This window comes from Microcoleus sp. B4-D4 (assembly GCF_036705185.1).
Lineage (GTDB): Bacteria > Cyanobacteriota > Cyanobacteriia > Cyanobacteriales > Microcoleaceae > Microcoleus.
The window spans coordinates 1-89411 of the sequence record NZ_JAUBTX010000027.1; the positions used below are offsets into that span (position 1 = coordinate 1).

Genomic DNA, 89411 nt, shown 5'->3' on the forward strand with positions numbered 1-89411 from the left:
AATGGTTATTAAATGGGATCGAAAAATCAAAAATAAAGGCAATGCTATTTTATCCGGTTTAGCTGCGTAGCAGCTTAGCAGATTTCTCCGTCTACATTCTGCTTTTTCAAATATTCAACCCACTCATCTTCTAAAATCTGCTTCACATCGCATTCATCCACCTCGGCAATTCCAGCAATCATCTCGCAGGGAATCGGCGTGACAATCTCTAGTAAAATATACAAGACAATCTCCATCAATTGCCCTGGCTTAGCTTCCATCCCCATCCGTACCCAATGGTTTTGATAATATTCTTGCAGCCCATCGGGCAATTGCTTTAAACTCAAGTCGTAATCCCCATTAGCAATTGCCGGCAAAACATAGCGCAAATACATAAAATTATTTTCACTTTTGTTTGCCACTTGCTCTACAAAATTTGTATCAGAAATGCTGCGGGTTTGAATCCAGTTTCTCAGTTCATCTTTATACTCAGAATCGGTATTAATCACATACCGAATATACTCTTTGATATCATCCTGATTGAAATCAACATACTCGCTGTCTCTTAAATCTAACTCTTTTACCGGAACTCCCGGGGATACGGACAGCCGCTTTTGACCGAGGTTATGGGGTCGCCTCGTCAGCAGGAAATATACGTTATTTGGCAGAGTTGTCGGTAAATGTAAAAGATTTTCTCCCGCTTCTTGTTCGACTTCATCTAGTGCATCAACTGCAATTACCAAACGTTCGGTATCAGTGAGTTTTGCCGCCACCTTGGATAGTAAAGTTGGTAAATCGGCGTCTTCTGAATTTGGCAATTGATAGCGGTCAATTAATTGCCGGCGAATGCTCTTCAAAAACAATTCTGGTCTGTTGCGGCGTTCGACTAGAATATTGAAATAGCAGGGAGATTTATGTTCCGAGACGTATTTGGCAACGATCGAGCTTTTGCCCATTCCTGCATCCCCGACGATCGTAAAATAACCGTGAGGATTGTCGGTGATAAATTGCTGAAAAGTCTCAAAAACAAATTGGCGGCCGCAAAACCTGCGAATTTTTTCTTCTATTAACGATCTAAATTCTTCAGGGTAGGGGGCAACTACTGGTTGTGATGGTTGAGAATACTTCTGTATTAATCTAGTCCGCAGAATCCTCAACTTACCTGCACCTGCGTGGTGATCGAGTTCAGGAAAACTGGCTGAAAACCTACTGTAAATCTCTCCCATTCGCTGTTTTACAGTAGCTTCTGCTATGCTTAATTCTAGTGAAAGCTGTGTCTGATTTTGGGGTTCTCTTTCAGGAGAGATGAGTGCTGCTAATAATGTTTCGGTTTGTTCCATCGATAATCCATGTGTCCCAGATTCGCCTCTAAGGAATTTTTGCCAATCCATCTAGGTTAACCCCTTATTCAACTTTATTACAACTTACGCATCATGCACTTAAATCATCCTGAGCCTTGCCAAGGATCTCTGAGACGGCTGGGATGCTTCGCAGTCCTGAGCCTTGTGAAGGATAAGGACTCTGCATGAATGTAGTTTAATTATACCTTGAGTATACTTTGATTATACCGACCTCTAATAGACCTAAGTTTATACCTCTGGTCAACTTCACTCAATTAAATTGATGCCATGATTTTATCAAGACACAAAAACAAGTTTTGATAAACAAGAGAGGTCAGTCAAATGAATTTTAACTTATTCGGCAACTCGCACTCTGACATCGATGAAATTCCATCAAGTGGAATAGGTATAAAACTTATGGGCAAAATTGCCGATGAGCTAAGTTATACCCGCACCTCTAACGGGCGAAACTGTTTGTTAATTATCAAATATTTTCAGCCAGTACCACCCCAACCTAGCACTCAAGCTCGTTATTTTAAGCGGGCGATCGATGTTTTGAACAGCTTTAACTGGCTTCAAGAGCAACTAACTCCTCAGTCCGCTCGAAGTTCTTCTAATCAACCACTCCAAAAAATAAGCCTGCAACTAAAGTCGGATATCAAGGGTGTAACTCAAGTTTTATGGTGGATTGAGCAGTTAGAGAATCTACAAACAATTCCCGAAGCAGTGTTGCAGCAGTGCAAACTTGCAGCGATTGAAGGGTTTACCAATGCTGTTCGCCACGCACACAAAACTCTACCCTCAGAAACTCCGATCGAACTCGCGATCGCAGTTTTTGCCGATCGCCTAGAAATCAAAATTTGGGATTGGGGACAGTTGTTTGACCTGAAAGCGAAGTTAAAAGAAGAATTGCCCGAAAAAAATCTGTTTAGCTGGAACGAGCTGGGCTTTACGTTTTACTAAATTTCATTAACAAAAGAAAGAGATATTTTTGTTATGGTTGTTGATACTACCCCCAAAATTCTGGTTGTGGATGATGACCCAGCCATCCGCAATCTAGTTCATCGCTTTTTAAATCAGAAATATCACGTAAATTCGGCAGCAGATGGCGATAGTGCTTTAGAATTGTTTGAGGAATTCAAACCAGTGCTAGTAGTTCTTGATTGGAATTTGCCAGATACTACAGGCTATCACCTCTGCCAGGAAATGCAGCGCCGTACTAATGTTTTTGTGGTAATGCTAAGCAGCCGCACCGATGAAGCCGATCGACTGAAAGTCCTGTCCGCCGGTGCTGATGACTATATCTGCAAACCATTTGGTCTGGCGGAGTTAGCAATTCGTATCGAAGTTGTGTTGAGACGCATGAGGCTTGTCACTCCATCACGTATCGTATTCGATCAATTCGCGATCGATTCAGAGCGCCGGGAAGCAACACTCAACGATCGCACGATTAAGTTAACAACCTTGGAATTTAATATTTTGTATTTTTTGGCAAGTCATTCCGGTCAATCTTGGAGTCGCCAACAGTTAATCCAAAAAATCTGGGGGTGGAACTGCAACGACACAGAAGAAGGCAAACTTGTTAGCGTACATATCGCTCAGATTCGCAAGAAAATGATTCAAGTTGATGCTACTGGATCGCAGTTTATTAAAACTATTCGGGGTTACGGTTACAGGTTTGAGCCGCCCCAGCACACGGCAATAAAAATTTGCTAAGGAGGACACAGTAATGCCGTTCCCCTACCCCAAAATGATCGTAGCTTGCGGGGCGGAACGCCATCGCACTCCACGATCAATTCAACCATCCTCCGATTAATTGTAGGGACACGGCAATGCCGTTTCCCTACCGAAGATATCCTAGTTTTTAGCCGCCCCAAACCTTCTTCAAAACCTCTTGAGGAGAGATGTCTGCCATTTTACCAGTAGGAGATTTAATGCCCAAAAATCGATCGCTCTTGGGCAGCAATTTCGCCGGTTCAGTCGGGCCGAACAAAGCTATTGTATAAGTTTGAACCGCCACAGCTAAGTGCATCGGCGCACTGTCAGTACATATCATCAAATTAGCAGCAGCAATTGTCGCCGCCAACTTGCCGACATCATCCGGCGAGATAACTTTTACATTCGGACATGACTCGACTAACTTTGCCACGAAATCCGCATCTTCGGGGCCTTTCACAACAACAACTGGCAAATTCGGCTGCCGCTGCTGACAATCTTCAATTATTTGCTTCCATTTGTCTGTAGGGTAAATTTTGTCAATACCTTTAGACACAGCTAATTGACTGGAACCGCCGTGAATTAGAATGTAGCCGCTTTCTTTTACGCCCAACCGCTGCTGTTCGGCTTCCGCCCACTGAATGTCCTGTTTTGGTACATTAATTGCGATCGCCGGACAAGGATTTGTAATGTTAAATCCTTGCAGCAAATCATGGTACATTGAAGCGGCGTACTGTTCAGTTTTCAGCGGTACGGCAGCCGTGAGAAATCGAGCGCCATTGGTTCCCGAATAGCCAACTCTCTGCGGAATGCCCGTCAGCCACAGCAGCAGCCCTACAGTCCACCGCTGGCCTAGGGAAATAACTGCTTCGTATTCGCGATCGCGAATTACGCCCAGTAAATTGCCCCAATCTGCCATAGCGTTGCGGTCTTTGAAATTGTACGTCAAGACTTCTTTGACCGACTTGCAGACTCGGTAAGCACTTTTTGCCCTCGGTTCGACAATGACATCAATTTGCGCGTCGGGATAAGACTGCTTGAGGTCATCAAGAGTGGGGAAAAATAAAATTTGGTCGCCAATCCCGCCAGGGACAAGTGCTAGTATTCGCATCATAAACGATCGGGCTATTATTGATCGAGGTAGCTCTCAGAGATCGGCTCTCAACTATCAGCTTATAGTATTTCTAGACCTTAAAAGCTACTGGCTGACAGCTAAACAACTGACTCAAAAGTACAGGACGCTCTTATTATATATATCTAGTTGGGTTAAAAACGGTTAGTAAATGCACTTATTAATTCCTGCAGCGGGTTCGGGGCGACGGATGGGGAGTCAGCGGAACAAACTGCTGCTGACTTTGCTCTCTAAACCATTGCTGAGTTGGACTTTGGCTGCTGCTGAAGCTTCGCAGCACATTAGCTGGATTGGCATTATGGGCCAGCCAGACGATTTTCCTGATTTTAAGGCAATTCTGAGCGATTTATCTTTGGTTAAGCCCGTGGAACTGATTCAAGGAGGCGCCACCAGGCAAGAGTCAGTTTACAACGGTTTGCAGGCTTTGCCCCCCAATGCCGATCGAGTGTTGATTCACGACGGCGCTAGGTGTTTGGCAACTCCTGAATTGTTCGATCGCTCGGCAGAGGCTCTGTTGGGCTGTCCGGGCTTGATTGTCGCCGTCCCGGTCAAGGATACCATTAAGGTGGTGGACGAGTCTAGGATTGTGCGAGACACGCCGGACAGAAGCAATTTGTGGGCGGCCCAGACTCCCCAAGGATTTGAAGTGAAATTATTAAAGCAGTGTCACGAACAAGGGCGACAAAAGGGTTGGGAAGTTACAGACGATGCGGCTTTGTTTGAAAAATGCGGTTTGGCCGTGCGAATTGTTGAGGGAGAAGAGACAAATTTGAAGGTGACAACGCCCGTTGATTTGAGCGTAGCAGAATTCATTTTGCGCCAAAGATTCGGATAAATTATCTTCAACAAACTTCCGGTACGGGTTTACTCAAAAAAGGAGCGGTTAAAACTGCCGCTTCTTCTTTCATAAACCTGTTTTTTAGCTTTTTTATTCACCCAAAAACGGATACCGTGCCACCCACTACCGTCGTAGAAAGAGCGAAATTTTAGACAAGAGTTGCAATTCCGGTGATTCACCCAGCAGCAAGTAAATCTCAAATCGAAACATGGAAAATCTCAAATTGAGTGAGGTTTTTTTAGGAGGAATAGTTAGGGAATTTTTTGCTAGTTATTTTTGATGAGGCGAAGGAGTTTCTTATTTTTTGAGATCATCTTTAGTTTGGCAAAAAGCATTGTTTTACGATAGTGCTGTCCCCGAAGACTTAGCCGTACAACACTCGATGAGGAGAGAACACTATAGCGGTTATCAAAAAAGTGAGGATAGCCCGATGCCCGATGCCCGATGCCCGATGCCCTCATCTTTCTGAAAAAGGCTATATATAAATGCAAAACACAGATGATCCTCATTTGTTCAATCAGATTTGTACGGCTTTTTTTATCTCTTAAATGCTTGACATGATACTTATTTTAGGAGGGTTAAATCAGCCCTGCCTAATTTAGCGGTTTGACACTCCCCAGCCTAAAGGCGTGGGGATTCTTAATTCATCGACTAACCTTTAAGCGCTATGTCCTTTCGGCAATTCTTAAACTTTTCAACCGTACAAAAGTACCAATTGACGAGCCTAACTCACAGCAACCCCAGAGGGTCTATCTCCAAAAGCGTACTAGGATATTAACCTAGAGTTCGGGTATGCCCTACCCTACTTAACAAATGAACTACATTATTTATTTTCTGGTAAAGAGAATGTGTTAATTCTCTAGCTATTTTAAGAGTTTTCGCTGCTCTGTGTCCAACAATTTGTGCCTGAAAGTGTGTCTTAACTGTTTCACGATGGCAAAGGAGTTTAACCTTGACTATTCTATTATACTACAAATACAAGCAAGTTTTGGATTTTTAGAAATAGATTTAAGAAATTAAAGCCGTCCTAAAAGAACGGGGTTTTAAACCCAATCTCCCGATAAAAATAAAATCAGGATCGGAGCGAACAGCTTCGCGACGCCAAGCCAAGGTTTTTTTGCGCCCAGTAACCAAACTCTAGACTGTTTTTAGATGAGTTTGCTTGTATGGCGGTAGCAACTAAGCGACACTGTAGGTAGCAAGTCAGTCCCTGTAAGGCCTGAAGGCATCTAAAAACGGTGTTTTGCTAGACTGTTCCTAGAGAGTGCCTGCTAAATGGCTGAAAGTATTGATAGTCCGTTAGGTTTTCGATGAGTTTTTAAATGTTAAGTTTTTTGTAAAGGAGATATCAACTCTGAGCGATCCAGCACTTTCGGGCAACTTAGGTGTTTCACCTACAGCTTTGCTTCCTCAACTGTCGATCGGTATTTTTGTCCGCTCACAGGAACTCGCAGGCTCGGCGATCGAGCTTTTGAGGGGCGATCGCTACGCTTTAACCCACATCAAGTCGGCGGTGGAGTTTTTGGGATTCCTGAAGCACAGTTATCACCTCGATTGTTTGGTTGTTGAGGTAGATGGAGATCGGCGCGAACTCCTCAGCAAGCTGCAAGAACGATCGCTCTTATTGCCTGCTGTGATTTTTTCGCCCCAGCCGGGGGAGGATGAAATACCCGAAGCACCACTTTCAGATAGTTTTGAGACGCAGCCCAGTAACGCCGACAAGAGTCAAGAACAAAGTTGTACTTTTTTTTATCACCCTGCGGAGGTGCAACTGCCGATCGCCCGATCGAGCGAAATAACTGCAGCTATCGATCGGGCGATCGGGCAATTTCTCAAACTTTCAACTTTAGTTCCTCTCAACGATCGATCGGCAAAAGTCGATCCGACAACCCTATTGACTGCTCAAAGTTTGCTAAGCCGGCAGCAGCGGCGACTTGCGGAAAAATTACGGGAGCGATTAGGATACTTAGGTGTGTATTATAAAAGAAATTCCCAGATTTTTTTGCGAAATCTGTCTGAGTCAGACAAGCAAAAGTTCTTGGAGCAACTCAAGTCAAGTTATCGCGACATCGTTTTGCATTATTTTTCTGAAGATACTGCAGTCAACAATCAAATAGATGAATTTGTCAATTTGGCTTTTTTTGCAGACGTTCCCGTGACTCAACTTGTAGAAATTCATATGGAGTTGATGGAGGAGTTTGCTAAACAGCTAAAATTAGAAGGGCGCAGCGAGGAAATATTGCTCGATTACCGCTTGACTCTGATTGACGCGATCGCTCATCTGTGCGAAATGTACAGGCGATCGATTCCCAAAGAGACATCTCAACCTAGAGAGTAGAAGGAAGAAAGCAGAAGCTAAAATTTACCAAAACAGAAAGGAGAAGACGTTCGATCGGGCGATCGAAAAGCAGCAATTATTATAAAATAACAAAGAACAGCAGACTTAACACAAATAACCACTACAACTAACATCTGACAACTCATACTCAACATCTATAAAAGTTCATGAGTCCTCTCAAAAAAACCTACGTTCTCAAGCTCTATGTTGCTGGAAATACTCCCAACTCAGTGCGAGCTTTGAAAACCCTAAAGGACATCCTAGAACAAGAATTTCAAGGAGTATACGCCCTGAAAGTCATAGACGTTCTCAAAAATCCTCAACTCGCAGAAGAGGACAAAATTTTGGCAACCCCGACTCTGGCGAAAATCCTGCCGCCCCCGGTGCGAAAAATTATTGGCGATTTGTCCGATCGCGAGAAAGTTCTGATAGGATTAGATTTGCTCTATGAAGAACTCCGCGAAGAAGACCTGAATTCATAAGATTATCAGGTGACAGTCATTAGTCAGCAGTCATTAGTTATTAGTTATGGGAGCATCTCATTTTTGTAAAAAACATTTTTTTGTTATAGGGCTGTCCCCGCACGCTTGGTCAGATAAGCCCGTGCGAGCGCGGACAGCATTATAAAAGTTAATGATTCACAACTAAATAATCCTGAGAATTGACAAAAATCGATATGAATGAAATTATTCAAACGGTGCAACCAGAAAAAATTGTAACGGCAGGAGTTCAAAAGATTCGCACGATGATTGAAGGTTTTGACGACATCAGTCACGGCGGAATGCCAGTCGGCAGAACCACCCTAGTCAGCGGCACATCAGGAACGGGAAAAACTTTATTCGCCGTACAATTTATCTATAACGGAATCACGCATTTTGACGAACCGGGAGTCCTCGTAACTTTTGAAGAATCACCGACCGATATTATTAAAAATGCGTGCAGTTTCGGTTGGGATCTGGCCAAATTAATCGATGAAGGCAAGCTATTTATTTTGGACGCTTCCCCCGATCCAGAAGGTCAGGATATCGTGGGAAATTTTGATTTATCAGCCTTAATCGAACGGATTCAATACGCCATTCGCAAGTACAAAGCCAAGCGCGTTTCTATAGATTCAGTGACAGCAGTATTTCAGCAGTACGACGCTGCATCGGTAGTGCGCCGAGAAATTTTTCGCTTAGTTGCGCGCCTCAAACAAGTAGGTGCAACTACAGTTATGACTACCGAAAGGCTGGAAGAATACGGCCCAGTGGCGCGGTTTGGAGTGGAAGAATTTGTATCGGATAATGTAGTAATTGTTCGCAACGTTTTAGAAGGAGAACGCCGCCGCCGCACAATGGAAATTTTGAAGTTGCGCGGTACAACTCACATGAAAGGCGAATATCCTTTTACTATGACTAATGACGGCATTAATATTTTCCCGCTAGGAGCGATGCGATTAACTCAAAAGTCTTCTAACGTGCGGGTTTCTTCCGGCGATAAAACTCTCGACGAGATGTGCGGGGGCGGTTTCTTTAAAGACTCGATTATTTTAGCTACGGGTGCAACGGGAACCGGCAAAACCTTGTTGGTAAGCAAATTCTTGCAAAATGCTTGCATGAACGGCAATCGGGCGCTGCTTTTTGCCTATGAAGAATCGCGGGCTCAGTTGTTCCGCAATGCTTATTCTTGGGGCATTGATTTTGAAGAAATGGAACAGAAAGGACTGCTAAAACTGCTGTGTACTTACCCGGAATCTGCGGGTTTGGAAGACCACTTGCAGACGATTAAATCAGAAATTGCGGAATTCAAACCTTCTCGAATTGCTATTGACTCGCTGTCGGCCTTAGCTAGGGGTGTCAGCAATAATGCTTTTAGGCAATTTGTAATCGGAGTAACTGGTTTTGCGAAGCAGGAAGAAATCACTGGCTTTTTTACAAATACCAGCGATCAGTTTATGGGTTCTCATTCGATTACTGACTCCCATATTTCTACCATTACTGACACGATTATCATGCTGCAGTATGTAGAAATTCGCGGGGAAATGTCGCGGGCAATTAATGTGTTTAAGATGCGCGGTTCGTGGCACGACAAAGGGATTCGGGAATATACGATTACTGAACGGGGGCCGCAAATTAAAGATTCGTTCCGTGGCTACGAACGGGTCATCAGCGGTTCTCCGACTCGGATTGCGATTAATGAGAAGAGTGAGTTATCGCGGATTATTCAGGGGGTACAGGGCCCAGATGATGACGATATTTAATAGCAAACAGTCGGTTTTAGGGTGCTCTTAGCAAACACTATTATAGCTGTTGTTGAGAAACTCATACCCTGTACGATCGATTGAAAATGACAAGATTGGTTCGTAGTGCGGACTTTAGTCCGTTCTTGGGTTGCGGAGTCCAGGATGCACGCGCGATCCATTTTTGTTAGTCTAATTGATCGGACATCACATTAGAGGTAGCCAAGCAAGTCATATCAATTCCGGTTGCAATCATACATGATGTTAACGGTTAACTGTTAACGGTTAACTGTCAACAGTGAATTTACTATTCCGATGAAGAGAGGATTTGATATCAGAACCGTATTGCTAGACATTCCCCAAACCGCCGATGATACTCACCTCAACCCCCTAATTCTTCGTAATTGGGGAAATAAAAAACCTCAAACCGTTGATTTATCGTGGGTTTGAGGTTTTTAAGTGTAGTAAGCGGGCAGCGGGAATCGAACCCGCATAGTTAGCTTGGAAGGCAACCAGATAATAAGCTGTATCACTATACAGGTCAAGGGTTCCAGCTTTAACCAAAAATCGAGCCAAGTATTTTGTATCCAATTTGTATCCAAAATTCGCTATCATATCGTCATCGTAATTGGTACATAGGATGACGAATCCCCCTAGCAGGGCAAAAAAAGGGTCAGTGGTTGTTCAAACTTTTCAAGGTAGGCTGCGATTGCAGTTACCTAGGCAACTGTACGATGGCAGTCGCAAATATATGTCCCTAAACTTAGCGGACACCGCCGAAAACTGGAAACTGGCAGAGGCTAAAGCACAGTTGATTGAATCTGATATCAAGTTTGAGCGGTTTGACCCCACGCTCAAAAAGTACAAGTCACAAACTCACTTGACCGTTGTTGAGACAATCAAGCCTAAGCCAGAACTGACACTGACTCAGTTGTTTGAGAGATATTTGGAGTTCAAGAAGCCCACACTCAAGACAACAACGTTCAATTATATGGTGACGGGCATTCAGAGTTATGTTGACCGTTGCCCTTGCCAGCCTCTGTCGGAGGACTGTGCTTTGCAGGTACGCGCGTGGCTGCTAGAAGATACAACCAACAGCATGACAAAACGGGTTTTAACGCATCTCAATGCAGCGGTTAAGTGGGGGATTAAGTTCAAGATTGTGAGGGGCTTAACTGCTTCCCCGTTTGAGGGGATGTCGGCAGAGTTGCCTAAGCACAAATGGGAAAGTGACCCAGAGCCTAATGCTTTTACAGCTCAAGAGAAAGAGCTGGTGTTGGAGGCTTTTAAGAATCACAGAGGGACTTGGAACGGGAGAGGGGAAACCGGGCAAAAGCTTTGTTTTTACTACCCTATGGTGCAATTCTGGCTGCTGACTGGATGCCGTCCGTCCGAGGCTGTGGGGTTGAGGTGGTGTGACGTTGCTCCTGACTTTTCTCACATTGTGTTTAACGGTAGCGTACAACACCCAAGCGGTAAGGAGACAAGGGTTGACGGCAGTAAAAACAACAAGCGGCGTAAATTCCCTTGCAATCAAGAACTGATTCAGTTGTTGAAAAGTATTAAGCCACTAAACCTGACTGACAAGGATAGATTGGTTTTTCCGTCACCGATTAAGGGCGGGGCGATTAATTACAACAATTTCACTAAGCAGGTATGGCATAAGCTGGTTGACCCGATTACCCAAAGCAGTCGGCAAAGTCAACAGGATTGCAAGACAACTACGCCTTATTCTTGTCGGGATACTTTTATCAGCGAACAGGTTGGTAAAGGCGTACCGAGTGCGGTTGTGGCTAAGTGGTGCGACACGTCGGAGAAAGTGATTAATTCTGTGTATTTAGACGGCAAGATTTTAGAGCATTTACGCCCGCTTTGATGCTGTTAATATGTTGATTCTATGGGCAACTTTTGCGAGACAAAACTTTACAGTCGCACCTGTTGACAAGGGATTGTAAGTCTGCAATCGTGAGTAACTAAGGAAGATTGTTGCGCGGTTGCGCGGTGCTAGTAACACCGAACAAACCACGACTTCCCCAAACCGTTCTATTCCAACGTTTGGAACTAAATTATTATGTCACATTCAACTGATTTCCCTAATGGGCGATCGCAATTTTTAACGCAGCCTGCCAGTCTCCCTAGCCCTGATTTTGTCATTGGTGACAAGGTAAGCGACCACTGGATCGACGAGTTCGAGAAAGAATGTATTGAGTTTGGTGAAGTAGTCGGAGTCTGCTGGCATCCCCGCAAGCAAGTTTGGGCTTATCTTGTCGATTGGACAAGCGGACAGGGCCCAGATTTTTGTTATCCCTGTTTTGACGGGCATCTCGTTATCGGTGGTAACTTGAGACTTGACTCGACCGCACCAACCGCACCAACCGCACCAAACACCGCACCAACCGCACCAAACACCGCACCAACCGCACCAAACACCGCACCATTAGTGCACCAGCCTTTCGGCGTTTCGCACCAACCGCACCACCCTGTTTTAGAGGTTTGAAAAAAGCAGGCCAGGAGCGCGTCGTCGCGTGCTTTTCCCTTTAAACCCGACGAGCAAGTTTCATTTCGTTTCTGGTTCGTGTTGAAACAGGAAAACTCACTCGTGACTCCAGAGGTAAAATAACCACATGGATACAATAACGTTTGCAAAAAGAGTCATGTCATTACTGTGCCGTCCTCAACCGAGCGACACGGTGATTTCATTCTTGCGACGTTATAGAAGGATGACATCCCCCGCTCAGTGGCAGCATTGGCAACAGATCTTTTGCGTTGTGAGAGCACAAATACGTGCGTTGCTAAAAACACCGCTCTACGCGACATCTTTGTCGTGCCTGGTATCAGGTCTTTCACTCGTTCATGTTTTTGTCTACGCCGACGCTGGAGAGCTTGCCCTACCCGTCAAAAAGGAACTCCCGAAAACAAAGATTACTCGCGGCCCGCCTAAGCGGTTTATCCCCATACCAGATATCGAAATAGGTGGCTGTGCCCGCAACGACAGCTTAATCGCACCCGCAATCTAACGCGCGGGGCGGTTCCTCCTATGCTCTAAATTTTCCAAAAAACTAAGTAAACACCAAAAAACCGCTGCTCTTCTATTGGAACCAGGATTGCAACGGCTTTTTGGAATCATTCCCGGCTAGAGGTCGGGCAATAATCATGTCTGCACTCAATGATAGCAGCAATTTTTCCTCATTCCTAGTACCAGCTCCTGTCAACCCAAAACACCTCGCCGAGTGGGTTGAAGGTTCAGCCGTATCAGAAGCGATCGCCCGTCTCAATATCGAATCGCTAACCGCCGAAGAACTCAACGAGCGCGTTCGCCCCAAAGAAGCGATTAAAACTGCGGGATGGTGGTGTCGAGGCGTTCAGTGGCGAAACGGTCAACGCGCTGGGAACTTATTCGGTCAAGCGAAACCAGACAGACCGCACCAACCAAAAGATTCTAAGCCGCGCAAATATCTCACTGCCAGCGGGGCAGAGCCTGATGCAATTTTCCTAGCGATGCCTGATAGAGACTATTGGGCAAAGGTTCACGCTGACACATCCATTCCCCGCCACTGGACAGAGGGAGTTAAAAAAGCCGGGGCTGGGTTGAGTATTGAACTCGCAACCATTGCACTTACGGGTGTTTGGAATTGGGGCAAGGACGGAGAGCTGGCTTACTTAGTGAAGGATTGGGCGCAACCCGGAACCGTTCACTACATAGACTTTGACTCTGACTACGCGGGCAACAAATCTTGCCGTGCAGCCATTCTGAAGTTCGCTTACTTGCTGGCAGAGCACGGCTGTGAGGTACGTATCACGGTTTGGGATACCGAGTTTAAGGGGATGGATGATTTCATCAAAGCTAACGGTGCTGACGCTTTCAAGGAAGCCGTGGCGGACGCGCCAACCTTGGTCAAATGGGAAAAACAGCTCAAAAAAAGCGATCGCAAAAATGACGCTTCTAACCCTAATATTTCTTTAACTCCTCACCCGCGCACACATGGGAATGTAGTATCTTTGTCATCTTCTAGTAGTGGAAGTGACTACATCCCAGACACAGCACCTGTCGGAGAGCAAAACTTTGTACTGAAAGCTGAGGAATCTCTTTATTCGGAAGGCCATTGGGTATCTATCGCGGGACTACTTTATCGATTCACTGGCACTCATTACGAATTGCGCTTAGAGGTGGTAGAGAAGCGACGTATTCGAGACTATCTGAGTAATTACGTTGAGATGGTTCGATCAGTCCCTCGCAAGAAATATGCAAATTCTGCAAGCATTAACCAGGTTTATGACTGGGTAATTGCAGGGTTTGCGGTAGATCCAAACACTATTAATCCTGACGGGTTGAATACCCTTAATGGGGTAATTAAAGTCAATCCTGACGGCTCTTACAAGGTAGAGCCACATGATCCAAAAAACATCTATACCTATGTCGGGTGTAAGTATGACCCCACTATTGACCCGGCAGATTGCGATCGCCTTTTAGAATGTTTGGAGCTATCCCAGCGAGAAATTTTCCTGCGGACGGCTGCTGCTGCACTCAACCTAAAACTGGTGCGATCAAAGTTGACGGGGCGGGGTGTAAAAGGCTTGCTCTGCCACGGTGAAGGCTCCAATGGTAAGGACACTTTACGCGCCGTGCTCGCTGCCGTTTATGGGAATGGAATGACTGGAAAGTCTTTGTCTGACTTCAGAGCCTATGATACTGGCCGCAAGTTTAATCTGTCCGGCCTGCTAGGGGGTGTCTGTAACTGGGCTTCAGAGAACACTGCAAAAGTAGACCTAGATAATATTCAGAGTCTCAAGCAGTTCATTACTGGCGACCCAATCGACATTGAGCCCAAAGGTAAGGACAGTCACGAATACAAGCCGATTGCTACTTTCTTTGCTAATTGCAATAAGTTGCCATCCATCACCGGAGGAACCGAGGCGATCGATGGCCGTTACGGAATTCTGAATTTTGAAAAGACTTACGCCAAAAATGCGATCGCTTCTGAGGGGCAATTAGAAGCTGACCCGCGGTTTAAGGATGACGAAAAGTTCATTTTGGAACAGATTGCACCCGCTATGCTCAACAAGATGTTGGAGCGGTGGCCGCTGCTACTTTCCGAGGGTATCGACTACAAAGCAACCAAGGAAGCGATGCAGAAGGCTCAGGAGGAAAGCCGCCACCTCTGGCAGTTTGTCCGTGACGCTGGCATTGAGGTACAATCTGGCGGCCGCATCTACATTAAGGATTTGTGGGAGCGACTGCAAGAGTGGTACGTAGAAACCGGGACACTAGAAATTGAATCGGGCAATGGCGATCGCAAAGATAAGCTGATTTGGCATGACCTACCCAACAAATACGACACACCTGTAAAAGCCACAAATCAAGTGTTTGCAAGGTTTTCAGAGATTTTTCCCAAAATCCAAAAAGTACGGCATACGGAGGGTGGCAGCCTTGATCCACTTAAAGGGCAATTCTATTTGTCTGGAATTGTGCAAACTTTTGCTTCACTTGCTTCACTCTCCCACAGTGACGGGGATACAGCTTCACTCGCTGCTTCACTCGCTAAATCAAGTGAAGCAGCGAGTGAAGCTACAACCATTACTAGCAAAGGAAGTGAAGCAAGTGAAGCAGTTTTCCCAACTATTTTAGACTTTTGCAATTCTTTCTCTAAACTCTCTGTTTCCGACAAGCAAAAACTGGTAGAACTACTCACCGGCACTCCCTGCTCTGACCCGCTAAAAGCATTCAGAGTTGGAGATAAAGTGGCTGGTAACAATCCAGAGGATATGAGCTACAACTGGCACGGCCGCATCGTTGAAATCCACACGAGCATCAGTTGCAAGGTTGACTGGCAAGAGCGAGAAGGTATGAAAGGCGGACGGATAATCTCAATGCTGTTCTGCAACCTACGGAAAATTTAACCGCTGACTGACAATTGACGGCTAAACCCATCCCCCCTTAACTGGGGGATTTTTGTGTATACAAACTTTGTAGACAAAATGTTGACAGTGTAGACAGTCGCCTGTTATTGTAGACAAATACTGTATACAGGTGTCTACAATGAGTCAAAGTCAAGTCGTATCGTTTAGAGCTTCCGGTCACTTCCTAAACTGGATAGAGGCTCAGAGGTTAGACGGTGAGTCGGTTAATCAAGCTGCACAACGCATTCTCAAGGAAGTGTCAGGCACGTCCACAGCGGTGTCTACACCGTCTACAGCAAGCAACGATTATGTGTCTACACCGTCTACAGATTTGTCTACACGAAACAATGATAGCGTCGTGTCTACAAATACTGTAGACATTGTAGACAAGGCTGTAAGTTCAAAACTTGACCCGGTAATCGAGCGGATGGCCGCCATTGAGGAACGGCTGGGAAAATTGAGAGCCTGAGTGATGGCAACGATGAATCACTCAGGCTTGAATTAAAAGCGGCCAACAAGCAACTTACAGAATGGGACGCAGAACTGAATCAGTTACACGAGCGCAACGGCGATTTGGTTTTGAAGGTGCAGATGTTGGAGCAAGAACTTAAGGAAGCGCAGCGCGATCGGGAAACTAATTTAGCTCCGACCGTCGCGGAGTTGCCAGAGCCGGCAGAGTTGCTTAACCAGTTGAAAGGGCGGCGTAAAAAGTCGAGGGCTGACTTGGCAGATATGGAGGCGGTGTTGGATCTACTGGGGGACAGGGACTGAGTACAGGTCTAAATTGGATACAAAATCATATCCAATTTGTATCCAATTTAGTGTCAATAGGGTGATAGGTGGCTAATTTGTATCCAATTTCTAGTTACCTCAACGCCCTAATGCCTGGTAATTTAGGCAATAAAAAGCCTCAAACCGTTGATTTATCGTTGATTTGAGGCTCATATATTCGTAAGCGGGCAGCGGGAATCGAACCCGCATAGTTAGCTTGGAAGGCAACCAGATAATAAGCTGTATCACTATACAGGTCAAGGGTTCCAGCTTTAACCAAAAATCGAGCCAAGTATTTTGTATCCAATTTGTATCCAAAATTCGCTATCATATCGTCATCGTAATTGGTACATAGGATGACGAATCCCCCTAGCAGGGCAAAAAAAGGGTCAGTGGTTGTTCAAACTTTTCAAGGTAGGCTGCGATTGCAGTTACCTAGGCAACTGTACGATGGCAGTCGCAAATATATGTCCCTAAACTTAGCGGACACCGCCGAAAACTGGAAACTGGCAGAGGCTAAAGCACAGTTGATTGAATCTGATATCAAGTTTGAGCGGTTTGACCCCACGCTCAAAAAGTACAAGTCACAAACTCACTTGACCGTTGTTGAGACAATCAAGCCTAAGCCAGAACTGACACTGACTCAGTTGTTTGAGAGATATTTGGAGTTCAAGAAGCCCACACTCAAGACAACAACGTTCAATTATATGGTGACGGGCATTCAGAGTTATGTTGACCGTTGCCCTTGCCAGCCTCTGTCGGAGGACTGTGCTTTGCAGGTACGCGCGTGGCTGCTAGAAGATACAACCAACAGCATGACAAAACGGGTTTTAACGCATCTCAATGCAGCGGTTAAGTGGGGGATTAAGTTCAAGATTGTGAGGGGCTTAACTGCTTCCCCGTTTGAGGGGATGTCGGCAGAGTTGCCTAAGCACAAATGGGAAAGTGACCCAGAGCCTAATGCTTTTACAGCTCAAGAGAAAGAGCTGGTGTTGGAGGCTTTTAAGAATCACAGAGGGACTTGGAACGGGAGAGGGGAAACCGGGCAAAAGCTTTGTTTTTACTACCCTATGGTGCAATTCTGGCTGCTGACTGGATGCCGTCCGTCCGAGGCTGTGGGGTTGAGGTGGTGTGACGTTGCTCCTGACTTTTCTCACATTGTGTTTAACGGTAGCGTACAACACCCAAGCGGTAAGGAGACAAGGGTTGACGGCAGTAAAAACAACAAGCGGCGTAAATTCCCTTGCAATCAAGAACTGATTCAGTTGTTGAAAAGTATTAAGCCACTAAACCTGACTGACAAGGATAGATTGGTTTTTCCGTCACCGATTAAGGGCGGGGCGATTAATTACAACAATTTCACTAAGCAGGTATGGCATAAGCTGGTTGACCCGATTACCCAAAGCAGTCGGCAAAGTCAACAGGATTGCAAGACAACTACGCCTTATTCTTGTCGGGATACTTTTATCAGCGAACAGGTTGGTAAAGGCGTACCGAGTGCGGTTGTGGCTAAGTGGTGCGACACGTCGGAGAAAGTGATTAATTCTGTGTATTTAGACGGCAAGATTTTAGAGCATTTACGCCCGCTTTGATGCTGTTAATATGTTGATTCTATGGGCAACTTTTGCGAGACAAAACTTTACAGTCGCACCTGTTGACAAGGGATTGTAAGTCTGCAATCGTGAGTAACTAAGGAAGATTGTTGCGCGGTTGCGCGGTGCTAGTAACACCGAACAAACCACGACTTCCCCAAACCGTTCTATTCCAACGTTTGGAACTAAATTATTATGTCACATTCAACTGATTTCCCTAATGGGCGATCGCAATTTTTAACGCAGCCTGCCAGTCTCCCTAGCCCTGATTTTGTCATTGGTGACAAGGTAAGCGACCACTGGATCGACGAGTTCGAGAAAGAATGTATTGAGTTTGGTGAAGTAGTCGGAGTCTGCTGGCATCCCCGCAAGCAAGTTTGGGCTTATCTTGTCGATTGGACAAGCGGACAGGGCCCAGATTTTTGTTATCCCTGTTTTGACGGGCATCTCGTTATCGGTGGTAACTTGAGACTTGACTCGACCGCACCAACCGCACCAACCGCACCAAACACCGCACCAACCGCACCAAACACCGCACCAACCGCACCAAACACCGCACCATTAGTGCACCAGCCTTTCGGCGTTTCGCACCAACCGCACCACCCTGTTTTAGAGGTTTGAAAAAAGCAGGCCAGGAGCGCGTCGTCGCGTGCTTTTCCCTTTAAACCCGACGAGCAAGTTTCATTTCGTTTCTGGTTCGTGTTGAAACAGGAAAACTCACTCGTGACTCCAGAGGTAAAATAACCACATGGATACAATAACGTTTGCAAAAAGAGTCATGTCATTACTGTGCCGTCCTCAACCGAGCGACACGGTGATTTCATTCTTGCGACGTTATAGAAGGATGACATCCCCCGCTCAGTGGCAGCATTGGCAACAGATCTTTTGCGTTGTGAGAGCACAAATACGTGCGTTGCTAAAAACACCGCTCTACGCGACATCTTTGTCGTGCCTGGTATCAGGTCTTTCACTCGTTCATGTTTTTGTCTACGCCGACGCTGGAGAGCTTGCCCTACCCGTCAAAAAGGAACTCCCGAAAACAAAGATTACTCGCGGCCCGCCTAAGCGGTTTATCCCCATACCAGATATCGAAATAGGTGGCTGTGCCCGCAACGACAGCTTAATCGCACCCGCAATCTAACGCGCGGGGCGGTTCCTCCTATGCTCTAAATTTTCCAAAAAACTAAGTAAACACCAAAAAACCGCTGCTCTTCTATTGGAACCAGGATTGCAACGGCTTTTTGGAATCATTCCCGGCTAGAGGTCGGGCAATAATCATGTCTGCACTCAATGATAGCAGCAATTTTTCCTCATTCCTAGTACCAGCTCCTGTCAACCCAAAACACCTCGCCGAGTGGGTTGAAGGTTCAGCCGTATCAGAAGCGATCGCCCGTCTCAATATCGAATCGCTAACCGCCGAAGAACTCAACGAGCGCGTTCGCCCCAAAGAAGCGATTAAAACTGCGGGATGGTGGTGTCGAGGCGTTCAGTGGCGAAACGGTCAACGCGCTGGGAACTTATTCGGTCAAGCGAAACCAGACAGACCGCACCAACCAAAAGATTCTAAGCCGCGCAAATATCTCACTGCCAGCGGGGCAGAGCCTGATGCAATTTTCCTAGCGATGCCTGATAGAGACTATTGGGCAAAGGTTCACGCTGACACATCCATTCCCCGCCACTGGACAGAGGGAGTTAAAAAAGCCGGGGCTGGGTTGAGTATTGAACTCGCAACCATTGCACTTACGGGTGTTTGGAATTGGGGCAAGGACGGAGAGCTGGCTTACTTAGTGAAGGATTGGGCGCAACCCGGAACCGTTCACTACATAGACTTTGACTCTGACTACGCGGGCAACAAATCTTGCCGTGCAGCCATTCTGAAGTTCGCTTACTTGCTGGCAGAGCACGGCTGTGAGGTACGTATCACGGTTTGGGATACCGAGTTTAAGGGGATGGATGATTTCATCAAAGCTAACGGTGCTGACGCTTTCAAGGAAGCCGTGGCGGACGCGCCAACCTTGGTCAAATGGGAAAAACAGCTCAAAAAAAGCGATCGCAAAAATGACGCTTCTAACCCTAATATTTCTTTAACTCCTCACCCGCGCACACATGGGAATGTAGTATCTTTGTCATCTTCTAGTAGTGGAAGTGACTACATCCCAGACACAGCACCTGTCGGAGAGCAAAACTTTGTACTGAAAGCTGAGGAATCTCTTTATTCGGAAGGCCATTGGGTATCTATCGCGGGACTACTTTATCGATTCACTGGCACTCATTACGAATTGCGCTTAGAGGTGGTAGAGAAGCGACGTATTCGAGACTATCTGAGTAATTACGTTGAGATGGTTCGATCAGTCCCTCGCAAGAAATATGCAAATTCTGCAAGCATTAACCAGGTTTATGACTGGGTAATTGCAGGGTTTGCGGTAGATCCAAACACTATTAATCCTGACGGGTTGAATACCCTTAATGGGGTAATTAAAGTCAATCCTGACGGCTCTTACAAGGTAGAGCCACATGATCCAAAAAACATCTATACCTATGTCGGGTGTAAGTATGACCCCACTATTGACCCGGCAGATTGCGATCGCCTTTTAGAATGTTTGGAGCTATCCCAGCGAGAAATTTTCCTGCGGACGGCTGCTGCTGCACTCAACCTAAAACTGGTGCGATCAAAGTTGACGGGGCGGGGTGTAAAAGGCTTGCTCTGCCACGGTGAAGGCTCCAATGGTAAGGACACTTTACGCGCCGTGCTCGCTGCCGTTTATGGGAATGGAATGACTGGAAAGTCTTTGTCTGACTTCAGAGCCTATGATACTGGCCGCAAGTTTAATCTGTCCGGCCTGCTAGGGGGTGTCTGTAACTGGGCTTCAGAGAACACTGCAAAAGTAGACCTAGATAATATTCAGAGTCTCAAGCAGTTCATTACTGGCGACCCAATCGACATTGAGCCCAAAGGTAAGGACAGTCACGAATACAAGCCGATTGCTACTTTCTTTGCTAATTGCAATAAGTTGCCATCCATCACCGGAGGAACCGAGGCGATCGATGGCCGTTACGGAATTCTGAATTTTGAAAAGACTTACGCCAAAAATGCGATCGCTTCTGAGGGGCAATTAGAAGCTGACCCGCGGTTTAAGGATGACGAAAAGTTCATTTTGGAACAGATTGCACCCGCTATGCTCAACAAGATGTTGGAGCGGTGGCCGCTGCTACTTTCCGAGGGTATCGACTACAAAGCAACCAAGGAAGCGATGCAGAAGGCTCAGGAGGAAAGCCGCCACCTCTGGCAGTTTGTCCGTGACGCTGGCATTGAGGTACAATCTGGCGGCCGCATCTACATTAAGGATTTGTGGGAGCGACTGCAAGAGTGGTACGTAGAAACCGGGACACTAGAAATTGAATCGGGCAATGGCGATCGCAAAGATAAGCTGATTTGGCATGACCTACCCAACAAATACGACACACCTGTAAAAGCCACAAATCAAGTGTTTGCAAGGTTTTCAGAGATTTTTCCCAAAATCCAAAAAGTACGGCATACGGAGGGTGGCAGCCTTGATCCACTTAAAGGGCAATTCTATTTGTCTGGAATTGTGCAAACTTTTGCTTCACTTGCTTCACTCTCCCACAGTGACGGGGATACAGCTTCACTCGCTGCTTCACTCGCTAAATCAAGTGAAGCAGCGAGTGAAGCTACAACCATTACTAGCAAAGGAAGTGAAGCAAGTGAAGCAGTTTTCCCAACTATTTTAGACTTTTGCAATTCTTTCTCTAAACTCTCTGTTTCCGACAAGCAAAAACTGGTAGAACTACTCACCGGCACTCCCTGCTCTGACCCGCTAAAAGCATTCAGAGTTGGAGATAAAGTGGCTGGTAACAATCCAGAGGATATGAGCTACAACTGGCACGGCCGCATCGTTGAAATCCACACGAGCATCAGTTGCAAGGTTGACTGGCAAGAGCGAGAAGGTATGAAAGGCGGACGGATAATCTCAATGCTGTTCTGCAACCTACGGAAAATTTAACCGCTGACTGACAATTGACGGCTAAACCCATCCCCCCTTAACTGGGGGATTTTTGTGTATACAAACTTTGTAGACAAAATGTTGACAGTGTAGACAGTCGCCTGTTATTGTAGACAAATACTGTATACAGGTGTCTACAATGAGTCAAAGTCAAGTCGTATCGTTTAGAGCTTCCGGTCACTTCCTAAACTGGATAGAGGCTCAGAGGTTAGACGGTGAGTCGGTTAATCAAGCTGCACAACGCATTCTCAAGGAAGTGTCAGGCACGTCCACAGCGGTGTCTACACCGTCTACAGCAAGCAACGATTATGTGTCTACACCGTCTACAGATTTGTCTACACGAAACAATGATAGCGTCGTGTCTACAAATACTGTAGACATTGTAGACAAGGCTGTAAGTTCAAAACTTGACCCGGTAATCGAGCGGATGGCCGCCATTGAGGAACGGCTGGGAAAATTGAGAGCCTGAGTGATGGCAACGATGAATCACTCAGGCTTGAATTAAAAGCGGCCAACAAGCAACTTACAGAATGGGACGCAGAACTGAATCAGTTACACGAGCGCAACGGCGATTTGGTTTTGAAGGTGCAGATGTTGGAGCAAGAACTTAAGGAAGCGCAGCGCGATCGGGAAACTAATTTAGCTCCGACCGTCGCGGAGTTGCCAGAGCCGGCAGAGTTGCTTAACCAGTTGAAAGGGCGGCGTAAAAAGTCGAGGGCTGACTTGGCAGATATGGAGGCGGTGTTGGATCTACTGGGGGACAGGGACTGAGTACAGGTCTAAATTGGATACAAAATCATATCCAATTTGTATCCAATTTAGTGTCAATAGGGTGATAGGTGGCTAATTTGTATCCAATTTCTAGTTACCTCAACGCCCTAATGCCTGGTAATTTAGGCAATAAAAAGCCTCAAACCGTTGATTTATCGTTGATTTGAGGCTCATATATTCGTAAGCGGGCAGCGGGAATCGAACCCGCATAGTTAGCTTGGAAGGCTAAAGTTTTACCACTAAACTATGCCCGCACACAGAATCCAAATATAACACAAGCTTCTAAAAATTGCAATAGGCCTGTGCAAAATTTTTTAAGTTGTCCCTCCCAAGGGCTAAATCGGGACTTGGAGCCCGATCGCCCAATCAGCTAAAAATCTCCATTTCCAAGGCTACCAAAGGCTTTACGGGTGGAAATAATCGTAGACTTGCTGCGCCAGACGCGGGCCAATCCCAGAAACTTCTGCCAACTGTTCGGGAGTCGCTAAACGCAGATAGTCGATCGACCGAAAATGCGCTAACAACAGTTTTTGTCGGTGGTGTCCCAATCCGGGAATTTCATCAAGGCGCGATCGCTTCATTCTCTGGCTTCTTTGATCCCGGTGAAAACTCACAGCAAATCTGTGCGCCTCATCCCGCACCCGCCGCAATAATTGTACCCCTGGCTGCTCAGAATTAGTTGGCAGCGGCAAAGATTCCCCCGGCAAAAATATCTCCTCTCGCTGCTTAGCCAAACTAACAACCCGCAACTCATCTAGCAAATTCATCTCCCGCAAAACAGCCACAACTGCTGACAGTTGACCTTTGCCACCATCTATCATAATCAAATCCGGTTTGTCAGAAATAGTATGAGAAACCGAAGATAAACTACTGACTTCTTGCCGCAATCCTAAATTACTCAATTCATTTTCATTACTTTGATCCGTTAAATCCCGTACATTGTTCGTTGCCGAACTTTCTTTTTCCTTATTCTTGCGGAATCTCCTGCCGATAACTTCTGCTAAACTCGCAAAATCGTCAGAATGACCCGATTTAATTTCAGGATTCTTAATTTTGTAATGGCGGTAGTGTTGATTGGCCGGCAAACCATCAATAAATACGACGCGGGAAGCTACCGCATCCGAACCTTGGATGTGAGAAATATCGTAACCTTCTATGCGGTGCGGCAGTTCGGGCAAATCGAGCAGTTCTGCTAAATCTTCCATTGCTTGAGAATTGCGATCGCCCAATCTTTGCATTCTTGCCAATTCATACTCAGCATTGCGTTCCACCATCTCAATCAACTCCGCCTTAGTTTGGCGTTGCGGAGTCAAAATTGTCACTTTTCGTCCTTTACGATTAGTCAACCAATCTGCTAATATTTCCGCTTCTGGCAATTCGTACTGCACTGAAATTTCGCTGGGAATTTCTACGGATTCGACATTTTGATAATGTTCCTCCAACACCCGCTGCAAAATTGCCCCGGCATCTACCCCCCCTTCCCCACCTTGCCAAGGGGGAGAGGAAAGAGAAAGTTGAGATAACTCTTGCCCCCCTTTTTCTAGGGATTGAGATAACTCTTGCCCCCCCTTTGCAAGGGGGAGTTGGGCGGGTATTTCTGCAATAAATCCCAGTCTTCCGACTAATTGACCTGCACGAATCTGGAATAATTGAACGCAAGCGTGCTGAGTGCCGGCTGCAAGGGCGATCGCATCTCTAGAAACCGTATCATCCGGTAAAGACACTTTTTGACCAGCACTCAAAGACTGCAAACCCTTAATTTGATCTCGAATTCGCGCCGCAGTTTCAAAGTTTAAATCTTCCGCTGCTTGTTCCATTTGCGGTTCCAGAATATCCAGCAATTCCTGAGTCCTTCCCTGAAAAATCATCGCTACCTTTTGGATGATTTTGCGGTATTCTTCCGGCGAAGTTAGCCCTTGACAAACGCCGACGCAGCGGCCGATGTCGTAGTTCAAACAGGGACGGTCTTTAAACAGCGGCTGAGGGCGCTGTCGCAGGGGGAAAATCCGCTTGATTAAATGCAGCGTACTCCGTAGCGCACCTGTATCGACGTAGGGGCCGTAGTAGCGGTCTTTTGCACTGCTGGCGCGACGTTTGCGGGTGATGAAAATGCGCGGGTATTCTTCCGACCAAGTTATGCACAAATAAGGATATTTTTTATCATCCTTGAGGAGGACATTAAAGTAAGGTTGGTGCTGTTTTACAAGGTTTGCTTCTAATGCTAAAGCTTCCGCTTCTGTGTCGGTGGCGATGAATTCGATTTCCCGCACTTGCTGCACCATCAGTGCGATGCGGGCACTGAGGTTTTGGCTTTCGCGGAAGTAGGAACGGACGCGATTTCGCAGTTTTTTTGATTTACCAATGTAAAGGATGCGATCGCCCTCGTCTCGCATTAAGTATACACCAGGAACTGCCGGAATTTCTTTGAGGCGATTTTCCAAGCGTTCTGCATCTTTAATTAGCGGCAGTGTTTTGGTGGACGGCATATAAATTTGATATTTTCTGACTTATATCTACTATTGTAACGCTGTTATTCAAGTCAAGGGAATTAATCACAAGTCAAAACCGCAGATTTATTATCATCTACCTTATCCAACGGATATTTATCCTTAATAAATTCTTGCAGCAAATCAAAAAAAGTATCAAAAGCCTGACTTTCATCTGTTGAATAAAACAGAATAACTTTAGCCCAAGAAGCGGACGTGTTAACAGCAAATCTCTTTTGCAGCCAAGGCTGAAATTTTGCAAATTCTTCCTCTTGTTCTGTGAACGGGGTTTCGAGCAAATCGCGGGCGTGTTGATAGCCGCACAAGAACATAAATAAGTTGCTGATAGAAGGGGAACCGATGTACATTCCCGGTTTTTTTTGAATGCGATCGAGTAATTCGTAAAGTTTAGTCATTATTTATTCCTCCTTTATGTAAATTGATACAATTAAAAGCTTTCAATTTCTTCGAGAATAAACTGACCGCTCGGACAGTCAAAGTCTTCGATCCATTCTTCTCTAGTCAGTCCGGTTGTTGACAAATTATCAAACACTCGGTTGCGAACCTCAATACCGTAGTGTGTGCCATTCTGAGTAATCGGTGTTCTGCCTTCTTCCCACCGTTGACTAACTATAAAATATCCTCGTCCTACTAACTTTAGTTGAAGATGAGTTCCGTTAATACCGTTTGCTTTTAACCAATTTTTAATAGCTTCAGCACATTCAGCGCACTGCAATAGCTTAAAATTCCTGACAAGCGAGGCTATCTGTTTATAAATTTCTTCGTCAGAAAATTGTGGATTGCTTGGCATTAAATCATATCTCTACTTTACAATATCTGAGATAAAAATTTGCGCGTGCGTTCTTCTTTCGGCTGCTGAAAAAACTCTTCCGGCCCGGCTTCTTCCACTAAAACGCCGCCGTCCATCAATACAATGCGATCGGCTACTTCGCGCGCAAATCCGACTTCGTGAGTTACTACTACCATTGTAATTCCAGTTTCAGCCAAATTTCGCATCACATCTAAAACTTCTCGCACCATTTCTGGATCTAATGCTGATGTTGGTTCGTCAAAAAGCATAATTTTAGGCTGCATTGCTAAAGAACGTGCAATTGCTACCCGTTGCTGCTGTCCGCCAGATAGCTGTCCGGGATATTTTTGTGCTTGTTCCAAAATTCCCACTCTTTCTAACAGTTGCATTGCTGCTTCTTCGGCTTTTTTCTTGGGCCAGCGGCGCACCCATACGGGCGCTAGCATGACGTTTTGCAAGACTGATAGGTGGGGAAACAGGTTGAATTGTTGAAATACCATTCCTACTTCCCGGCGAATTGTCTCGATGTTCCGCAAGTCGTGGGAAAGTTCGATTCCGTCGATCGTTATTTTACCTTGCTGATATGCTTCTAAGGCGTTGAAAGTACGAATAAATGTGGATTTTCCCGAACCGGACGGGCCCATTATGACGACGACTTCGCCTCGGTTTACGTTCATGCTAACGCCTCGCAGTACGTGAAATTTTCCGTACCATTTGTGGACGTTTTCTGCTACGATTACTGTTTCGGGACTTGTGGATTGAGTTTCCATGATTTTTTTATTTGTTAACCGCTGATGAACGCAGATGAACGCTGATAGAGATTTGTGTTTAAAAATTGTCTAATGACTAATGACTAGCCTTCGGCTTCGCGAGCGGCTAAAATGACTGATGACTAGCCTTCGGCTTCGCGAGGGGCTAAAATGACGTTGGACTAATGACTAATGACTTTTTTCGAGACTGCGTTCTAGTTTGCGGCTAGCTAATGACATTGAATAGCAAAATACCCAATAAATTAGGCCGACGAAAATGTAAACTTCGGCGTACCTACCGATGTATGATGGATTTGCTAAAATTGCGCGGGATATTCCGATTAATTCTAACATTCCAAATAGCGCAAGTAGGGATGTATCCATGAATAATCCGATGAATTGACCGCCGATCGCCGGAATGACAGTTCGCAACGCTTGGGGTAGTACAATGAGAATTGTCAGTAGTGGTGTGTTTAGCCCGATCGCCCTTGCCGCTTCTATTTGTCCCCTGGGTACGGCTTGCAAGCCCCCGCGCACGTTTTCTGCCAAGTATGCCGCACTGAATAATGTTAATCCGGCGATCGCCCTTACGACTCTATCTAATTTGGGATATTCCGGCGGCAAAAATAATTGCAGCATCACTTGACCTAAAAACAAAATGCCAATTAATGGCAAACCGCGAACGATTTCAATATATAATGTTGAAAGCAGTTTGACGACTGGCAAAGAACTTTGTCTCCCCAGGGCTAGCAATACTCCCAAGGGAAAGGAAAGCACAATGCTGATTATTGCTAAAAACAGCGTCAACACTAAACCGCCCCAATCATTTGTCGAGACTTCTCTCAAACCTAACCCGCCTTTAATTAGCCACAAAATCAGCGGGAAGGATAAAGCCCAAATTCCTGGCATCCAACCCATGATTTTAGGGTTGATTTGTCTGGCGGTGACGTAGCCTGCAGTGGCTGCGATAATAATTCCTAAGAGATAGAAGCTAGAGGTTTGGTCGATCGGCGAAATTAGCGCACCGACAACCGCAGCAGCGAGTAAAATCAATGTAGGCGCATTCCAAAGTCGTTCTTCCCGCTGAATATTTCCCCAAGTCAAGCCTCCCAACAAAGCAATTATTCCCGCCACTATCCACAGCCGCCAGTAGGAATCGCTGGGAAATCTGCCCGCAAAAAATAGCGGTAAGTTGGCTTCTAATACCCGCCACTGAGCTTTTGTTGTAGCCCAAACGATAATTCCTTTGATAGTTTGGAAACCGACAATCAGACAAACTACTGTAAAAATGCAGTTGTACCAGGTACTAAATAGGTTTTTGCGCGCCCAATTCCAAGGTGTGGGCGATTCGGTGGGGGGAGGCGGTAGTACGGGGGTTTTTTCCATAATTCTTTAGTGGTTAGTCGTTAATTTCTAATTGCACTTATATCTAGCCTTTCTCAGTAACATTAGGTGCTAGGAGTGGGCATTGGGCGGAGCGAAGCGGAGGGATTGGGCCCAGCGAAGCGGAGGGATTGGGCGGAGCGAAGCGGAGGGATTGGGCAAACCTCATTTTATTGAGAACCGCTATACTAAAATTTCTAAAATTTTGACGGCTTTCTAGTTCCTGTTCGTTCGCAAACAAATTAGCAGTTTCAGAATAACTTAATTGAAATGTTTTTAAGACGCTGCTTAAACTGAAGTCACTTTAAGCCATTTGATTTGCCTTATTGTAAGCAAAATTAAGTTTTTATCTTTCCTTGAGTTGTACGGTTTGATTGTACCAATTCATGAATAGAGAAACTATTAAACTAATTGTTAGGTATGTTACCATGATAATTAGCATTGCTTCGATCGCCCGACCGGTCTGATTCAACGTCGGAGAGCCCACCACAAAGTAAACGTCGGGATAAGCAACCGCAACTGCTAAACTTGAATTCTTAGCTAAATTCAAATACTGACTGGTTAAAGGCGGCACTATCACCCGCAAGGCTTGTGGCAAAATTACCATCCGCATCGCGGTTCCCGATTTTAGTCCCAAAGATTTTGCCGCTTCCCACTGGCCTCGGGATACTGACTGAATTCCGGCGCGGACAATTTCTGCAATGTAACTCCCAGTATACAAGCTGAGTCCTGTTACTAAGGCTGCAAATTCTGGAGTTATTTTTAATCCTCCTTGGAGTTGCAATGCTGGTGTCAGGCGGGGAAAATCTAGGCGCAAAGGCAGATTTTTGGTGATAATTAAAGCTACGATCGCACTTAGCCCGATCGCACCTGCCGCCCAAAATAACTGTCTTCCCGGCTTCGCTGTTTCCAGCATCACCCGCCCCCGCCACATCCACAGCCCCGCCGCAGCCAAAACTCCAACAGTTAACAAAATCAACCAAATCTCAAAACCGGGCAAAGGTGCAGGCAAAGGTACAGCAATACCGCGATTGGTCAAGTAAATCGGCCCTTTCATCTGCGGGTTATCTTCCAGTTTTGGCAGGGAAATGAACACTGCGAAATACCAGAAAAATAATTGCAGTAATAACGGCGTGTTTCGCAGAATTTCTACGTACAAAGCAGCCAAATTCCGCAGCAACCAGTTGTCGGAAAGGCGCGCAATTCCTACCGTCACACCCGCAATTGTTGTGAAAACAATCCCCAGGCCCATTACCCGCAACGAGTTGATTAAACCGACAAAATAAGCTTGTCTGTAGGTGTTTTCGGGACTGTAGGGAATTACGCTTTCGCCGATATCGAAGGATGCTTGGGAATTGAGAAAGTCAAATCCAAATTCAATCCCTAGTTGCGCGTAATTGGCGCTGAGATTGTCCCAAAAAATGGCGATGACAGTTATTACTAAAATTAGGGCGATCGCCTGTCCGGCTATTTTCCACAAGCGATCGTCTCGCAGCAGTGTTGATAACTCTTGAAATTTGGATGATTTCTTGGATTGGCCCGGTTGAGGTTCTGTATTCATAATTTTTTAATGTAGAGCGAACTAGACTTGAATTGCATAAATCTTTGATTGATAGATCTACCGCAGGTGCAAAGCAGATGCAACCGACGATAAACGCAGATAATTTCAAGTCTTGAGAGCCAATGAATGACAGAGGTCTACTATACAGAGAATTACGCACCAATAGCCCAGAAACCGGGTTTTTCAAGCGGTAAAGAGCAAGCGTCAAATATTTGCGTAAAAAACCCGGTTTCTGGGACGAAGCGCGTTTAAGTCCTGATGAAATTAACGGAAGGGTGGCGAGTAAAGCAAACCGCCATCTTTCCAGAGTCTGTTTTGACCTCGGTCTAACTTAAGTGTACTTTTCGGGCCGAGGTTGCGATCGTATATTTCCCCGTAATTCCCCACTTTTTTAACAACGCGGAGAGCGAAATCGTCCGAGAGTCCGAAACCTTTACCTAAGTCTCCTTCTTTTCCTAGCAAACGTTTGACGTTCGGATCTGTAGTGCTTGCTGCAATTTTATCTACATTTTCTGAATTAATTCCCAAATCTTCAGCTTCAATCGCCGCAAAAATAATCCATCTCACCGCATCCGCCCATTTCGCATCGCCGCTTTTTACCGCTGGGGCTAAGGGTTCTTTTGACATCACTACCGGCAAAATCACATTGTTCTCGGAATTCGGTAGAGTTGTGCGCTTAGAAAGAAGTTGCGATCGATCGGAAGTAACACCTTGACAGCGACCTTCTTGATAGGTAGCAAAGGTAGCATTCACATCTTCAAACACGACAGGAGTGTATTTGACTCCTAATTTTCGCATTTGGTCGGACAAATTTTGTTCGTTGCTCGTACCTGTCTGCACGCAGATAGATTTGCCGGCAAAATCTTTTAAACTTTTGATGCCGCTGTCTTTTTTGACCATGATGCTTTGAGAGTCATAAAAGACAATTGGCGCAAATTCCAGTCCCGTAGTGCTGTCGCGACTGGCCGTAAAGGTGGTATTTCGGCTGAGAAGGTCGATTTCTCCAGATTGCAAAACTGTAAATCTATCTTTGGCGTTGAGCTTTCGGTATTCGACTTTTTCGGGATCGTCAAATATTGCCGCCGCCACCGCCCTGCATACATCTACATCGAGTCCCGAATATTTACCTTTTTCGTCTACAAAGCTAAAACCCGGTAGTTCGCCGCTGACGCCACAAATGAGTTTGCCGCGGCTGACAATAGTATCTATCCGGCTGGAACCTTGTTGCGATTTGCCTTCACCAGAATTTGTCGCTGTATTTTGTCCGGTTTGTGCCGATCGATCCCGACAAGATGCTAGCGGTGCGACTAATAACACGCTTGCTAGCAACAGAAATCCCCATTTACGCATAGATTTTAGTAGAACGCTTTCCTGACGATCCTACCTTGTCGCTGTCGATAACTTTGCCGATCGCCCATTTACAACATCGGGCTGCTTCAAATTAGCTGTTGTGAACCGCGACAACTCCACGCAAACCAGCCGATCTTTTTGAGCCGGCTGCGGGCGATCGCCCTTCTCTACAATATTTATCCAATTTTGATTTAATCGGCTCAGAACTGATCGGGGGCCAAACGCTCCTCAGCTAAATCGCGAATTAGCGACAGCCGAGACTCGATGTACTCGTTCAACACATCTGTTTCATTGCCATTGAGCGCAGAATTTGCCTTTAACTGCTTCAGCAGCCACTGTACCAGGGTGTCATCGTCTAAATTGACTAACAGAGTGGCTTGGGTGGTCTCAATTAACGACCAGAGTTGACGTAACATGATTGGAGTCATAAAACCTCCTCAAGCGTAAATACGCAGTTAATGGGTTGGGCGGACGAAAATCCGATCTTAGTCTTTCAAGCCGATATACGAAAAGTATCTTTTGAGCGATCGGCTTAATGATTATTTTATATTTCACCACAATAACTCAATTTAGTAGTGTCAAAAGCTACAACACACAAGATGTTATAAGAGTTCCTAATCTCGTCACATAGAAATAAATATCTTGATAAAAAGTTAAAAATCTTTACAGGCTACCCATCGCAGGGACTAATAGGAGATGTTCGCGATCGGGCCACTTCTGCATAAAATCAATCAAGTCCTAGGTTGCGTCGCCTAGCGAAAATCCCTAAACATATCCATAATCTCATAGATCCGCACCTTGCCAACTATCGCCCGTGCAAAAAACCCAACACTTCTTTTGTAGCCAAACTATCATGATTTTTTAGGCCTGGGCACTCCTACAAATACTGTAGAACCTATTACTGACCAGCCGTCCACTTTTCAACCCTCGCCAGAATTATTTCTAATTCAGCGATGATTTTCGTTGCACCCTCCAAATCATTAGATTCGGCCAGATTTTGAAGCTCAGCAGCCAAATCCGGCATTCGCCGCACCGCCGCCGTAGCGCTGACACCTTTAATTTGATGCGCGTGGCGGGCCAGCGCCTGCACATCTCCCGAAGAAATCGCCCCCTTAGCTGCTTTTAAATAACTGTCAGTATCCACCACAAAAGTTTGCAAAATTTCCAGCTCAAAATCTAAATCAGCGCCAGCAATTTCGTGCAAACGCGCCATATCCACTACAGATTCTAGATCCGCTGCAGAGTTTTCGAGTTCCTCGCCCTGAAACTTGGGACTTTCAATTTTTAACTTTACCGACCAATTTTCGAGTACAGATTTTAACTTTTCGATCGAAATAGGTTTGCTAATATAATCGTCCATCCCCGCCGCCAGACACTTTTCCCGATCGCCCTTCAAAGCATTCGCCGTCATCGCAATCACCACCGTATGAAGCTCCAACTCCCCCAAACCAGCAGCGCCTGTCGCTTCCAGACGGCGCAATTCCCGCGTCGCTTCGTAACCGTCCAAAACCGGCATCTGACAGTCCATCAACACAATGTCATACTTTTTGAGAGTCAGCATCGATAGCGCCTCAGCACCGTTATTCGCCACATCCGCAGCGCATCCCAAAAGTTTGAGTTGATTCAAGCCAACTTTTTGATTGATCGGAGTATCTTCAACTAACAAAATCTTCAAGCTGGCTAACTCCCGATTGTCAACAACTGAGGGTTGATTATTGGTGGGATTTGCCAGCGACAGATCGATTTCAACACTAGGGGCGATCGCATTCACCAAACAATCAAACAGCCGATGAGCTTTCACAGGTTTAGTTAAATAGCCGCTAAAACCGATATCTACCAAACGTTTCGCCTCCGATATCTGAGTAATAGAAGTCAACACCACCCAATGCGTTTGCTGCATAGCCTGCTCAGCAATCATCAAACGTTCCAGACTTCCCGCCACCATTTCCGGTAACTGAATATCAACCAAAACAATAGCGTAAGGAGAATTAATGCTGACAGCTTTGTACAGAGAGGCGATCGCCATCCAACCGTTCTCAACCTCGTCAACTTCCATTCCCCACAAAACAGCCATTTTCAGCAGCACTTTTCGCAATGTCGGCTTATCGCTAGCAACTAACATTTTTCGTCCCGCCAACACCGTTTGCAAATTCACGTCGCACGCTGTCCTCGCAGTCAAATTTTCCTTAACAGCCGGCACAGTAAACCAAAAAGTTGAGCCTTGACCAAGCGTGCTTTCCACGCCTATTTGACCCCCTAGCAACTCCACCAACTGCTTAGAAATAGCCAGACCCAAACCTGTGCCGCCGTATTTTCTTGTCATAGAAGCATCAACTTGGGTAAAAGATTGAAACAGCTTTTTTTGGTCTTCTTTCGTAATTCCAATTCCTGTATCGGTGACTTTAAACAGCAGCAACAGCGAGCGATTGCTTCCGAGTTTTAACGGCTGCATATTCTCTAAATTTTTACGAACGGCACTGTCTGCCACCAACCCCGGAGGCCTGCCAGTAGAAACTTCAATTACTACTTCTCCTACTTCGGTAAACTTAATCGCATTGTTGATTAAGTTAGTGAGAATTTGCCGCAACCTCGCTGCATCGCCTCTAATTTGCAGCGGCACGTCGCTGTCAATCAGCGCCACCAATTCTATACCTTTTTCTTGTGCGGGAGTTGCCAACAAATCCAGCACTTCATCCAAACAGATACTGAGATCAAATTCGATAGTTTCCAAGCGCATTTCTCCGGCTTCCAGTTTGGAGAGATCGAGAATATCATTAATGATTGATAGCAAATTTTGGCTGCTGAGTTTCAGCGTCTGTACAAAGTCTAGCTGTTCGGGAGTGAGATTTGTTTTCAGCAGCAAATCAGTCATTCCCATCACTCCATTCATCGGAGTGCGGATTTCGTGACTCATATTTGCTAAAAATAGCGACTTCATTCTAGAGGCTTCTAGGGCTGCTTCTCGGGCCTGCTGGGCTTGTTCAAACAGAGTAGATTGCTGAATGGCGATCGCCAACTGCACGCTCAACCTTCCCAGCAAATCCACCTCAGAATCAGTCCAAGCGCGCGGGCCACCGCACTGGTGAGCAACCAGCAATCCCCACAATCGATTTTGACTCGCTTCCAAACTCCCCATCGGCGACCCTATTCTGGGAGTTTCCGGCGGATATTCTGTTGCCAACTCCTGACTTTCATCGCCGATAAAAATTGGTACAACTAAATTAGCCTTTACCTGCCAACTAACCAGAAAATCTCGGTGGATGTCGCTCAAACTGGCGGTATAAATATCTGCCCTTGCTTGAATTTTTCCGGCGCGGTATAGCGATAGATAACTTTCGCCAAAAGATATTTCTGGAACTTTTATGCCCAGCAACGGCATCCAATCATCCCCTACAGATTCCACAACAACACTCGCTGTTTCCTCGGAATCAAAACGATAAATTACCGCGCGATCTGTTCCCAGCAATTGCCGCACCTCTTGTACAGCAGTGCTCAGAGTTTGAGTGAGATTGAGAGACTGCCGGACTCGCTGGGCGATCGCCGAAACTAGCCGTTCTTGTTCTGCTTGTTCCCGCAGCATTCTCTCAGCTTGCTTGCGTTCAGTCACATCGCGAATTACCGCAGCAAAGCACAATGGTTCGCTTCTTTGAGGATGCTTTACCAGAAAAGCATTTATCACCACATCTATGCGTTTTTGGCTGTGGAAGTTCTGCATTTGACCTTCACCTTGCCACTGACCGTCACTGAGCATTTTGGGCAAAATTTCTTGAGTAAATTCTTGTTTAAAAGTGTGACCTATATAATCCCAGATCTCCGTATAAAGCATTTCCGAAAGCGGATCTACACCAACCATTTTGCGTCCGGCTTCGTTGACAAATAGTGTGTGGCCTTCGAGAGTAGCCATACCGATAAAATCGCTGCTATTTTCAATCAACGACACAAATTTTTGCCGTTCTTCTTCTTCTTTTTTGCGTTCGGTAATGTCGCGCTTGACGCAGACGTGACAAATTATATCGGCGCTGTTGTTCATCACAGAGTATGCCGCTACGTCGATCGCCAGCGTGCGACCTTTTTTAGTAGAATTAGTAATTTCGCCCCGAAAAGTTCCTGTTTTCGCTAAATTTTTGGTAATTGCCGAAAAGCGCTCCTCCGCCACCAGCGGTGGCGCTTCTGCTTCTAATTCTGCGTCTGTGTATTCTAGCAGCGATTGGTGAGCGCGATTTTGTTCCAGAAAAAACCCATCAGCATCGATAATTACGATCGCATCGTTGGAGTTTAAAAATATTTCTCGATAAAGTTTAAGTTTGTCCTCAGCTCGCTTGCGTTCGGTGATATCTCTTTTGACGCTGACGTAACAAACCACATCCCCAGCATCATTGAGAACCGCAAAAGCCGAAAGTTCCGCCTCAAAGATTCCGGCTTGTAAAGCCTTAACACAGGTTATTTCGCCTCGATAACTCCCTGTTTCGGCTAAGCTTTGCAGCAGCGACGCAAAAGCCGGTTCTCCCATGTGAATCGCAGGGGTTTTTCCCCACAATTTCGATGAACTGTAACCCAGCAAAGCTGTGTGAGCTTGATTTGTTTCTAAATAATAGCCTTGGGGGTCTAAAATGGCGATCGCATCGTTAGACTTTAAAAATATTTCTTGATAAAGTTGCAGTTTTAATTCCGCTTGTTTGCGATCGCTAATATCCGTGAACAAGCCGTAGTAAACTATCTCCCCCGATTCTTGCATTTCCGGTTGAGAAGCTCCTTGCATCCATTTCAGTTTTCCCGACGGAGTAACAATTCTGCCTTCCCACCGCCAAGGCTGCAAACTTTCAGCAGAAATCTGCACCGAGTTGACAAAATCATCTCGATCTTCGGGATGAATCATGTCAACAATTACATTAAAATCTTGCTGAGCCACCTCTGGTTCTATTTCATACAATTCTCGACAGCCCGCGCTCACAAACGAGAAGGTCATCGAACCGTCTGGCTGCAAGTCAACTTGATATACCGTACCAGGTACGCTAGCAGTAATTTTTTGCAGTTTGGCTTGGCTTTGATTTCTGGCTTCCTCTGCGGCAGAGTGTTCTAAAATTTCCCGATAAATACCCAAAACCCCAAATATATTGCCCTCCGCATCCCGCAGCGGCAGTTTTTGGGCGTCAAAAAAGTGTTGTCTGTCGCCTCCAAAGACGATCGCCTGGTAGGGATTGCGAACCATCTCCCCGGCGAGTACAGCTCGATCTTCCTCGCGAATGCCCCTAACAAAGCCTTGGCGATCGCCAAATACGGCTGCTGCTGAAAATCCTAATTCAATGTCATCTTTTCCGAGAATTTCTTCAACATTTTTTCCTAAATATTGCGCCAAAATTTGATTAACAAAAATGTATTTAAAATTTCGATCTTTTGCAAAAACTATGTCCGGCGCACAGTCCGCCAAAGCCCGCAATACGAATTCTTTAGTTTCCTCACCGACGGCAAAATTATCTCGATCTTTTTCCTTGACATTCGGCTTTTTAGCTGCTAAATTAATCAAAGATGTTGCACAAATTTGAGCGACAGTTTGGAGCAAACAAAGGTGTTCAATATTAAAAGCAGTTGCCTGCTCTGCACCGATAAAAAATACTCCCAACAATTCTTGACTTTCATCTTCGTTAGCTGGTGCCATCAAGACAGACTTAAACTGACCGATTGGTGGCAAAGCGATGTTGTACGCCCAGTCCCGATTTCCAGCGAGCCATTCAACGCGGGCTGCTTGCAATCGTGCTTTAATTTTGGCTTTGGTGCGAGCAGTTAAAGGGTTTGACAGTGGTTGGAGGTATAGTCGATCGTCCGGTAGCGTCAAAAGTTCGTTAGCGTTAGCGAAGCGATCCGAAGGAAAGCCCGCCCCTACGGTGGCTGGGCCCTCGAAGAGGATAGTCTCCGCAGGAATCAGACGCCCGATATGTTCGATACACGCAGACCAAATTTCCTCAGCAACCGTGGCAAGTTGTACTTTCACGGTAAGTTCGTTGAGAACTTGCAGTTCAAAAGTACGCTGGCGGACTTGTGCTTTGAGGCTGGCGGCTAGGATTTGCATAGTGCTCACCACACAGGTTTCCTTATATTATAATTATTGATTTTCAAACTTTTTTAAACAATAATTTTAAAATATATCCGGCGAAAAGACAACTTTTTTAGATTTAAATTACCTTCATTCGTCACAAAATAAAAGCGCGATCGGGAGCGAAGCAGCAGTGCAAGACACCTGCTTCGCTCCCGCTGCAAAGTTGAAAAGTGAAATTATCCCATCAAAATCACGTTATCAATAACGTGGATGACACCATTTTCAGCTTCGATATCTGCCGCGACAACAGTAGCGTTTTTCACTTCAAAACCGTCAGAACAATCAATTTTAATTGGCGAACCTTCTAAAGAAGTAACAAAACCGAGTTTTGCCAAATCAGCCTTCATAAACTTGCCGGAGACGACGTGAAACATCAAAATTCTGCTCAATTGGGGGACATTCTGCACTAGCGTAGTGATAGTTCCCGGTGGCAATTTCGCAAAAGCATCGTCAGTGGGTGCAAAGACCGTGAAAGGCCCCGGACTTTTGAGTGCATCTACTAAATTAGCTACTTGCACCGCTGTTACCAGGGTTTGGAATGAACCCGCACCTACGGCAATATCCACAATATCAGGCATTTTGTTCTACCTCGTTTGGCAAAAAAGTTCTATTAAGTATCGTAAACTGATGCGGGCAAGAATACCTACTGTCTTTACTAAAAAATTGGTAATTCGTTGAGGTGCTGGGATTTATCTCCTCTCTTATTTTGCGGACACAAGTCCGAACGATCGAACCTCACAATGGTTATTTTATAGGCATCATATTATTAACTAATATGTAACTTAGTCGCGAGGCAATTTAAGATCCCTACAAGATTGCTGGCGGTTATGACACCAAAAGCTTTGTTTCTAAATCTGTTATTTCTAAATTTAAATTCTCTCCTTTATGAAGATTGAAGCTGCCATACAGAATAGAAATCTCAAAAATATCCGTATGAATTAAAGCTGCTTGACGGTGTTCGTCTTCACCCAAATGAATGCCAATTAAATCAGCTTCAGGTTCTTGTACATCTTCAGGATGAAACACTTCCCAACTGACATCTCGGCAGTCATGAAATACTATGGTATAAGGCAAGCGATCACCTGTAGGATCGTAAATACATTGAAATAAAATTTCATTTCCCCACAAAGAGACATTGACATTGGTTACGAGGGATGTCAGTCCACCTAAATTAAGTAAGTTGTAGTCATCCGGCATACTAATTCCTCACTTTTTCTCCAGTATTGTGTGTACCCAGAATTGGGTTGCCAAATTCATCGCGTGTTTTGATCGAACTGCCGTCTTTATCAAGACGCAAACCTTTGTTTATTCTTCTGCCATCTGAACCGTATCTAGGAGCGGGGATGCGTATAACTTCACCATCAATACGAATATGGACTCGCGAACGATCGGCAAATTCGTATTCAAGATAACCACCTTTAGTAGGTCGGATTTCTGCACCCAGTCCGCGCAAAAAGTCATCGACTTCTTGGCGAGTCATTCCGGTTAAGTCTCCAAATTCCGATGCAGTTCCATGTCCTCCAACTCCCTGACTCGGCACGCCAGTCTCCCCACCAACCATTGCTGATTTGAGTTTAACACGGTTGGAAGAAGGAAGTTCGGCAACGAGCAATGTACGTAACGGATGTAACTGATGTAAGTCCGTCGGAAGATGGAAGAAGGAAGTTCGGCAACGAGCAATGTACGGGATGTAACGGATGTAAGTCCGTCCGAAGAAGGAAGAAGGAAGAAGGAAGAAGGAAGAAGGAAGAAGAAGGAAGAAGGAAGAAGGAAGAAGGAAGAATTATTCCTTAAACTCGCAATTTTCAATTTTCAATTTTCAATTACCAATTACCCAAAGAATAGGGGTACGCACTGCGCCCCCTATTAATAAACTAACTAAAGTGGTAAAGAATTATTGATTAGCCGAGTTGAACTTTAACCACGCGGTTCTTTTCTGCTTCCGCCTTTGGTAAAGTCAAGTTCAAAATCCCATTTTTGTACTCAGCTTGTACGCTGTCATTTTGAACTCGTGCGGGTAGGGGAATCACCCGGCGGAAGGAACCGTAGCGAAACTCTGAACGGGTTATGCCTTTATCTTCGCTCTTGATTTCCGATCGCCTTTCGCCACTAATAGCCACCGCTTCTGCGGTTACTTGTACGTCCAAATCCTGAGCTTCCATTCCTGGGATTTCTAACTTAAGGTGGATGGCTTCGGGAGTGTCATTGAGTTCGGCGGGGGGGACAAAAGCTAGGCCGTTAGATGGGCGATCGGTCGCTGGTGTCAAGCTATCAAACAACCGATTCATTTCTCGCTGCAAGGAGTCCATTTCTCGCAAAGGTTCCCAACGAATAAGTGCCATAATTGATACCTCGAATCTCTTACGTTGTTAGAGGTTGAGAAACACTTGACTCAACCTGTATTTAATATATTCCTGCTTCCGCAACAGCGATATTCGGTTTTCCGCAAAAAGGGCGATCGCATTTCCGAACATTGGCGATCGTACTGCTAAATCATTACAGGCGCAGGTATCCGAGGGAGCCACAGCTAAATAATGTTAAATTTGAGATTGCTCTGCTTTTTCTCAAGTCGGTCAATCCCACCGCGAATGCTGATAAGAAGCGTAGGTATCAAACAAAGCACCAACCAAACCAAAAGCTAGACCGATCGCCAAAACACCCTGGAGAGGAGAGCCGCTGCCGAAAGTAGCTAAGAACTGTAAAATCATGTTTTCTCCAGAACGACCGAGCCCTTGGAAGCCAGGGACGAGGCTAATCAGCGCACAGCCAGTCAATCCCGCGCCGATCGACAATAAGGGAGCGACAAAGCTCAACAGGCCCGTCAGCAGTAAAGAGCGAAGAAAATTAGGAAATATGCTCATAAGAGTCAGTAAATTCAGCTAAACTGCCGAAAGGTGCAAGTAAACAAAACTTGTCTTTTTCTACGATAGGCAGCGATCGCCCTCCGCAGCCAATTCTGTCAAAAATCTTAAATCTTAGAGAAGAAACTTGTTTAAGATTTGTAGATAGATTTCATTTTTGGCAGTTGTTCTACAGTCAAAATCCCTTGAGCACAACTACACAGTCGAGCCTCAGTTTGTGGAGTAAGCGGTTGTTCGCAGCAATTTTATTGGGCGGCCAAGTCATGCTGCACCTGCTGACGCGCAAAATTAACCGCCGCAACACCCTCGACCAAATGGCAGCAGTTGGCCCGGAATCGCTGTTGATTGCTTTGCTGACTGCTGGTTTTGTCGGCATGGTATTTACTATTCAGGTAGCGAGGGAGTTTATTAACCTCGGTGCCGGCAATGTCGTCGGTGGCGTTTTGGCTTTGTCTTTGACTCGCGAACTCGGCCCCGTTTTAACGGCGGTAATCGTGACGGGACGAGTAGGTTCGGCTTTTGCGGCGGAAATCGGCACAATGCAAGTCACAGAGCAGATAGATGCCCTGCTGATGCTCAAAACAGACCCGATCGACTACTTAGTAATTCCCCGCGTCATTGCTTGCTGCTTAATGCTGCCAATTCTGACAATATTGTCCCTAGTCACCGGCATCATCGGCGGGCTGCTGATTGCAACGACAATGTACGGCATCTCTCAAACAGTGTTTTTAGAATCTGTCCGCCATTTCCTGAGTCTGTGGGATATTTGCAGCGCAGCAATTAAGGCTTTTGTGTTCGGTGCTTTGATTGCTGTAATCGGTACTAGCTGGGGTTTGACCACCACCGGCGGCGCAAAAGGTGTGGGCCAATCGACTACTACAGCGGTGGTGACGGCTTTGCTGGCGATTTTTGTGGTTAACTTTTTGATGACTTGGATCATGTTTCAGGGGACGGGCTCTAGCGTACTCAAAGGCTTGTAAGCTAGGAAACAGATAAAATATGAATAATTGGCAACATTCGTTTATGTACCTTTGATTTAAACCTGTGAATACAACCGCCTCTGCGACCGCGCCCACAAATACGATCGAGCTCGCCCCGAGTTTTGCGATTCCCCTAGTGCTGGTACTGGCCGCCGTACCGCTGCTGTTCGTGCAGAAGTGGGCGAGTTTGCCGCTTTCGCTGTTCGGCTTGTTTCTGATGTACCAAGCCGCCACCATCCGGCTGCAATTCACCGCAACGGATTTGGACATTTATCGATCGCAAAACTTAATCCGCCGCTTTCCTTACCGAGAATGGCAAAATTGGCGGATATTTTGGCCCGCGCTGCCGATTTTGTTCTATTTCAAAGAAATTAACAGCATTCACTTTCTGCCGGTTCTGTTCGATCGTAAAATGCTACAGACCTGCTTAGAACAGCGCTGTCCCCGTCAAGACTAAAAAAGTTGTTAATTTAAAATATTTAGCTTTTCCGTGCCCTCGGCCGAACAAAATTTCCCATGAATTCAGACGAATCTCCAACCCAAAAACCTCAAGAAACAGCCGCCGCTGACGGCGAACTAAACTTATCTGTGCATGAGACGGAGTACCAACTTCCATCTCAGATACCGTCCAAGCCGATCGCTCTTAACAAACCTGCCGCCCAATTCCCGCCAGAAACAGACCCCTGGGCCGAGGAAGAGGCCGAAATCGCCGATGAAGCGGACGCAGCAAGCGCGATCGACCAAATTCAGCCAGAAACAGACGATCGCTCTTTTGAAAGCGCGTTAGCGAAGCCCTCGAAGAGGATCGGTCGAATCGAGCCAGAAACAGACTCCCAGCCAACAGCAACCGCCGCAACGGTGACAGAAATTTCAGAAAATGTTACCGAAAATGTGGCAGATCGAGTTCAAAAATTGCTCCAGCAAGAACAAAATTTGACAGAAAAAATTGCGGCGCTGGAAGCCGACAAAGCCCAAGCATTAGAAGCGTTGAGCGAGGCTCAATCATCGATGGGGCGTTTGGTACAAGACGGCTTGATTCAATTAGACAAGCGCAAACAAACCCTACAAATCGAAATAGAAAAACTCGAACGCCGGCGCGATCGAATTCAAAAGGAAATGCGGACAACTTTTGCAGGCGTTTCCCAAGACTTAGCAATCCGAGTCCAGGGTTTCAAAGACTATCTAGTCGGAAGTTTGCAGGATTTGGCCGCCACTGCGGAACTCTTAGATTTGACACCGCCAATCCAAGAAACGCCCAAGCAAATGTATGCGGACGAATCGGAATCCTCAGCACCAGTAAATCTGAGATTTGCCGAACCAGGATTTCAAGAACAAACCAAACAAATTCGCCGCATCCTCGACCAATATCGCACCCTCCCGGACTACTACGGCCCAGCTTGGCAACTCCGCCGCACCTTTGAACCCATCCACGCGGAACGAGTCTCTAACTGGTTTTTCACCCAAGGAGGAAGGGGCGCTTTGCGAACTATGGGTTCGCGCTTGCAAAATATCTTGATTACTTCGGCGATTGTTTCTGTCCTCAGAAGCGTCTACGGCGCACGGGTGCGGACTTTGGTGCTCGCCAACAGTCCCGAACGTTTGGGAGAGTGGCGCAGGGGTTTGCAGGACTGTTTGGGGATTACTCGCAGCGATTTTGGCCCGGAACGCGGCATTATTATGTTTGAGTCTCCCGAGGCTTTGGCTCAAAAAGCCGATCGACTGGTGAAAGATGGCAATTTGCCGCTAATTGCGATCGATGAAACTGAGGATTTAATTAGTTTGTCAATGCTGCAATTTCCGCTGTGGCTGGCCTTTGCTCCAGATCCGCAAAGTTTGATGGTTCCTAAAGATTTTTGAATGGGTAATTAGTAATTAGAAACGGGTAATGGTAATCGGTAATTGCTGATTGGACAAGCAAAAAACACACCATACCCGGCAGGGGCGGGTTGAGTTCAGAATCTATGAAACAAGCAACTCGATGAGGCAAAATCCGCCCTCTCTTTATGAAGGTAAAAAAACACATTTGCTATGGCAAATTGTAAAAATACACGAAGATTAAATTAAAACATGACTAGCTGGATAGTTTTAAATGGCGCACTTTTAATAGCAGCTTATCTGCTGGGTTCAATTCCGACTGGGTACACCCTGGGTAAATGGATGCTGGGAATTGATATTCGAGAGGTGGGTTCTGGTTCGACTGGCGCGACTAATGTACTGAGGACTTTGGGGAAGGGGCCGGGGTTGGCGGTGTTGCTGGTTGATGTGTTGAAGGGCGTAAGTGCGATCGTCCTAACCCGCTACATTTACTCTCTAGATTTTACCAGTCAGCTAGCGATCGGCGCAGGTTTAGAAAATACTGCCACTGTCATCCCTTGGATGGCAACTTTAACAGGCTTGTTTGCTGTTTTGGGCCACAGCAAGTCTATCTGGCTGGGGTTTACCGGCGGTAAATCTGTGGCTACGAGTTTGGGAGTTTTGCTGGGTTTGTATTGGCCAGTTGGTTTGGGAACTTTAGGGATTTTTGGAATTGTTTTTGCAGTGTCCCGAATTGTTTCTTTAAGCTCGATTATCGGAGCAATTAGCGTTGCTGGATTGATGTTTGCTTTACATCAGCCGCTGGCTTATGTATTGTTTGCAATTGCGGGCGGTGTGTTTGTGATTGTGCGGCACCGCAGCAATATTCAGCGCTTGTTGAACGGTACTGAACCGAGGATTGGAGAGAAATTGGAAACAGCAGCTAGCGATCGATAATCATATCATGTCCGGTTGATGACCATAACAAAAACCCTTCGTTCTTAGTGCGGACTTTACTGATTGCGGTCAATCGAACGGACATGATGTAATACTAATTCCGGTTGCACGGTCAGGTGATTGTTGACTGTTGACTGTTGACTGTTGACTGTTGACTGTTAACGGGCGGGTCGAAAAAACTGAATGGTTGAGTGTGAACTGTTGACTCGATTTTATAATTCCAATGCTACCGGATTTGATGTATAGCGGTTCTCACAAAAATGAGGTATGCCCTATGCCCTATGCCCTATGCCCTATCCCGGATAGTACCTCATCTTTCTGAAAAAGGTTGTAACACCTATTTTCCTAATTCTTGAGAACGCAAATAAGCCGCTTTGACTGCTTCGATCGTAGCAGATCGAAAGCCATTACTTTCTAATTTAGCAATTCCAGCAATAGTTGTGCCGCCGGGACTTGTCACTCGATCTTTTAATTCGGCGGGGTGCATTCCTGTTTCTTGTAATAGCTTAGCTGTACCGAATACAGTTTGGATTGCTAATTGAGAGGCGATCGCCCGTGGAAGACCTGCACAAACTCCGCCATCTGTCAAGGCTTCGATAAAAATTGCCACATAACCGGGACCGGAACCGGAAAGCCCAGTCACCGCATCCAGCATACTTTCGGGAACTTCCACGACTTCTCCCACAGCGCCAAAGATGCGTTTTACCAATTCTAAATCGGTTGGTTGCACGAGTTTGCCAGGGGCGATCGCGCTCATTCCCGCCCCCACCGTCGCCGGAGTATTCGGCATCACCCGCAGCACTCCCCGCCCAGGGAAAGCCGGTTCTAGCTTGCTGAGCGGGACTCCTGCTAAAATCGATACTATCAACGCTTCGGGCTGGGAATTAGCCGTTTCTCCATTATTTGCTTGTTGGCGATCGATCGCCACAGCCAACTCCAAAGCTACCGTATCAAACATTTGCGGTTTAATCGCCAAAAACAGCACTTCTGTAGCGGTAGCAACTTCTAGATTGCTTGCTGTTGTAGCGATTCCGTAGGTTTCCGTCAAAAATTCGCGCCGTTGGGGTTGCGGATCGCTGACCAATATTTCTGAGGGTAAATAAACTTTTTGTGCTATGAGGCGCGACAGGAGAGCTTCTCCCATTACCCCGCCGCCGATCGTACCAAATTTGATGTTAGTCATTAGTCAGTTGTCAGTTGTCAGTTGTTAGCTAATGTTAGTGAACTACTCAGCGCTGATGCTATCGCATACAGCGTGGGCTTCTGTCTTCGCAGGGGAGTGCCTCAGATTGGACTTACGCCCCACCTTTGGACTTACCTTCCCTCCAACAGCAGAAACGGCTGTTCCATCCGTCTTTAGCATTCTGATACCTTCATTCCTGATATTTGTTGCAGCATTGCCATCTCTGTCGTGATGAGTGCCACAGTAAGAGCAAGTCCACTCGCGCACATCTAAAGACATTTCCGAGACTTGATGCAAACAAACTGAACAGGTTTTAGAGCTAGGGAACCATCGATCAATTTCTACTAACTTACCGCCTTTGCGGTCTAATTTGTAGCTCAGGAAATTGACAAAAATTCCCCAACCAGCATCAGAAATAGCTTTAGCTAAGCAATGATTACGAACCATGCCTTTAACATGAAGATTTTCTACTATGACAACTTGGTTTTTGTTGACCAGCTTTGCGCTGAGTTTATGCAGAAAATCATGCCGAAAATTGGCTACCCGTTCGTGTATCTTAGCCAGTAATTTTTTAGCTTTTTTGCGAGAATTACTGCCATCCTTTTTACGCGCTAACTTTTGCTGCTTACGCTTGAGATTGTGTTGATGTTTTACAAAATGTTGAGGGTTCTCAAACTTAGAAATCTTAGTGCCATCGGCAACGATTGCAAACTGTTTTAATCCTAAGTCAATCCCAAGGATTTTGCCAGAAGTAGAAAATTCTGGATTTTCACCTTCAATCTCAAATAAAATTGCAGCAAAGTATTTACCTGAAGGGTTTTGGCTAACTGTGACAGTTTTGATTTTTCCGTCAATCGGTCTATGTAATTTTGCTTTGACTACTCCAAGTTTAGGGAACTTGAGTTCAGCGTCAGAAATGACTTGAACATTTTGGGGGTATTGAATCGACTGCTTATGCTTTTTTGACTTGAACTTAGGAAACTGAGCTCTTTTGTCAAAAAAGTTTTTATAGGCAATCGTGAGATTAAGCGTAGCCGCCTGTAGCACTTGACTGTAGCAGTCACTTAACCATTCATATTCCTTTTTTAGCGCTGGCAGTAAAGCATTTAATGCAGATTGTCCAAGCCCTTTGCCAGTCTCTTGATAGACTTCAATCGACTTATTAAGCGCGTAATTCCACCACCAACGAGCGCAACCAAAGCTCTGTGCCAGATGCTTGCACTGCCGATCGGTAGGGTATAAACGAACTTTGACAACTTTGCGTAGCATTTAGTTACTGCTAATTCCTAATTAATAGTAAATATTAGATCAAAGGTTTTGCCGATCTACAAATATCGCAGAGCGAACAAGTGGGCATAGAACTCAATTGTTCTGTACGCTTTTATCCCGGCACTCAACGGACTACCATTAGAGTGGGGGACTTCCAGCTTGTTAGTTAATCTGCAGTCTTGATTCCACAGTTAAGCTGCTTTGCATCTAATTTGACAGTCAATTTTTCTACAATTATTGTGGGATGGGCAGGAGAGCCCGTCTTTGTATTCAATTTAGATGCGTAGCAGCTTATTAGTTGTCAACTGTCAACTGTCAACTGTCAACTGTCAACTGTCAACTGTCAACTGTCAGTTGACAACTGACTAATGACTACTGAGCCATTGGAGCTTGTTCTGCCGGCCAGACAGTCGGTGCAGGAGCAGCAGCAGGGCGGGGGCGTCCTTGGGCTGGGGGCACTTCGTGAACCACACCAGACTGAGTTCTCACTTGCACGCAGCTAGGCGTAAACAAGAAAATGCTTTCGCCAATTCGCTCTTGATGACCGTCAAGGGCGTAAGTACCGCCCGCTACAAAGTCCACAGCTCTTTGCGCTTGGTCTGGATCCATCACAGTTAGGTTCAAAACCACAGACTTGCGCTCTTTCAGCGCTCGAATTGCTGCCGGCATCTCTTCAAAAGTGCGCGGCTCCATTACTACTACTTCCGAAATCCCGTTCATAGCTCCAGGCATTCCAATCACGTTATTCATTACTGACCCTACTCCCCCGGTTGGTGCAACAACATCCGTACCTGTCGATCCTACTACTGACCGCTCCCGCATTCTGCGATTTTGGCGGCGTTCTTCTTCTGCTGCAGCGGCTGCAGCGGCGTTCGGTTCGGGCGGTTGGTAGACGGTTTGAAAACGATCTCCATCCGCTTCGTCGTATTCGTAATCGTATTCACTTTCATTGTTGAAGCCTACAAAATCTCGTAGCTTAGAAAAAATGCTCACCATTTAAGCTCCTTCACGACTGTACTGCCCCGACTATACTCGCGTTGCGGGTTAGCCGCGGGTCGCTAACTACTCTATTTTTAACCCAAGTTGTCCTCTCTTCTAGAGCCAAACAAGCTTGTTCCTAGCCGTATCATAGTAGCACCTGCTTGAATTGCCAAATGATAATCTCCCGACATCCCCATCGAGAGCTGCTGCATTTGGATGTGGGGCAAATTTTGCTGCTGGATTTTATTAGCAAGTTCGCGGGTGCTGTTAAACAATTCTAGGATTTGCGCCTCATCTAATCCTAGCGGAGGTATTGTCATCAAACCTTGAATTTTGAGATTCTCACATTTATTCAGTTCTGGGAGGTCGGCAAGCAGTTCTGGGACTGTCCAGCCGTATTTGTCGGGATCTGGCAACATTTTGACTTGCAGGCCGACTTGAGGAGAGCAGGACTGTTCTCCCGCTATGCGATCGAGCCTAGCTGCCAATTTTAAGTTATCTACAGAATGAATCCACTGGAAATGCTCTAGGGCTTTGGCTGCTTTGTTGGCTTGCAAGTGCCCGATGAGGTGCCAGTTGATGTCTGGCAAATCTTGCAGTTGGTTTTGTTTTTCGACAGTCTCTTGAACCTTGCTCTCCCCAAAATCTCGGATGCCCGCGCCGTATGCTTCGCGGATAGCATCAGTCGATACCTGTTTGGTAACGGCAATTAACCGCACTGATTCGGGCAAGTGTTGGCGAATGCTGTTAATTCGAGAGGTAATGGTCATAGTTGCTCAATGCTCGGAAGTGGAGGGAAGAAAAGTTAGGAACGAAAATTTAATCAGTAGGGCGTGCTGAATTAATTACACTTGCATATCGCCCCAGGGCCCAATCAGCGTCAAGAGTCTTTTTGTAATTAATGATGCCCGGTTACTTAATTTAAACATCTGCTACACTTCTGTGTTTCCAGAAGCGGCGAGGTAAAGAAAGGCAGAGCCTGGTAACGAGGAATTTCCAATTACGAAATTCCCAATTACCAATGACTAATGACCAATGACTAATGACCAATGACAGATTTTCGCTATTGAAATGTACGCTGGTGAATGGCTTGCAATTGGTCGTAATCTTTGTATTGCCCGTTGCGGCGGAGCGTTCGCAGGCGAATTTCTACCATCAGGCGAGCGTCGGAGCGGCTGATGGGTTCAAATCTCAGGCCGCCTGGGCCGTTTGTCACTAAGAAGAATAGGCGTTGGGCGTATAGTGTGGTGAATAATTCTTGGCTGTCTTCAACCTGGGATACCCTGAAGAGGAGGCCGAAGTTTGGATGGTTCAGGTAGGTTTCTGTAGTCATTTATGCTCACAGTCGATCGATTTTAGTTTAAAGATTTAGATTTTAGATTTAAGTTTCGCTGGCGCATCACGGGAGGGGGTTGTTTTCTGGCGGGGTACAAAGGGCGATCGCCCTAGCGGTGCAGTAGTCTCCGTCGTGGCTGAGGCTCGTGCTGCTGCTGTTCCGTGCAGTTGCACGTTTGGAGCACCGCGATCGTCCCGCCGAACTTCCACATCTGCATATCGTATTCCCCGCCATCGGGTGCCTAGAGCTTTGACAACAGCGTCCTTGGCGGCCCAGCAGCTAGCTGGTTGCAGGAAACTCGATTCATTTTACCTTTAATGCTGCTGTGTTGAGAATTTTATTGCCCGCAATCCCTGCGTTCGGCGGGCGTGTAAACTTTTTCGAGGAAGCGCGATCGCCAAATCGGTCTAATGCGGCGTCAACTACCCATCAATCACTCAATCCCCCAATCTAAAATCTAAAACTTGTTCCCTCGCGAAGTCGAATAATCTAAAATCTAAAATCCTAACTATCCCAACCCCAAACCAAGCGGGCGCTCCAGAGAAGGATCAAGCAACCGAGGGCGATCCAGTCTCGGATTTTGAAGTGCAACTGATGCCATTCTACACGGTGTCGATCGGGACTTGTGAAGCCACGAACAGTCATGGCGCTGGCTATTTGTTCGGCTCGCAACAGCAAATTTTCTAACAGCCGCTCGGCGATGAGCAACCAAACTTGAGCGGCGCGGCGAAATCCGAGTTTTTTCCAGTTTATGGCTCTGGTGCTGACCGATCGCACTAAATTTTGTATTTCTTCCAATACTAGGGGAATGAAGCGCAAAGATAACGTTAATGTTAGCGCTATTTCGGTGACAGGCCAGTGCAAGCGGCGCAGCGGGCTCATTAAATTTTCAATAGCGCAGGTAATTTCTTCGCTGGCTGTGGTGAGTAGATAGAGGTTGGTGCTGTAAATTACTGTGAAAAATAAGGTGCTGACGTTGATAGCTAAATCTATGGATTTGCGGGTGATTGTGATCGGGCCGCCTTTAAATAAAACGTAACGGTAGTTTGTGGGTTGGGGGAGTTTAGTTTGCGGTTGAGATTTGGAATTTTGGGTTGGGGAGTTTGAGCCTAAATTAAAAGGTTTGTACCACGCTTTCGGCTCTGGAGGGGGTGGAAGGGTTGCGGGCTGTTGGGAAAAGGTTAATTCGTCGGCGGGGATGCGGGGCTGGTGTTCTGAGGGGAGTGCATCGGGGGCGATCGCGCTGAGGCAAAATACTAAAAGGCAGAATAGCAGCAGCAGTCCCATTTGCTGTTTCCACACGCGCAGGGGAATGGCTGCGGTTAGTGTCAGTACGATTAACATTGCTACTAGCATCAACCGCCAAGCGGGGTTGGCGAGTATGGGCGCGATCAGGAATGTCATCAACCAGGCTAGTTTGACGCGGGAGTCTACGCGGTGCAGCCAGGTTACGGGTTGTTCTAGGTAAAGTCCTATCGGGAGCGATCGAAGTAAATCCATGTTGCGATTTTAGATTTTAGATTTTAGATTTTTTGATTGTTTGAATTGTTTAATTATTTAATTGGACTTTATTTTATTGTTTAATTTTTGAGGGAAAACTTTTTTGGTTGGGGATTTGAGATTGTTTTATTTGCGACTTGCTGTTGGGTTTTTAGCAATTAAAGTTTTGATTGAAGCAACTGTCATTGCTAAAATTTCATTCGTTTCTGACATGATACTCCTCAAATTAGTGACATCTACTAATTTAGCTTCAACTATCAGCTCCATCCTCTAAAGACATTCATCTGCTTCTTCTTCCACTATTCTGAGTTTTGCAATTAAGTCTGCTGTCGATCTAGCGCGACAAGCTGCTCGATAGTTAGCCCCTACAGAAGTTCCTGAACGAATTAACTGCTTGCCAATTACCTCAGAAACGGTATTTTTGGGCAGTGAACTTACTAGCTTAATAAGTCTTAATGCTAGAGCCTTCGTTCTTTGTTTAAACTCTTGTTCGTCCATCTTGGGATTTTCGATTTTCGATTTTCGATTTTCGATTTTTTCATTGAAATTTTAAATTTTAGATTTTAGATTGGGTCTTTGACATTGGGATTTTGCAATTGTTTGATTTTTGATGAAACAAAAAAACGCAATTCATTAATTTTATCATTAAATTGCGTTTTTTCTTCAATCTAAAATCCAAAATCTAAAATCTAAAATTACTTGACTCGGAGTGCTCTGTTTGTTGTGCTGACTTCGGTGGCTCGAACTTTTTTGCCTCTCCATAGCAGCCGCATTGGTGTGCCGGTAAAGCCTAGGTGTTTGCGGAATTGGCTTTCCATGTAACGGCGGTAGTTTTCGGTGAACCGTTTGGGATCGTTGACAAACAATGCAATTGTTGGTGGCTGCGATCGCACTTGGGTTCCGTAATAGATTTTACCTTGTTTTCCTTGGCGGGTAACTGGCGCTGAGTGCCAGCTTGTGGCTTCTTCTATGACTTCGTTAATCACGGCGGTGGGGACGCGACGCTTGTGTTCGTCGGAGGCTTTGTCTACTAATTCAATGATTTTTTCAACTCGCTGTCCGCTCATGGCGCTGACGAAAATCATTTCTGCCCAGTCGAGGAAATAAAGTCTGCTTCTTACTTCTTTTTCGTACTCGTAGATGGTGTCGTTATCCTTTTCTATGGCATCCCATTTGTTGATGACCATGATGCAGGCTCGACCTTCTTGGCTGATGCGATCGGCTAATTTTTGGTCTTGATCCGTAACGCCATCAATTGCGTCAATTACTAGCAGTATAACGTCGGCGCGGCGGATGGCTTTGAAAGCGCGGTTGATGCCGAAGAATTCTGCGCCGTATTCGACGTTTTTCTTTTTGCGAATTCCGGCGGTGTCGATCAGGCGGTAGGTTTGACCGTTGCGTTCTACTATGGTGTCGATCGCGTCGCGGGTTGTGCCGGAAATTGGGCTGACTATGGCGCGGTTTTCTCCGAGAAATGCGTTTAGCAAGCTCGATTTTCCGACATTGGGACGACCGATAATTGCTACTTTAATTTCATCTACTTCTGGCTCTATTTCTGTGGGAAGGTGAGTCATTAGTTGGTCTAGCAATTCGCCGGTGCCGTTACCGTGAATCCCGGAAATTGGGAAAGGTTCTCCCAGTCCCAATGTCCAAAAGTCTGCTGCTTGTGTGAGTCCGGTATTTTCCGATTCGCACTTGTTGACGGCTAGAATGATGGGGACTTTTTGCAGGCGCAGCCAAGATGCGATGGATTCGTCGCCGCCTGTGAGTCCGGTTTTTCCGTCTACTACGAAAATGGCTGCGCTGGCTTCTGCAAGCGCCGCCAGTGCTTGTTCCCGGATTAATGGCAGAAATTCGGTTTCGTCGTCGAATACTAGCCCGCCTGTGTCTACGATTTGATATTCGCGATCGCCCCAGTATGCTGGTCTGTAGGTGCGATCGCGCGTGATTCCCGGTTCGTCGTGGACGATGGCGTCTTGGCTGTTGGCTAAACGGTTGACGATCGTCGATTTGCCTACATTGGGGCGTCCAATAATAGCAACTATAGGTAGAGGCATAAATGTAGCAGCAATTATGCTGCGCCGTAATTTTGAGCTTTAGTCTCTGATTATAAGGGAATCTGACTGAAATGAACAGACTTATTTCTCTCTTGGGGTTAGCGGTTTTTGTCGCTTTGTCCTAGGCATTTTCAGTTTCTCGGCGCGCTGTTAAGTGGCTTCCCGTACTTTGGGGAATTGCTTTGCAGCTAATTTGGACAATTTTGATTCTCAAAACTGCTCGTGGTTTGGCGCTATTTACATTTTTAGGAGATTTAGTCACCCAGTTTCTAATTTTTTTATATAGCGGAGCAAAGTTTTTATATGGAGAAAAATTGATGGAGCGTTTTATCGGTTTTGCAGTGTTGCCGACTCTCATTGTTTTCTCTTCATTTATCACCATAAACGATTTCTGAACGATCGGCAATTATTCCGATTTAGGCTTTGTGCAGTTTTTCTAATATTGGTTCCATCGGGATTCAAATTTGGGGGATTGGTGCGATCGCGCTATCGCATCAGGGCGATTTTGCTCGGTTGGGCGCGATCTCAAATCCTCTCTTCATCGGAATAGTAAATTCACTGTTAACGGTTAACTGTTAACAGTTAACCGTTAACATCATGAGGATTGCAACCGGAATTGATATGAGGACGATGATTGCTGGTTCTGTGGCTTGTTTTATGACTGCTTGCATGGCGGGAATGCTGCTGTCAATTTTTTGAGTTTTGTCAGGTGATTGTGGCGGACTCTACTCGCAAGGTTATTAAATAAAAGTTAAAATTTAAGGCTTGATAGTTAAAATATGATATCACCTTAAATGTTCGGGAAGCACAATATCTAATTTGAGCGATCGGCTATTATTGAAAATAAGCAGGAGTTTAGTTTGTCACAACAGTATATAGAAACTGGAAACTAAATTCTTCTCAAAGTCAAATAAATAGGTGGTGTACGATGGCTGTTCTGCAACTAGAAGACGGTACGACATACAGCGATATTTGCGCGATCGCCAGCCAACTGGCTATTTTAAATATTGAGGTCGATCGCCTGCTAACGAAAAAAAATCCTGCGGTTCAAGAAATTCTCATCCAAGACATTCTCAGCGTAACAGAAAAACAGCAGATTCTCTCAGCATTTAACAGTAAGTTTGAACAGTTAAAGCGCACAAGCGGATGTCAGTGGTGCGACTTAAAAGTGCTGCATCCCGGTTCGCCGCAAATTTACCCACTCATGACTCAAAGCGATCGCACTCACACCCACGCAGATGCAGAAGTTCTTCATGTGTTAGCTGGCGAATGTGTTTTTGGATTTGTGTATCCTAACGGATCTCAGGTACAATTAATGTTACAAGCTGAAGAATACATAAAAGTGCCATCCAATACCGAACATTGGTTTTATTTAACTCCGTTGCTTTACTTGAAAGCTGTGCAGTATTACACCACCGCTCAAGGTTGGGTTCCTCAGTATACTAACCGGAAACTCAAAATTAGAAATTAAATCAGATATCGGACGGCGATTGAAATCGCTGCTATACAAGCGATGTCCGCCTCCGCGGACTAATAAGAAATAATGACAATACTCGGCGATTGAAATCGCTGCTATACAAACGATGTCCGCCTCCGCGGACTAAGAAATTAAGGATTAAATGCTGTCTGCAGCAGTTAGAGTGAAAGATGATATCAAATCCGTTAGAATCGGAATAGTAAATTAACAGTTAACTGTTAACTGTTAACTGTTAACATCATGAGGAGTGCAACCGGAATTAATATGAGGTATCGATCGCTCCCTCAATCTCAAATCTCAAATTGACTAACTTTTAACCTTATTGAAAAAAGCTATAATTCAGTGGTTATGGTGATTTCAATTTCTTCGCAGCGCTGCAATAACGCTTCTATTTCCTGAGCGAGCAAAATTACTTCCGGCCAAGAAGAACCGTTGATTAAATCTTGGGCGTGAGCTAATTTGTTTCTCAATGCTTCTGCTGACTTTAAAAAACGCTCTCCGTAACGCTTGGATTTGAGCCCCAGCCGATCGATTATTTCGGCATTCGTCAGGATTAAATCTCGCTTGTCGCAGAATTGCAGGTAATCGATTAAGTCAATTGCTTCATTTCGCGATCGCCCCAATCCCCAAAGATGTTTAGCCGCTAAAATACGATCGCCCTTAAGCGAATTTTGCCACGAATCTTGGGGAAAATAGATCCGCACAATCCGCAATAAATTCATTTCTAGCAGCGTCACCAACCCAAACAGCAACATCCGCACCGGTGCTTTTTGCAAATCGCCACAGGTGACAATCCCGTTGATGCGGTTGCTTTCCAATACAAACAATCTCGGTTTTTCTCGCAGTAGCGGCAACAATTCCATCAGGGGAGTCGCGGCGGCGATTAACTGCGACGGGTGGAAAATTTGCTGGTAGTCGCTACATTTACCTGTGATTAAGTGCGATCGTTCTATATAACCGCAAACAGTCCCGTTTTCTTCGATCCCCAGCACATCAAAATCCCTGGCCTCCATCCACGATCGCAATTTGGCTGCATCTTCGTCAGCGGGGACAGACTTTAGCGGTTCCGCCAGATATTTAACAGTAATGCTGTCTTTGAATAAATCCCGCAAGTCGGCGGAACTTGATTTTAAATGTTTCATCTATTTTAAATTGCACAAAAAATTATCATTGTCGATCGCCTCCTCAATTGGGAAACTTCCGTCTTTCAACTAATTTATTTATTTGCTAATTCCGGGCAATAATGGTTAGCTGCAAGAGTGGTAATAATATCGGCATCAGCCAGAAAACTTTCTTTGACATTTGGATTTTCGATGCTGAGAGATTGTCCGATCGCCCTTAATTTAACTTCCGCCAAAGAAAGTCCCGATTTTGCATCCGCACACATTTTTTTAGCTGCGGCAATTTTTCTACCGGGGGTTCTTTGGATTGCTTGCAGTAAATTGCCGGTTGCTTCTGGAGAGTAGCTTTTTGCTAAGCGTTTGTAGTCTTCAATAAATTTCCCATCGTTTCCTGTAAGTTGAATAGATTCTTCAGGCGAACACAACTGATTTAAGTTAATCACTTCTCCCGCTGAGTTAACCAAAAAACATCCTTCGTGTTCTTGGGCGATCGCGCTTTTGTCGCTAGGTACAAATTGTATAATAACGGCGCACATCACAGCAGTTAAGCGCCAGTAATTTAGCATAGCATTCACCTTATTTAGTTGGAATTTTAAACCGCTTAAGGACTAAAGTCCTTACTACGAACCTAAATTCAGTTTGTAGTGAAAACGACCGTCCGCAAAACCGCCCGGACTCGCATTCCTTACTACAAACCGAATTGTCGATATCAAACAAGCATTTCATTATTTAGGGAACTTTTCATTAACAGCAAACATCCCCCTTCACTGAGCGGCGAATGTATGGAACCGGGAACGGAATGAATGTAATCGCCTTGATGACAAACTTCCCCTTCTACAATTAAATCTCCTTCTAATACAAAGACTTCTTCCGATGCCGCGTGTCGGTGCAGCGGAAAACTTGCCCCCGGTTCCAGTCGCATCAAGCAGGTGATTTCGCGCTTTTTCTTATCAAAAGAAAGCTTGCCGATCCAAACTCCGGGAACTCCATAAGGTTTCCATTTGACATCGCCCGATCGCACAATTAAAGAGCGAGTATTATTCTCAGTTTTCTCGGTAACAATTGGCGGTAAATTGACTAATTCTGCCGGAGTAGGCGGCAGTTCGGCTATACGCTGCAACAGGCGGTTTTTCAGGTCGGCGGCGACGGGAACTGGAGGGGCTGTGTAGGCGATCGCAGAAATTGCTGATTCCAAGGCCACCCGTTCGCTTTCCAGTTCTGGCGATTTCTCCAATTTCTCTGCAAGTGCGCGACTTTCTGACTCGTCGAGCGTATCGAGAACTTGAAAAGCTGCAAGCATATTAAACTCCTCATCGGGCATCATTTCCATTTTAGATTTTAGATTTTAGATTTGCGATTTTAGAGTGGTTTTTCCGCACTAAATATCGAAAATTGGAGATGCCATAATTTTCGATTGATGTTAGACAATTTAACTTGTGTTTGTTTGACAACCTAAATATCTTCACTCAAAGCTTGACGCAATTTAGAAAGACCCAAACGAATTCTGGTTTTGATTGTACCTGTCGGAATACCAATTTTAGTCGCGATCGCCGCACAAGTCAGTCCTTGGTAGTAGGCGAGTTCGATCGCAATTCGCTGTTCTGCTGGCAATTTTTCTAGCGCTGCTTTGACTCGTTCCCTGCGTTCTTCGATTATTGCATCTTCCATCGGTTCTGGAAGGCTCGAAGAAGGAATTTTTGCATCTTCCAGACAAGCTTCGGCCGCCCGGCCTGTTCGCTGCAAAACTCTGAGCCTATCGAGGGAACGACTGCGGGTAAGCATGAACAACCATGTATCCGCTCGACTGCGAGAAGGATCGTAAGTTGCTGCTTTTTGCCAAATTTGGGAAAAAACATCTAATACCACTTCTTCCGCTTCTTCTACCGAACCCAGGATTTTGTAAGCTAGTGCATAACTTTGGCGACCGTAGCGATCGTAAAATTGAGCTAATGCCGTTTGGTCTTTCCGGGCAATCTGCACTAAAAGCAGCGATTCATCGCTGGACTTCTGGCCTGTCATCTCAGTGTACCTAAAAAATTTTGTTTTGAGTGCACAGATCCAAAATTAAATATTTGGCGTATATCACTATAGAACATAATTGTAAGTCAATTGGGGATGCGATCGTAAGTATGCCTTGAGGGGCTAATTTTGTCATGCTTTAAATTGTCACGCTCCCGATTTATATTGCACTTTTGTCACCTTTTTTGTTAACTTTTCAAACCTAGCAATACGTTCTATGCAAAATGAAGAAATAGCTTTATCTGAAATGTCGAAAACTCGCCATACTTATAATTTGCGATCGCGCCGCGCTGCGCTTGCAGGTGGTGCTATTGCCGGTTTAGCTGGCGCTTTGGGCATTTCGCTGCTTGGGGAAAAGGCGATCGCCGCCACTCCCGATGACAACAAAAATGATGCTGCTATTCTCAACAACGCACTTTTTTACGAACATCAGGCAATTTGGGCCTACACTTTTGCAGCAGGGAAGCTCACAAATACTGATGTTGGCAAAGCAGTCTTAGCCCTAGCACTTCGCAATCAAAACGACCACAAAGAGCACCGAGATCTTCTCGCTTCTGCGGTGAAAAATTTGGGCGCAAATCCCGTGACAGCCGAGTCGAGTTACGACCTTTCATCATACATCAATAAGAAGGAGGGAAATATAGATTCTGATGTAAATATTGCTAAATTAGCCCTGGCTTTAGAGACCGATGCTGCGATCGCCTACACTGTGGAAGCTGCCAAGTTGAAGACTCCGGGTTTGATTACTGCAGGAGCTAGCATCGGCATGGCAGAAGCAGCCCACGCAGCAGCTATTCGCGCTACTTTCAAGGCTTTGGGCATGAATCTGGAAATTGTACCTGCTGCTTTTGTTAGTAGCAACAACCGCAACAGTTGGGTGCTGACGGTCTAGTTTTTAATACTTAATATTTCTGCACAGATCCAAAATTGCCAAACCTTCGTATACTAACTCGTATACTGATAGCACAATAATCGGCAACAGCACCAAAGCCCCACAGGTTTAAAGGTTGAAACCTTTTGCTAAAAAAATACAACCCGCAAGCGTGGGTTATTTGCCATTGATTTGTCCAAAAATCCCATTGAAATAAAGGTGCTAACTGTGAAGCTAACAAAAAAGTTTCGTAAAACCATACTAGCTATTGAATTAGCTCTAATTGTTGTATTAACTCCAGGGATAATTGCCGCTTCCGATCACGACGACGGCGAAGTCGATATCAAAGGTCGAACTGTTAATTTAACAGACTTGTACGTATATCGCGAAAAAGACCAAAATTCCAGTGCTGCGGACGGGGATTTAATATTGACAATGAATTCAAATCCTAGGTCTGTAGCGCGCTATCAATATTATTTCAGCACTACAGCGCTCTACCAATTTAACATCTCGCAGGTAGGTGATGTTAATTCTACACCTACTGGACGCGCCGATACTATCTTGCGATTTGCCTTCAGTCCGCCTAACAATCAAGGTATGCAAGCGGTAGCCATAACTGTTATTCGCAACGGCTCGGAAACAACTACTAAAACGACAGTTAATGGTGGACTAATTGCCACAACTCCGCTAAATTCTAATGCTGTTTTGAATACAGTACCTGTGAACGGTTCTAACTTAACTGTATTTGCAGGTTTGCGGGAAGATCCATTTTTCTTTGATGTAGAACAATTTTTCCGAGTCCGCGCTGGGGCTTTGGGCACGGGGGCGAAAGTAGGTTTCAAGCCACCGAATCAAGCGATCGACTTTACAAAAGGTTACAACGTCAATACAATTACCGTCCGCGTTCCGAAAGCGTTTTTGCAAGCAGGAACTGGGGCGAATACTTTTGATGTTTGGTCAACAATTTCGATCCGGGATGGAGTTGGCGGTTTCAAACAATTCGAGCGCTTGGCGAGACCTGCAATTAACGAGGGTTTGGTAGTTACTCCCGCGTTTATGGAGGCATTTAATAGTATTTCTCCGAAATTGGATTTGAGCGCTGCTGCTGCTCCAGTGCGGCAGGAAGCTGTTGCTACTCTGAATGCTGTGGATCTTTTGGACGGTAGCGATAATGTCGATCCAAATGCGATCGCCGGAGCTTTCTTACCCGATGTCATGCGGATCGATACCACAAAACCCAGCGGCTACGGTAGTGCGACAAATGCTCAAGGAAGTTTGATCGGAGGTCGTATGCTGATGGACGATGTTATTGATATCACTCTGGGAGCTTTGGTAGGTTCTCCAGTTGGCGATAATGTTTCATATAACGGAATTCCCGGAAACGCGGCTCAGGGACACAAGCCGTTAGAACCAAATTTTCCTTATTTGGCTTTGCCGAATTAGTTATTGGTTATTGGTTATTGGTTATTGGTTATTGGTTATTGGTTATTGGTTATTAGTAATTAGTTATTAGTTATTAGTTATTAGTTATTAGTAATTGGTAATTAGTGATTGGTGATTGGCTAATGACATATAGCGGTTAGCTCGCGTGGTGAGGATAGCCCTATTGCTCGTTACCAGGCTCTGCCTGGTAATGCAGATCCGGAGGCTCTGCCTCCTTTGAGGAAAGCAACTTATACCAATTTCATAAAGTAGCGCTAGATATTACCCCCCCAACCCCCCCCTTATTAAGGGGGGGCTAAGAATTCATCTATAGCACATCTTTAGAAAAATGGTATTACAGCAGAGAAGACTGTAGGAGGTGTTTAAGTTATTAAGTTTTCGATCCTAAAATACTTTTTTAACAGAGATGAAGGCTGATTAACGGGGATGTATGAAAACTAAAACAGGACAAGTAATAAAATCTGATATTGTTTGGTGGTGGTTATTGATAGCAGTTCCTGTTGTGGGTATTGCTGTTATTAACATTCCCCCAAATCTGCGTTTTATTTCTGATTTATTTGCCGAGAAAACTCCGGCTAATCTTGATGCAAATTACCGCTACCATTTTTTTGAAGCTCTCAGAAATAATCCCAGTCCAAAGGAAGCGATTAAGCAGGAAATTGCTTTTTACCAGCAGCGATTGGCTGTGGATTCTCACAGCGGTTTGAATCGGGCTGCGTTGGCGGGAGTTTATCTGAAAATGGCTCGCGCAACTGGGGAGGGTGGTTGGTTTTTATTGGCGGAACAGGCGACCGAAAGGTCGATCGCCGATTTACCTTTTGACAACAAAGGTGCGCTGTTGGTTTTAGCTCGAATTGCTGAAGCGAGACACGATTTTGCTAGTGCTTTGCGCTTGGCTAAACAGGTGGGTTTTAATAATGAAGATGCGATCGCCCTTTCGGTTACATCTAACTTGGCGATGGGAAAAGTTAGTGAGGCAAACACAGCCGCAGAAACCTTAGTTAATCGGATTCCTAACTTGGGCTCTCTGACATTAAGAGCGTTAGTGAGAGAGGCGCAGGGCCGAGATGCTGAGGTTTTGCAGGATTACCGACAAGCAATGGTGGCGGAGGAACCCGGAGAGATTGCGGGATCGGCGCGGGTCCGATCGCTCTTGGGTCGATTTTACGCGCGTCGCGGGCAGTTTGTGCAGGCGAAAGCGCTGTTTTTGGAATCGCTGCGGTTGGTGCCTCGAAACCCGCTAGCGCTGATTTATTTGGCGGATTTGGAAACCAACCAGGGCAATTATCGGGAAGCGGAGGCTAGTTACAGTAAGGTTTCTGCCTATGCTGGCGGTGCTGCGACGGTGTACGATCGCCTTGTGGATCGCGGTATGGCGAGGGTGAAGGAGTTGCAGGGAGATGCGATATCCTCCAAGCGACTGCGCGACAAAGCAGAAGCGGGGCTGCGACAGGAACAGGCTTCTGGATCTCGCGGTTTCGGACACCGGCGCGATTTGGCGAGTTTGCTGTTGGAAAAAGGTCGATCGCAGGATGTCGCCGAAGCGCTGCTGTTAATGCAGGATGAGGTAAAAATCCGCAGGGATGCTGTGACGTTGGATATTTACGCCAAGGCGCTTTCTAGCACTGGGGAATGGCAAAAAGCCGATCGGGTGATGGCCGAAATAATGCGATCGGGCATTCGCGATGCGGGTATTTTTTACCGGGCTGGTGCGATCGCCCGCACATTAGGTAAAGATGCTGAATCTCGCGCTTATTTTCAAAAGGCTAAAGAAACAGATCCGAGTTTTGACGGGCGTGAGGGCAAAACATTAGGTTTAGGAAGTTTTGAATTTTAACTAATAACGAGTACCTACTACAAAATCTCAAGCTATTAGTCAGGGAATAAATCCCCCGATCGCCTCCTGAAAAACCCACAATATTTCACAAAATCAAGTTGTTTTAAAATTTAAAAATATGCCCAAAAAGTTACGTAAATCCTACAAATACCTCATTCTTTTATCCCTCACCCTATTACTATTTCTCACAACATCAACCAAACCAGTTTACTCGCACTGGTCAGACTTATCCGTCGCAGAAATAATCGTCAACGATTTCCAAACCGAAGTAACATTAACCTTTCCAACCGGCTTAACAAAATTCGCCGACGACAATCGGGACGGCCAGCTACAAGCAGCCGAAGTTCGCAGCCACAAAAAAGAACTAGAAAAGTTTTTAAGCCAACAAATTCGCATCACCAACAGCAGCAAACTTCAAGGTTCATTAACAGTAAATCCGCTAGAAATAGCAGCTAAAATAGCCAGCTCGATCCAGCAGCCAAATACCCACAGCACCTTAATCTTAAACTACACCTGGCCCGCTTCTAAGGTAATTTCAAAACACGAGAAATTGCGGATTAACTACAATCTATTTTTACCCGGAGTGGCCACAGCTAGCTGTCAAGCTACGATAGTGGAAGCCGGTGCTGTCAAAAGCTTTGTATTTACACCCCAAAACCGGGAGTTTTTGTTAACAGGAAATGAATCTATCTGGGATACAGGTTGGAGTTTGCTGCTAGCAGTAGCCGGAGCATTTGTCTGGGGATGCGTGCACGCCATGTCGCCCGGACATGGAAAAACCATAGTCGGCGCTTATTTGGTAGGTTCGCGGGCCACTCCGATGCACGCCTTATTTTTAGCAGCAACAACCACAATAACTCACACTGCGGGCGTGTTTGCAGTCGGCGGAATTACTCTTTTCGCTTCCAACTTAATCGAACCAGAAAAACTCGATCCTTGGCTGAGTTTAATCTCAGGCTTATTAGTAGCAGTCATCGGCTTTAAGTTACTTTCCGAAAGAATCAAAACCAGGTTAGTAACGGGGACGACAGTCCGCAAAAAATCAAAAAATCAAATTCTTACCACGATCAGCTTAAATAAATTCCTAGAAAAAATCAGGTTCGTAGTGAGGAGTTTAGTTCGCAAAAAAAACAGGACTGTCGTCCTGAATACGAACCTTGAAGAACCAGTAAATCTGCTCAATAGAGGAACTTGGGAAAGAGAATTTAAGCCAGTAAAATCAGATATCTCTCAGCACTACCACCATCACGGAGACGGGCGCTTGCACTCACATTTGCCCCCCGGTGCTGACGGCGATCCAATTACTTGGAAAAGCTTATTATTGTTGGGAATTTCGGGGGGATTGTTGCCTTGTCCTTCTGCTTTGGTGATGCTGTTGAGCGCGTCTGCTTTGGGGAATGTAGGTTTGGGAATGGGGCTAGTGGTAGCCTTTAGTTTGGGATTGGCTTTGGTGCTGAGCGCGATCGGATTAATCTTAGTTTATGCGAAACGGAATTTTGATAAGCTACCAAAACAGATAACAGCCGTGAAGTTTCTGCCGGCTTTGAGCGCGATGTTAGTGATGTTTTTGGGATTGGGAATTTCGGGACAAGCAATGTGGAAAATATTGGCGGCGAATCAATGGGTAGCTGGCGGATAATACAATTTTAGATCCTAGGTTGCGTCAGTTGTGATGATTTTGTAATCTGATGTCCGGTCAATTACCATAACAAGGTGCGCGCGTGCGGACAATATCGCGCAATAGGTGGCGGACTTCAGTCCTCACTACGAACCTATTTTATCGTTGTCAATCTACCAGACGCGATATGAACAATCAAAAATCTCTCTGCTGATTCATATCGTTTCCGGTTGCATCGGAATGAGGTTAACAGTCAACAGTCAACAGTCAACAGTCAACAGTTAACAGTCAACAGTTAACAGTGAATTTACTATTCCGGTGAAGAGAGGATTTGATATCAATTGACCAACTAATATTAGTTCCAACCCTACAAAATCGCGAGATTTAACTAATTTGGCAGAAATTTTTTGCCCGTAATAGCATTGAAATGGGTAGGAAATTCCTACCCATTCAAGATTCAGGTCGCAGTATGTTTATTAATAATTTTGGCTAAATCCGGTATGCCATTTTCTACGTAAGTCTTAGCTGATGGGCGGAGTTTGGCATAGGCACCTTTAACAACTGCTCTTGTGCTGTTATCGGCTTTTTTGTCACTGATTTGGAGCAATTGGTTTGCTACTTCAGCTTTTCTTTCAGCAAAATATTCTACTGGGTTGCCATTGTTTACGGCTTCAGTCCACATGGGGTCGAGTGCGATCGAGATTTCTGGCAGAATTTGATCGACGACTTGAGCGCAATAGTCAGCCCGTATCCCTTTGACAGTAGAGTAGGCGGCTTTCAGAGCCAAACCGCCCAATCCCGGCGCTGCTGCAACTTGTTTCTCTATCAACTGTACGCAGTCATCAACAAAATTGTCTCTGTTGTTTTCATTCAATAAAATATCGCTAAGTGCCATTTTTGCTCTCCTTGATTTAACAGTGAATGTGTTTATTAGCTTCAAGTTCCTTCAGAAAATTATATATCTATTTCGATCCTTTACTGAAGTTTGCACAAGCATTTTAAGCCTTGAGTGTTGATAACTGGCAACCTAATGTAAGATTTGTCTGAGGTTGTGGCAATTAAGATGCGATCGGCTATTCCTGATTTACCTACTGTTCGATCGCTGGAAACGCAAATCCTGATTAACTGATAACCTGGACTGAAGTCTGAAGGATAAATTCTCAAAACTAAAATACAAAACACAACAGCTTGCCAAAAATATGAGAGAGAGGCTGTGCCTTTAGTTCGATCGCACTTGCACCTCTCATTTTTCGCCTCTGAATTAGGATTCGACGTTCTGCTGTGCGGACAAAGGTGCTCCAACCTGGGGCAGTTGTATGGTTTGTGTCGGCAGCTCGCTCGATCGCAATACAAGATTTTTCGGTAGCTTGGAGGCAGTGCCGACTCCAGCAAAAATTTGAAGCGATAAGGTTAAAGCCGCAGCTAACAACAATTTTTCTAACATGACACTACCTCCAATATCTATGCCCCTAGGCATAATTCCTCCGACACCTATACCCTACAGAACATCTTCTACCGTAAGTGCGATCGTACCGGCATAGTTAAGTGACACGCATCACTACCGAGTAGGGGGTGAGACCAAGAAGGGGTGAGAAGCGCTTCGACTTCGCTCCGAGGGTAAAGAGGTAGAGATTGGGAAAGTAGGGAAAATCTTCACGCTTGAGCTTTACGGTCAACATCCACCCGTTAAATCCTTTAAATCCGTTAAATCCAGGACACTAATCCGCTGCCGAACTTGCTTCCAAATAGATAATTGGTCTACAGAAAGAAGCCGTTGAGTGTCTCACAAAGGTAGAATTAGCGCGTAGAAGTTATTTGACAAAGCGGAGGTACCGACAAGATGCTTGCATACATTCTGGCGTTAGCGGTCGGTCTAGGCAGCTTCAGTATTTACATGGCGGCCTTCTTTTTTCCAGAAGTTCACCGCAAAAGTGATTTTACCTGGAGCGGGGTAGGACTTTTTTATGCGTTAATTTTATGGACTTGTGCGGGGCGAATTACTGGTGCTCTCCTGCTGGGTCAAATGGCGGGCGTAGCTATGTTGGGCTGGTTGGCTTGGGAAACCCTGACTTTACGCAGGCTGGTGACACCCGTCGCTCAGCAAACGCCGATTCCCGTGCCGGCGAATTTGGCCGGGGCGATGGGCGGGCCGCTATCGGGTTTGTTTGGTAAAAAACCAGAACCCGCAGGGAAAAAACCTAAGTTTGTTCGATCGCCCAAACCGAAAACTGATGTAGTTCCAGCACCCGCTGTGAATCCGACTGAGGTCAAGGTAAAAGAACAACCGGCAACTCCCTCAATCGCTGAAGAAATTGCCCAAAGCGCGATCGGGTCTGACTTAACCATTCCCCAAGACAAAACACCTGCAATTGCAGAAATACCAGTATTTTCCGTGGAAACTCCTGCTGTTGAGACTTCACCAGACCCAGCAGAATCAGCCACCAGCTTCACTCCTCTACCTCTACCTATAGAATTTTCAGAAATTGCCGCCCCAGCAACTGTGGAGCCAGCAGAGGCTAAGCCAGAGCCTCAACTGCAGCCTGAAACAGACGATTTTGAGGAGATTTGGAGGGCGAAGGCTAAAGAGTCCGAGTCTGTTGTTAGTTCGACAGCCTCAACGGTGACACCAACGGCGACACCAACGGCGACACCAACGGCCAACTCAACTCCAGCCAAAACAGCTAAAAAATCCGGCGGTTTCGCAAGTCTGTTCGGCAATATCAAAAATAGTATCGGCGATATCTTGGGACGGGGTGCGAGTAAAAACAAGTCTGATAAAAATACTCCGGCGACAACAGCCAAAAAGACTCCCGATCCGATCGCGTCCGATCAAAATACTCCGGCGACAACAGCGCAAAAAACTTCCGATCCGATCGCGCCGGAACCTAAAATAACAACAATTCCTACACCGGATATCGATCGGGTTCTCGAATCTGAATTAGCCGAAGTCGCGCAAGAAGTGAAAGCCGAAACCAGCAACACAGCCGTTGAAACCAGCCAAGCAGTGCCATTTCCCACCGATTTAGAAGCAATGGCCGAGTTGATGGTGGCCGAAGCCGCGAGTGTTCCCAAAATAGAGGAAACTCCAATTTTAGACACAGCCTCCCCTGAAACTCAGACAGCGCCGTTGATTCCAGAAACAGCGGAGACAGCAGTGGATGAAGCGGAAACAGCCTCCGGCGTAACGGAAGCAGAAGCCCCTGCTGTATCTATAGAAATGACTGTGGTGGAAGTGGCGGAGCCTGTAGAGGTAGAAATACCGGGAGAACCGGGGTTGAGCGTGCAAGTGGAAACGATTTCAGTATCAAAAATCTCGATCGAATCCACAGAAGAAAAACCATCTTCCCAGGAAGAACCACCGGAATTGATTCGCCCAAATCCCCCCGCTTCCGAGCCAGTCGAAGCTCCTAAACCGCCCGTAGAATCAAAATTTGAGAATATATCCGGCGAAGATCAGCCATCATCTTAAGCCAAAAAGCCAAAGGTAGAAACCAGAATTTTTTTGATTCTGGTTTCTACTTTTTGCTTTTAAGACTTATATCATGTCCGGTAAATTACCATAGCAAAAACAGAATAGGGCATACCTCACCACGCGCTCGAACCGCTATAACACTTGGGGAATGCAGGTTTACCTCGGTTGCAGACTTGCATTCCACACATATCAAATTTTAGATCGGTCGATCGCTCGGACAGGAAGTTACCCGCAGGTAGCAAGAAACCGGGTTTTTTCCCGACAATATCTCGCACTCACCCCCAACTTCAGTAAAAAAGCTGGTTTCTAGGAGTCAGGGTGCGATCGCGAACTGATACTATTTTTTTAAAGATGTGTTGATGAAGTCCTAGCCCTCCCGAAGTTTTGGGGGGTTGGGGGATGAGGTGTAGCGCTACTTTATCAAATTGCTGTCAGGAACCTCAGCCCTGACGGCGTGAGGCTTGAAAGAGAAATCTCGAAAGCCATCCTGTCCAGCCTAAGTCTTAACTGACTACGTTTTTTGAGTCACGACACCCTGGGATGCGTAGCTAGTCCCCCGCCCTGTCGCTAGTGGTTAAACAGTTTCCAGGTAACAGAAACAGTGCTGCTAGCTCAACAAGCACGCCAAACTTTGACCGACAAGCTAACTTTACCCCAGAAATGGGAGTTTGAGGCAACCATACCTCATCGGAGAGGTTAATTAAATTCCCTCTCCACCCCGCGAGGGGATTTAAATCGATGTAAAGCCGTCCTAGAAGGACGGGGTTTCTACCCATTATTTTGATGACTTCTTCCCTCTTCCCTCGAACCTCTTCCCTCGAACCTCTTCCCTCGAACCTATTCCTCCTCCCCTGAATATTATGAAAGCAATTATGGTCGTGGGAACAACATCTCACGCAGGAAAATCTTTACTCGTTTCAGCATTGTGTCGCATCTTTTCTCGATCGGGCTGGCGGGTAACTCCGTTTAAAGGTCAGAATATGGCACTGAATTCCTATGTCACAGCCAGCGGCGGAGAGATTGGCTACGCTCAAGCAGTACAAGCTTGGGCTGCGGGCGTGGCACCTTGGGTAGAAATGAATCCGATTTTGCTCAAGCCGCAAGGAGATATGACTTCTCAATTGATTGTCAAGGGCCGGGCGATCGCCAACGTGCGAGCATCTCAATATTACGAAAAATATTTCGATTTAGGCTGGCAAGCGATTCGGGAATCCTTAGAATTTCTCAGACAAGAATTTGACATGGTTGTTTGTGAAGGAGCCGGCAGCCCTGCTGAGATTAATCTCAAACACCGCGATTTAACAAATATGCGAGTGGCGAAACATTTAAATGCTCGGACTTTGTTAGTCGTTGATATCGATCGCGGCGGCGCTTTCGCTCACATCATCGGTACTTTGGAATTGCTCGATCCCGACGAACGGGCTTTAATTAAAGGATTCATTATTAATAAGTTCCGAGGACAAAAATCGATTTTAGATCCGGGGCTGACTTGGCTGGAAGAAAGAACCGGAATCCCGGTAGTTGGGGTGATTCCTTGGATAGACGAAGTGTTTCCCTCCGAGGATTCTCTCGATTTGCTCGATCGGCGTTCTCCCAACACTCAAACCGACCTAAATATTTCCATCATCCGCTTGCCCCGAATTTCCAATTTTACAGACTTCGACCCCCTAGAGTCGGAAACTACCGTCACCGTCAAATACGTTAGCCCAAAAGACCAGTTAGGCCATCCAGATGCCGTGATTTTACCGGGTTCTAAAACCACAATTTCCGATTTACAGGTGCTGCGCCAAACAGGTATGGCAAAAGCTATTCAAAATTACTTAGTAGCTGGCGGTACAGTCATGGGAATTTGCGGCGGCTTTCAGATGCTGGGAAAAAGTATCAGCGATAAACAAGGACTGGAGGGACAACAGGGAGAATTTGAAGGATTGGGATTGCTACCGTTAAAAACTGCGATCGCCCCCGACAAAATTGCCCGCCAGCGTCTCGTAACATCTAACTATCCTCAACCGGGTTTACCAGTTTCAGGTTACGAAATTCACCAAGGAAGAACGCAAATGCTACAGTCAGATTTGACTCAACCGCTATTTGACGATTTGACTTTAGGAATTGTCAACACTGCTCAATCAGTTTGGGGCACATACCTGCACGGCATCTTTGATAATGGAGCTTGGCGGCGAGCTTGGTTAAATCACCTGCGCCAACAGCGGGGACTTCGTGCATTACCTACAGGTATTCCGAATTACCGAGAGCACCGAGAAGCTCTGTTAGAGACTTTAGCGGATACAGTGGAAAAGCATTTAGATATCAAGCAAATTTTAGGTTAATTAGTTAACTGTTGACTGTTGACTGTTAACTGTTAACTGTTGTTTGTTAGAGTTGAGGTTAAAATTTAATGACAAAAGTTTGCTTTTTGCCGGATAATGTGACAGTAGAAGCAGAACCGGGAGAGCTTTTGCTAGATGTAGCAAAACGTGCGGGGGTTTCCATTCCTACAGGCTGTTTGATGGGCTCTTGTCACGCTTGCGAAGTAGAAATTGACGGCGGCGAGACGATTTGTGCTTGTATTTCCGGCATCCCTTCCGGGAAAAAGCAAGTAACAATTAATTTGTATGTTGACCCTGCTTGGTAATTAGGCCATTGGTAATTAGGCAGTTGGCAGTTGGCAGTTGGTAGGGGCGGTGCCCCCGTGCCCGCCCTCTTGCTCGTTGCTCGTTACCAGGCTCTGCCTGGTAATGCAGATCCGGAGGCTCTGCCTCCTTTGAGCAAGGCAACTTACAGGAGAGAGGACTGTAAAAGGTATTTAAGTTATTAAGTTTTCGATCCTTAGTTGACAGAAAAGCAGCTAATACCAATTTGATAAAGTAGCGCTAGATCTTACCCCCCCAACCCCCCCTTATTAAGGGGGGGCTAAGACTTTATCCATAGCACATATGAAAGAAAAATGGTATAACAATCTCCCAGACTTTATTCCAAACCTTTAATTATTTTGCCATTGTTGCTGTTTTTTTCGAGCAGATTGCAGCCATTTTTGAGATTCGGGATAAACAGTTGTTCCGGCTTTGACGGATTCTAATTGATTGATAATTTGTTGCAACTGGCCCAGAGAGTTACCGGAATTTTGACTGGGAGAATTCACATTGTTTTGCAAGTTGGCAAACAATGTTTTAGCTTCTTGCAAAGCTTTTGCAGACTCTTTTTCGGATTGCAGTCTAATCTGAGCAATCCCTAAATTTTTCTGATATTCAGCGAGTTTAGTTTGAGCGTCGAGATAGCCCGGATTATCGACAGGAACCATTTTTAATCGGTTAACTCCTTCTTCCCACAATCCTGCTATTTGTTCCCACTCGGCGGCTGGATGCGGCGGTTTTTGGGAAGCGACGGCGGCGGAAAGAGCAAATTCTTTGGCTGCTTCGATTAAGTTGTCGGCGCGCGCGGAACCGGTGGCGATTCCTCCCATTGCTTGAAAGTCTCTTTCTGCTGCTTGGAGTTTTTGCTTAGCCGTTTTTCCGGCGAGGGTGTCGGCGGGAATTTGATTGAGTCGATCGATCGCACTTTGCCAATTTCCACTCGCTGTTTGCCTCTCAGTTGCCGTTTTTCCTTTCTGGTACTCCTGTTTCGCCGCATTGAGACTTTCTTCGGCTCGATTTAACTCAGTAAAAGCATTTTTTTGCTGGAAAATTTGAGCATCCATCCGCCCGATATTTTTACGGGCTGCTTGAAATTCATCGAATGTAAAGCGCCAAGTGCAGCGGAAAAAAGAGCAGTACCTCTTTGGATAATAGCCGAGAAACCACACAGGTAAAGAGTCTAGATGTTTTTGAGCTTGTTTTGCTTTAGTTTCGCCCAAGTCAAAATCTGCCGCAGCAGTCGCTTTGTTAACCAGTTGATCGGATTGTTCCACAAGGGCGATCGCCTCTCGGTAATTATAATCCATACTCATAAAACTCGGCAGCAATAATACCGGCATTGTCTTCGCCACGGGCCAGCGAATCATGGGAAAAGGTAAGTTAATCAACCAAATTATGCCCGCACCAGCGCCCAGCAAACCGCCAGCAAAGATGATTTTATTAAATAATCCGGGCGCGCGGTTGGCTTTGACAGCAGCTTTGAGAGCTTGTTCGCTGAAGTTGGGAAATTCGTCTTTGAAGGTATCGCGAATTTCTTCTTTTGATGCGAAAGTTCCCTCTTGCGATCGCAATTTCTCCAACCGCTTGATTACCATCCCCCGGTACACCGAGCCCGCTATAGCATCACCAGCCGCGCACTTGTCAACTTCCGCCCGTAAAATGTCAAAAGCTCGATCGGTAAGACGCCCCATAAAACTCACCTATTCCTTTTGATTATTCTACAATTTGTCAGCCGAAATAATTGTTAAAATATATAAATTACACCTAAAACATCTCAATTAATTTCAGCTCAAATGCTTTAATTATCTAATTTTGTCAGGAGTTACGCATAAAACTAAAGAAACCGGGTTTTTTACTCGATTTGTCGGCTAAAACGCAGGATTTTAGTAAAAAAAAACCAATTTTTGACCGCCCGCGCGTCCAGGACTATATCTAAATAAATATTGAAGGCTGTTGAAAGTGTTGCCGACTTCCGAACCGCGTCTCAAGCCCTGGGTTTCCGTCTCGTTTTCCGGCGAGCAATTATACCGCACTTTAGGCGATCGCCCTTTCTCCCATACCACAAAAATAGACTTTTTTTAGAACGATCGAGCAATTAGAGCCGCCATCAATTGTATCAACTACAATCGAAGAGGAATTATATATCCATCCTAAACACTTGGCGATCGCACTCACACAGCAAAGAAACCGGGTTTTTTAGGAAATCTCTGGCTTTGTGGAAAGTATTGTTGTGAAAAACCCGGTTTCTGACAGCCGCGATTAAATCTAAAATTCGATCGCACTCACGCACCCAAAAAACCGGGTTTTTCAGGAATTTTTGGCTTTGTAGGAACTATTTTGCTAAAAAACCCGGTTTCTGCCTACCCTGCGTCCAAAATCTCAAATCTAAAATCTAAAATCCCAAATCTAAAATTCGATCGCCCATTCAAACCTAAAATCTTCCCAATGACTAAATTTAATTAAAATTTGTTAAGATTAACTCGACCTCAGCGCCGGTATTCCATCCGCCGCTAAACCAGCCCTTCCCCAGTCTCGATAATAATGCTGCGACTCGAACACATCAGTAAAATTTACCCCACAGGCGTCGTACTCAAAGATGTCACCTGGGAAGTCAAACCGGGCGATCGCATCGGCTTAGTAGGCGTAAACGGTGCCGGCAAATCCACCCAACTCAAAATCATCGCCGGCGAAATCGAACCCACCTCCGGTGAAGTCATTCGCCCCGCCAGCCTCCACATCGCCTACCTCTCCCAAGAATTTGAAATCGATCCCACCCGCACAGTCAAAGAAGAATTTTGGCGCGCCTTCAGCGAAGCCAACGAAGTTCACGAATCTTTGATGCAAGTCCACCGAGACTTGGAAAACTCCAACCCAGAAAATCTCGACCAACTGATCAACAAAATGGATCGGTTGCAACGGCAATTTGAAGGCTTAAACGGCTACGGTTTAGAAGCCCAAATCGAGAAAATTCTGCCCGAAATCGGATTTGAGATGGAAGATGGCGATCGATTAGTCAGCGCCTTCAGCGGCGGCTGGCAAATGCGGATGAGTTTGGGCAAAATTCTCCTCCAAAAACCCGACATCCTGCTGCTAGACGAACCTACCAACCACCTCGACTTAGAAACGATCGAATGGCTGGAAGTATACCTCAAAGGGCTGACAACCCCGATGGTAATCGTATCCCATGACCGCGAATTTCTCGATCGGCTTTGTACCCAAATCGTCGAAACCGAACGCGGCGTTTCCAGCACCTACCTCGGCAACTACTCATCCTACCTGCAACAAAAAGCAGAAGCCAGAGAAGCCCAACTCAGCGCCTACGAAAGCCAGCAAAAAGAACTAGAAAAACAGCAAGCCTTCGTTGAAAAATTCCGCGCCAGCGCCACGCGCAGCACCCAAGCCAAAAGCCGCGAAAAACAATTAGACAAAATCGAACGCATCGAAGCCCCCACCGGCGGCTTAAAAACCCTGCATTTCCGCTTTCCCCCCGCCCCCCGCAGCGGCCGGGAAGTCGCCATAATTGAAAACTTGGTGCACACCTACGGCGAAAAAATCCTATTTTTGGGAGCAGACTTATTAATTGAAAGAGGCGATCGCATAGCATTTCTCGGCCCCAACGGCGCAGGCAAATCAACCCTATTGCGCCTGATTATGGGTTTAGAACAACCAACTGAAGGCACAGTCAAAATGGGAGGCCACAACGTCATCCCCGGTTACTTTGAACAGAATCAAGCTGAAGCCTTAGACTTGAATAAAAGCGTGATGCAAACCATTCACGACGAAGTACCCGACTGGAAAAATGAAGAAGTTCGCACCTTATTGGGGCGGTTCTTATTTACCGGCGAAACAGTATTCAAACACGTCGGCGCTCTCAGCGGCGGAGAAAAAGCCCGTCTAGCTTTAGCAAAGATGCTGCTGGAACCCGTGAACTTACTAATTTTGGACGAACCGACAAATCACCTCGACATTCCCGCCAAGGAGATGATGGAAGAGGCAATTCAGAACTACGACGGCACCGTAATCATCGTTTCGCACGATCGCTATTTTATTTCCCAAGTCGCCAACAAAATAGTAGAAGTTAGAGACGGAGAGTTTCGGACTTATCTGGGAGATTACCATTACTACCTCGATAAAATAACCGAAGAAAAAGAACAAGCCAAGTCAGCAAAACTTGAAGCAGAGAAAACGGCTAAAAAAGCAGAAAAAGAAGCCAAGAAAAAAGCCGCAGCCAAACAAAAGTAAGTAATCTCATGTCCGCTCGATGACTGTCATAAAAACGGTTTGTAGTGCGGACACTGACTGATATCAATTTCGGTTCACTCATACATGATGTTAACTGTTAACTGTTGACTGTTAACTGTCAACAGTTAACTGTTAACTGTTGACTGTTAACTGTCAACAGTGAATTTACTATTCCGATGAAGAGAGGATTTGATATGACGCACGCGCGATCCAATCGCGAGATCCGTCAATCGACCGGACATGATATAGCGGTTCTCACAAAAGTGAGGTATGCCCTATGCCCTATGCCCGGTTTGGCCTATGCCCCATCCCGGATAGTACCTCATATGAGAGCACAGAAAGGATATACTACTTGACTGCTACGGACACGACGTGGCCGTATCCCTACAAATATTTAGCTGTAGGGTGCGGCTGATACATCTTTTAGCGATCGCCCCGGCCACCTGATTTCCGCTTAAAGAAAGGCTTTTCGGAACTCAGACACTGCTGCAAATCATCACTTAAATTTCTAGGAAAACCATAATCTGCCACATACTTCATCAACTGATTGATCGGGCCGAATAAAATAGTATCTGTATCTTGTTGCAACAGAAATGTATCGTCAAATCCGTTGATTGTGTAAAAGTTTTCGCGGTGAATATCCGCAGCAACGGAAGCCACCGTAACTCCATTAGAAGAAAAGCCTCTAAAGCAGATTCTATTTTCCTTTTCAGCAATCTGAATGTATCGAGAACCGCCGCCGTGATAGACACCAACCTGTAAGGGTAAAGCAGCTAAAGAATTTTTAGCCCCGATGCTGGTCAAAAACAAAACTGTAAATCCCAATTTTGTGCAACAGTGCCAAAACTTCATTGTTGATTCCTTCTAATCCAGCTAATCCTGAAGCCTTAACCCAAAATTTTATTAATCATTTGATTGGCCTGCGACTCATAACCCCCGCCAAACAAATTAAAATGATTCAAAACATGATATAAATTGTAAAGTGTTTTGCGTTTTTCATAGCCAGAATCCAGCAACCAAACTTCATTATAACCCCGATAAAACGCTGCAGAAAAACCGCCGAACAGTTCAGTCATCGCCACATCAACCTCTCTGTCGCCCCAATAAGCAGCCGGGTCAAAAATCACTGGTTCTCCCGTCGCAGTTACCGACGCATTTCCTCCCCACAAATCCCCGTGAACCAACGAAGGTTGAGGCTTGTAACCCTCCAACAACTTCGGAATAGCTGCTAGCAAGCTTTCCCCCCGATTGAAATTTCCGCCCCGACGATTGGCCAACTTTAACTGATAACCAATCCGATGTTCTGCCCAAAATGCGGCCCAGTCAGCAGTCCATTGATTAATTTGAGGAGTTGAGCCGATCGTATTATTAACACTCCAACCAAAACGTCTCTTCAGCAAGGCAGAATCAACCTCTTCTCCCCCCCTTAGCAAGGGGGGGCTGGGGGGGATGTATTTGTGCATTTGAGCCAGTTTGCGCCCCATTTCTGACCAAGCTATCTCGCCCCCGCCACCTCGCAAATCCAGCCATTCCAACACAATATAAGCAGAATTGCCTTCTGTTCCCCAGCAAATCGGTTGAGGAACGCGAATCGTCTGAGTTTCTGCCATTTGCTGCAAGCCCAGAGTCTCAGCTTCAAACATCGCAACTTGGGAAGCTTGATTTATTTTCGCGAAATAAGTGCGCTTACTGCTACTGATAGCATAGCCTTGGTTGATGCAGCCGCCGCTGACTGAACGGCGGTTGTCGATGGAAAATGTTTCTCCGGTTGCTTCAGAGATGTGCGCGGCAATTTTGTCCCACATAGCATCAAATTGTCTTGAGGGCGATCGCAATTAGTGTATCAGCAATGAGCACAGAATTCACTACACAGACAAGTGATAGGTAGTGCATTTTGTCAAAGACAGAGTAAAATGCTTGACTCTCAAAGTCATGAATAGTAAGCGCTGCATCTTGTTACAAGACTTTACCTGATTGCCGATCGCCCTCGCGCACACCCTGCATTTATCCGGGCAAAATCATTTTTTCAAACCAATATATATAGTTTATTTTTTTGCAGATGACAGCTTACAAATAATCGTTATCGACCTAACCCGAACAGGCTGCTGTTCCTCTTGAATACTTTATCTTGACAATAGTTATTAACATTCAAAAAATGTAGCAGTGGCGAGACAGGCTTCTAAATATACTCATTATTCTGTATCATTTAAAAAATCAGACTATCCCCCAAAGTGCTGTCTTTTAGTCTGCTGTTTCTAAGTCCTTTAATTCTTGCGTAGACTGCCATCCAGCTTCCCAGAGCGATCGATCTTTGAGCTGTCTGGCATTCAACCAAAAACGGACATTAGGATCGCAAGCCGCCACCATTTCCGCAAACACCCATTTACCTTCGTTTTTTCTGTTGACTACCTGGAAGTGCCGCCACCCCCAAGTTTTTTGGTGAGAAGTCCATCGGGAACCAACTAAATAAGGAAATTTTTGTTTCTTCGGCACAGTATTTTCGTTAACAAATATCTGACAAAGCAAGTTAATTGCAATAACTTCTTCTACTCTATTATATTAATCCTACATTCCCCACGAGCGAAAAACCTCTTCCCTCATCTTTCGCTGAACTGGAGCTTACAGGACAGTCAAGCTAAACTCTCTCTTTAATATATAGCGGTTCTCAAGCGTGGTGAGATATGCCCTATTGCCCACCCTTCGACTTCGCGATCGGACAAGATGCCCTATGCCCTATACCCTATGTCCTATGCCGCATAGTACCTCATCTTGCTGAGAAAGGCTATATATGTGTTTATTGTAACTTGTAGCAGTTTCGCCTCCAAGCTCAAAATTAAGGGCAGTTCAATGACTGCCCCTGTAATTAGATATACCTATGGAATAGGGTTCTTTTTTTGGGTCGATCGACAAATAGCAAATTTATGCAGCTCGAACTCGATCGTGAATCTCAAATCTAAAAGCAAATAACCTTGGTTGTAGTTGTGCGCCATCATCCGTTCTGCGAAACTGACTCAAATCTACTTTTTTAGCAGTTTTGACGTTCATCTCCTGCTTTTACCAAAGCGGTAGACCACTTGGTCAGCAGGCGTTTTTCCGGGCCCAACTCTCCCTACAAACATTGTTTCAATCTCGATCCTGTCTCCTTGACGCTATACAGCTCAACAAAAACCACTTTTAAGTAAGATTGACTGATTTATGTACTCTGTCGCTACCCCTTAATGACTTCCGTGTGAAGGCTTTTGGCCTGATAAATCCATTGGAAGTTGGGGAAGCCGGAGTCGTACCGCATTTGTTTGCAGCCAGAGAGTGATGGCGTGCTTCCGCTGCGGAGTCACGTACTCGCCCGGTCTGATCACGCCAGCACAGACACCGATGTTTTTCATAAGGGTTTCTCGCTCCGATGAACTTGCACCCTGTAGCAACCTGACTTGGGCTTTGATAAAATCCACGTTCATAGCAAAAAGTAAAATTAACTAAAGAACTCAGTTAAATAGCGATGCTTAGATTCCAGTTGTAACTCTAAAACCAATTGATACCAATCGAATTGATTCAATATCCCCAGGATGGGGATCGGGTGTCTAGAGCTAACCAACTTTATTTACTTTATCTGTTTTTGCCAGCAAAAGTGTCACTATGCTAGCAGTTTTGACAGAATTATTTATAATTAAGAACTGTTACAAATTTGGCTCACCTCCCACAATAATGCAGAGTTTAGTGCTAGCGCTACTCTCTTGAACTCAAAAAGTTCGGCATTACCTCGCGATCCATCCTTTTCTAGGTTTTATCCTCCCCCCTTGGGAAGGGATCGATCGCCGAACCTTCCTTTTCGATCGCCCCCATGAACACCCAGACACTGCTACCTTACCTTATTGATTTAGAGCAGTCCTATATTTAGCTCTCAACTATAACTTAAGGCATACGTATTGTTACTTGGGCTACCATAAGCGAGCAAGTTTTGATTCTGATTGCTCAATGATATATTTTTCCGCTTTTGTTGCAAAGCTCTGATTATTGTTAATTAAGGAAACTTAGTAATTTTTGTCAGCGAAAAATCGCTGTTGGCGAATCTAGACATTCTGCGCTAATGGGGATGAATCGGTTTTCCGCATTAATGGCGGGGATCGCTGACTACAACTACCGATCGCCCTTCATTTGTATAATTAATCACAAATCCCTCGATCCTAATAATTTTAAAACAGCACAAGTTCCAATAGGCTTCCATCTAGCGATAGCTGCTCCTAGTCAAAAATATAAGTAAAACAAATCAACAGGCCAATACCCGCACGCTCTAGGTTGAGGGTACAGAATTATTTTTCGCCTTGAGTATGTGATATCAATTCTGATTGCACTCATACATGATGTTAACTATTGACGGTTAACAGTCAACAGTCAACAGTCAACAGTCAACAGTCACAATTTAATCTACTGTTTTAATACTAATTAATTTGATAAAATATAAATTTAAAATGTCAAATATATAACGATTTAATGTATTAGCTAGATTGCAGTAAAAGATTTTTATTCATGATTTTAGTCTTTCCATGTGTGCGAACTAAAGTTTTCACTCGGAACCAGTGTTAATGACTGCGATTGCACAAAAAATACGATACAATCAAATTAAAATTAAGTATATTTACAGTTTAAATAAACTAGGAATAACTAATATTTGATAGTTTGATTCACAAACCAAATCAACTTATTTAGAAAAAAGAATCATTTTCACGAATTCCCACAGGCGAGGATAAAAATCTGGTTAAGACTTATTTTTATACTTAAAAAACCAATATTTATATAAATTCCGGTTGCACTCATACATGATGTTAACAGTTAACAGTCAACAGTTAACAGTCAACAGTTAACAGTCAACAGTGAATTTACTATTCCGATGAAGAGAAGATTTGATATTATGAGACAAACTCGGTTTATTTGCCTAAGTCCTGATTTCTTTTAAACACATCGTTACCGCTATCCTTCGGGTTGAAAAAAACAGGTTTTCTACTGTGGAGGGGCGCGTCAATCGGAAGGAACTCATTTCGATCGCGCTTAAATGTTTTTTTTAAGCCCGATCGCGCAATAGCTCGAAGATATGGTATAATCAAGCGAGCGAAAAATGCACGGTCAACAGCTTGCGCGATCGATGTTCCCTGTCGATCGAGTTCCAGGAGGTGAATTAAAGATATTAATTAACCAGCTCGTCGGAGATTGTTGGCTCAACAAAAAAACATCGCTCCGACAGCATATAAAATCCCCTCCGGCAAAATTGACGGAGGTAAAATTGTGGATCGAATTATGGGTGTTAATCGCTCTGTAGGTATTCTCTTGCAGTGTTAAGAGCGATCGGGCGATCGACCTACCTCAACTTGGTAGCTAAATTGACACTCCTCGGCCTAAAGGCACGAGGATTCTTAAGACATTTGGGTCTTAATATCCCATGCAAGTGTGGGTTCCTTTCGCTGACTACGTTTGCAGCGTAGCTGTGTAGTCATATCTCCTCAAAAATGTTTTGGGCGTAGACTTTCCCCCAGTCCGGAGGTAGGTTTTTACATCTTGTCTGATTTATCTATTCTACCATATTTATTTGTGAAAATGGATTTGTTATTTTACTTAAAAATGGAAAAAAGCCGTCCTCAAAGGACGGGGTTTTCAACCCAATTTTCTGATAATTTCCCGGTGGAAACCGGGAAATTATCAACTAAACCAACCTTTTTTTTATCGTTTCAGCTTAGCTTTCCAATTGGCGATCGCCTTTTGAGCCGGCTGATAACTCTTAGTACCCGACGGTATCAGCGAAGCAGTTTCAACCGCATCTTTCAGCTTTCCTTGAGAGCCGCGCAACTGAGCAATTTTCAGAATAGCTTCGCTCCACTCTCCAATCAACTGCTGAGCTTCTTCATACTTCGGCTGACCAGCCTTAATTTTACTAGCTTGCTGGATGCCTTTAACGTAAGAAGAGGCAACTCCCCGCTTAATTTGACCCTTAGCCGCCGATAGCAAAGCAGTATTTACCTGCTGCTCTTTTGATAGCTCTTCCCACTGAGCGATCGCCTCTTTTGACTGATTGTAAACCGCCTTATTGACATCAGGCATCAATTTAGCAGCTGCGATCGCCCCGGTAAAGTCGCCCCGAGTCGCCCGGCCGTTAGCAATATCCAAAATCGTCAAACTCCAGCGCTCAATATCCTCCTGAGCCTGTGGGTAGAGCGGATCGCTAGCCGCAATCGTTCGAGCCTTAACTACCGCTCGATTAAAACTAGAAGCCGAACCATCCTTAAGGAAAGTTTTCGCCTCAGCCCACACCTGCTGGCTTGACTCAGTTTGCTTGGTTCCACTCGCGGCTTCCACCGCCTGCGGTTGCTTCTGCGGCAAAATAGCAGCAGTAGATTTTTTAGGCGGAGGATTTTGGGCATTCTCAGCAGGCGATGGAGGCTCTGAGTCCTGCTGACCGACAAAAATCGATCGGTTCGTCAGAAAAACACCCAACAGCAGTACCAAAGCCGTAGCTCCACTCCACAAAACTAGCTGCTGCAAAAACGACTTGTCCGAGCCGCTGTTATCCGCATCCTGCGGAGGTACCGAGTTCGGTCGATCGTTCCCCCCACCAGCAGCAGGGACAACATTTGGCGGCGACACAGGCGGCTTCTCCACCGGTGCATCAATCGCATTGTTAGCAGCCTCCGGCCGATCGATACTAGCCGTAGCCACTCCCACTTGTGGGCGATCGAACCCCTCAGCCACACCAACGGCCATATTCCCATTGCGTCCCGCCAGCGCCGCAGTTGGCACCCCATTCGCATCCGGCAAAATCACCAAATGAGCCTTTCCGGGAGGATTCACCACCATCAAAGGTTCTTGTTTCGGACGCAAATGGTGGTCGCACAGCTCCGGGAGCCGATCGCTCAAGAAACGGTCTAAACCCTTAAGCGTCATGCACTGTCCCGATCGCAGACCCTCCAAAAGCGCCGTCGTAAAAAATCCCTGACGCAAAGCCGAAGTTTCCCGCGAAACTTGATTCGGGCGGCAAGAAAGCACCGTCGGGATTTCTAACTCCCGCGCCACCTCGGCCGTTTGAGCGCCGATCGTTTCCCCCGCCTTCACAATCTGGCTGCGGTTCATATCAACCAGCACCAACACCGTTTCCGTAGGAGCCTTTTTCAGAGTATTCAACAGGAACTCTACCGAAATCCCCGTACCCTCAATGTCCGCCGGATTTCCATCCGCCGGCATCAAATAATCCTTCCCTTCATAGCTGACACCGTAGCCGCTAAAAAAACACCAGAGTATATCTCCCTGTTGCAAGTGTTCCGCGCACAGGTTTTGCGTCAACCTCAGAATATTTTCGCGATTCGGATAGGTTGATTGACCCCACAGCGACGGCGAGCTATCCGTCATCAGCAGACATCCCTCCGGCGCAAAACCAGCCTCCTCAGTCAAAAAACCGTACAGTGCCTCTGCATCCTCTTGGGCATAACTCAAAGGCTGGAGTAACTGATATTGATTGATGCCTATTGCAATACAAGCGTGATGTTTCATCGCCCTATACCCTATATATATAGTTAACAGCTTGCACAAAACGATAACACATAGTCGTTTAACGTTATATCCGCTTTTACCTTCTAGCCTCCGACAGCAATTCTCCCCAGCCACAAGTCCCAACCATCCAAAATCAGCATCCTCAAAGTTTCACAGCTTAATATAGCGGTTCTCAAGCGTGGTGAGGTATGCCCTATCCGGCCTATGCCCACCCTTCGACTTCGCTCGGGGGGCAAGATGCCCTAGGCCGGATAGTACCTCATATTAGAGCTCGAAAGGGTATATACTCCAGTCAAAAATTATACCCTCTACCTCTATTCAGAAAAATGACGTTAAATTGGATACACAGGCCGCTCTATTTGTTCTATTTGATTCTAATTTTTTGCAAACTACACAAAACAGGAGTAACCCGCTAAATGGTCTCTACAGTTCAAAAAGAAATTGCCACCCCCAGCGAGTCCCTACTCAAGAAAAAATTTCCTAAAAGCCATAACCATTATAGGTTTCAGGATTTTTTTGTCTTCGATCGCCAGTTTGGAACAATCAACGACTGGGGTAAGTCGCGCAACATTTTTACCAGCGAAGACTTCATCATCGGCTTGGTAGAAGGACTCGAAGAAGAAGTAGGCCCTGCTTCTTCTGTAATCATGTATACTATTGGTTGTCAGTGGGGACTCCAAGATTCTGAATTTTTTCAAAAATGGTTTAGTGCCGAATTCGACCAGAATATTCGCCAGTCAAATCTCATGTTTCTGCTAGAAACTTGGTGGTGGCCGTTCACAGCTCAAGGTTGGGGTCGTTGGGAAGTGGACATGAGCGATCGCAAAAACGGGTGCATCTTCATCAACCTCTTTGACTCAGCAGTTGCTCGCACGTTGGGCGACGTGGGCAAACCAGTCTGTCACCTATACGCCGGTTTGTTTGCAGGTTTCTTCGGAGCTCTAGTCAAAAAGCCTCTAAGCTGCATAGAACTCCAATGTTACTCAATGGGAGAAACCTATTGTAAATTCCTCCTCGGCAACCCAGATAAAATTGATGCAGCAGCATTCTGGCTTAACGAAGGTGCTAACGCCCGCGATATTGAAAATCGACTGCAAAACGGTGAAATGTTGCGCTAAACAACCTGGAAAGGCACATAACCTGCCCTGCCTTTCCTCCCACCAATTCGCGCTCGCAAGTGCGACGGTGGACCTCTCCAGGCAGGAAGAAAGATGAAAAGTCAAACTTTAGGGTTGGACAAGTCTGTCCAAGACTTCTTTAATAACTACAATTGGCTGGGAAAACCTTTAGAAACCCAAAATGGCTCCACTCCCCGTCAAGTCCTGACTTTAACCCGATCGGTAGCCGAATTTTTTCAAGCTATTTCTTGGGAAGGAATTCCTCAAGTTGGATCCTTGCCCCTACCGCCACCCTTGCCAGTAATTTCTATTTCCCAACCAACCGAAGTCACCATTGACGACCTATTCGACCTCTTTTAATCTGTTTGGGGAAGAGAAAACAAAAAAATTCTATCTTCCCCCTTCCTTCTTCCAACTTCCATTTGTCTTCTTCCTTCTTCATTCCTCCTTCCTTTTAGAGAATAAATGCTATGGTGTGAGACATGACACAGAGAGCATTCAAGTACCGATTCTATTAGTGATGCCAGTTGGAAAGAATTAATCACGCAACTTGAATATAAGTGTGAGTGGTACCGTAGGACATTAGGACATTTGTCAAAATTGACCGATGGTTTTATAGCTCTAGGCGTTGCCGGAATTACGGTAATATTGTAGATAAGTTACCAGTAAATACCAGAAAGTGGGATTTTCCGAAATGCGGGGCCAACCATGTCCGCGATATTAATTCAGCTATAAATATTTGGGCGGCAGGTCTTGCCGTTTCAGTCTGTAGAGCGAACGTAAGACTTAACAAAAATACTTCTGTCGGGTAGTTAGTTGCCTAGAAACAGAAAGTCTAAGAAGTAATTCTTGGAAGCAAGAGTGCGTTTACGCGCTTGGAGTATGTCAACAATAACCGATTACCACTAAATTAAAATTATGCACCCTGAAATTGAGGCGCTGCTGGATCAGGCAGAAAACCGTTTTTTAAAAGGCGAAGAACTCATAGCTTTTAAGCGTCAAATTGCAACCCTCTCCCAACGCTTAAAAATTTATGAATTTTTGCGAGAGAAGGAAGCAAGCATCTTCCAACCAATCGCCAACCAGCTACAAGAAGCATTCCCAGATGAAAAATCAGAAACCCTAGAACGATCGCTCAAACACTGGCTCTTAGTCTTGCGGTACAGCTCTATGGCCATGCTGCTAAACGATCGAGATTTTCTCGAACAGCGACTACTCGACTGGGTTTCCGGCATCGTCGAAGCCCACCACACTCAAAAGATCGAAATAAGTGTTTGCAATATGCTGCAAACTCGCTTAAAAGAACTACTTTCTGAGCAAGCCAGAGCTATATTGCAACCATTCTTTGACCAAGCACAGTCAATGATTATCGATCGAGATAACGAAGAATAGGCAAATTCCCAATTCCCAATTCCCAATTCCCAATTCCCAATTCCCAATTCCTAATTCCTAATTTCCCATGATTAATATTGCCGACCTGCTCAAACAGCCCCGACTCCCTGGAAACTACTTTGCTAGCGATGCCTACGTCCGAGGCGACCTTGAACTCGGGCTGCTGGAGAACCGCCGGGGCGATCGACTCATAGCCCTCCCAGAAACACTAATTCAAGCCATTTATATCGGCTTAGAACAAGAAACCGGTCAAGCCTCCCGACTCGTCCTTTTTAACTGCGGTCGCTGGTGGGGAAAAAACTTCTACGTGCGTTTTTGCGAAGAAGTCAGCGAATACTACGGTCAGCCAGTTTCCGAAATGGAAATGGTAGAATTTCTGCAGTCCCTGCAACAGTGCTGGAAAACTCACGGATGGGGCACATTTGAACTTGACCCCAGCTATTCCGAACAGGGATTTTTAATAGTAAAAATTACTAACTCTCTGTTTGCCAAAACAGCCCCCCAATCCAAGTGGCCAGCCTGTTTTTTAGAAGCAGGCATCTTAAGTTCCTTCTTTACTCAGCTTACAGGTAGAGAACTCCACTGCCTGCAAACCTCTTGCGAATCCTTGGGTTCCGACTGCAACCGCTTTATTTTAGGTATACGCGATCGCCTGCAACCAGCAGATTTAATGCTCGAAGAAGGAGAAACTCACGAAGCTATTATTAGTAAACTTTGCAAACCCAAAAACTGACTTATTATCACAGCTATTAGTTGGTTTATAATAGCTGTGATAATATTTTAAATTTTCGGTCAATAAAAACTAATATCATCTCCGAAAAGGGCGATCGCAATCAGATGGGTTCGATCGAAAGGAATGCAAGTCCTCTAATGATGAGGACTTGCATTCCTCATTGCCAACTTTTATAGATTGCGGCAAATTGAGCCGACGTGGTATGATCGCTGCTAGAGTGGGGAACGCAGGCCTAAAATTTTCTTTTTTAGGAGACTGCTATCAGAGCGAGCATCTAAATTTTGCATTTGTAGTCCTGCCCCCCGCACAGCATACGTTATACAACACTCGCTCTTGGCGGACAGCACTCAACTAAAACAATATTTTTACACAGCCGGAGATGCTCCAATATTCAGATGGACTTTATCATGTCTGGTAAATTACCATAACAAAAATATTTCGTAGTGCGGACTAAAGTCCGCTCTCAGGCTGCGGACTTTAGTCCGCACTACGAAATATTTTTGTTGTCAATCTACCGCAAACGAGATTATTCTTTCACCATTGCATCTACAAAAATATCTAAAAAGTAAGTTAAATTATAAAAAAGCTACAGAGTTTTAAAAATGGTTTTAGCCATCAAAAAAAGTTGGAAACTCGCAGCTAGACAATTCATAACTTACCCAACAAACTCATAAAACTTAAAAGCAATCACAACCTCAATTTTTTTTATCTAACTTAATGGACGCCAATGAACTTCTAAATCGATATGCAGCCGGCGAAAGAGATTTTAGACAGGCAAACCTGCGCGGCATTGTGTTGAGTCCGATCGATTTATTCCGTTCCAGCGATGCTCCAACTCTACGTTTGGACAACCTCAACGAACACCAGCAGCGACCCTACTTAATTGGTGCCAATCTCAGTGGGGCCGACCTCACCAAAGCCCATCTGAGCCGAGCAAACCTCAGCAAAGCCGACCTCAGCGGAGCCAACCTCACCGGAGCAAACCTCATGGCTGCAAGTCTGAGCGGAGCCAATCTCAGCGGAGCCAACCTCACCGGAGCAAACCTCAGTGGTGCTCACCTGAATTGGGCAAACCTGACTGGAGCAATTCTCCTCAAGGCTAGTCTCATAGGTGCAGATATGAGCGCGGCAAAACTCTCCAAAGTCGTTCTGTGCGAGGCCAATCTCAGTAAAGCCTATCTGATTAAAGCTAATCTCAACGGGGCAAACTTGAAAGATGCAGACTTGAGTCTAGCCAGTCTCAAAGAAGCAGACTTGAGCCAAGCGCAGCTCACCGGAGCTGAATTGTCGAAAGCCAATCTAGCCGGAGCCAACCTCACCGGTGCCAACCTCACCGGTGCCAACCTTTTGAAAGCTAACCTCAGACGAGCCAACCTCACTCAAGCCTATTTAAACGGCGCGTGTTTGAGCGAATCAGACCTCACCGAAGCTTGCTTGGAAAGAGCCAACTTGTGCAAAGCAGACCTCAGCAAAACCTACCTGAGAAAGATTGCTTTGAATGGCTGTCACTTAAGCGGTATCAACCTCAGCAACGCAGACCTGACTGGTGTAGATTTGAGTGGCAAACTTTTAACTGGAATCAATATGGCAGAGGCATTGTTGAACGAAGCTAACTTCAGCGGTGCTTATCTGATGGAAGCCAACTTGAGCGGGGCCAACCTCAGCAAAGCCAACTTGAGCGGAGCCTACCTGATTAGTGCCAACCTTTCTAATTCTTGCCTACATGAAATTGATTTGAGCAAAGCTAACCTGAGTAAAGCCAACTTACGGAAAGCTGACTTGACAGGAGCCAACCTCCGGGGAGCCATTCTCACTGAGGCGAATTTGACTGGAGCAAAATTGATTGGAGTCATTCTTCCTAACGGCAAAATTTATCGCGGTTAAGGTGTTAACTCCCTTGATTATTTGCCCAGTAAAGTGCGGTTCATGTCCAGAATAGGAAAAAATAGGTTGGTTTCTTCAGTCGTGAGATATTGTTTGAGTACCTTTTTCATCACATCGTAGGTCACGGTAGCAATATTTCTAACTTGAACAGCGCCTAAAATAGTTTGCAACCAAAGCAATAGTCGATCGCGCAACCGTTCAGTATCATTAATCAACAGTGCTGCCGTCGAATGCCTCAACACCCGCAGAATATCTCCACGGCACTTTTCAGTCACATCTTGAGTCCCCCGGCGAAATAAATTAGGGTCTAGAGACCGCATTTGTGCTTCCACTTGCCGCATAATTTCTGTTTCAGAGGCTTGAATTTTTTTATAAGCACTCATCCGGTGATTCAAAGACTGAAAGTAGTCTTTCAAAAATTGGAGCTCGTCAGCAGTGGCGTAGCGTCCGTCTGCTTCGGTACTTAAACGCGCAAGTTGGCTCAGCATATAATTTTTTTATTTTGGGCAACAATCTGTTTAAATACAACATATCAAGTTTTGACGCTAATTGGGGTAGCGTCCCCCATCCGCAATTAGATTAATACCAATTTCATAAAGTAGCGCTAGATATTACACCCCCCAACCCCCCCAAAGCATCGGGGGGCTAAGACTTCATCAGCACATCTTTAGAAAAATGGTATAACGTTGGTAATTTACGCTTCTTTAGTCCGAACTAAATATTGTCCTACTTGGAAGCGGGTTTCATTAAGCTGTGCAACTATCGAACGAGTAATCAACTTTCCCGATTCCACAACTACTTGACCCGTAATTGGGTGTAGCAAATCTTGCTGGGCCCGGCGGCCGATCAGAGCTTCCACATTTTCGATAGCATTGATGTACATCCCCGCAGGTATCTGTACAACCACACCCTCGCCGATAATTTGCGCCTGACAAGCAAGTCGCGAATTGGCTTGAGCTGTAGTAATGACTTCCAACGTCCTCCTCTCGCGGCGGTTGATGTCAGACAAGCCTTCCATGCCGTCTTTAATGTAAACGTGGCAGGTAGCGCACATTCCCCGCCCTCCGCATTCCTTGAGAACGTCTAAGTCTTTGGAAAGTAAGGCAGACAGGATATTCGATCGGGTTTCCACTGCCATTTCTTCGGCAATTGGATCTAGTCTAATAATTTTAACCATATTGATTTTTCATTCTGTCCAATTAAGTATGCAAGCGTGAAATATTTAAAGTTCAAACAATTTGGGGTGACTCGTAAAAACGTTAAGATGGTTTGACAGCATCGGCTTCCGGTTCTCGAACCCTGATTGCATAACCGCGAGTGCTGTTTTGGTAATCGCTGTTGAGTCGCCCTATTCCCCAACGTAAGGTGCGATGGCTAAAACCTGAGACGGTTTCTCGAAAGCCTTAAACAAACTGTAATACTCGCGATCAACTAAAATAGCAGCCACAGGCAGTTCGAGATCAGGCATCCGAATCAGGCAATATTGATACTGATTCCGAAGCTCAAGGATTTTAGTAGGTGAGATTGCGCGATCGGCTTTACTCAGCCGAGAAGGAACCTGAGATAACATAGCAGTAACTGGCGATCGATTCAAAGTTTGAATTTTTGTCAGAATTTTTTACATATCTTTTTAATACTAGCTCAAGCATTTCCTATAATTAGACAGATGCAACATTCTAAATACCGTATTTTAGGGCTAGTCGGACAAGGGCAATTCGGTCGGGTATTTTGTGCCAGCGTTCGAGAAACTCCCGCCAAAGACTCCCGCCTCACCAGCCAACTGGTTGCTCTCAAAGAACTCAGCCATCAAAAAGCCCCAACTAGCGAATTCTTGCGAGAGCTGTGGTTTCTGATCACCTTGCAGCACCCCAACATTGTCACCTGCCGAGCTCTAGAACACACAGCTACAGGCAGGTACTTGGTCATGGACTACTGCGAGGGCGGAACCCTCCGCAACCTGCTCAAACAAGACCGTCCCTTGCGGCTGCTCGAAGGTTTGCAGCTAGTCATGGAAGTTTTAACAGGCTTAGACTACGCCCACCGCCGAGGTGTAGTTCACTGCGACGTAAAACCAGAAAATATTCTCCTAACTCTAGGCTCCAGAGGTTGGTCGCCACGCCTGTCTGACTTTGGTATCGCCCGCCGGCTACCAGAAATCGGTACAACTCGCCTCCACCAAGAACTTTCTCCAGACGCTACCGTAGGTTCCCCCGCTTACATGGCCCCAGAGCGGTTTTACGGTCTTTATTCCCCCATGTCAGATATATATGCAGTGGGAATTCTGTTGTTTGAGTTGCTAATGGGCTACCGCCCTTTCGGTGGCACTCCCGGAGACTTGAGGTGGGCCCACCTGAATCAACGCTTGCAACTTCCCGACGCTATTCCAGAACCTTTACAAGCAATAGTCAAAAAATCTTTGGAAAAGCTTCCGGCCCGGCGTTTTGCCAGTGCTTCCCAAATGGCTCAAGCTCTGCGGCTGATCCTGTACGACCCCGCTGTCAGGCAATTGGGCGACTGCATAGTTCCTTGGGAAAATCCCGCAACCCGCGGCGCTAAAAGTCTGAAGTCCGACACTGATTCTTTGACCCAAGTTGAAGAGAAAGAACCGTCAGCGCAGGCTATTAATTTACTTCGGACTGTGCGTTATGCGGTTTCGCAGCCAAAGCCACTGATACTTTCTGCACCGCTGACGGCTTTGATTGCGACTGAGAAGTATCTCTACGCTGCAGTAGATAAAGATGTGAAGGTTTGGTGTCAGCCGGAAAATCCGCTAGTTACCGAAGAAATGCCGACTTCTATATCTATGCCGGAAACCGTGCGTGGCATTTTACCTACTTCCCACGGCTGCTGCGTTCTGACTCCACAAAAAATTTACTGGATGGGCGATCGATCTTGGGAACCTCAGTGCTTGCTGGATACGGGTTTAAGGCAAGGTGCGGATGCTTTTAAAGCTGCTGTTGATTCTCACGGCCGCTGGTTGACAGTGGCTGTTCCGGGAGAACTGCGCTTTTATGCTTTAGGTGCAAACAGTGCCGAGGGCGATCTAGAACAAGCTCCCAGGTTGATTGCTACTGTACCGTTAGCGGAACACTATTTACCTGAATTAATGTTTTTGGATGGGCGACACGTCTTAGCCATTTGGCCGGACAACGAGCCGAAAAATCCCCAAACTATTTTTAGGGTTTACACTCGTCGCGGCAATTCGGTTGGTTCTGTGCGGTTGTCTGCCAGCATCGGAGAGATGCTGCTGACACCTGAGCCTTATACTTTGCTGGGAATTCCTCAATCTGGGAAAGCGGCCGTGTTGTTGATGAAATTGTGGCCGCTCAAGGTGGCTCGGATTCCCCTGGAAAGTTTGCCCGTCTCTGCTTGTGTGGCTAATTGGGGATGGGTTTTGGCGGATGTTGCGGGGCAGATTCTCGTTTTAAACAGTCAAGGCACTCAAGTAGGAAATTTTAGCAGCCCCGCTACACCTAGGGCGATCGCCCCTTGGGGGAAGACGGGTTTGGTGATTGCTACGAATACTGATTCGGAGGGTCACTTACACTTTTTAGATGTAGGCGTTGAGGAGGCTAGCTCGATATCGAACCTCAAAGGCTGATAACTAACTTAACTATCAGGTGTTTCGGGGTTGTTTGAATTAAGGAGAGTTTAGTTGCGGGTGATTTCGGTCTCACGGGACACGGCACGCGGGCGATCGGGTCAATCCTACGCCCAACCCCCCTTTCGTCAAGTCCAGCGAGTGCGCGCACTACTTATATATTAGTGAGGTTCACCAACCACCTGCTTGTGCGATGGTGAACCGTGTGATCGGTCGTCACACCCTAACCCCAGCGCGATCGGGCGATTAAGTGCGATCGTCTTTTACCTTGCGAAGCATTTTATATGGCCTTGATGACAGACCAGCCAAAAAGCCTGTTGGCAGTGGAAAAAGGACGTGTTGGGGGCAAAGAGGAGTGAGCTAGGGGATGAAAAACAAAACTCAGCAGTGGAAAGCTCTGCTGTGTATGGCTTTCAAGACAAGCAAAAAACTTTGCAAAAAAGCTTGACAACTCAA

85 protein-coding genes, 1 tRNA gene and 1 pseudogene are annotated in these 89411 nt (G+C 45.6%); 43 read left to right on the forward strand and 44 right to left on the reverse strand.

Translation table 11 applies throughout. The features are described from left to right. Positions 1-74 precede the first annotated feature (74 nt). Positions 75-1319: an AAA family ATPase gene (locus QUB13_RS19155; RefSeq protein WP_333383508.1), complete on the reverse strand. Its 1245-nt coding sequence runs from the start codon at positions 1317-1319 to the stop codon at positions 75-77. 342 nt (positions 1320-1661) lie between these two features. Here QUB13_RS19155 and QUB13_RS19160 point away from each other — a divergent pair, with 342 nt between their 5' ends. Together QUB13_RS19160 and QUB13_RS19165 are read left to right on the forward strand one after the other, a co-directional pair. Beyond that, positions 1662-2282: an ATP-binding protein gene (locus QUB13_RS19160; RefSeq protein WP_333383511.1), complete on the forward strand. Its 621-nt coding sequence runs from the start codon at positions 1662-1664 to the stop codon at positions 2280-2282. Between the two features lie 33 nt (positions 2283-2315). After that, the gene (locus QUB13_RS19165; protein WP_333117260.1) at positions 2316-3035 is read left to right on the forward strand and encodes a response regulator transcription factor; all 720 of its coding nucleotides are present in this window, start codon (positions 2316-2318) and stop codon (positions 3033-3035) included. A gap of 148 nt (positions 3036-3183) precedes the next feature. Here QUB13_RS19165 and QUB13_RS19170 read toward each other — a convergent pair whose 3' ends face one another. Next, the gene (locus QUB13_RS19170; RefSeq protein WP_333383647.1) at positions 3184-4146 is read right to left on the reverse strand and encodes a glycosyltransferase family 9 protein; all 963 of its coding nucleotides are present in this window, start codon (positions 4144-4146) and stop codon (positions 3184-3186) included. 172 nt (positions 4147-4318) lie between these two features. Between QUB13_RS19170 and ispD the strand changes: the two genes are divergently transcribed. From ispD to QUB13_RS19260, 18 genes are all read left to right on the forward strand, one after another. Beyond that, on the forward strand, positions 4319-5002 hold the full coding sequence (gene ispD, locus QUB13_RS19175; protein ID WP_333383514.1) for a 2-C-methyl-D-erythritol 4-phosphate cytidylyltransferase: 684 nt from the start codon (positions 4319-4321) through the stop codon (positions 5000-5002). Between the two features lie 307 nt (positions 5003-5309). Then, the gene (locus QUB13_RS19180) at positions 5310-5474 is read left to right on the forward strand and encodes a hypothetical protein (RefSeq protein ID WP_333383517.1); all 165 of its coding nucleotides are present in this window, start codon (positions 5310-5312) and stop codon (positions 5472-5474) included. Positions 5475-6407: 933 nt separating this feature from the next. After that, entirely contained in the window at positions 6408-7343 is a 936-nt protein-coding gene (locus QUB13_RS19185) for a circadian clock protein KaiA (RefSeq protein ID WP_333383519.1), read from the forward strand. Positions 7344-7510: 167 nt separating this feature from the next. After that, positions 7511-7825, forward strand: a complete 315-nt coding sequence (gene kaiB, locus QUB13_RS19190; protein WP_006632119.1) for a circadian clock protein KaiB — start codon at positions 7511-7513, stop codon at positions 7823-7825. Positions 7826-8019: 194 nt separating this feature from the next. Continuing rightward, the gene (kaiC, locus tag QUB13_RS19195; protein ID WP_333383521.1) at positions 8020-9582 is read left to right on the forward strand and encodes a circadian clock protein KaiC; all 1563 of its coding nucleotides are present in this window, start codon (positions 8020-8022) and stop codon (positions 9580-9582) included. 294 nt (positions 9583-9876) lie between these two features. Beyond that, the gene (locus tag QUB13_RS19200; RefSeq protein ID WP_333118209.1) at positions 9877-10011 is read left to right on the forward strand and encodes a hypothetical protein; all 135 of its coding nucleotides are present in this window, start codon (positions 9877-9879) and stop codon (positions 10009-10011) included. Between the two features lie 226 nt (positions 10012-10237). Further along, positions 10238-11437: a tyrosine-type recombinase/integrase gene (locus QUB13_RS19205; RefSeq protein WP_333093371.1), complete on the forward strand. Its 1200-nt coding sequence runs from the start codon at positions 10238-10240 to the stop codon at positions 11435-11437. A 195-nt stretch (positions 11438-11632) separates the two neighbouring features. Continuing rightward, complete coding sequence (locus QUB13_RS19210) at positions 11633-12058, forward strand: hypothetical protein (protein ID WP_333093370.1); 426 nt, start codon at positions 11633-11635, stop codon at positions 12056-12058. A 157-nt stretch (positions 12059-12215) separates the two neighbouring features. Continuing rightward, entirely contained in the window at positions 12216-12578 is a 363-nt protein-coding gene (locus QUB13_RS19215) for a hypothetical protein (protein WP_333133211.1), read from the forward strand. Positions 12579-12714: 136 nt separating this feature from the next. Further along, complete coding sequence (locus QUB13_RS19220; RefSeq protein WP_333133209.1) at positions 12715-15459, forward strand: DUF3854 domain-containing protein; 2745 nt, start codon at positions 12715-12717, stop codon at positions 15457-15459. A 139-nt stretch (positions 15460-15598) separates the two neighbouring features. Beyond that, positions 15599-15928 (forward strand): hypothetical protein, encoded by a 330-nt coding sequence (locus tag QUB13_RS19225; protein ID WP_333092840.1) that lies wholly within the window; start codon positions 15599-15601, stop codon positions 15926-15928. Positions 15929-16050: 122 nt separating this feature from the next. Then, the gene (locus tag QUB13_RS19230; RefSeq protein ID WP_333092839.1) at positions 16051-16230 is read left to right on the forward strand and encodes a hypothetical protein; all 180 of its coding nucleotides are present in this window, start codon (positions 16051-16053) and stop codon (positions 16228-16230) included. A 392-nt stretch (positions 16231-16622) separates the two neighbouring features. Next, positions 16623-17822 (forward strand): tyrosine-type recombinase/integrase, encoded by a 1200-nt coding sequence (locus QUB13_RS19235; protein WP_333093371.1) that lies wholly within the window; start codon positions 16623-16625, stop codon positions 17820-17822. A 195-nt stretch (positions 17823-18017) separates the two neighbouring features. Then, positions 18018-18443 carry a hypothetical protein gene (locus QUB13_RS19240; protein ID WP_333093370.1) on the forward strand — a complete coding sequence of 142 codons (426 nt, stop codon included), beginning with the start codon at positions 18018-18020 and terminating at the stop codon, positions 18441-18443. A 157-nt stretch (positions 18444-18600) separates the two neighbouring features. Next, positions 18601-18963 carry a hypothetical protein gene (locus tag QUB13_RS19245; RefSeq protein ID WP_333133211.1) on the forward strand — a complete coding sequence of 121 codons (363 nt, stop codon included), beginning with the start codon at positions 18601-18603 and terminating at the stop codon, positions 18961-18963. A gap of 136 nt (positions 18964-19099) precedes the next feature. After that, a complete protein-coding gene (locus tag QUB13_RS19250; RefSeq protein ID WP_333133209.1) occupies positions 19100-21844 on the forward strand; it encodes a DUF3854 domain-containing protein in 2745 nt (914 codons plus the stop codon). A 139-nt stretch (positions 21845-21983) separates the two neighbouring features. Beyond that, positions 21984-22313, forward strand: a complete 330-nt coding sequence (locus tag QUB13_RS19255) for a hypothetical protein (RefSeq protein WP_333092840.1) — start codon at positions 21984-21986, stop codon at positions 22311-22313. 122 nt (positions 22314-22435) lie between these two features. Next, the gene (locus tag QUB13_RS19260; protein ID WP_333092839.1) at positions 22436-22615 is read left to right on the forward strand and encodes a hypothetical protein; all 180 of its coding nucleotides are present in this window, start codon (positions 22436-22438) and stop codon (positions 22613-22615) included. Between the two features lie 183 nt (positions 22616-22798). Here the strand turns inward: QUB13_RS19260 and QUB13_RS19265 are convergent. From QUB13_RS19265 to QUB13_RS19325, 13 genes are all read right to left on the reverse strand, one after another. Next, positions 22799-22869 (reverse strand) — tRNA-Gly (locus QUB13_RS19265). 150 nt (positions 22870-23019) lie between these two features. Further along, positions 23020-25101 carry an excinuclease ABC subunit UvrC gene (uvrC, locus tag QUB13_RS19270; protein WP_333383530.1) on the reverse strand — a complete coding sequence of 694 codons (2082 nt, stop codon included), beginning with the start codon at positions 25099-25101 and terminating at the stop codon, positions 23020-23022. Between the two features lie 62 nt (positions 25102-25163). Beyond that, entirely contained in the window at positions 25164-25517 is a 354-nt protein-coding gene (locus tag QUB13_RS19275; RefSeq protein WP_333383532.1) for a hypothetical protein, read from the reverse strand. A 32-nt stretch (positions 25518-25549) separates the two neighbouring features. Further along, a complete protein-coding gene (locus tag QUB13_RS19280; RefSeq protein ID WP_333383535.1) occupies positions 25550-25912 on the reverse strand; it encodes a papain fold toxin domain-containing protein in 363 nt (120 codons plus the stop codon). Positions 25913-25929: 17 nt separating this feature from the next. Further along, the gene (locus tag QUB13_RS19285) at positions 25930-26682 is read right to left on the reverse strand and encodes an amino acid ABC transporter ATP-binding protein (RefSeq protein WP_333383538.1); all 753 of its coding nucleotides are present in this window, start codon (positions 26680-26682) and stop codon (positions 25930-25932) included. 168 nt (positions 26683-26850) lie between these two features. Next, positions 26851-28047 (reverse strand): amino acid ABC transporter permease, encoded by a 1197-nt coding sequence (locus QUB13_RS19290; RefSeq protein ID WP_333383541.1) that lies wholly within the window; start codon positions 28045-28047, stop codon positions 26851-26853. Between the two features lie 343 nt (positions 28048-28390). Continuing rightward, positions 28391-29605 carry an amino acid ABC transporter permease gene (locus tag QUB13_RS19295; RefSeq protein ID WP_333383544.1) on the reverse strand — a complete coding sequence of 405 codons (1215 nt, stop codon included), beginning with the start codon at positions 29603-29605 and terminating at the stop codon, positions 28391-28393. A gap of 264 nt (positions 29606-29869) precedes the next feature. Continuing rightward, the gene (locus tag QUB13_RS19300) at positions 29870-30955 is read right to left on the reverse strand and encodes an amino acid ABC transporter substrate-binding protein (protein WP_333383547.1); all 1086 of its coding nucleotides are present in this window, start codon (positions 30953-30955) and stop codon (positions 29870-29872) included. 200 nt (positions 30956-31155) lie between these two features. Continuing rightward, a complete protein-coding gene (locus QUB13_RS19305) occupies positions 31156-31383 on the reverse strand; it encodes a hypothetical protein (protein ID WP_333092834.1) in 228 nt (75 codons plus the stop codon). A gap of 470 nt (positions 31384-31853) precedes the next feature. Beyond that, the gene (locus QUB13_RS19310) at positions 31854-37022 is read right to left on the reverse strand and encodes a PAS domain-containing hybrid sensor histidine kinase/response regulator (RefSeq protein ID WP_333383649.1); all 5169 of its coding nucleotides are present in this window, start codon (positions 37020-37022) and stop codon (positions 31854-31856) included. A 203-nt stretch (positions 37023-37225) separates the two neighbouring features. Beyond that, positions 37226-37627, reverse strand: coding sequence for a fasciclin domain-containing protein (locus QUB13_RS19315; RefSeq protein ID WP_333383551.1), 402 nt, complete (start codon positions 37625-37627; stop codon positions 37226-37228). A gap of 247 nt (positions 37628-37874) precedes the next feature. Next, the gene (locus QUB13_RS19320; protein WP_333383554.1) at positions 37875-38246 is read right to left on the reverse strand and encodes a hypothetical protein; all 372 of its coding nucleotides are present in this window, start codon (positions 38244-38246) and stop codon (positions 37875-37877) included. 1 nt (position 38247) lies between these two features. Further along, a complete protein-coding gene (locus QUB13_RS19325) occupies positions 38248-38610 on the reverse strand; it encodes a hypothetical protein (protein WP_333383556.1) in 363 nt (120 codons plus the stop codon). Positions 38611-38660: 50 nt separating this feature from the next. Here QUB13_RS19325 and QUB13_RS19330 point away from each other — a divergent pair, with 50 nt between their 5' ends. Further along, a complete protein-coding gene (locus QUB13_RS19330; RefSeq protein ID WP_333383559.1) occupies positions 38661-38843 on the forward strand; it encodes a hypothetical protein in 183 nt (60 codons plus the stop codon). A 107-nt stretch (positions 38844-38950) separates the two neighbouring features. Here QUB13_RS19330 and QUB13_RS19335 read toward each other — a convergent pair whose 3' ends face one another. Genes QUB13_RS19335 through QUB13_RS19345 form a run of 3 tightly spaced genes read right to left on the reverse strand, consistent with a single transcriptional unit; the run spans position 38951 to position 39910 of the window. Continuing rightward, complete coding sequence (locus QUB13_RS19335; protein ID WP_333092830.1) at positions 38951-39391, reverse strand: Hsp20/alpha crystallin family protein; 441 nt, start codon at positions 39389-39391, stop codon at positions 38951-38953. A gap of 27 nt (positions 39392-39418) precedes the next feature. Next, complete coding sequence (locus QUB13_RS19340; protein ID WP_333118224.1) at positions 39419-39574, reverse strand: hypothetical protein; 156 nt, start codon at positions 39572-39574, stop codon at positions 39419-39421. Between the two features lie 48 nt (positions 39575-39622). Beyond that, positions 39623-39910: a hypothetical protein gene (locus tag QUB13_RS19345; RefSeq protein WP_194068401.1), complete on the reverse strand. Its 288-nt coding sequence runs from the start codon at positions 39908-39910 to the stop codon at positions 39623-39625. A 185-nt stretch (positions 39911-40095) separates the two neighbouring features. On the opposite strand from QUB13_RS19345, the gene QUB13_RS19350 reads away from it, so the two are divergent. From QUB13_RS19350 to plsY, 4 genes are all read left to right on the forward strand, one after another. Continuing rightward, complete coding sequence (locus QUB13_RS19350; protein WP_194011627.1) at positions 40096-40890, forward strand: MlaE family lipid ABC transporter permease subunit; 795 nt, start codon at positions 40096-40098, stop codon at positions 40888-40890. Positions 40891-40954: 64 nt separating this feature from the next. After that, the gene (locus QUB13_RS19355) at positions 40955-41347 is read left to right on the forward strand and encodes a DUF3119 family protein (protein WP_194011621.1); all 393 of its coding nucleotides are present in this window, start codon (positions 40955-40957) and stop codon (positions 41345-41347) included. Between the two features lie 59 nt (positions 41348-41406). Continuing rightward, positions 41407-42747, forward strand: coding sequence for a DUF3086 domain-containing protein (locus QUB13_RS19360; protein WP_333383564.1), 1341 nt, complete (start codon positions 41407-41409; stop codon positions 42745-42747). Between the two features lie 210 nt (positions 42748-42957). After that, positions 42958-43641, forward strand: a complete 684-nt coding sequence (gene plsY / locus QUB13_RS19365; RefSeq protein ID WP_194011623.1) for a glycerol-3-phosphate 1-O-acyltransferase PlsY — start codon at positions 42958-42960, stop codon at positions 43639-43641. A 337-nt stretch (positions 43642-43978) separates the two neighbouring features. On the opposite strand, the gene proC is transcribed toward plsY, so the two are convergent. The 10 genes from proC to der form a co-directional block, all read right to left on the reverse strand. Beyond that, complete coding sequence (gene proC, locus QUB13_RS19370; RefSeq protein WP_194011624.1) at positions 43979-44824, reverse strand: pyrroline-5-carboxylate reductase; 846 nt, start codon at positions 44822-44824, stop codon at positions 43979-43981. Between the two features lie 42 nt (positions 44825-44866). Next, positions 44867-46093, reverse strand: a complete 1227-nt coding sequence (locus QUB13_RS19375; RefSeq protein WP_333092825.1) for an RNA-guided endonuclease InsQ/TnpB family protein — start codon at positions 46091-46093, stop codon at positions 44867-44869. 372 nt (positions 46094-46465) lie between these two features. After that, positions 46466-47089 carry a cell division protein SepF gene (locus QUB13_RS19380; RefSeq protein WP_194011439.1) on the reverse strand — a complete coding sequence of 208 codons (624 nt, stop codon included), beginning with the start codon at positions 47087-47089 and terminating at the stop codon, positions 46466-46468. Between the two features lie 77 nt (positions 47090-47166). Continuing rightward, complete coding sequence (locus tag QUB13_RS19385) at positions 47167-47844, reverse strand: YggS family pyridoxal phosphate-dependent enzyme (RefSeq protein WP_333383575.1); 678 nt, start codon at positions 47842-47844, stop codon at positions 47167-47169. Between the two features lie 293 nt (positions 47845-48137). After that, complete coding sequence (gene pipX / locus QUB13_RS19390; RefSeq protein ID WP_194011441.1) at positions 48138-48407, reverse strand: transcriptional coactivator PipX; 270 nt, start codon at positions 48405-48407, stop codon at positions 48138-48140. 35 nt (positions 48408-48442) lie between these two features. Further along, a complete protein-coding gene (locus QUB13_RS19395; protein WP_333383655.1) occupies positions 48443-48703 on the reverse strand; it encodes a 4'-phosphopantetheinyl transferase superfamily protein in 261 nt (86 codons plus the stop codon). Positions 48704-48914: 211 nt separating this feature from the next. After that, positions 48915-49910, reverse strand: coding sequence for an energy-coupling factor transporter transmembrane component T family protein (locus QUB13_RS19400; RefSeq protein WP_333092822.1), 996 nt, complete (start codon positions 49908-49910; stop codon positions 48915-48917). A 126-nt stretch (positions 49911-50036) separates the two neighbouring features. Further along, positions 50037-50177, reverse strand: coding sequence for a hypothetical protein (locus tag QUB13_RS19405; RefSeq protein ID WP_333383580.1), 141 nt, complete (start codon positions 50175-50177; stop codon positions 50037-50039). Positions 50178-50180: 3 nt separating this feature from the next. After that, the gene (locus tag QUB13_RS19410; protein WP_333383582.1) at positions 50181-50408 is read right to left on the reverse strand and encodes a four helix bundle protein; all 228 of its coding nucleotides are present in this window, start codon (positions 50406-50408) and stop codon (positions 50181-50183) included. A 197-nt stretch (positions 50409-50605) separates the two neighbouring features. Next, positions 50606-51967 carry a ribosome biogenesis GTPase Der gene (der, locus tag QUB13_RS19415; protein ID WP_333118231.1) on the reverse strand — a complete coding sequence of 454 codons (1362 nt, stop codon included), beginning with the start codon at positions 51965-51967 and terminating at the stop codon, positions 50606-50608. A gap of 137 nt (positions 51968-52104) precedes the next feature. On the opposite strand from der, the pseudogene QUB13_RS19420 reads away from it, so the two are divergent. The 3 genes and pseudogenes from QUB13_RS19420 to QUB13_RS19425 form a co-directional block, all read left to right on the forward strand. After that, positions 52105-52362: pseudogene (locus QUB13_RS19420) on the forward strand (Na+ dependent nucleoside transporter N-terminal domain-containing protein); the annotation flags it as partial. Positions 52363-52390: 28 nt separating this feature from the next. Beyond that, on the forward strand, positions 52391-52546 hold the full coding sequence (locus tag QUB13_RS30520) for a hypothetical protein (RefSeq protein WP_442922182.1): 156 nt from the start codon (positions 52391-52393) through the stop codon (positions 52544-52546). A 349-nt stretch (positions 52547-52895) separates the two neighbouring features. Then, positions 52896-53438, forward strand: a complete 543-nt coding sequence (locus QUB13_RS19425; protein WP_333118232.1) for an acireductone dioxygenase — start codon at positions 52896-52898, stop codon at positions 53436-53438. A gap of 338 nt (positions 53439-53776) precedes the next feature. Here the strand turns inward: QUB13_RS19425 and QUB13_RS19430 are convergent, their stop codons facing one another. From QUB13_RS19430 to QUB13_RS19445, 4 genes are all read right to left on the reverse strand, one after another. Continuing rightward, the gene (locus QUB13_RS19430) at positions 53777-54586 is read right to left on the reverse strand and encodes a hypothetical protein (protein WP_333383585.1); all 810 of its coding nucleotides are present in this window, start codon (positions 54584-54586) and stop codon (positions 53777-53779) included. Positions 54587-54660: 74 nt separating this feature from the next. After that, on the reverse strand, positions 54661-55131 hold the full coding sequence (locus tag QUB13_RS19435; protein WP_333092818.1) for a DUF732 domain-containing protein: 471 nt from the start codon (positions 55129-55131) through the stop codon (positions 54661-54663). Between the two features lie 143 nt (positions 55132-55274). Then, complete coding sequence (locus QUB13_RS19440) at positions 55275-55895, reverse strand: cupin domain-containing protein (protein ID WP_333383589.1); 621 nt, start codon at positions 55893-55895, stop codon at positions 55275-55277. 122 nt (positions 55896-56017) lie between these two features. Then, positions 56018-56584, reverse strand: coding sequence for a sigma-70 family RNA polymerase sigma factor (locus tag QUB13_RS19445; protein WP_333118236.1), 567 nt, complete (start codon positions 56582-56584; stop codon positions 56018-56020). Between the two features lie 217 nt (positions 56585-56801). On the opposite strand from QUB13_RS19445, the gene QUB13_RS19450 reads away from it, so the two are divergent. From QUB13_RS19450 to QUB13_RS19465, 4 genes are all read left to right on the forward strand, one after another. Beyond that, the gene (locus tag QUB13_RS19450; RefSeq protein WP_333383592.1) at positions 56802-57476 is read left to right on the forward strand and encodes a DUF4439 domain-containing protein; all 675 of its coding nucleotides are present in this window, start codon (positions 56802-56804) and stop codon (positions 57474-57476) included. A 207-nt stretch (positions 57477-57683) separates the two neighbouring features. Further along, on the forward strand, positions 57684-58898 hold the full coding sequence (locus tag QUB13_RS19455; protein WP_333383595.1) for a DUF4331 domain-containing protein: 1215 nt from the start codon (positions 57684-57686) through the stop codon (positions 58896-58898). Between the two features lie 430 nt (positions 58899-59328). Next, positions 59329-60735 (forward strand): tetratricopeptide repeat protein, encoded by a 1407-nt coding sequence (locus tag QUB13_RS19460; protein WP_333383598.1) that lies wholly within the window; start codon positions 59329-59331, stop codon positions 60733-60735. A 118-nt stretch (positions 60736-60853) separates the two neighbouring features. After that, positions 60854-62374 (forward strand): nickel/cobalt transporter, encoded by a 1521-nt coding sequence (locus tag QUB13_RS19465; protein ID WP_333383601.1) that lies wholly within the window; start codon positions 60854-60856, stop codon positions 62372-62374. Positions 62375-62810: 436 nt separating this feature from the next. Here the strand turns inward: QUB13_RS19465 and QUB13_RS19470 are convergent, their stop codons facing one another. Beyond that, positions 62811-63248 carry a DUF6918 family protein gene (locus QUB13_RS19470; protein ID WP_194011455.1) on the reverse strand — a complete coding sequence of 146 codons (438 nt, stop codon included), beginning with the start codon at positions 63246-63248 and terminating at the stop codon, positions 62811-62813. A 366-nt stretch (positions 63249-63614) separates the two neighbouring features. Further along, the gene (locus tag QUB13_RS19475) at positions 63615-63797 is read right to left on the reverse strand and encodes a hypothetical protein (protein WP_333383606.1); all 183 of its coding nucleotides are present in this window, start codon (positions 63795-63797) and stop codon (positions 63615-63617) included. A 396-nt stretch (positions 63798-64193) separates the two neighbouring features. Between QUB13_RS19475 and QUB13_RS19480 the strand changes: the two genes are divergently transcribed. From QUB13_RS19480 to QUB13_RS19490, 3 genes are all read left to right on the forward strand, one after another. Further along, positions 64194-65822, forward strand: a complete 1629-nt coding sequence (locus tag QUB13_RS19480) for a Ycf66 family protein (RefSeq protein WP_333383609.1) — start codon at positions 64194-64196, stop codon at positions 65820-65822. Positions 65823-66685: 863 nt separating this feature from the next. Next, on the forward strand, positions 66686-68152 hold the full coding sequence (gene cobQ, locus QUB13_RS19485) for a cobyric acid synthase CobQ (protein ID WP_333383612.1): 1467 nt from the start codon (positions 66686-66688) through the stop codon (positions 68150-68152). A 68-nt stretch (positions 68153-68220) separates the two neighbouring features. Further along, the gene (locus QUB13_RS19490) at positions 68221-68457 is read left to right on the forward strand and encodes a 2Fe-2S iron-sulfur cluster-binding protein (RefSeq protein ID WP_194068361.1); all 237 of its coding nucleotides are present in this window, start codon (positions 68221-68223) and stop codon (positions 68455-68457) included. 348 nt (positions 68458-68805) lie between these two features. On the opposite strand, the gene QUB13_RS19495 is transcribed toward QUB13_RS19490, so the two are convergent. Continuing rightward, the gene (locus tag QUB13_RS19495) at positions 68806-70146 is read right to left on the reverse strand and encodes a hypothetical protein (protein WP_333383615.1); all 1341 of its coding nucleotides are present in this window, start codon (positions 70144-70146) and stop codon (positions 68806-68808) included. Between the two features lie 850 nt (positions 70147-70996). Here QUB13_RS19495 and QUB13_RS19500 point away from each other — a divergent pair. Then, positions 70997-72697 carry an ABC-F family ATP-binding cassette domain-containing protein gene (locus QUB13_RS19500; RefSeq protein WP_333383618.1) on the forward strand — a complete coding sequence of 567 codons (1701 nt, stop codon included), beginning with the start codon at positions 70997-70999 and terminating at the stop codon, positions 72695-72697. 423 nt (positions 72698-73120) lie between these two features. Here the strand turns inward: QUB13_RS19500 and QUB13_RS19505 are convergent, their stop codons facing one another. From QUB13_RS19505 to QUB13_RS19530, 6 genes are all read right to left on the reverse strand, one after another. After that, on the reverse strand, positions 73121-73549 hold the full coding sequence (locus tag QUB13_RS19505; protein WP_333383621.1) for a hypothetical protein: 429 nt from the start codon (positions 73547-73549) through the stop codon (positions 73121-73123). A gap of 35 nt (positions 73550-73584) precedes the next feature. Beyond that, on the reverse strand, positions 73585-74502 hold the full coding sequence (locus QUB13_RS19510) for a fructosamine kinase family protein (RefSeq protein WP_333383625.1): 918 nt from the start codon (positions 74500-74502) through the stop codon (positions 73585-73587). A gap of 436 nt (positions 74503-74938) precedes the next feature. Next, on the reverse strand, positions 74939-75190 hold the full coding sequence (locus QUB13_RS19515) for a TIGR02450 family Trp-rich protein (RefSeq protein WP_194011813.1): 252 nt from the start codon (positions 75188-75190) through the stop codon (positions 74939-74941). A 426-nt stretch (positions 75191-75616) separates the two neighbouring features. Next, positions 75617-75742 (reverse strand): hypothetical protein, encoded by a 126-nt coding sequence (locus QUB13_RS19520; RefSeq protein WP_255513014.1) that lies wholly within the window; start codon positions 75740-75742, stop codon positions 75617-75619. 170 nt (positions 75743-75912) lie between these two features. Then, a complete protein-coding gene (locus QUB13_RS19525) occupies positions 75913-76080 on the reverse strand; it encodes a hypothetical protein (protein ID WP_228042412.1) in 168 nt (55 codons plus the stop codon). 2326 nt (positions 76081-78406) lie between these two features. Next, positions 78407-80227: a caspase family protein gene (locus QUB13_RS19530; protein ID WP_333383630.1), complete on the reverse strand. Its 1821-nt coding sequence runs from the start codon at positions 80225-80227 to the stop codon at positions 78407-78409. Between the two features lie 416 nt (positions 80228-80643). On the opposite strand from QUB13_RS19530, the gene QUB13_RS19535 reads away from it, so the two are divergent. From QUB13_RS19535 to QUB13_RS19560, 6 genes are all read left to right on the forward strand, one after another. Continuing rightward, entirely contained in the window at positions 80644-81345 is a 702-nt protein-coding gene (locus QUB13_RS19535; RefSeq protein WP_333383633.1) for a V4R domain-containing protein, read from the forward strand. A 93-nt stretch (positions 81346-81438) separates the two neighbouring features. Further along, positions 81439-81705, forward strand: coding sequence for a hypothetical protein (locus QUB13_RS19540; protein ID WP_333383636.1), 267 nt, complete (start codon positions 81439-81441; stop codon positions 81703-81705). A 287-nt stretch (positions 81706-81992) separates the two neighbouring features. Next, positions 81993-82157 carry a hypothetical protein gene (locus tag QUB13_RS19545; protein ID WP_333383659.1) on the forward strand — a complete coding sequence of 55 codons (165 nt, stop codon included), beginning with the start codon at positions 81993-81995 and terminating at the stop codon, positions 82155-82157. A gap of 106 nt (positions 82158-82263) precedes the next feature. After that, positions 82264-82737, forward strand: a complete 474-nt coding sequence (locus QUB13_RS19550; RefSeq protein WP_194071053.1) for a phycobilisome protein — start codon at positions 82264-82266, stop codon at positions 82735-82737. Between the two features lie 67 nt (positions 82738-82804). After that, positions 82805-83470, forward strand: a complete 666-nt coding sequence (locus QUB13_RS19555; RefSeq protein WP_333092801.1) for a V4R domain-containing protein — start codon at positions 82805-82807, stop codon at positions 83468-83470. Between the two features lie 717 nt (positions 83471-84187). Beyond that, positions 84188-85354, forward strand: a complete 1167-nt coding sequence (locus tag QUB13_RS19560) for a pentapeptide repeat-containing protein (protein WP_333092800.1) — start codon at positions 84188-84190, stop codon at positions 85352-85354. Between the two features lie 17 nt (positions 85355-85371). Here QUB13_RS19560 and QUB13_RS19565 read toward each other — a convergent pair whose 3' ends face one another. From QUB13_RS19565 to QUB13_RS19575, 3 genes are all read right to left on the reverse strand, one after another. Continuing rightward, positions 85372-85842 carry a phycobilisome protein gene (locus tag QUB13_RS19565; protein ID WP_194011820.1) on the reverse strand — a complete coding sequence of 157 codons (471 nt, stop codon included), beginning with the start codon at positions 85840-85842 and terminating at the stop codon, positions 85372-85374. 206 nt (positions 85843-86048) lie between these two features. Further along, the gene (locus tag QUB13_RS19570) at positions 86049-86531 is read right to left on the reverse strand and encodes a 2Fe-2S iron-sulfur cluster-binding protein (RefSeq protein ID WP_194071056.1); all 483 of its coding nucleotides are present in this window, start codon (positions 86529-86531) and stop codon (positions 86049-86051) included. A 171-nt stretch (positions 86532-86702) separates the two neighbouring features. Continuing rightward, positions 86703-86924: a hypothetical protein gene (locus QUB13_RS19575; protein WP_333383640.1), complete on the reverse strand. Its 222-nt coding sequence runs from the start codon at positions 86922-86924 to the stop codon at positions 86703-86705. A 96-nt stretch (positions 86925-87020) separates the two neighbouring features. Between QUB13_RS19575 and QUB13_RS19580 the strand changes: the two genes are divergently transcribed. Further along, complete coding sequence (locus tag QUB13_RS19580; RefSeq protein ID WP_333383644.1) at positions 87021-88955, forward strand: serine/threonine-protein kinase; 1935 nt, start codon at positions 87021-87023, stop codon at positions 88953-88955. Positions 88956-89411: the final 456 nt, after the last annotated feature.

Excerpts from the sequence above, each read along its gene's own strand:
- QUB13_RS19155 (WP_333383508.1), bottom strand. The coding sequence starts at position 1,319 with ATGGAACAAACCGAAACATTATTAGCAGCACTCATCTCTCCTGAAAGA.
- QUB13_RS19160 (WP_333383511.1), top strand. The coding sequence starts at position 1,662 with ATGAATTTTAACTTATTCGGCAACTCGCACTCTGACATCGATGAAATT.
- QUB13_RS19165 (WP_333117260.1), top strand. The coding sequence starts at position 2,316 with ATGGTTGTTGATACTACCCCCAAAATTCTGGTTGTGGATGATGACCCA.
- QUB13_RS19170 (WP_333383647.1), bottom strand. The coding sequence starts at position 4,146 with ATGCGAATACTAGCACTTGTCCCTGGCGGGATTGGCGACCAAATTTTA.
- ispD (WP_333383514.1), top strand. The coding sequence starts at position 4,319 with ATGCACTTATTAATTCCTGCAGCGGGTTCGGGGCGACGGATGGGGAGT.
- kaiB (WP_006632119.1), top strand. The coding sequence starts at position 7,511 with ATGAGTCCTCTCAAAAAAACCTACGTTCTCAAGCTCTATGTTGCTGGA.
- kaiC (WP_333383521.1), top strand. The coding sequence starts at position 8,020 with ATGAATGAAATTATTCAAACGGTGCAACCAGAAAAAATTGTAACGGCA.
- QUB13_RS19200 (WP_333118209.1), top strand. The coding sequence starts at position 9,877 with ATGAAGAGAGGATTTGATATCAGAACCGTATTGCTAGACATTCCCCAA.
- QUB13_RS19210 (WP_333093370.1), top strand. The coding sequence starts at position 11,633 with ATGTCACATTCAACTGATTTCCCTAATGGGCGATCGCAATTTTTAACG.
- QUB13_RS19215 (WP_333133211.1), top strand. The coding sequence starts at position 12,216 with ATGTCATTACTGTGCCGTCCTCAACCGAGCGACACGGTGATTTCATTC.
- QUB13_RS19220 (WP_333133209.1), top strand. The coding sequence starts at position 12,715 with ATGTCTGCACTCAATGATAGCAGCAATTTTTCCTCATTCCTAGTACCA.
- QUB13_RS19225 (WP_333092840.1), top strand. The coding sequence starts at position 15,599 with ATGAGTCAAAGTCAAGTCGTATCGTTTAGAGCTTCCGGTCACTTCCTA.
- QUB13_RS19230 (WP_333092839.1), top strand. The coding sequence starts at position 16,051 with ATGTTGGAGCAAGAACTTAAGGAAGCGCAGCGCGATCGGGAAACTAAT.
- QUB13_RS19240 (WP_333093370.1), top strand. The coding sequence starts at position 18,018 with ATGTCACATTCAACTGATTTCCCTAATGGGCGATCGCAATTTTTAACG.
- QUB13_RS19245 (WP_333133211.1), top strand. The coding sequence starts at position 18,601 with ATGTCATTACTGTGCCGTCCTCAACCGAGCGACACGGTGATTTCATTC.
- QUB13_RS19250 (WP_333133209.1), top strand. The coding sequence starts at position 19,100 with ATGTCTGCACTCAATGATAGCAGCAATTTTTCCTCATTCCTAGTACCA.
- QUB13_RS19255 (WP_333092840.1), top strand. The coding sequence starts at position 21,984 with ATGAGTCAAAGTCAAGTCGTATCGTTTAGAGCTTCCGGTCACTTCCTA.
- QUB13_RS19260 (WP_333092839.1), top strand. The coding sequence starts at position 22,436 with ATGTTGGAGCAAGAACTTAAGGAAGCGCAGCGCGATCGGGAAACTAAT.
- uvrC (WP_333383530.1), bottom strand. The coding sequence starts at position 25,101 with ATGCCGTCCACCAAAACACTGCCGCTAATTAAAGATGCAGAACGCTTG.
- QUB13_RS19275 (WP_333383532.1), bottom strand. The coding sequence starts at position 25,517 with ATGACTAAACTTTACGAATTACTCGATCGCATTCAAAAAAAACCGGGA.
- QUB13_RS19280 (WP_333383535.1), bottom strand. The coding sequence starts at position 25,912 with ATGCCAAGCAATCCACAATTTTCTGACGAAGAAATTTATAAACAGATA.
- QUB13_RS19285 (WP_333383538.1), bottom strand. The coding sequence starts at position 26,682 with ATGGAAACTCAATCCACAAGTCCCGAAACAGTAATCGTAGCAGAAAAC.
- QUB13_RS19290 (WP_333383541.1), bottom strand. The coding sequence starts at position 28,047 with ATGGAAAAAACCCCCGTACTACCGCCTCCCCCCACCGAATCGCCCACA.
- QUB13_RS19295 (WP_333383544.1), bottom strand. The coding sequence starts at position 29,605 with ATGAATACAGAACCTCAACCGGGCCAATCCAAGAAATCATCCAAATTT.
- QUB13_RS19300 (WP_333383547.1), bottom strand. The coding sequence starts at position 30,955 with ATGCGTAAATGGGGATTTCTGTTGCTAGCAAGCGTGTTATTAGTCGCA.
- QUB13_RS19305 (WP_333092834.1), bottom strand. The coding sequence starts at position 31,383 with ATGACTCCAATCATGTTACGTCAACTCTGGTCGTTAATTGAGACCACC.
- QUB13_RS19310 (WP_333383649.1), bottom strand. The coding sequence starts at position 37,022 with ATGCAAATCCTAGCCGCCAGCCTCAAAGCACAAGTCCGCCAGCGTACT.
- QUB13_RS19315 (WP_333383551.1), bottom strand. The coding sequence starts at position 37,627 with ATGCCTGATATTGTGGATATTGCCGTAGGTGCGGGTTCATTCCAAACC.
- QUB13_RS19320 (WP_333383554.1), bottom strand. The coding sequence starts at position 38,246 with ATGCCGGATGACTACAACTTACTTAATTTAGGTGGACTGACATCCCTC.
- QUB13_RS19325 (WP_333383556.1), bottom strand. The coding sequence starts at position 38,610 with ATGGTTGGTGGGGAGACTGGCGTGCCGAGTCAGGGAGTTGGAGGACAT.
- QUB13_RS19330 (WP_333383559.1), top strand. The coding sequence starts at position 38,661 with ATGTACGTAACGGATGTAACTGATGTAAGTCCGTCGGAAGATGGAAGA.
- QUB13_RS19335 (WP_333092830.1), bottom strand. The coding sequence starts at position 39,391 with ATGGCACTTATTCGTTGGGAACCTTTGCGAGAAATGGACTCCTTGCAG.
- QUB13_RS19345 (WP_194068401.1), bottom strand. The coding sequence starts at position 39,910 with ATGAGCATATTTCCTAATTTTCTTCGCTCTTTACTGCTGACGGGCCTG.
- QUB13_RS19360 (WP_333383564.1), top strand. The coding sequence starts at position 41,407 with ATGAATTCAGACGAATCTCCAACCCAAAAACCTCAAGAAACAGCCGCC.
- plsY (WP_194011623.1), top strand. The coding sequence starts at position 42,958 with ATGACTAGCTGGATAGTTTTAAATGGCGCACTTTTAATAGCAGCTTAT.
- proC (WP_194011624.1), bottom strand. The coding sequence starts at position 44,824 with ATGACTAACATCAAATTTGGTACGATCGGCGGCGGGGTAATGGGAGAA.
- QUB13_RS19375 (WP_333092825.1), bottom strand. The coding sequence starts at position 46,093 with ATGCTACGCAAAGTTGTCAAAGTTCGTTTATACCCTACCGATCGGCAG.
- QUB13_RS19380 (WP_194011439.1), bottom strand. The coding sequence starts at position 47,089 with ATGGTGAGCATTTTTTCTAAGCTACGAGATTTTGTAGGCTTCAACAAT.
- QUB13_RS19385 (WP_333383575.1), bottom strand. The coding sequence starts at position 47,844 with ATGACCATTACCTCTCGAATTAACAGCATTCGCCAACACTTGCCCGAA.
- pipX (WP_194011441.1), bottom strand. The coding sequence starts at position 48,407 with ATGACTACAGAAACCTACCTGAACCATCCAAACTTCGGCCTCCTCTTC.
- QUB13_RS19400 (WP_333092822.1), bottom strand. The coding sequence starts at position 49,910 with ATGGATTTACTTCGATCGCTCCCGATAGGACTTTACCTAGAACAACCC.
- QUB13_RS19405 (WP_333383580.1), bottom strand. The coding sequence starts at position 50,177 with ATGGAGCTGATAGTTGAAGCTAAATTAGTAGATGTCACTAATTTGAGG.
- QUB13_RS19410 (WP_333383582.1), bottom strand. The coding sequence starts at position 50,408 with ATGGACGAACAAGAGTTTAAACAAAGAACGAAGGCTCTAGCATTAAGA.
- der (WP_333118231.1), bottom strand. The coding sequence starts at position 51,967 with ATGCCTCTACCTATAGTTGCTATTATTGGACGCCCCAATGTAGGCAAA.
- QUB13_RS19425 (WP_333118232.1), top strand. The coding sequence starts at position 52,896 with ATGGCTGTTCTGCAACTAGAAGACGGTACGACATACAGCGATATTTGC.
- QUB13_RS19430 (WP_333383585.1), bottom strand. The coding sequence starts at position 54,586 with ATGAAACATTTAAAATCAAGTTCCGCCGACTTGCGGGATTTATTCAAA.
- QUB13_RS19435 (WP_333092818.1), bottom strand. The coding sequence starts at position 55,131 with ATGCTAAATTACTGGCGCTTAACTGCTGTGATGTGCGCCGTTATTATA.
- QUB13_RS19440 (WP_333383589.1), bottom strand. The coding sequence starts at position 55,895 with ATGGAAATGATGCCCGATGAGGAGTTTAATATGCTTGCAGCTTTTCAA.
- QUB13_RS19445 (WP_333118236.1), bottom strand. The coding sequence starts at position 56,584 with ATGACAGGCCAGAAGTCCAGCGATGAATCGCTGCTTTTAGTGCAGATT.
- QUB13_RS19450 (WP_333383592.1), top strand. The coding sequence starts at position 56,802 with ATGCAAAATGAAGAAATAGCTTTATCTGAAATGTCGAAAACTCGCCAT.
- QUB13_RS19460 (WP_333383598.1), top strand. The coding sequence starts at position 59,329 with ATGAAAACTAAAACAGGACAAGTAATAAAATCTGATATTGTTTGGTGG.
- QUB13_RS19465 (WP_333383601.1), top strand. The coding sequence starts at position 60,854 with ATGCCCAAAAAGTTACGTAAATCCTACAAATACCTCATTCTTTTATCC.
- QUB13_RS19470 (WP_194011455.1), bottom strand. The coding sequence starts at position 63,248 with ATGGCACTTAGCGATATTTTATTGAATGAAAACAACAGAGACAATTTT.
- QUB13_RS19475 (WP_333383606.1), bottom strand. The coding sequence starts at position 63,797 with ATGTTAGAAAAATTGTTGTTAGCTGCGGCTTTAACCTTATCGCTTCAA.
- QUB13_RS19480 (WP_333383609.1), top strand. The coding sequence starts at position 64,194 with ATGCTTGCATACATTCTGGCGTTAGCGGTCGGTCTAGGCAGCTTCAGT.
- cobQ (WP_333383612.1), top strand. The coding sequence starts at position 66,686 with ATGAAAGCAATTATGGTCGTGGGAACAACATCTCACGCAGGAAAATCT.
- QUB13_RS19490 (WP_194068361.1), top strand. The coding sequence starts at position 68,221 with ATGACAAAAGTTTGCTTTTTGCCGGATAATGTGACAGTAGAAGCAGAA.
- QUB13_RS19495 (WP_333383615.1), bottom strand. The coding sequence starts at position 70,146 with ATGGGGCGTCTTACCGATCGAGCTTTTGACATTTTACGGGCGGAAGTT.
- QUB13_RS19500 (WP_333383618.1), top strand. The coding sequence starts at position 70,997 with ATGCTGCGACTCGAACACATCAGTAAAATTTACCCCACAGGCGTCGTA.
- QUB13_RS19505 (WP_333383621.1), bottom strand. The coding sequence starts at position 73,549 with ATGAAGTTTTGGCACTGTTGCACAAAATTGGGATTTACAGTTTTGTTT.
- QUB13_RS19510 (WP_333383625.1), bottom strand. The coding sequence starts at position 74,502 with ATGTGGGACAAAATTGCCGCGCACATCTCTGAAGCAACCGGAGAAACA.
- QUB13_RS19520 (WP_255513014.1), bottom strand. The coding sequence starts at position 75,742 with ATGAACGTCAAAACTGCTAAAAAAGTAGATTTGAGTCAGTTTCGCAGA.
- QUB13_RS19525 (WP_228042412.1), bottom strand. The coding sequence starts at position 76,080 with ATGAAAAACATCGGTGTCTGTGCTGGCGTGATCAGACCGGGCGAGTAC.
- QUB13_RS19530 (WP_333383630.1), bottom strand. The coding sequence starts at position 80,227 with ATGAAACATCACGCTTGTATTGCAATAGGCATCAATCAATATCAGTTA.
- QUB13_RS19535 (WP_333383633.1), top strand. The coding sequence starts at position 80,644 with ATGGTCTCTACAGTTCAAAAAGAAATTGCCACCCCCAGCGAGTCCCTA.
- QUB13_RS19540 (WP_333383636.1), top strand. The coding sequence starts at position 81,439 with ATGAAAAGTCAAACTTTAGGGTTGGACAAGTCTGTCCAAGACTTCTTT.
- QUB13_RS19550 (WP_194071053.1), top strand. The coding sequence starts at position 82,264 with ATGCACCCTGAAATTGAGGCGCTGCTGGATCAGGCAGAAAACCGTTTT.
- QUB13_RS19555 (WP_333092801.1), top strand. The coding sequence starts at position 82,805 with ATGATTAATATTGCCGACCTGCTCAAACAGCCCCGACTCCCTGGAAAC.
- QUB13_RS19560 (WP_333092800.1), top strand. The coding sequence starts at position 84,188 with ATGGACGCCAATGAACTTCTAAATCGATATGCAGCCGGCGAAAGAGAT.
- QUB13_RS19565 (WP_194011820.1), bottom strand. The coding sequence starts at position 85,842 with ATGCTGAGCCAACTTGCGCGTTTAAGTACCGAAGCAGACGGACGCTAC.
- QUB13_RS19570 (WP_194071056.1), bottom strand. The coding sequence starts at position 86,531 with ATGGTTAAAATTATTAGACTAGATCCAATTGCCGAAGAAATGGCAGTG.
- QUB13_RS19575 (WP_333383640.1), bottom strand. The coding sequence starts at position 86,924 with ATGTTATCTCAGGTTCCTTCTCGGCTGAGTAAAGCCGATCGCGCAATC.
- QUB13_RS19580 (WP_333383644.1), top strand. The coding sequence starts at position 87,021 with ATGCAACATTCTAAATACCGTATTTTAGGGCTAGTCGGACAAGGGCAA.